Origin of the sequence: Paracoccus panacisoli (genome assembly GCF_042435015.1) — a bacterium.
Lineage (GTDB): Bacteria > Pseudomonadota > Alphaproteobacteria > Rhodobacterales > Rhodobacteraceae > Paracoccus > Paracoccus panacisoli.
Genome location: NZ_JBHMQU010000011.1, coordinates 1 through 97,415, shown reverse-complemented (window position 1 = coordinate 97,415; position 97,415 = coordinate 1). Strand labels below are relative to the sequence as shown.

99 protein-coding genes are annotated in these 97,415 nt (G+C 70.6%); 67 read left to right on the top strand and 32 right to left on the bottom strand.

Annotated features, from left to right (window positions below; translation table 11 throughout):
* On the top strand, positions 1–403 hold a 403-nt coding region (locus ACFHYO_RS03105), incomplete at its 5' end, for a TonB C-terminal domain-containing protein (protein ID WP_394318302.1).
* A gap of 90 nt (positions 404–493) precedes the next feature.
* Here the strand turns inward: ACFHYO_RS03105 and glyA are convergent.
* Positions 494–1,777: a serine hydroxymethyltransferase gene (gene glyA / locus ACFHYO_RS03100; protein ID WP_394318300.1), complete on the bottom strand. Its 1,284-nt coding sequence runs from the start codon at positions 1,775–1,777 to the stop codon at positions 494–496.
* Positions 1,778–1,970: 193 nt separating this feature from the next.
* On the opposite strand from glyA, the gene ACFHYO_RS03095 reads away from it, so the two are divergent.
* Both ACFHYO_RS03095 and ACFHYO_RS03090 read left to right on the top strand, forming a co-directional pair.
* Complete coding sequence (locus ACFHYO_RS03095; protein ID WP_036710484.1) at positions 1,971–2,723, top strand: NAD kinase; 753 nt, start codon at positions 1,971–1,973, stop codon at positions 2,721–2,723.
* A 12-nt stretch (positions 2,724–2,735) separates the two neighbouring features.
* A complete protein-coding gene (locus ACFHYO_RS03090) occupies positions 2,736–2,924 on the top strand; it encodes a hypothetical protein (RefSeq protein WP_394318297.1) in 189 nt (62 codons plus the stop codon).
* A 168-nt stretch (positions 2,925–3,092) separates the two neighbouring features.
* Here ACFHYO_RS03090 and ACFHYO_RS03085 read toward each other — a convergent pair whose 3' ends face one another.
* Complete coding sequence (locus ACFHYO_RS03085) at positions 3,093–4,541, bottom strand: Hint domain-containing protein (protein ID WP_394318295.1); 1,449 nt, start codon at positions 4,539–4,541, stop codon at positions 3,093–3,095.
* Positions 4,542–4,830: 289 nt separating this feature from the next.
* On the opposite strand from ACFHYO_RS03085, the gene ACFHYO_RS03080 reads away from it, so the two are divergent.
* From ACFHYO_RS03080 to ACFHYO_RS03070, 3 genes are read left to right on the top strand one after another with little or no spacing between them, the layout of a single operon-like run.
* Entirely contained in the window at positions 4,831–6,429 is a 1,599-nt protein-coding gene (locus ACFHYO_RS03080; protein WP_036710487.1) for a peptide chain release factor 3, read from the top strand.
* Between the two features lie 32 nt (positions 6,430–6,461).
* On the top strand, positions 6,462–6,806 hold the full coding sequence (locus ACFHYO_RS03075; RefSeq protein ID WP_394318293.1) for an EamA family transporter: 345 nt from the start codon (positions 6,462–6,464) through the stop codon (positions 6,804–6,806).
* A gap of 18 nt (positions 6,807–6,824) precedes the next feature.
* Positions 6,825–7,346: an EamA family transporter gene (locus tag ACFHYO_RS03070; RefSeq protein ID WP_394318291.1), complete on the top strand. Its 522-nt coding sequence runs from the start codon at positions 6,825–6,827 to the stop codon at positions 7,344–7,346.
* Between the two features lie 10 nt (positions 7,347–7,356).
* Here the strand turns inward: ACFHYO_RS03070 and ACFHYO_RS03065 are convergent, their stop codons facing one another.
* Complete coding sequence (locus ACFHYO_RS03065) at positions 7,357–8,556, bottom strand: deoxyguanosinetriphosphate triphosphohydrolase (RefSeq protein WP_394318311.1); 1,200 nt, start codon at positions 8,554–8,556, stop codon at positions 7,357–7,359.
* Between the two features lie 146 nt (positions 8,557–8,702).
* Between ACFHYO_RS03065 and ACFHYO_RS03060 the strand changes: the two genes are divergently transcribed.
* The 8 genes from ACFHYO_RS03060 (at position 8,703) to glmM (ending at position 17,853) form a co-directional block, all read left to right on the top strand.
* Complete coding sequence (locus ACFHYO_RS03060; protein ID WP_036732100.1) at positions 8,703–9,038, top strand: HesB/IscA family protein; 336 nt, start codon at positions 8,703–8,705, stop codon at positions 9,036–9,038.
* Between the two features lie 6 nt (positions 9,039–9,044).
* On the top strand, positions 9,045–10,316 hold the full coding sequence (locus ACFHYO_RS03055) for a hemolysin family protein (RefSeq protein ID WP_394318289.1): 1,272 nt from the start codon (positions 9,045–9,047) through the stop codon (positions 10,314–10,316).
* A gap of 65 nt (positions 10,317–10,381) precedes the next feature.
* Positions 10,382–11,170 carry an exodeoxyribonuclease III gene (gene xth, locus ACFHYO_RS03050; RefSeq protein ID WP_394318287.1) on the top strand — a complete coding sequence of 263 codons (789 nt, stop codon included), beginning with the start codon at positions 10,382–10,384 and terminating at the stop codon, positions 11,168–11,170.
* Between the two features lie 70 nt (positions 11,171–11,240).
* Complete coding sequence (locus ACFHYO_RS03045) at positions 11,241–13,823, top strand: putative PEP-binding protein (RefSeq protein ID WP_052176273.1); 2,583 nt, start codon at positions 11,241–11,243, stop codon at positions 13,821–13,823.
* Positions 13,824–14,031: 208 nt separating this feature from the next.
* On the top strand, positions 14,032–14,595 hold the full coding sequence (locus tag ACFHYO_RS03040; RefSeq protein WP_036701792.1) for a cell wall hydrolase: 564 nt from the start codon (positions 14,032–14,034) through the stop codon (positions 14,593–14,595).
* 69 nt (positions 14,596–14,664) lie between these two features.
* Complete coding sequence (locus ACFHYO_RS03035) at positions 14,665–15,453, top strand: dihydroneopterin aldolase (RefSeq protein WP_394318285.1); 789 nt, start codon at positions 14,665–14,667, stop codon at positions 15,451–15,453.
* Positions 15,454–15,511: 58 nt separating this feature from the next.
* Entirely contained in the window at positions 15,512–16,510 is a 999-nt protein-coding gene (folP, locus tag ACFHYO_RS03030; RefSeq protein WP_394318283.1) for a dihydropteroate synthase, read from the top strand.
* Positions 16,507–17,853 (top strand): phosphoglucosamine mutase, encoded by a 1,347-nt coding sequence (gene glmM / locus ACFHYO_RS03025; RefSeq protein ID WP_394318281.1) that lies wholly within the window; start codon positions 16,507–16,509, stop codon positions 17,851–17,853. The genes folP and glmM overlap by 4 nt, the downstream gene beginning before the upstream one ends.
* An 82-nt stretch (positions 17,854–17,935) precedes the next feature.
* On the opposite strand, the gene ACFHYO_RS03020 is transcribed toward glmM, so the two are convergent.
* Both ACFHYO_RS03020 and dksA read right to left on the bottom strand, forming a co-directional pair.
* The gene (locus tag ACFHYO_RS03020; RefSeq protein ID WP_394318279.1) at positions 17,936–19,075 is read right to left on the bottom strand and encodes an FAD-dependent oxidoreductase; all 1,140 of its coding nucleotides are present in this window, start codon (positions 19,073–19,075) and stop codon (positions 17,936–17,938) included.
* Positions 19,076–19,140: 65 nt separating this feature from the next.
* The gene (gene dksA, locus ACFHYO_RS03015) at positions 19,141–19,563 is read right to left on the bottom strand and encodes an RNA polymerase-binding protein DksA (protein WP_394318277.1); all 423 of its coding nucleotides are present in this window, start codon (positions 19,561–19,563) and stop codon (positions 19,141–19,143) included.
* 203 nt (positions 19,564–19,766) lie between these two features.
* Here dksA and ACFHYO_RS03010 point away from each other — a divergent pair, with 203 nt between their 5' ends.
* The 4 genes from ACFHYO_RS03010 to ACFHYO_RS02995 all read left to right on the top strand — a co-directional run bounded on the left by ACFHYO_RS03010 (position 19,767) and on the right by ACFHYO_RS02995 (position 23,311).
* Entirely contained in the window at positions 19,767–20,609 is an 843-nt protein-coding gene (locus tag ACFHYO_RS03010; RefSeq protein ID WP_394318275.1) for an AAA family ATPase, read from the top strand.
* 1 nt (position 20,610) lies between these two features.
* Positions 20,611–21,591, top strand: a complete 981-nt coding sequence (locus ACFHYO_RS03005; RefSeq protein ID WP_394318273.1) for a quinone oxidoreductase family protein — start codon at positions 20,611–20,613, stop codon at positions 21,589–21,591.
* Positions 21,588–22,037: a GNAT family N-acetyltransferase gene (locus ACFHYO_RS03000; RefSeq protein ID WP_036709937.1), complete on the top strand. Its 450-nt coding sequence runs from the start codon at positions 21,588–21,590 to the stop codon at positions 22,035–22,037. The genes ACFHYO_RS03005 and ACFHYO_RS03000 overlap by 4 nt, the downstream gene beginning before the upstream one ends.
* Positions 22,038–22,117: 80 nt before the next feature.
* Positions 22,118–23,311, top strand: coding sequence for a CaiB/BaiF CoA transferase family protein (locus ACFHYO_RS02995; protein ID WP_394318271.1), 1,194 nt, complete (start codon positions 22,118–22,120; stop codon positions 23,309–23,311).
* 196 nt (positions 23,312–23,507) lie between these two features.
* Here the strand turns inward: ACFHYO_RS02995 and ACFHYO_RS02990 are convergent, their stop codons facing one another.
* From ACFHYO_RS02990 to mdh, 13 genes are all read right to left on the bottom strand, one after another.
* Positions 23,508–23,993 carry a lytic transglycosylase domain-containing protein gene (locus ACFHYO_RS02990; RefSeq protein WP_036709952.1) on the bottom strand — a complete coding sequence of 162 codons (486 nt, stop codon included), beginning with the start codon at positions 23,991–23,993 and terminating at the stop codon, positions 23,508–23,510.
* Between the two features lie 165 nt (positions 23,994–24,158).
* Positions 24,159–25,553: a dihydrolipoyl dehydrogenase gene (lpdA, locus tag ACFHYO_RS02985; protein WP_394318309.1), complete on the bottom strand. Its 1,395-nt coding sequence runs from the start codon at positions 25,551–25,553 to the stop codon at positions 24,159–24,161.
* 75 nt (positions 25,554–25,628) lie between these two features.
* Complete coding sequence (locus ACFHYO_RS02980) at positions 25,629–26,030, bottom strand: MAPEG family protein (protein ID WP_394318269.1); 402 nt, start codon at positions 26,028–26,030, stop codon at positions 25,629–25,631.
* A complete protein-coding gene (locus ACFHYO_RS02975; RefSeq protein ID WP_394318267.1) occupies positions 26,027–26,287 on the bottom strand; it encodes a hypothetical protein in 261 nt (86 codons plus the stop codon). Before ACFHYO_RS02975 ends, ACFHYO_RS02980 begins: the two co-directional genes overlap by 4 nt.
* A gap of 13 nt (positions 26,288–26,300) precedes the next feature.
* Entirely contained in the window at positions 26,301–26,993 is a 693-nt protein-coding gene (locus tag ACFHYO_RS02970) for a hypothetical protein (RefSeq protein ID WP_394318265.1), read from the bottom strand.
* Between the two features lies 1 nt (position 26,994).
* The gene (gene odhB, locus ACFHYO_RS02965; RefSeq protein WP_394318263.1) at positions 26,995–28,629 is read right to left on the bottom strand and encodes a 2-oxoglutarate dehydrogenase complex dihydrolipoyllysine-residue succinyltransferase; all 1,635 of its coding nucleotides are present in this window, start codon (positions 28,627–28,629) and stop codon (positions 26,995–26,997) included.
* Position 28,630: 1 nt separating this feature from the next.
* On the bottom strand, positions 28,631–31,597 hold the full coding sequence (locus ACFHYO_RS02960) for a 2-oxoglutarate dehydrogenase E1 component (protein ID WP_394318261.1): 2,967 nt from the start codon (positions 31,595–31,597) through the stop codon (positions 28,631–28,633).
* A gap of 96 nt (positions 31,598–31,693) precedes the next feature.
* A complete protein-coding gene (locus ACFHYO_RS02955; protein ID WP_394318259.1) occupies positions 31,694–32,236 on the bottom strand; it encodes a DUF805 domain-containing protein in 543 nt (180 codons plus the stop codon).
* Positions 32,237–32,304: 68 nt separating this feature from the next.
* A complete protein-coding gene (gene sucD, locus ACFHYO_RS02950; RefSeq protein WP_036701825.1) occupies positions 32,305–33,189 on the bottom strand; it encodes a succinate--CoA ligase subunit alpha in 885 nt (294 codons plus the stop codon).
* A 9-nt stretch (positions 33,190–33,198) separates the two neighbouring features.
* A complete protein-coding gene (locus ACFHYO_RS02945) occupies positions 33,199–33,693 on the bottom strand; it encodes a hypothetical protein (protein ID WP_394318257.1) in 495 nt (164 codons plus the stop codon).
* Positions 33,693–34,886, bottom strand: coding sequence for an ADP-forming succinate--CoA ligase subunit beta (gene sucC, locus ACFHYO_RS02940; RefSeq protein WP_394318255.1), 1,194 nt, complete (start codon positions 34,884–34,886; stop codon positions 33,693–33,695). The genes ACFHYO_RS02945 and sucC overlap by 1 nt, the downstream gene beginning before the upstream one ends.
* A 157-nt stretch (positions 34,887–35,043) precedes the next feature.
* Positions 35,044–36,969, bottom strand: a complete 1,926-nt coding sequence (locus ACFHYO_RS02935; protein ID WP_394318253.1) for a calcium-binding protein — start codon at positions 36,967–36,969, stop codon at positions 35,044–35,046.
* A 168-nt stretch (positions 36,970–37,137) separates the two neighbouring features.
* A complete protein-coding gene (mdh, locus tag ACFHYO_RS02930) occupies positions 37,138–38,100 on the bottom strand; it encodes a malate dehydrogenase (RefSeq protein WP_394318251.1) in 963 nt (320 codons plus the stop codon).
* A gap of 171 nt (positions 38,101–38,271) precedes the next feature.
* On the opposite strand from mdh, the gene ACFHYO_RS02925 reads away from it, so the two are divergent.
* The gene (locus ACFHYO_RS02925) at positions 38,272–39,021 is read left to right on the top strand and encodes a sulfite exporter TauE/SafE family protein (RefSeq protein WP_394318249.1); all 750 of its coding nucleotides are present in this window, start codon (positions 38,272–38,274) and stop codon (positions 39,019–39,021) included.
* A gap of 64 nt (positions 39,022–39,085) precedes the next feature.
* On the opposite strand, the gene ACFHYO_RS02920 is transcribed toward ACFHYO_RS02925, so the two are convergent.
* Positions 39,086–39,640: a YciE/YciF ferroxidase family protein gene (locus ACFHYO_RS02920; RefSeq protein WP_081972998.1), complete on the bottom strand. Its 555-nt coding sequence runs from the start codon at positions 39,638–39,640 to the stop codon at positions 39,086–39,088.
* A 270-nt stretch (positions 39,641–39,910) separates the two neighbouring features.
* Between ACFHYO_RS02920 and ACFHYO_RS02915 the strand changes: the two genes are divergently transcribed.
* The 15 genes from ACFHYO_RS02915 to ACFHYO_RS02845 all read left to right on the top strand — a co-directional run bounded on the left by ACFHYO_RS02915 (position 39,911) and on the right by ACFHYO_RS02845 (position 50,917).
* Positions 39,911–40,750, top strand: coding sequence for an HpcH/HpaI aldolase/citrate lyase family protein (locus tag ACFHYO_RS02915; protein WP_394318247.1), 840 nt, complete (start codon positions 39,911–39,913; stop codon positions 40,748–40,750).
* A 52-nt stretch (positions 40,751–40,802) separates the two neighbouring features.
* Positions 40,803–41,354, top strand: coding sequence for an NnrU family protein (locus tag ACFHYO_RS02910; protein ID WP_394318245.1), 552 nt, complete (start codon positions 40,803–40,805; stop codon positions 41,352–41,354).
* Position 41,355: 1 nt separating this feature from the next.
* Entirely contained in the window at positions 41,356–41,562 is a 207-nt protein-coding gene (locus ACFHYO_RS02905) for a DUF1737 domain-containing protein (RefSeq protein WP_394318243.1), read from the top strand.
* Complete coding sequence (locus ACFHYO_RS02900; RefSeq protein ID WP_394318241.1) at positions 41,559–42,596, top strand: MaoC family dehydratase; 1,038 nt, start codon at positions 41,559–41,561, stop codon at positions 42,594–42,596. Before ACFHYO_RS02905 ends, ACFHYO_RS02900 begins: the two co-directional genes overlap by 4 nt.
* 8 nt (positions 42,597–42,604) lie before the next feature.
* On the top strand, positions 42,605–43,204 hold the full coding sequence (locus tag ACFHYO_RS02895) for a hypothetical protein (protein WP_394318239.1): 600 nt from the start codon (positions 42,605–42,607) through the stop codon (positions 43,202–43,204).
* Positions 43,183–44,085 carry an endonuclease/exonuclease/phosphatase family protein gene (locus ACFHYO_RS02890; RefSeq protein WP_394318237.1) on the top strand — a complete coding sequence of 301 codons (903 nt, stop codon included), beginning with the start codon at positions 43,183–43,185 and terminating at the stop codon, positions 44,083–44,085. Before ACFHYO_RS02895 ends, ACFHYO_RS02890 begins: the two co-directional genes overlap by 22 nt.
* Before the next feature lie 168 nt (positions 44,086–44,253).
* A complete protein-coding gene (sdhC, locus tag ACFHYO_RS02885) occupies positions 44,254–44,643 on the top strand; it encodes a succinate dehydrogenase, cytochrome b556 subunit (protein ID WP_036707824.1) in 390 nt (129 codons plus the stop codon).
* A 13-nt stretch (positions 44,644–44,656) separates the two neighbouring features.
* On the top strand, positions 44,657–45,073 hold the full coding sequence (locus tag ACFHYO_RS02880) for a succinate dehydrogenase, hydrophobic membrane anchor protein (protein ID WP_052174844.1): 417 nt from the start codon (positions 44,657–44,659) through the stop codon (positions 45,071–45,073).
* 11 nt (positions 45,074–45,084) lie between these two features.
* The gene (sdhA, locus tag ACFHYO_RS02875; protein ID WP_036702142.1) at positions 45,085–46,887 is read left to right on the top strand and encodes a succinate dehydrogenase flavoprotein subunit; all 1,803 of its coding nucleotides are present in this window, start codon (positions 45,085–45,087) and stop codon (positions 46,885–46,887) included.
* Positions 46,887–47,291 carry a hypothetical protein gene (locus tag ACFHYO_RS02870; RefSeq protein ID WP_036702140.1) on the top strand — a complete coding sequence of 135 codons (405 nt, stop codon included), beginning with the start codon at positions 46,887–46,889 and terminating at the stop codon, positions 47,289–47,291. The genes sdhA and ACFHYO_RS02870 overlap by 1 nt, the downstream gene beginning before the upstream one ends.
* A gap of 2 nt (positions 47,292–47,293) precedes the next feature.
* A complete protein-coding gene (locus ACFHYO_RS02865) occupies positions 47,294–47,614 on the top strand; it encodes a hypothetical protein (RefSeq protein WP_394318234.1) in 321 nt (106 codons plus the stop codon).
* Positions 47,611–48,495, top strand: a complete 885-nt coding sequence (locus ACFHYO_RS02860) for a polysaccharide pyruvyl transferase family protein (protein WP_394318232.1) — start codon at positions 47,611–47,613, stop codon at positions 48,493–48,495. The genes ACFHYO_RS02865 and ACFHYO_RS02860 overlap by 4 nt, the downstream gene beginning before the upstream one ends.
* Positions 48,496–48,508: 13 nt before the next feature.
* Entirely contained in the window at positions 48,509–49,726 is a 1,218-nt protein-coding gene (locus tag ACFHYO_RS02855) for a glycosyltransferase family 2 protein (protein WP_394318230.1), read from the top strand.
* Positions 49,727–49,737: 11 nt separating this feature from the next.
* Positions 49,738–50,517 (top strand): succinate dehydrogenase iron-sulfur subunit, encoded by a 780-nt coding sequence (locus ACFHYO_RS02850; RefSeq protein WP_036702131.1) that lies wholly within the window; start codon positions 49,738–49,740, stop codon positions 50,515–50,517.
* A 175-nt stretch (positions 50,518–50,692) separates the two neighbouring features.
* Positions 50,693–50,917: a hypothetical protein gene (locus ACFHYO_RS02845; RefSeq protein WP_036702128.1), complete on the top strand. Its 225-nt coding sequence runs from the start codon at positions 50,693–50,695 to the stop codon at positions 50,915–50,917.
* A 67-nt stretch (positions 50,918–50,984) separates the two neighbouring features.
* Here ACFHYO_RS02845 and ACFHYO_RS02840 read toward each other — a convergent pair whose 3' ends face one another.
* The gene (locus ACFHYO_RS02840) at positions 50,985–51,329 is read right to left on the bottom strand and encodes an ArsR/SmtB family transcription factor (RefSeq protein WP_036702125.1); all 345 of its coding nucleotides are present in this window, start codon (positions 51,327–51,329) and stop codon (positions 50,985–50,987) included.
* A 173-nt stretch (positions 51,330–51,502) separates the two neighbouring features.
* Between ACFHYO_RS02840 and ACFHYO_RS02835 the strand changes: the two genes are divergently transcribed.
* The 5 genes from ACFHYO_RS02835 (at position 51,503) to ACFHYO_RS02815 (ending at position 54,471) form a co-directional block, all read left to right on the top strand.
* Positions 51,503–51,877, top strand: a complete 375-nt coding sequence (locus ACFHYO_RS02835; protein ID WP_052171774.1) for an AtpZ/AtpI family protein — start codon at positions 51,503–51,505, stop codon at positions 51,875–51,877.
* Positions 51,878–51,879: 2 nt separating this feature from the next.
* Positions 51,880–52,635 (top strand): F0F1 ATP synthase subunit A, encoded by a 756-nt coding sequence (locus ACFHYO_RS02830; protein ID WP_036733398.1) that lies wholly within the window; start codon positions 51,880–51,882, stop codon positions 52,633–52,635.
* A 50-nt stretch (positions 52,636–52,685) separates the two neighbouring features.
* A complete protein-coding gene (locus tag ACFHYO_RS02825; RefSeq protein ID WP_036702121.1) occupies positions 52,686–52,928 on the top strand; it encodes a F0F1 ATP synthase subunit C in 243 nt (80 codons plus the stop codon).
* Between the two features lie 407 nt (positions 52,929–53,335).
* On the top strand, positions 53,336–53,905 hold the full coding sequence (locus ACFHYO_RS02820) for a F0F1 ATP synthase subunit B' (protein WP_052171778.1): 570 nt from the start codon (positions 53,336–53,338) through the stop codon (positions 53,903–53,905).
* Positions 53,902–54,471 (top strand): F0F1 ATP synthase subunit B, encoded by a 570-nt coding sequence (locus ACFHYO_RS02815; protein ID WP_394318226.1) that lies wholly within the window; start codon positions 53,902–53,904, stop codon positions 54,469–54,471. The genes ACFHYO_RS02820 and ACFHYO_RS02815 overlap by 4 nt, the downstream gene beginning before the upstream one ends.
* 96 nt (positions 54,472–54,567) lie before the next feature.
* Here the strand turns inward: ACFHYO_RS02815 and ACFHYO_RS02810 are convergent, their stop codons facing one another.
* Positions 54,568–55,227 carry a YiaD family glycine zipper/OmpA-like lipoprotein gene (locus ACFHYO_RS02810; RefSeq protein ID WP_394318224.1) on the bottom strand — a complete coding sequence of 220 codons (660 nt, stop codon included), beginning with the start codon at positions 55,225–55,227 and terminating at the stop codon, positions 54,568–54,570.
* A gap of 311 nt (positions 55,228–55,538) precedes the next feature.
* On the opposite strand from ACFHYO_RS02810, the gene nth reads away from it, so the two are divergent.
* Positions 55,539–56,192, top strand: coding sequence for an endonuclease III (gene nth, locus ACFHYO_RS02805; protein ID WP_394318306.1), 654 nt, complete (start codon positions 55,539–55,541; stop codon positions 56,190–56,192).
* Positions 56,193–56,265: 73 nt separating this feature from the next.
* On the top strand, positions 56,266–57,279 hold the full coding sequence (locus ACFHYO_RS02800; RefSeq protein WP_394318222.1) for an adenosine kinase: 1,014 nt from the start codon (positions 56,266–56,268) through the stop codon (positions 57,277–57,279).
* A 224-nt stretch (positions 57,280–57,503) separates the two neighbouring features.
* Here the strand turns inward: ACFHYO_RS02800 and ACFHYO_RS02795 are convergent, their stop codons facing one another.
* From ACFHYO_RS02795 to ACFHYO_RS02775, 5 genes are all read right to left on the bottom strand, one after another.
* On the bottom strand, positions 57,504–59,693 hold the full coding sequence (locus tag ACFHYO_RS02795; RefSeq protein ID WP_394318220.1) for a 3-hydroxyacyl-CoA dehydrogenase NAD-binding domain-containing protein: 2,190 nt from the start codon (positions 59,691–59,693) through the stop codon (positions 57,504–57,506).
* A gap of 4 nt (positions 59,694–59,697) precedes the next feature.
* On the bottom strand, positions 59,698–60,909 hold the full coding sequence (locus tag ACFHYO_RS02790; RefSeq protein WP_394318218.1) for an acetyl-CoA C-acetyltransferase: 1,212 nt from the start codon (positions 60,907–60,909) through the stop codon (positions 59,698–59,700).
* 391 nt (positions 60,910–61,300) lie between these two features.
* A complete protein-coding gene (locus ACFHYO_RS02785; protein ID WP_394318216.1) occupies positions 61,301–63,076 on the bottom strand; it encodes an acyl-CoA dehydrogenase C-terminal domain-containing protein in 1,776 nt (591 codons plus the stop codon).
* Entirely contained in the window at positions 63,073–63,492 is a 420-nt protein-coding gene (locus ACFHYO_RS02780; protein ID WP_036707812.1) for a MerR family transcriptional regulator, read from the bottom strand. Before ACFHYO_RS02780 ends, ACFHYO_RS02785 begins: the two co-directional genes overlap by 4 nt.
* A 196-nt stretch (positions 63,493–63,688) precedes the next feature.
* Positions 63,689–64,114, bottom strand: coding sequence for a MerR family transcriptional regulator (locus ACFHYO_RS02775; RefSeq protein WP_036702104.1), 426 nt, complete (start codon positions 64,112–64,114; stop codon positions 63,689–63,691).
* A gap of 180 nt (positions 64,115–64,294) precedes the next feature.
* Between ACFHYO_RS02775 and ACFHYO_RS02770 the strand changes: the two genes are divergently transcribed.
* Genes ACFHYO_RS02770 through ACFHYO_RS02760 form a run of 3 tightly spaced genes read left to right on the top strand, consistent with a single transcriptional unit; the run spans position 64,295 to position 66,599 of the window.
* Positions 64,295–64,744 (top strand): PaaI family thioesterase, encoded by a 450-nt coding sequence (locus ACFHYO_RS02770; RefSeq protein ID WP_394318214.1) that lies wholly within the window; start codon positions 64,295–64,297, stop codon positions 64,742–64,744.
* Positions 64,741–65,244: a PaaI family thioesterase gene (locus ACFHYO_RS02765; protein ID WP_036702100.1), complete on the top strand. Its 504-nt coding sequence runs from the start codon at positions 64,741–64,743 to the stop codon at positions 65,242–65,244. Before ACFHYO_RS02770 ends, ACFHYO_RS02765 begins: the two co-directional genes overlap by 4 nt.
* 2 nt (positions 65,245–65,246) lie before the next feature.
* A complete protein-coding gene (locus ACFHYO_RS02760) occupies positions 65,247–66,599 on the top strand; it encodes an MATE family efflux transporter (RefSeq protein ID WP_394318212.1) in 1,353 nt (450 codons plus the stop codon).
* 63 nt (positions 66,600–66,662) lie between these two features.
* Here ACFHYO_RS02760 and ACFHYO_RS02755 read toward each other — a convergent pair whose 3' ends face one another.
* Positions 66,663–66,977, bottom strand: a complete 315-nt coding sequence (locus ACFHYO_RS02755; protein ID WP_036701937.1) for a DUF1476 domain-containing protein — start codon at positions 66,975–66,977, stop codon at positions 66,663–66,665.
* A 163-nt stretch (positions 66,978–67,140) separates the two neighbouring features.
* On the opposite strand from ACFHYO_RS02755, the gene purC reads away from it, so the two are divergent.
* The 10 genes from purC (at position 67,141) to lysM (ending at position 78,349) form a co-directional block, all read left to right on the top strand.
* Positions 67,141–67,899 (top strand): phosphoribosylaminoimidazolesuccinocarboxamide synthase, encoded by a 759-nt coding sequence (purC, locus tag ACFHYO_RS02750; protein ID WP_036701908.1) that lies wholly within the window; start codon positions 67,141–67,143, stop codon positions 67,897–67,899.
* A 10-nt stretch (positions 67,900–67,909) separates the two neighbouring features.
* Positions 67,910–68,149, top strand: a complete 240-nt coding sequence (gene purS, locus ACFHYO_RS02745; RefSeq protein ID WP_036701910.1) for a phosphoribosylformylglycinamidine synthase subunit PurS — start codon at positions 67,910–67,912, stop codon at positions 68,147–68,149.
* Positions 68,150–68,234: 85 nt separating this feature from the next.
* A complete protein-coding gene (locus tag ACFHYO_RS02740; protein ID WP_394318209.1) occupies positions 68,235–69,119 on the top strand; it encodes a LysR family transcriptional regulator in 885 nt (294 codons plus the stop codon).
* A 68-nt stretch (positions 69,120–69,187) separates the two neighbouring features.
* Positions 69,188–69,721: a formate dehydrogenase subunit gamma gene (locus ACFHYO_RS02735; RefSeq protein ID WP_394318207.1), complete on the top strand. Its 534-nt coding sequence runs from the start codon at positions 69,188–69,190 to the stop codon at positions 69,719–69,721.
* Positions 69,721–71,253, top strand: a complete 1,533-nt coding sequence (locus ACFHYO_RS02730; RefSeq protein WP_394318205.1) for an NADH-ubiquinone oxidoreductase-F iron-sulfur binding region domain-containing protein — start codon at positions 69,721–69,723, stop codon at positions 71,251–71,253. The genes ACFHYO_RS02735 and ACFHYO_RS02730 overlap by 1 nt, the downstream gene beginning before the upstream one ends.
* Positions 71,250–74,138, top strand: a complete 2,889-nt coding sequence (fdhF, locus tag ACFHYO_RS02725) for a formate dehydrogenase subunit alpha (protein WP_394318203.1) — start codon at positions 71,250–71,252, stop codon at positions 74,136–74,138. Before ACFHYO_RS02730 ends, fdhF begins: the two co-directional genes overlap by 4 nt.
* Positions 74,135–74,971: a formate dehydrogenase accessory sulfurtransferase FdhD gene (gene fdhD / locus ACFHYO_RS02720; RefSeq protein WP_394318201.1), complete on the top strand. Its 837-nt coding sequence runs from the start codon at positions 74,135–74,137 to the stop codon at positions 74,969–74,971. Before fdhF ends, fdhD begins: the two co-directional genes overlap by 4 nt.
* Before the next feature lie 3 nt (positions 74,972–74,974).
* Positions 74,975–75,274 carry a formate dehydrogenase subunit delta gene (locus tag ACFHYO_RS02715; RefSeq protein ID WP_081962543.1) on the top strand — a complete coding sequence of 100 codons (300 nt, stop codon included), beginning with the start codon at positions 74,975–74,977 and terminating at the stop codon, positions 75,272–75,274.
* A 121-nt stretch (positions 75,275–75,395) separates the two neighbouring features.
* A complete protein-coding gene (gene rnr, locus ACFHYO_RS02710; RefSeq protein WP_394318199.1) occupies positions 75,396–77,669 on the top strand; it encodes a ribonuclease R in 2,274 nt (757 codons plus the stop codon).
* Between the two features lie 71 nt (positions 77,670–77,740).
* Positions 77,741–78,349, top strand: coding sequence for a peptidoglycan-binding protein LysM (gene lysM / locus ACFHYO_RS02705; RefSeq protein ID WP_394318197.1), 609 nt, complete (start codon positions 77,741–77,743; stop codon positions 78,347–78,349).
* Between the two features lie 75 nt (positions 78,350–78,424).
* On the opposite strand, the gene ACFHYO_RS02700 is transcribed toward lysM, so the two are convergent.
* Positions 78,425–79,735 carry a short-chain fatty acid transporter gene (locus ACFHYO_RS02700; RefSeq protein WP_168782388.1) on the bottom strand — a complete coding sequence of 437 codons (1,311 nt, stop codon included), beginning with the start codon at positions 79,733–79,735 and terminating at the stop codon, positions 78,425–78,427.
* 140 nt (positions 79,736–79,875) lie between these two features.
* Positions 79,876–81,471 (bottom strand): phosphoenolpyruvate carboxykinase, encoded by a 1,596-nt coding sequence (locus ACFHYO_RS02695; RefSeq protein ID WP_036701921.1) that lies wholly within the window; start codon positions 81,469–81,471, stop codon positions 79,876–79,878.
* Between the two features lie 172 nt (positions 81,472–81,643).
* Here ACFHYO_RS02695 and ACFHYO_RS02690 point away from each other — a divergent pair, with 172 nt between their 5' ends.
* The 6 genes from ACFHYO_RS02690 to ACFHYO_RS02665 all read left to right on the top strand — a co-directional run bounded on the left by ACFHYO_RS02690 (position 81,644) and on the right by ACFHYO_RS02665 (position 84,927).
* A complete protein-coding gene (locus ACFHYO_RS02690) occupies positions 81,644–82,057 on the top strand; it encodes an HPr kinase/phosphorylase (protein WP_394318194.1) in 414 nt (137 codons plus the stop codon).
* An 86-nt stretch (positions 82,058–82,143) separates the two neighbouring features.
* Positions 82,144–83,046: an RNase adapter RapZ gene (gene rapZ, locus ACFHYO_RS02685; RefSeq protein WP_394318304.1), complete on the top strand. Its 903-nt coding sequence runs from the start codon at positions 82,144–82,146 to the stop codon at positions 83,044–83,046.
* Positions 83,047–83,088: 42 nt separating this feature from the next.
* A complete protein-coding gene (locus ACFHYO_RS02680) occupies positions 83,089–83,517 on the top strand; it encodes a PTS sugar transporter subunit IIA (protein ID WP_036701924.1) in 429 nt (142 codons plus the stop codon).
* Positions 83,514–83,789: an HPr family phosphocarrier protein gene (locus ACFHYO_RS02675; protein ID WP_081962548.1), complete on the top strand. Its 276-nt coding sequence runs from the start codon at positions 83,514–83,516 to the stop codon at positions 83,787–83,789. Before ACFHYO_RS02680 ends, ACFHYO_RS02675 begins: the two co-directional genes overlap by 4 nt.
* Before the next feature lie 11 nt (positions 83,790–83,800).
* Positions 83,801–84,412, top strand: a complete 612-nt coding sequence (locus ACFHYO_RS02670) for a TetR/AcrR family transcriptional regulator (protein ID WP_036701926.1) — start codon at positions 83,801–83,803, stop codon at positions 84,410–84,412.
* A gap of 101 nt (positions 84,413–84,513) precedes the next feature.
* Positions 84,514–84,927, top strand: coding sequence for a DUF2852 domain-containing protein (locus tag ACFHYO_RS02665; RefSeq protein ID WP_394318192.1), 414 nt, complete (start codon positions 84,514–84,516; stop codon positions 84,925–84,927).
* 46 nt (positions 84,928–84,973) lie between these two features.
* On the opposite strand, the gene ACFHYO_RS02660 is transcribed toward ACFHYO_RS02665, so the two are convergent.
* Positions 84,974–86,341, bottom strand: a complete 1,368-nt coding sequence (locus tag ACFHYO_RS02660) for a glutamate--cysteine ligase (RefSeq protein WP_394318190.1) — start codon at positions 86,339–86,341, stop codon at positions 84,974–84,976.
* A 246-nt stretch (positions 86,342–86,587) separates the two neighbouring features.
* Here ACFHYO_RS02660 and ACFHYO_RS02655 point away from each other — a divergent pair, with 246 nt between their 5' ends.
* The 5 genes from ACFHYO_RS02655 to pgi all read left to right on the top strand — a co-directional run bounded on the left by ACFHYO_RS02655 (position 86,588) and on the right by pgi (position 92,223).
* Complete coding sequence (locus ACFHYO_RS02655; RefSeq protein WP_394318188.1) at positions 86,588–87,787, top strand: RSP_2647 family RNA methyltransferase; 1,200 nt, start codon at positions 86,588–86,590, stop codon at positions 87,785–87,787.
* A gap of 4 nt (positions 87,788–87,791) precedes the next feature.
* A complete protein-coding gene (locus ACFHYO_RS02650; RefSeq protein ID WP_394318186.1) occupies positions 87,792–88,337 on the top strand; it encodes an RSP_2648 family PIN domain-containing protein in 546 nt (181 codons plus the stop codon).
* 108 nt (positions 88,338–88,445) lie between these two features.
* Entirely contained in the window at positions 88,446–89,897 is a 1,452-nt protein-coding gene (zwf, locus tag ACFHYO_RS02645) for a glucose-6-phosphate dehydrogenase (RefSeq protein WP_394318184.1), read from the top strand.
* A 15-nt stretch (positions 89,898–89,912) separates the two neighbouring features.
* On the top strand, positions 89,913–90,584 hold the full coding sequence (gene pgl, locus ACFHYO_RS02640) for a 6-phosphogluconolactonase (protein ID WP_394318182.1): 672 nt from the start codon (positions 89,913–89,915) through the stop codon (positions 90,582–90,584).
* A gap of 31 nt (positions 90,585–90,615) precedes the next feature.
* Positions 90,616–92,223, top strand: coding sequence for a glucose-6-phosphate isomerase (gene pgi, locus ACFHYO_RS02635; protein WP_394318180.1), 1,608 nt, complete (start codon positions 90,616–90,618; stop codon positions 92,221–92,223).
* 150 nt (positions 92,224–92,373) lie between these two features.
* On the opposite strand, the gene ACFHYO_RS02630 is transcribed toward pgi, so the two are convergent.
* Both ACFHYO_RS02630 and ACFHYO_RS02625 read right to left on the bottom strand, forming a co-directional pair.
* Positions 92,374–93,390 carry an alpha/beta hydrolase gene (locus tag ACFHYO_RS02630; protein WP_394318178.1) on the bottom strand — a complete coding sequence of 339 codons (1,017 nt, stop codon included), beginning with the start codon at positions 93,388–93,390 and terminating at the stop codon, positions 92,374–92,376.
* Between the two features lie 544 nt (positions 93,391–93,934).
* A complete protein-coding gene (locus tag ACFHYO_RS02625) occupies positions 93,935–94,219 on the bottom strand; it encodes an SCP2 sterol-binding domain-containing protein (RefSeq protein WP_036712346.1) in 285 nt (94 codons plus the stop codon).
* A gap of 54 nt (positions 94,220–94,273) precedes the next feature.
* On the opposite strand from ACFHYO_RS02625, the gene ACFHYO_RS02620 reads away from it, so the two are divergent.
* Positions 94,274–94,879, top strand: coding sequence for a tetratricopeptide repeat protein (locus tag ACFHYO_RS02620; RefSeq protein ID WP_394318176.1), 606 nt, complete (start codon positions 94,274–94,276; stop codon positions 94,877–94,879).
* Positions 94,880–94,882: 3 nt separating this feature from the next.
* The coding region (locus tag ACFHYO_RS02615) for a helicase-related protein (RefSeq protein WP_394318174.1) at positions 94,883–97,415 on the top strand (2,533 nt) is incomplete at its 3' end.

Here is a 97,415-nt window from a genome sequence, read left to right as displayed (position 1 = left end):
CCCCGCCGCCGAGGCGGCGCGGTCGCCGCAGGCAGCCGCGGGCGCAACGGGGCAACGGACCGGGGCCGCGGGGCAGGGGCAGGAGGGACAGGGGCAGCAGGCGCAGGGGACCGGCCGCGCGTCGGCAGGCGCCATGCAGTCCTGGCAGCGCACGGCGGGCGACAAGGTGCGGCGTCACATGGCCCGGACGCCCGCCACGGGCGCGCGGGGCACGGTCAGCGCCGAGGTGGTGGTGACGGTGGACCCCTCCGGCGCGACGCGCGCGCGGCTCAGCCGCGGCTCGGGCGATCCGGGCGTCGATGCGGCGCTGGGGCGGCAGGCGGCGCGGATGCCCCGCCTCGGCGCGCCCCCGGACGGCCGCCCGTTTCAGGCGACCCTGCCGGTCACCATTCGGATGCGCTGAGGGCCGCAGCTTAGAGCTGCGGCCCTCCGTTTCTGTCTGGCCCAAATACCCGGCCGAGGGCGCCGCTGGCGCCGCGCCAGCGCCGCCCGCTCACATCCCTTCGTAAAGCGGGAAGCGGCGGCAGAGCGCCTCGACCTCGGCGCGGACCTTGGACTCGGTCTCGGCGTTGCCGTCCTCGCCGTGGGCGGCGAGCCCGTCGACGACCTCGACGATCCAGCGGGCGATCTGGCGGAACTCCTCCTCCTTGAACCCGCGGGTCGTTCCCGCCGGGGCGCCGAGGCGGATGCCCGAGGTGACGAAGGGCTTTTCCGGGTCGAACGGCACGCCGTTCTTGTTGCAGGTGATGTGGGCGCGCCCCAGCGCGGCCTCGGTCGCCTTGCCGGTCACGCCCTTGGGCCGCAGGTCGGCGAGGCACAGGTGGTTGTCGGTGCCGCCCGACACGATGTCGATGCCGCCCTTCATCAGCTCGTCGGCCATCGCCTGCGCGTTCTTCACGACCTGCGCGGCGTAGTCCTTGAAGGACGGGTCCAGCGCCTCCTTGAAGGCCACGGCCTTGGCGGCGATGACGTGCATCAGCGGGCCGCCCTGCAGGCCGGGGAACACGGCCGAGTTGATCTTCTTGGCGATCTCGGCGTCGTTCGTGAGGATCATGCCGCCCCGCGGACCGCGCAGCGACTTGTGGGTGGTGGTGGTCACGACATGGGCGTGGGGCAGGGGCGAGGGATGCGCGCCGCCCGCGACCAGACCGGCGATATGGGCCATGTCCACCATCAGGTAGGCCCCGACCTCGTCGGCGATCTTGCGGAACTCAGCCCAGTCCCAGACGCGGCTGTAGGCGGTGCCGCCGGCCACGATCAGCTTCGGCTTCGACTCGACGGCCTTGCGGCGGATCTCCTCCATGTCGAGCCGCTGGTCCTGCTGGCGCACGCCGTAGCTGACCACGTTGAACCACTTGCCGCTCATGTTCACCGGCGAGCCGTGCGTCAGGTGCCCGCCCGAGTTGAGGTCGAGGCCCATGAACGTGTCGCCCGGCTGCAGCAGCGCCAGGAACACCGCCTGGTTCATCTGGCTGCCCGAGTTCGGCTGGACGTTGGCGAATTCGCAGCCGAAGAGCTGCTTGGCACGCTCGATCGCCAGCGTTTCGGCGATGTCGACGTACTGGCAGCCGCCGTAGTAGCGCTTGCCCGGGTAGCCCTCGGCATATTTGTTCGTCAGCACCGACCCCTGCGCCTCGAGCACGGCCCTCGAGACGATGTTCTCGGAGGCGATCAGCTCGATCTCGTCGCGCTGGCGGCCGAGTTCCTGGCGGATCGCCTCGGCGATCTCGGGGTCACGGTCGGCGAGGACTTCGGTGAAAAAGGCGCTGTCGGTCATCGGGGCTCTCCGCGGGCGAGGTGTGCGATGGGTGTTAGCCGCTTTGCGCGGGGCTTGCCAGAACGCAGGCGACATCGCGGTGGCAGATTCGCGTCGCAGCCCGGGCGGCCGCCGGCCCCGAGGGCCCGGACGCGGCGACACCGGGGGCGGCCGGGCCTTGCCATCGGGGGGCGGGGGTGCAAGCTCTGGGCCCATGACCGCGATCCATTTCACCGCCAGCGATACCGACATCGCGCTGTCCGCCCTGGGCCGGCTGATGGACCGCTACGGGCAGGCCCCGGTGGCGCGGGCCGACGTCGTGGTGGCGCTGGGCGGCGACGGGCAGATGCTGTCGGTGCTGCGCCAGAACCTCGGGCGGCCGGTCTACGGGATGAACCGGGGCACCGTCGGCTTCCTGATGAACGACTATGCCGAGGACAACCTGCCCGCCCGCATCGCCGGGGCGGAAGTGACCGTCATCAACCCGCTGTCGATGGTCGCGGGCGCGCCCGACGGGGCCGAGCACCGGGCGCTCGCCATCAACGAGGTGAGCCTGCTGCGCGCCGGCCCGCAGGCGGCCAAGCTGCAGATCAGCGTCGACGGAAGGGTGCGGATGGAGGAGCTGGTCGCGGACGGCGCGCTGCTCTCGACCCCCGCGGGCTCGACCGCCTACAACTATTCGGCCGGCGGGCCGATCCTGCCGCTCGGCTCGGACGTGCTGGCGCTGACCGCCATCGCCCCATTCCGCCCGCGCCGCTGGCGGGGGGCGATCCTGCCCAAGTCGGGGGTGGTGCGCTTCGACGTGCTCGACCCGCGCAAGCGCCCGGTGATGGCCGACGCCGACTCGCGCCAGGTCGAGCGGGTGCTGTGGGTCGAAATCCGGTCCGAGCCGCGCATCGCCCACCGCATCCTGTTCGACAAGGGCCACGGGATGGAGGAACGGCTGATGCGCGAGCAGTTCGTCTGATCCGTGAAGGGCGTGTGGGGATTCGTCCTCGGCGTCCTGTCGATGCTGTCCGATCTGGTCCGGGGGCGGCTGCCGCGCGAGCCCTACGGCGTGGCGGTGCTGGTGATCCTCGGGCTGGCGGGGGGCTTGGCGCTGGTGATGACGCTTGGTCCGCTGGTGGACGGCTGGCTGACCCGGTGGATCGCCCGAGCAGTCCCCTGAACGTCCTCCGAGCCGCCCGTGCAGGCAGGCGGGCCGCGTGACCGCCGAGCCCCCGCATCCTCAAGCTCGCCTTGGTCGCGGCGATTCCGGTGGTGCGGCTGCCCCGCGCCTCGCGGATTCAGGCGCCACACGCCACAACCGCCGACCGACGACCCGCGGCGGGTGGCCTCAGCTCACCAGGGGCTTGGCATTCTGCCCGTGGCGCACCGCCAGCTTCCGGCCCAACCGGCCCGAGGCGAGCGTCCGCGCCGCGGCGGGCTGGTAGTCGCGGTCCGCGAGTTCGGGGAACAGCGTCAGGATCTCGGCCAGCGCGGCCGGGCCGACCGATCTCAGCGCCTCGGGTCCGGTGAACAGGCTCTCGGTTTCGGCCCCATTCGAGATCACCACCTCGTGCCGGTCGAACAGCAGGTGGTAATAGACGACCGCCGCCAGATCATGGGCGATGTCGATCCCGTCGATCTGGCAGAGCTGCTTGGCGGCGACCAGAACCTCGTCGGTCCCGAACATCTTCTGCGCGATCTTCGAGCGGACGAGCACCCGGTGCTGCGGGCTGACCAGCAGATCGGCGGCCGGAACCCCGTGCCCGAGGGCACCGGCGCGGATGCGGATCGGGCGCAGCTTCTCGTTCCCGGCGAGCTCTTGGGCCGAGAGGCTGCGCGACCCGATCCAGCGGATTGGTTGCAGCCCGTTGTCGCGGGTCACGACGAGGTCGCCTTCGGCCAGTGCCTCGACGGCGACCGCGCCGCGGTCCGTCTCGATCATCGTGCCGGCGGCGAAGCAATAGGGGGCCGCAACTATGAAATCGATGTTCTCGTAGGTGATGCCGCCGTAGGCGAACGTCTCGTTCGGCCCGCCGTAGAACTGCCTCAAGGCTGGGTCGTAGCTGAACTTGGCATCCTTCAGTGCGCCGGTCAGGTCGCCCAGCCCGCCGGGGCTGGCGGTGATGATCAACGTGTCGTCGTTGGGCAGTCTGATGCCCATGTCGACCGCGAAGTCGCCCGTCGACGCGCCGACCGTGTCGCTTCCCGGCCCGGTGAAGATGGGATTGGCTGCGACGACGCCCTCGCCCAGGAATACCCGGTCGTTGCCGGACCCGGTGATGATCGCGTTGGACGCGCCATTCAGCGTGACGTTGTCGCCGATGAGCACGTAATTGTCGCCGTTGCCCATGTTGATGGTGCCAACCGACGATCCGTCGCCCACGGTCAGGCTGTCGTTGTCGCCGGAATCGTTGCCGCCCGTCACGTTGCCGATCGACGAATTGCTGCCCACGGTGATGTCGCTGCCGTCAGTCCCGCTGGCCGAGATGTTGACGCTGCGCGCGTCGGTGTCGTCGGGCACCTGGATCTGCAGCGACAGGTCCTCGCGCGCCAACCACACTTGTGTGGTCACGTTGTAAGCGCCGTGCCGGCCCTGCTCGAGCGACACCACGGGATCGGCCTCGGACTGCGCGTACCCGCGTTCGGGACGAAAGTTGACGCTGCTGGACAGCGTGTTCGACAGGATCACCTCGTCGCCGTTGCGCAGCCAGATGTCACCTGGCGCGTGCAGGGTGAAGCCTGTCGGCACGGGGCCGGTGTAGGTGGACGGATTGTTGACGATGTAAAGCTTGGCCATGATGTCTTCCTCATCGGGCCGACCCGCATGATGGTCGGCGGACTGGAGAGGCACCGATTTCCCGGGAAAATAAGCCTTTGATGGGCAGGACGACGTCCGGCCCACGCTGAGAACAAAGGTTGGCGCTCAACCGGATGTATAGCAAATCTGGCCCCTCGCGACAACCGCGGGGCGAGTATTCCGGCCACCGGGCCTTCGGACGCACCCGTCTGCGCCGAGGATGCCGTCGCGGGGCGCCGTCGCGGACGGGGCCGTTGCCGCGCGGTCCGGGCTCGGCTAAAGCCGCCCCATGCTGGACAACCGCCCCCAACTGCCGCCCGAAATCGCCCGCCGCCGGACCTTTGCGATCATCTCGCATCCCGACGCCGGCAAGACCACGCTGACCGAAAAGTTCCTGCTGTTCGGCGGCGCCATCCAGATGGCGGGACAGGTCCGCGCCAAGGGCGAGGCGCGGCGCACGCGCTCGGACTACATGAAGATGGAGCAGGAACGCGGCATCTCGGTTTCGGCCTCGGCGATGAGCTTCGATTTCGGGGCCTACCGCTTCAACCTCGTGGACACGCCCGGCCACTCGGACTTCTCCGAGGACACCTATCGCACCCTGACCGCGGTCGATGCCGCGATCATGGTGATCGACGGCGCCAAGGGGGTGGAAAGCCAGACCCGCAAGCTCTTCGAGGTCTGCCGGCTGCGCGACCTGCCGATCCTGACCTTCTGCAACAAGATGGACCGCGAGAGCCGCGACACCTTCGAGATCATCGACGAGATCCAAGAGAATCTCGCCATCGACGTGGCGCCGGCCAGCTGGCCGATCGGCATGGGGCGCGACTTTCTGGGCTGCTACGACCTGCTGCACGACCGGCTCGAGCTGATGGACCGCGCCGACCGCAACCGGGTGGCCGAGACGGTGCAGATCGCGGGGCTCGACGACCCGAAGCTCGCCGAGCACATCCCGGCGGGCCAGCTCGCGCAGTTGCGCGAGGAAATCGAGATGGCGCGCGAGCTTCTGCCCGCCTTCGACCGCAAGGCGTTCCTTGAAGGGCACATGACCCCGATCTGGTTCGGCAGCGCGATCAACAGCTTCGGCGTGCGCGAGCTGATGACCGGGATCGGTGAGTTCGGCCCCGAACCGCAGCCCCAGACCGCCGCCGAGCGCCAGATCGCCCCGGAGGAGACGCCGGTCACCGGCTTCGTCTTCAAGGTGCAGGCCAACATGGACCCCAAGCACCGCGACCGGGTGGCCTTCGTCCGCCTCGCCTCGGGGCATTTCGAGCGCGGGATGAAGCTGCTGCACGTCCGCTCGAAGAAGCCGATGGCGGTGTCGAACCCGGTGCTGTTCCTCGCCGCCGACCGCGAGCTGGCCGAGGAGGCCTGGGCCGGCGACATCATCGGCATCCCGAACCACGGCCAGCTGCGCATCGGCGATGCGCTGACCGAGGGCGAGGGGCTGCGCTTCACCGGCATCCCGTCCTTCGCGCCGGAGCTGTTGCAGACCGTGCGGGCGGGCGACCCGATGAAGGCCAAGCACCTGGAAAAGGCGCTGATGCAGTTCGCCGAAGAGGGCGCGGCCAAGGTGTTCAAGCCGATGATCGGCTCGGGCTTCATCGTCGGTGTCGTGGGCGCCCTGCAGTTCGAGGTGCTGGCCAGCCGGATCGAGCAAGAATACGGCCTGCCGGTGCGCTTCGAGCCGTCGCAGTTCACCTCGGCCCGCTGGGTGTCGGGTGAGCGTGAGGCGGTGGACCGCTTCGCCGCGACCAACAAGCAGCACATGGCGACCGACCACGACGGCGACACGGTCTATCTCACGCGCCTGCAATGGGACATCGACCGCGTGGTGCGCGACCACCCCGAGCTGAAGCTGACGGCGACTAAGGAGATGATGGTCTAGCCCTCATCCCGCCGCGCGACCGGGAGCGCCCGATGCCCATCCATGAACTCGCCGCGCTCGGGGCCGCGATCTGCTGGGCGGTGACGGGGCTTTTGTCGGCGGGGCCGGTTCGGGCGCTCGGGCCCTTCGGCTTCAATCTGATCCGGCAGGGGATCGTCACCGGCGTCCTGCTGGCGCTGGTGCTGGCGACAGGTCGCTGGCGCGGGATCGACGCAGCCCTGCTGCCGCCGATGCTGTGGTCGGGGCTGATCGGCATCTTCGGCGGCGACACGCTGCTGTTCTTCGCCCTGCGCCGGCTCGGGCCGCGCCGCACCGGGGCGCTGTTTGCGATGAACGCCCCGATCGCCGCGGTGCTGGGCTGGATGGTCTTGGGCTAGACGCTCTCGGCGCAGGGCGTGGCGGGCGTCGCGCTCTGCTCGGTCGGGGTGGCGATCTGCGTGCTCGGCCGCGGCGGGGCGAGCGACTTCGAGGCGGTGCGCGGCCGGGTCGGCACCGGCGTGGCGCTGGGGCTGCTCGCGGCCTTCGGCCAGGCGGCGGGGTCGATGATCGCGCGGCCGGCGATGGCGGCGGGGATGGACCCGTTCGCCGGCTCGCTGATCCGGGTCGCGGCGGCGGTCGCCTGTCTCGCGGCGCTGATGGCGATGCGCCTGCCGGTGGCGCGGATCGAGGCGCGGCCGGGGCCGCGGATGACGGCGCAGATCGCGGCCTCGGGCGTGATCGCCATGGTGATCGGGATGACGCTGCTGCTGTTCGCGCTGCAGGGCGGCAAGGTCGGGATCGTCTCGACGCTGTCGGCGCTGTCGCCGGTGATGATCCTGCCGATCCTCTGGGCCGTGACCGGCGAGCGGCCGAGCGCGGCAAGCTGGTCCGGCGCGCTGATCGCGGTCGCCGGGATGGGGCTGATCTTCCTGCGCTGACGCGCAGCCCTCAGTCGGCGCCCCCGAAGCCCCCGCGCCCGCCGGTCAGGCGCTGGTATTCCGAGACCGCATAGCGGTCCGTCATGCCCGCCACGTAGTCGAGCACGACGCGCGCCCGCCCGGTCCGGTCGGGCGCCTCGAGCGCCCAGTCCTGCCACTCGGCCGGCATCAGCCGGGGATCGTCCAGCAGCATCGGGAAGAGCGCGTTCAGCATCTCGGTGGCGCGCTGGCGTTCGCGCACGACCGAGTCGGCGCGGTACATCCGGGTGAAGAGGAAGCCCTTGATCGCCTTGAGGTTCTGGTAGAGCGGCTTGGAGAAGCGGATCACCGGGCCGTCCATCGCCCGGATCGCCTCGACATCCCCCGGGGCGGCGGCGGACAGCCGGCCGCGGGCGACGGCGATCACGTCCTCGACCATCACCCCGAACACCCGGCGCAGCGCCTCGTGCCGGCGCCGCATCGGGTCGAGGCCCGGGTGCAGCCGGTCCACCTCGGCCAGCGCCGGGCCGACCAGCGGCAGCTCGGACAGGTCGGCCTCGGTGAAGAGCCCGGCGCGCAGGCCGTCGTGCAGGTCGTGGTGGTTATAGGCGATGTCGTCGGCCACCGCCGCCACCTGCGCCTCGGCGCTGGCATGGGTGTCGAGCCGCAGGTTCCAGTCGGCGTTGACCTCGGCCAGCGCCCAGGGCCAGGGGGCGGGCACCGGGCCGTTGTGCTTGGCGATGCCTTCGAGCGTTTCCCACGTCAGGTTGAGGCCGTCGAAGCCGGCGTAGTGGCGTTCCAGCCGGGTCACGATCCTCAGCGCCTGGGCGTTGTGGTCGAAGCCGCCGTAGGGCGCCATCAGCGCGGCGAGCGCATCCTCGCCGGTATGGCCGAAGGGCGGGTGGCCGAGGTCGTGGGCCAGCGCCACCGCCTCGGCCAGATCGGTGTCGAGCCCGAGCGCCGCGGCGATGGTGCGGGCGACCTGCGCCACCTCGATCGTGTGGGTCAGGCGGGTGCGGTAATAGTCGCCGCGATACCCGTCGCCGTCCTGTTCGACGAACACCTGGGTCTTGTGCTTGAGCCGGCGGAAGGCCGACGAGTGGATGATCCGGTCGCGGTCGCGCTGCCAGGGCGAGCGGAAGGTGGACAGCTCCTCCGGGTGGCGGCGGCCGCGGCTGGCCTGCGGGCGGCAGGCGAAGGGGGCGAGGCCGCCGGGACGGGTCGTGGCCATCTCGGCCGCGGGGTCGGGGGCAGTCGGGTGCCGGCGGGGCGGCGAAGCGGGGACCATGCGGCGGCGGGCCTTTCGGGGCGGGTTCCTTGCGGGACGTGCCTTGCGAACCTATAGTTCGTGATCAGGACACGAAACGGGAACGCCCCATGAACCTGCCCCCCAAGGTCACGCCCCGCGCCTTTGCGCGGCTGGCCGAGATCAACGCCGGCAGTTCGGGTGACGGTGCGGTGCCCGCCCTGCGGGTGGCGGTGGCCGGTGGCGGCTGCTCGGGCTTTCAGTACGACATCCGCATGGACGCGCCGGCCCCGGACGATCTGGTGCTGGAAGAGGCGGGGCAGCGCGTGGTCGTGGACCCGGTGTCGCTGCCGTTCCTCGCCGGGGCCACGATCGACTGGTCGGACGAGCTGATCGGGGCGCGCTTCACCATCGACAACCCCAACGCCAGCGCCTCGTGCGGCTGCGGCACGTCCTTCTCGATCTGACACGCCATGATCTTCGAGATCCTGCTGATCGTCCTCTTGACCGTGGCCAACGGCGTGCTGTCGATGTCCGAGCTGGCGGTGGTCAGCTCGCGTCCCGCGCGGCTGGCGAGCATGGCCGAAAAGGGCGACAGCGGCGCGCAGGTGGCGCTGGGCCTGCTGGAACAGCCGGGCAAGTTCCTGTCCTCGGTGCAGATCGGCATCACCCTCGTGGGCGTGCTGACCGGCGCGGTCTCGGGCGCGACGCTGGGCGCGCGGGCGGCAGGCGCGCTGGTGCGGGCCGGGATGCCCTTCGGCGTGGCCCAGACGCTCGGGGTGTTCCTCGTCGTCACCGCCATCACGGCGCTTTCGGTGATCGTGGGCGAACTGGTCCCCAAGCAGATCGCCATGTCCAACCCCGAGCGGATCGCCGCCCGCGTCGCGCCCTCGATGCGGATGCTGGCGCGGATCGGCACGCCGCTGGTGTGGTTTCTCGACACCACCGCGCGGCTGGTGCTGCACCTGATCGGGGTGCGCGACCAGTCCGACCGCGCCATCACCGACGAAGAGGTCCGCATGACGTTGACCGAGGCCACCCAGGCGGGCGTGCTGCTCGAGGGTGAGCGGGGGATGATCGCGGGCGTCATGCGGGTCGCCGACCGCACCGCGGCGGCGATGATGACACCGCGCCGCGATGTCGAGACGGTCGACGTCACCGACCCGCCCGAGGTGGTGATCGAGAAGGCCCGCGCCGCCCGGTTCTCGCGCCTGCCGGTCACCGAAGGCTCGGCCGACGAGATCCTGGGCGTGGTCGCGCTTCGCGACCTGATCGGGGTCGAGGCGCCCGACCTGCGGGCGCTGATGCGCGAGGCGCCCACCGTGCTCGACGCCGCCGACGCGCTGTCGGTGATCGAGGTGATGCGCGTGACGCCCTCGCGCATGGTCCTCGTCTACGATGAATACGGGCATTTCCAGGGCATCATCACCGCGATGGACCTGCTTGAGGCGATCACCGGCGATTTCGTCGACGCCGAGGGCGAAGAGCCGGACGTGGTTCGCCGCGCCGACGGCTCGTGGCTGGTCGCCGGCAGCGAAAGCGCCGACGAGTTCGCCGGCGAGACGGGGTTCCCGGTGCCGGACGGGGATTTCCACACCGTCGCCGGGATGGTGCTGTCGATCATCAACCGCATCCCGCGCACCGGCGACGTGTTCACCCATGAAGGCTGGACGGTCGAGGTCGCGGACATGGACGCGATGCGGATCGACCGGCTGATCGTCACGGCGCCTGCCGCCGAAAATTGAGCCGCCGGACCGGGGCGCTGCCCCGGACCCCGGGATATATGGGTCCAGCCCGAGGGATCAGAGCCGTGAAGATCGCCAGCTTCAACATCAACGGTGTCAAGGCGCGGATCGCCCAGCTGACCGCCTGGCTGCCCGAGGCGCAGCCCGACGTGGTGGTGCTGCAAGAGATCAAGACCGTGGACGAGGGCTTCCCCGCCGAGCTGATCGAGGATCTCGGCTGGCAGGTCTGGACCCACGGGCAGAAAAGCTGGAACGGCGTCGCGCTGCTCTCGCGCCTGCCGGTCGAGGCGGTGCGGCGCGGCCTGCCCGGCGACGACGGCGACGAGCAGGCGCGCTGGATCGAGGCCGAGGTGATGGGCGCGCGCCACGCGGTGACCGTGGCCGGGCTTTACCTGCCGAACGGCAACCCGGCGCCGGGGCCGAAATACGACTACAAGCTCGCCTGGATGGAGCGGCTGCGCGCCCGCGCCGCCGCGCTGCTCGACACCGAGGCGCCGGTGGTGATGCTGGGCGACTACAACGTCATTCCCGAGCCGCGCGACGCCGCCCACCCCGAGCGCTGGGTCGAGGACGCGCTGTTCCTGCCCGAGACGCGCGCGGCCTTTCGCCGCATCGTCAACCAGGGCTGGACCGACGCGCTGCGCATCCGCGATCCGCACGGGACGCGCGGGCCCTTCACCTTCTGGGACTATCAGCGCCAGGCGTGGGAGCGTGACAACGGCATCCGCATCGACCATCTGCTGCTGAGCCCGCAGGCCGCCGACCTGATGCGGGATGCGGGCGTGGACCGCGACCAGCGCGCGACCGAGAAGCCGTCCGACCACGTGCCGGTCTGGGTCGAGATCGACGCCTGACCCGACGCGCGGGGCCGGGGCGGCCTTCGCTCTTGCAGCATCCGCGAAACCGGGCTTAGGGTCGCGGGCCATGAACCCCGCCGATTTCAGCCAGTTCGTCGAGATCACCCCCTCTGCGCCGGTGTCGGCGACGGTGCACGGCTGGCGCGCCAAGTGCCTGCAGCGGCTGATCCGCATGGACCTGCCGGTGCCGCGCAGCCGGGCCATCCCGGCCAGCGTCGTGCGCGCCATCGCCGCGGGCCGCTCGCTCCCCGAGGCCGAGCTGGGGCGGCTGATCGCCGAGGGCGGCGGGCTGATGGGGGTGCGTCCCTCGGCGATGGACCCCGAGTGGGGCGGGCCGAGCACCATCCTCAACATCGGGCTGAACGACGCCTGCCATCGCCAGCTCACCGAGCGGCTGGGGGCCGAGGCGGCGGACGCGCTCTACCGCGGGTTCGTGCAGTCCTATGCGATCCACGTCGCGCGGCTGGACCCGGACATGTTTTCGGACCCGGCGGCGTCGCTGGCCGAGGTGCTCGACGCCTATCAGGACGAGACCGACGAGCCCTTCCCGCAGGACCCCGCCCGGCAGCTGGGCGAGGTGCTGCGCTCGATGGCGCGGGCCTGGGACGGGCCGACCGCGCGGCTCTTGCGGCAGGCCAAGGGCGCGCCCGCCGATGCGCCGCTGGGCCTCGTGGTGCAGGACATGGCGCTGGCGCTGGGGCCGGGGGTCACCGGCTCGGGCTCGATCCAGTTCATCGACAGCGTGACCGGCACGCCCCGCATCACCGGCCGCTTCCGCGGCCAGACCCAGGGCCGCGCGGTCGGCCGCGACGCGGGGTCTATCTATCTCACCCGCGACGCCCGCGGCCCCTCGCTCGAGGAGGCCGCGCCCGAGGTCTTTGCCGATCTGGTCCGCTTCGGCGTCGCCGCCCGCGAGCGGCTGCGCGAAGAGATGCAGATCGAGTTCGTCGTCGCCGACGGGGTGCTGTCGATCATCGACGCGATCCGCGTCCAGCGCTCGTCGCGCGCCGCGGTCCGCATCGCGGTGGCGCTGGCCCGTGACGGGATCATCCCGCCCGATCAGGCGCTGATGCGGGTCCAGCCGCGGGCGCTGGCCGAGCTGCTGCATCACCAGGTCGATCCGCGCGCGCCGCGCGACCTCATTACCCGTGGCATGGCGGCCAGCCCCGGCGCCGCCACCGGCCGCATCGTCTTTTCCGCCGCCGCCGCCCAGGCGGCCGCCGCCCGCGGCGAGGCCGCCGTGCTGGTCCGCCGCGAGACACTGCCCGAGGACATCCGCGGGATGCACGCCTCGGTCGCCGTCCTGACCGAGCGCGGGGGGATGTCGAGCCATGCCGCGGTGATCGCCCGCGGGCTCGGCCTCCCCTGCATCGTCAGCGCCGCGGGCATCCACATCGACGTGCGCGCCCGGGTCATGCGCGCGGGCACCCGCAGCTTCCGCGAGGGCGAAGAGATCACCATCGACGGCACCTCGGGCGAGGTGCTGGCCGGCGCCGCCGAGATGCTGGAACCGGCGCTCGACGACAGCTTCACCCAGCTTCTCGACTGGGCCGACGCCGCGCGCGAGATGGGGGTGCGCGCCAACGCCGACACGCCCGAGGACGCCCGCACCGCCCGGATGTTCGGGGCGCAGGGCATCGGCCTCTGCCGCACCGAGCACATGTTCTTCGAGGAGAACCGCCTGCCGGCGATGCGCGAGATGATCTTCGCCGACCGCCCCGAGGACCGGCGCGTGGCGCTGGACCGGCTGCTGCCGATGCAGCGGGCGGACTTCACCAACCTGTTCCGCATCATGGACGGCTATCCCGTCACCATCCGCCTGTTCGACCCGCCGCTGCACGAGTTCCTGCCCCACGACCGCGAGGGGATGCGCGAGCTGGCGGAATCGCTCGACCTGCCGCTGTCGGACGTGGTGCGCCGGGTCGAGGCGCTGAGCGAGTACAACCCCATGCTGGGGATGCGCGGGGTGCGGCTCGGGATCACCGTGCCCGAGATCTACGAGATGCAGGCCCGCGCCATCTTCGAGGCCGCGATCGAGGCCGGGCGGCAGGGCGAGGGCGTGGTCCCCGAGATCATGATCCCGCTGGTCAGCGCCATGCGCGAGGTCGAGCTGATCCGCCACCGCATCGAAAGCGTCGCCGCCGCCGTCCGAGCCGAGAAGCGCGCCGAGTTCGCCTATCGCCTGGGGGTGATGGTCGAGACGCCGCGCGCCGCCCTGCGGGCGGGCGAGATCGCCGCCCATTGCAGCTTCCTGTCCTTCGGGACCAACGACCTCACGCAGATGACCTATGGCCTGTCGCGCGACGACGCGGCGCGGTTCATGAACTCGTATGTCGGGCAGGGGGTGTTCAGCGAGGACCCCTTCCACATCCTCGACCAGGACGGAGTGGGCGAGCTGGTGATGATCGGCGCCGCGCGGGCACGGGCGCAGAAGCCGGGCATCACCGTCTCGATGTGCGGCGAGCATGGCGGCAACGCCGATTCCATCGCGTTCTGCCTGCGCGCCGGGCTCGACTATGTGAGCTGTTCGCCCTTCCGCGTGCCGGTCGCGCGGCTCGCTGCGGCGCAAGAGACGATCCTGCGCCGGCTGGCCGATTCGGGCCGCGCCGAGGCGGGATTGGACTCTGCCGCGCCGCCCGCGGGGGTATGATCCCCGGCGAAAAATCGCAAAACCCCGCCGAAGCCACCGACTCCGGTCGGCGAGTTCCCGCCTGAATCGGTCGATTCCGGACCCGTTCTGCCTGAGGTTGTGGGGTCCGCTGGTAAAGCCCCGGCCGCTGGTCGCATCACCGCTGCCAGAGAGGGTGTGTCGCTGCTGCCACAGCGCCCCCGCCAACGGAACCAGGACTCTGACCTATATGACCAAGCTGCTCAAAAGGCTGGCGCACGTGGGTGTGTGTGTCGCGCTGGCCCTGCCGATCGTGCCGTCTGCCGTCAACGCCGAAACTCACCGCGGGGTGTCCCAGCAGGGCACCGTCGCCGGTGGCCCCGAACGCCTCATCCAGGCCCGCACCGGCGGCGCCTCGGCCAGCGGCGCCTCGCTTAAGTGCCTGACCGAGGCGCTGTATTTCGAAGCCCGGGGCGAATCGCTAAATGGCCAGCGCGCGGTGGCCGAGGTGATCCTCAACCGCGTCGATCACCCCGCGTTCCCCAAGTCGGTCTGCGGCGTGGTGAACCAGTCGGGCCAGTTCAGCTACAAGGGCCGCAGCCTGCGGATGCGCGACGGCGCCGCGGCGAGCCGCGCCCTCCGGGTCGCGCAGGAAGCGCTGAGCGGCAAGCCGCGCAGCCTGACCGGCGGGGCGACCTATTTCCACACGACCTATGTGCGCCCGTCGTGGTCGAAGCGCTTCACCCGCACGACCCGGATCGGCAGCCACATCTTCTACCGCCGCGGCGGCGGGGCGCGCATCGCCTCGAACTGACCGCGGTCGACCGACCATCCCTGACGGCCCTGCCTTGCGGCGGGGCCGCGTTCGTTCCAGATGGGCGCCATGGACCAACCCGACCGCATCCACCTGCGCGATTTCGTCGTCTCGGCCGAGATCGGCGCCTTCCAGTCCGAGCGTGGCCGGTCCCAGCGGCTGCGCTTTGCCATCGAGGCCGAGCTGGCCGAGCCGGTGATCGGCGCCGACGATCAGGTGGACCGCATCCTCAGCTATGACGTGCTAACCGACGCGATCCGCGACGGGCTGGCGGATCGCCGCTACGAACTGCTCGAGACGCTGGGTGAGCGGATCGCGGCGCAGATCCTGACCCATCCGCGGGCGGCGTCGGTGGCGGTGACCATCGAAAAGCTCGACCGCGGACCCGGCGCGCTGGGGGTGACGCTGGTGCGCCGGCAGGGGCGGGTCGCCGCGGCGGCCGAGGTGGCGCGGCCCGTGGTGCTGTTCGCCGGCGCCGCCCCGACCCTGCCCGAGGGGCCGGTGGTACTGGTCCCCGACGCGCCCGGTCTGCCGGTGCCCGAGGGCGGCGACGCGCGGCGGATCGCGCTTCTGGCGCTCGACCAGGCGGCGTGGGCGCTGGCCGGGCGGCTGGGGCTCGGGGTCGCGGACAGCCGGACCGAGATCGACTGGGCGGCGGCCAACGGCCTCGCCGTGGTCTGGGCGCCGGCGCGGATGATCGCCGACGTGCCGAACGTGCCGGCCGCGCCGGACGAACTGGCCTGGTGGCTGGCCGACCGGCTGGACGCGCGGGGGCTGCTCTGGGCCTTGCCCGAGGGCACCGCGCTGCCCGCCGCACCGGCGGGTTTCCGCGTCCCCTCGACCCGCGCCCCGGCCTGATCCTTGCCGCCCGCCGGGAACGCGGGCATCCTGCCTCACCACAAGATGTTGTCGCCCCATGCCTGAGCGCGTCTATTTCCGCCCCCTTCCCGAGCCGGTCCCCATCGCGGGGCGCTGGCGGCTGGCGGGGGGCTGGGTGCGGTTCTCGCGTCTCGAGCGGCTGGCCCGCGGGGCTGCGCCCGAGATCGTGGACGACGCCCCACCCGAGGTCATCGCCGCGCTGACCCGGCCGCGCCCGCCGGTGCTCGGCCTCTCGATGGACCGCCCGCGGCTGATGGGGATCGTCAACGTGACCCCCGACAGCTTCTCGGACGGCGGGCGCTGGACCGAGGACGGCGGCGTGGGCCGCGCCCGGGCGCTCGCGGCGGCGGGGGCCGAGATCCTCGACATCGGCGGCGAGTCGACCCGCCCCGGCGCCGCCGAGGTGCCCGTGGCCGAGGAAACCGCCCGCGTGCTGCCGGCGATTTCGGCGCTGACGGGCGTCGCGGCGCTGTCCGTCGACACACGCAAGGCGACCGTGGCCCGCGCCGCCGTTGCGGCGGGGGCGGGGATGGTCAACGACGTCTCGGGCCTCGACTTCGACCCCGAGATGGCCGCGGCGGTGGCCGAGAGCGGCGCGGCGCTGTGCCTGATGCACGCGCAGGGCCTGCCCGAGACGATGCAGGACGACCCGCGCTATGGCGACGTGCTGCTGGACGTCTATGACGCGCTCGCCGCGCGCATCGCCCGGGCCGAGGCGGCCGGCGTGCCCCGGGCGCGGATCGTGGTCGATCCGGGCATCGGCTTCGGCAAGACCACCGCCCACAACCTTGCTCTCTTGCGCCGCATCGGGCTGTTTCACGGCCTCGGCGTGCCGGTGCTGCTCGGCGTGTCGCGCAAGCGCTTCATCGGCCAGATCGGCGGCGGGGCCGAGGCATCCGCCCGTGACCCGGGCACGCTGGCGCTGACGCTGGCCGCCGTCGCGCAGGGCATCCAGATCCACCGCATTCACGATGTCGCCCCGGTGCGGCAGGGCCTGTCGCTCTGGCAGGCGCTCGAAGAAGGACCCGAGACATGAGCAGATCGCTGTTTGGCACCGACGGGGTGCGCGGCCGCGCCAACACCCACCCGATGACCGCCGAGATGGCGCTGCGCCTTGGTGCCGCCGCGGGGCGGTATTTCCGCCGCGACGGCAAGAACGGCCACCGGGTGGTGATCGGCAAGGACACGCGGCTGTCTGGCTATATGCTCGAGAATGCGCTGACCGCGGGGCTGACCTCGACGGGGATGAACGTGCTGCTGCTCGGGCCGGTGCCGACCCCGGCGGTCGGGTTCCTGACCCGCTCGATGCGGGCCGACCTCGGGATCATGATCTCGGCCAGCCACAACCCCGCCGCCGACAACGGCATCAAGTTCTTCGGCCCCGACGGCTTCAAGCTCTCGGACGACGCCGAGGCCGAGATCGAGGCGATCATCGCGGGCGAGATCACGCTCGCCCAGCCGCAGAACATCGGCCGGGCGCGGCGGATCGAGGACGGGCGCGGGCGCTACGTCGAATACGCCAAGACCACCTTTCCCGCCGGGCAGCGGCTCGACGGGCTCAAGGTGGTGATCGACTGCGCCAACGGCGCCGCCTATCGCGCGGCCCCGGACGTGCTGTGGGAGCTGGGGGCCGAAGTGATCCCGCTCGGGGTCGATCCGAACGGGCTGAACATCAACGAGGGCGTGGGCTCGACCCACCCCGAGGCCTGTGCGGCCGCGGTCCGCTCGCATGGCGCGCATCTGGGCATCAGCCTCGACGGGGATGCGGACCGGGTGATGATCGTCGACGAGACCGGCGCGGTGGCGGACGGCGATCAGGTGATGGCGCTGCTCGCCGGCCGCTGGGCCGACGCGGGCCGGCTGCGCGGCGGGGCGCTGGTCGCCACGGTGATGTCGAACCTCGGGCTCGAGCGGTATCTGACCGGGCGCGGACTGCGGCTCGAGCGGACGGCGGTCGGCGACCGTTACGTGGTCGAGCGGATGCGCGGCGCGGGCTTCAACCTCGGCGGCGAGCAGTCGGGGCATATCGTGATGACCGATTACGCGACGACCGGCGACGGGCTGATTGCGGGCCTGCAGTTCCTCGCCGCGCTGGCCGACAGCGGCGCGCCGGCCAGCGCGCTGGTCCGCCAGTTCGAGCCGGTGCCGCAGATGCTGAAGAACGTCCGCTATCGGGCCGGCGCCGACCCGCTCGGCGCCGAGGCGGTCAAGGCCGAGATCGCCGCGGCCGAGGCGCGGCTGGCCTCGTCGGGGCGGGTGCTGATCCGCAAGTCGGGGACCGAGCCGCTGATCCGGGTGATGGCCGAGGCCGAGGACGAGGCGATGCTGCGCGAGGTCGTGGACGGCATCGTCGCCGCGGTGGAACGCGCCGCGGCATAGGGCGCCCGCCGCCGGACCGGGGGCTGTCTGCCCCCGGACCCCCGAGGATATTTGCGCAAGGAAGATGCGGCGCGCGGCGCCCTCAGGGCACGGCTGTGACGGGGTCGTGGTCGTAGACCCAGGCGAAGCGTTCGAACACCTGCCGCGGGGCGAGGCGGTTCGCGGCGCGCAGCGCGGCGTGGCCGATCAGGCGGCGCGGTCCGGCGAGGTGATAGTTGCGCGCGTTGGCCGTCGCCGCATCGACGATGCGGGTGCAGCGCGGGCGGCGCAGCGCCTGATAGCGGGCAAGCGCGCGGGGCTGGTCGGCGTCGGCCGCCAGGCAGGCGGCGAGCGTCAACGCATCCTCTATCGCCATGCAGGCCCCCTGCGCGAGGAACGGGAGGGTGGGGTGCGCCGCATCGCCCAGGATCGCGCGGCGCTCGTCGTGCCAGCGCGCGGCGACCTGATGGCGGTGCAGCCCCCAGACGCTGCACGCCGTCACCTGCCCGAGCCAGCCCGGCACCGGCCCCCCGAACCCCGCAAAGGCGCGGTGGAGGTTTGCGGGATCATCCGCCTGCGCCCAGCCCTCGGCGGTCCACGCCTGCCGCTCTTCGACCGCGACGATGTTCCGAAGCCCGTGGGCGAGCGGGTACGAGACGAGGTGCCGTCCGGGGCCCATGAAGACCTGCGCCCCCGGCGCGGGGTCGGGCTCGAGCGGGATCAGCGCCCGCCATGCCGCCTGGCCGGTGAAGAACGGCGTCTCGGGGCCGTTCAGCGCCGTGCGCACCCGGCTGTGCAGCCCGTCGGCGCCGATCAGCAGCGGCACCTCGGGCAGCGTCTCGACGGGTTCGCCCAGCCGGATGGTCACGCCCGCGGCGTGGGCCGCGGCGGCGAGCAGCTCGATCGCCCGGGCGCGGTGGATGGTGCGGAACGCAGCCCCGGGGCGCAGGCGCGCCATGTCCATCCGCAGCACCTCGCCGCCGCGCGCGTCGCGCAGGGTCACCGTCGGGTTGGGGGCAGAGACGTCGCGCAAGACTTCGCCGAGGCCGAGCGCGTCAAGCACCCGGACCGCGTTGGGGCTGAGCTGGATGCCGGCGCCGACCTCGGTCAGGGCCGGGGCACGCTCGATCACGGTGACCTCGGCCCCGCGTTGGGCGAGCGCGAGGGCGGCGGTGAGCCCGCCGAGGCCGGCGCCGATCACGGTGACGGGGCGCTGGGAGAGGGCAGAGGCGGACTGGGTCATGGCGCAGCCTTAAGCCGGGGGCCGGGCCGGGGACAGGCGCGCGATTGCCGCAGGCACCGCGGGCCTCAGTCCTCGCGGTGGACCCGCTCTTTCCGCTCGTGGCGTTCCTGCGCCTCGAGCGTCATGGTGGCGATGGGACGCGCATCCAGCCGCTTGAGGCTGATCGGCTCGCCCGTCATCTCGCAATAGCCGTAGTCGCCGGTCTCGATCCGGCGCAGCGCGGCGTCGATCTTGCTCACCAGCTTGCGCTGCCGGTCGCGGGTCCGCAGCTCGATGGCGCGGTCGGTTTCCTCGGACGCGCGGTCGGCGATGTCGGCGACGTTGCGGCCGCTGTCCTGCAGTACCTCGAGCGTCTCGGCCGACTGGTCCAGCAATTCCTGTTTCCAGGCGAGCAGCTTGCGGCGGAAATACTCGAGCTGCCGGTCGTTCATGAAGGGCTCGTCCTCGGCGGGACGGTATTCATCGGGCAGGAACGTCTGGCGCTTCATGCTTCCTCCGGCAAGGCCGGGGCAGGACGATCCCGGACCTCTCGGCGCCCCCATAAGGTATGAGGGGCAGGAAGGGAAGTGGCGCTGCCCGACCGGGCCGCACAAATGGGCGAGCGGCGCGCGGCGCGTGATGGGGCGCTCGGCTTGTCCGTTCCCGGCCGCGGGGCTAGGGTGCGGGCCGATCCCGCGCGAGAGGCCAGCCCATGCAGTTCCGTTCCACCGACCGCTACATCGCGCCCGCCGACCTTGCGCTGGCGGTCAACGCCGCGGTGACGCTGGAACGCCCGCTGCTGGTCAAGGGCGAGCCGGGGACCGGCAAGACCGAGCTGGCGCGGCAGGTGGCCGAAAGCCTCGGGCTGCCGATCATCGAGTGGAACGTGAAATCCACCACCAAGGCCCAGCAGGGGCTTTACGAATACGACGCCGTGAGCCGGCTGCGCGACAGCCAGCTGGGCGATGCGCGCGTACACGACGTTGGCAACTACATCCGCCGCGGCAAGCTGTGGCAGGCGTTCGCGGCCGACGCCAAGGTGGTGCTGCTGATCGACGAGATCGACAAGGCCGACATCGAGTTTCCGAACGACCTGCTGCAGGAACTCGACCGGATGGAGTTCCATGTCTACGAGACCGGCGAGACCATCACCGCGCGCCATCGCCCGGTCGTCATCATCACCTCGAACAACGAGAAGGAGCTGCCGGACGCCTTCCTGCGCCGCTGCTTCTTCCACTACATCCGCTTCCCCGACGCCGAGACGCTGAAGGCCATCGTCGGCGTCCATTACCCGGGCCTCAAGCCGCGGCTGCTGGACGAGGCGCTGACCCAGTTCCTCGAGCTGCGCGAGGTGCCGGGGCTGAAGAAGAAGCCCTCGACCAGCGAACTGCTGGACTGGCTCAAGCTGATCCTCGCCGAGGATCTGGCGCCCGAGGATCTCAAGCGCGACCCGGCGACGATGCTGCCCAAGCTGCACGGGGCGCTGCTGAAGAACGAGCAGGACGTGGCGCTGTTCGAGCGGCTGGCCTTCATGGCCCGGCGGCAGGCGCGCTGAGATGGGCGCGCGCGCCGTCGTGGTCGAGGCCGCGGGCCCGCCCGAGGCGATGGCGTGGCGCGACGTGGACCTGCCGGCGCCGGGGCCGGGTGAGCTGGTCGTCCGGCACGAGGCGGTGGGGGTCAATTTCCTCGACGTGCTGATGCGGGCGGGACGCGGCGGCGCTTCCTATCCCGCGCGGCTGGGGGTCGAGGGTGCGGGCGTGGTCGAGGCCGCGGGCGCGGGGGCGGGCTTCGCCCCCGGCGACCGGGTGGTCTATGCCGGCGGCCCGCCCGGCGCCTATGCCGACCGGCGCGTCCTGCCCGCCGCGCGGGCGGTGGCGCTGCCCCCCGACATCGCGGCGACCGATGCGGCGGCGCTGTTCTTCAAGGGCCTGACCGCGTGGTACCTCGCCACGCGCACCGCGCCGCTTGGCCCCGGGGATGTCGCGCTGGTGCACGCGGCGGCGGGCGGCGTCGGCTCGTTGCTGGCCCGCTGGCTGGTCCATCGCGGCGTGCGCGTCGTGGCCACGGTGGGGTCAGAGGGCAAGCGCGCCGCGGCCCTGGCGACCGGGGCCGAGGCGGTGCTGGTCCTCGGCCGCGACGATGTCCCCGCTGCGGTGAAGGCCGCGAGCGACGGGGCGGGCGCCCGCGCGGCGTTCGATTCGGTCGGCCGGGATAGCTGGGAGGCGTCGATCGACAGCCTCGGGCCGATGGGCTGGCTGGTCAGCTACGGCTGGACCTCGGGCGAGCCGCAGGTGGACCTGACCCGGCTGCGGAACGCGGGCTCGCTGATCGTCACCCGGCCCACCATCGCCCATTACACCGCCGCCCGCGCGGACCTCGAGGCCGGTGCGACCGAAGTGTTCGCCCTCATCCGCGCCGGCGTCCTGCGCTTCGAGCAGGTCGAGACGCTGCCGCTGAGCGAGGTCGCGGCCGCCCACCGGCGGATCGAATCGCGCAGCGTGGCCGGGCCGGTGGTGCTGGTGGCGGACGCGCCGTGAGCGTGACGGTCCGCCCCCTCGGCCCCGCCGACCGTGACGGCTGGCAGGCGCTCTATGCCGGCTATCAGGCCTTCTACGGCTTCCACGACCGGCCGCAGGGATTCTACGATTCGGCCTTTGCCCGGCTGATGGCGGGCGACCCCCGCGACTTCCACGGGCTGGTGGCCGAGGCCGACGGCGCGCTGGTCGGGCTGACCCATTTCGTCTTTCACCCGAACCTGTGGCGCCCCGAGGGGGTGTGCTACCTGCAGGACCTGTTCACCGCCGAGGGTGCGCGTGGCCGCGGCGTCGCGCGGGCGCTGATCGAGGCGGTCTATGCGCGCGCCGACGCGGCCGGGGTGCCGGCCGTCTACTGGCTCACCGCCGAGGACAATTACCCCGGCCGGATGCTCTATGACCGGGTGGCGGTCCGGTCGCCCTTCATCCGCTACAACCGCCCGACCTGACCTGACGCGCGGGGCGTTGTCACCCGGCCGTCACACGGCCGTGGCATGGCGCGCGTCCAGCCTGAGAAAGACCTGAACCGATGACCTATCCGCTCGACGGCATCACCGTCCTCGACCTGACCCATGTGCTCGCCGGGCCCTATTGCGCCAACCAGCTCGCCGATCTCGGCGCCCGGATCATCAAGGTCGAGCGGCCGGGTCTGGGCGACGACACCCGCCACTTTCCGCCCTTCGTCGACGGCGAGAGCGCCTATTTCGCCACCCTGAACCGCGGCAAGCAGTCCATCGCGCTGGACCTGCGGGCGGCGTCCGACCGGGCGATCTTCGACCGGCTGCTGGCCCACGCCGACGTGCTGATCGAGAACAACCGCCCCGGGGTGATGGAGCGTCTCGGCTATGGGTGGGAGGCGCTGCACGCCCGCCATCCGCGGCTGATCTATGGGGCGGTGTCGGGGTTCGGGCACAGTGGGCCGGACAGCCTCAAGCCCGCCTATGACATGGTGGTGCAGGCGCGCGGCGGGGTGATGTCGATCACCGGCGAACGCGACCGCGACCCGGTGCGCGTGGGCGCCTCGATCGGGGACATCGTGGCGGGGATGTTCCTGACCCAGGGGGTGCTCGCGGCGCTTCTGGCGCGGGCGCAGACGGGCGTAGGGCAGAAGGTGGACGTGGCGATGCTGGACAGCCAGCTCGCCATCCTCGAGCACGCGGTGGCGCTGACGGCGGTGACCGGCCGCGCGCCCGGGCCGAACGGGGCGCGGCACCCGACGATCACGCCCTTCGAGACCTACCGGGCCGAGGACGGGCTGTTCGTGCTGGCCGCCGGGAACGACGCGCTGTTCGCCCGCGCCTGCATGGCGCTGGGGCTGGGGCCGCTGGACCAGGACCCGCGCTTTGCCAGCAACGCCGCGCGCTGCGAGAACGTCAAAACGCTCAAGCGGCTGATCGAGGCGGTGACGCTGGAACGTCCGCGCGCGCACTGGATCGCGGCGCTCGAGGCGGCGGGGGTGCCGACCGGGGCGATCCAGAACGTGGCCGAGGTGATGGCCGACCCGCAGATCCGCGCCCGCAACATGGTGGTGACGATCGAGAAGGGCCCGGGCGGGCGGCCGCTGCCCTGCTCGGGCAACCCGATCAAGATGTCGGACCTGCCCGACCCGTCGGTGCTGCCCGCCGCGCCGAAGCTCGACGGCGACCGTGAGGCGGTGCTCGACTGGCTGGAGGAGGCGGAGGCCGCGGTCGCCGCGCCCGCGCCGCGGCGGAGCCGGGGGTAGGGCGCGCGTCGGGGCGCCGGTGCCGAGGAGAGGCTGGGGCGCTCGGCGCGGCGCCCGTGCAGCAGCAAGGCGGGGGGTAGGGCCCTCGTCGCGGCGCCCGTGCGCTGGCGGGACTGAGGCGCTCGTGGCCACGTCCGTGCCGCGCCGGTAACGGGAGGGAGGGCGCCCGTGCGCCCCGCCCCTGATCGTCAGGCGGTCAGCGCAGGCCGGTGGCGCCGAGCAGGCCCTTGCGCTTGGCCTCGTAGTAGTAGCCGCGCGAATACCACTTCACCGCCGCGTCGGGGTTGCCGTCCGCGACCATGTAGGCGCCGCGCAGGTACTTGACGCCGTACTTGAGGTTCGTCTCGGCATCCAGAAGCCCGCTGGGCGAGCCCTTGTAGCCCATCCCCCGCGCCGTGGCCGGCAGGATCTGCATCAGCCCGTAATAGGGGCCGTTGCGGGCGCCGGGACGGTGGCGGCTTTCGCGGATCACCACCCGGTGGACGAGCGATTCCGGCACGTCGTACATGGCGGAATATTTCTGGATCAGCCGCCGCAGCTCGGGCGTCTCGTTGGGGTGCAGCGCGGCCTGCGACACGCGCGGCTCGACCAGGTAGCGGCGGTCGTGGTCCATCTGGCGGTCGGTCATGCCGCAGGCGGCGAGCGACGCGACCAGCGCCAGCGCGCCCGCGGAACGGATCATGCGGATCATCCTGCCCTCGAAACTTGTTGTCGTTTCCTGGGGGCAGGCTTAGCGCGGCGCGCGCCGCACCGCGCGCAAAAAGAAAGACCGCGCCGCAGCGCGGCGCGGTTTCGGCAAGAACCCGCCGAAACGGCCGGGTGCGGGGCACCCGGCCCGCCCCGGTCGTCAGACGTGGATCGCGCCGTCGCCGCAGGCCAGCGCGGCCTCACGCACCGCTTCCGAGACGGTGGGGTGGGCGTGGCAGGTCAGCGCCACGTCCTCGGCCGAGGCCCCGAACTCCATCGCCACGCAGATCTCGTGGATCATCTCGCCCGCGCCGGGGCCGATGATGTGGCAGCCGAGGACGCGGTCGGTCTCGGCGTCGGCGATGAGCTTCACGAACCCGTCGGGCTGCAGCATCGCCTTGGCCCGCGCGTTGCCCATCAGGGGGAACTTGCCGACCTTGACCTTGCGCCCGCTTTCCTTCGCGGCGGCTTCGGTCAGGCCGACGGTGGCGACCTCGGGGGTGGTGTAGATGACGCCGGGGATGACGCTGTAGTTGACGTGCCCGTGCTTGCCCGCGATGACCTCGGCCACCGCCATCCCCTCGTCCTCGGCCTTGTGGGCGAGCATCGGGCCGGGGACCGAGTCGCCGATGGCGTAGATGCCGGGCGCGCTGGTCTGCCAGTGGTCGTCGACCGCGATCTGGCCGCGCTCGGTCAGGGTGACGCCCACAGCCTCGAGCCCCAGCCCGTCGTGGTAGGGGCGCCGGCCGGTGGCGACGAGCACCACCTCGGCCTCGAGCGTCTGAGCCTCGCCGCCCTTCTTGGCGGCGTAGGTGACGACCGCGCCGCCCTCGCGCGGCTCGACGCCCGAGACGGCGGCCCCGAGGATGAAGGTGAAGCCCTGCTTGGTCAGGATCTTCTGGAACTGCTTCTGCACCTCGGCGTCCATGCCGGGGGTGATGGCGTCGAGATATTCGACGACCGTCACCTCGGTCCCGAGCCGGCGATAGACCGAGCCGAGCTCGAGCCCGATCACGCCGGCGCCGATCACCACCATCGACTTCGGGATGCGCTTGAGCGCCAGCGCGCCGGTCGAATCGACCACCACGCCCGCGTCGTTGTCGACCTCGACCCCCTTCAGCGCGGTCGGGACCGAGCCCGAGGCGACCACGATGGCCTTGGTCTCGTGCACGGTTTCGCCGACCTTGACCCGGCCCGCGCCCTCGATCGAGGCCCAGCCCTTGAGCCAGTCGATCTTGTTCTTCTTGAACAGGAACTCGATGCCCTTGGTGTTGGTCGCCACCGTCTCGGCCTTGTAGGCCTGCATCCGCTCCCAGTCGATGTCGGCGTGGGCGTTCATCAGCCCCAGCGTGGCGAAGTTCTCGTGCATCTCGTGGGCCATGTGGCTCGCGTGCAGCAGTGCCTTCGACGGGATGCAGCCCACGTTGAGGCAGGTGCCGCCGAGCGTTTCGCGCCCCTCGACGCAGGCCACCTTGAGGCCGAGCTGGGCGGCGCGGATGGCGCAGACATAGCCGCCGGGGCCGGCGCCGATGACGATCAGGTCATACATGGTCAGGTTGGTCCTTGTCTGGATCGCCGGACCGGGGGCTGCGCGCCCCCGGACCCCGCGGGATATTTGAACAGGAAAGAACTAGAACAGCGCGGCGAGGATCATGGTGAAGGTGGCAGCGAACCCGACCGCGAAGATGAGCGACCGGCCGGGCGACCAGCCGTAGGCGTAGGCGGGGACGTAGAGCACGCGGGCGGCGAGGTAGACCCAGGCGCAGATCGCCGTGAGGGTCGAGTTCGACTGCGTGAACTGCACCAGCACCACGGCGATGGTGAAGAATACCAGCCCCTCGAAATGGTTGTCCACCGCGCGCCTGAGGCGCCCGGTGAGGGCCGAGAACGTCGGCTCGCTATCGCGCGGGCCGGCGTTCCACTTCGACAGCCCGTCGCGCCCCATCGACCAGGCCGCAAGGGCGATCTGCCCTGCCTGCAGGATCGCGGCGAGGCCGAGGGCGGTCAGCTCGGGCGAGGGGGCGAGGCTCATGCCGTCTGGACGACGTGGAATTCGGCGTTGGTCACGCCGGCGCGGCTGTTGAAGACCTGCGCCGCGCCGTTGAGATAGGCGAGCGCGCGCTTGCCGTCGGCGATCTGGTAGAGCACCCAGGCGCGGTTCTCGCCCTCGCGCCAGATCTGCAGCACCGAGAGCGAGGCGTTGCCGCGATCCTCGGCGTCGCGGTCGAACTCGGCCCGGAACTGGGCGTAGTCGGCGATGTCGTAGCGGGCGATGAGCTGGTTGGTCATGGCGGTGGTTCCTTCAGAAAGGGATGTCATCTTCATCAGTCACACGACGACGCTGATCTTCTATCTTCAACGGCTCTCGTGGTGGGGCAATCGCCTTCTGCGAAGCCTCCTCCTCGATTTTGTCTTGGCCAATTAATGCGATGATAGTTTCTACAGCGTTCGGAGCATCTGACAAAAAGGAGGTCGTAGCAAAGAGCCCCGCCGCAATCCAGCCAAGCACTTTCATAACCTTTCCGAAGTCGGTCCGATTGGATCTGACCAGCGCCTCTAATTCTTCGAGCTTTTCTCCGAACGTCGCCTTATCGCTCTCGCTTATGTTCGAGCCCGAAATGAAGTCACGCAGTTTCAAAATTTGCGAGAGGATACCTTCCCTCGTTCTGCTCCGCAGCTGAACTGAAAATGCTTGGCTTGCCCCCCGTGCACGTAACCTTAGCTTCGTTGAGACACGTGTGACGTCCATTAGGAAGGCGTCAAAGCTTTCAGCTGTGACAGGAACGCTAAGGCCCGCTATCTGAAGTTCCTCAGCAGCCGCCGAAACAGTACTCATATACTGCAGCCGTAAAAGCTGGTCTGCAGCAAGATCGCGCGACTCAATAATAAGCTCGTTGAGGCTCCGCCGACACGTTGCCTCCAAAGCCAGCCACTTCTCAGCAGGATCGGCTGGAAACAGGTCGTAATCGGCATCCCCAACGAGCTCGTAATTCATCTTACAGGTCCATCAGCAGCCGGCGCGGGTCCTCCAGCGCCTCCTTTACGCGGACGAGGAACGTCACCGCCCCCTTGCCGTCCACGATCCGGTGGTCGTAGCTCAGCGCCAGGTACATCATCGGGCGAATGACGATTTCGCCCCCGACCACGACCGGGCGGTCCTGGATCTTGTGCATCCCGAGGATGCCCGACTGCGGCGGGTTCAGGATCGGCGAGGACATCAGCGAGCCGTAGACGCCGCCGTTCGAGATGGTGAACGTGCCGCCCTGCATGTCGGCCATGGTCAGCTTGCCGTCGCGGGCGCGGGCGCCAAGCTCGCCGATTTCCTTCTCGATCTGGGCGAAGGACTTCTGGTCGGCGTCGCGGACGACCGGCACCACGAGGCCCGAGGGCGTGCCCACGGCCACGCCCATGTGGACGAAGTTCTTGTAGACCACGTCGCCGCCGTCGATCTCGGCGTTGACCTCGGGCACTTCCTTCAGCGCGTGCGAGCAGGCCTTCACGAAGAACGACATGAAGCCGAGCTTCACCTTGTGCTTCTTCTCGAACGCGTCCTTGTACTCGTTCCTGAGCGACATGATGCCGCTCATGTCCACCTCGTTGTAGGTGGTCAGCATGGCCGCGGTGTTCTGCGCGTCCTTGAGGCGGCGGGCGATGGTGGCGCGCAGGCGGGTCATCTTGACCCGCTCTTCGCGCCGCGCATCCTCGGCCGAGGACGGCGCGCGCGGGGCCTGGGCCGGGGCGGGGGCGGACGAGGCCGGGCGCGGCGCGGCCCCCTGACCCGAGGCCGCCTTGGCGACGTCGTCCTTCATCGCGCGGCCGTCACGGCCCGAGCCCTGCACCTGGTCGCGGCTGACACCCTGTTCGGCCATGGCCTTCTTGGCCGACGGCGCGTCCTCGACGTCGGTGCGGCCCGCGCCCTCGCGCGGCTGCAACTGCTCGGGGCCGGCGCCGGGCGAGCCGACCTCGCCCGCGGTGGTCCCGTCCTCGCCGCCCGAGGCCGAGCCGACCGGGGCCTTGGTGGCCGCCGGCGGAGCGCCGGCACCCGACGCGGCGCCGGCGCCGGCCGCACCCTCGGTGATGATGGCCAACTTCGCCTTGGCGTCGACGGTCGCGCCTTCCTCGGCCAGGATCTCGGCCAGCACGCCCGAGGCGAGGGCGGGCACCTCGACCGACACCTTGTCGGTCTCGAGCTCGCACAGCATCTCGTCCTGCTGGACCTGGTCGCCCACCTTCTTGAACCAGGTGGCGACGGTCGCCTCGGTCACGCTCTCGCCCAGGGTGGGCACCATCACGTCCACGTTCTTTCCGGCCATCTGCGGCTTGTCCTCGTTCTGGGCCGGCTGACCGGCGGCATCATTCGTGTCGCGGGCGGCGTCATCGGCAGCGCCCGCCCCCGCCTCGTCGATCTGCGCCAGCAGCGCGTTCGGCCCGACCGTCTCGCCCTCGGCGGCGACGATCTCGGCCAGCACGCCGGCGGCGGGGGCCGGCACCTCGACCGTCACCTTGTCGGTTTCCAGCTCGCACAGCATCTCGTCGGCGGCGACCCGGTCGCCCGGCTTCTTGAACCAGGTGGCGACGGTCGCCTCGCTGACGCTTTCCCCCAGAGCGGGGACGCGGACCTCGGTGGTCATCTCAACCCTCCAACGTGACGGCTTCGGCCACGAGCGATTCCTGCTCGGCCTTGTGGCGGCTGGCAAGCCCGGTGGCGACCGAGGCCTGGGCGGCGCGCCCGACATAGCGCGGGCGCGGGTGCGTGGCGCCAAGGCGGTTCAGCACCCATTCGAGGTTCGGCTCGACGAAACTCCACCCGCCCTGGTTCTTCGGCTCTTCCTGGCACCAGACGAACTCGGCCTCGGGGAAGCGCCCCAGCTCCTTCATCAGCGACTGCTGCGGGAAGGGATAGAACTGCTCGAGGCGCAGCAGATAGACGTCGGCCGCCCCGGCGGCGTTCCGCGCCGCGAGCAGGTCGTAGTAGACCTTGCCCGAGCAGATCACCACGCGGCGGATCTGGCTGTCCTCAGCCAGCTTGAAGTCCGAGCGGCCGCGCTGCGCGTCGTCGCAGAGCACCCGGTGGAAGGTCGAGCCGGTCTGGAACTCGTCCGCGGTCGAGACCGCCTGCGGGTGGCGCAGCAGCGATTTCGGCGTCATCAGCATCAGCGGCTTGCGGAACGGCCGGTGGATCTGGCGGCGCAGGATGTGGAAATAGTTGGCCGGCGTGGTCAGGTTGGCCACGATCCAGTTGTCCTCGGCGCACATCTGCAGCCAGCGCTCGAGCCGCGCGGACGAGTGTTCCGGCCCCTGGCCCTCAAACCCGTGCGGCATCAGCACCGTCAGGCCCGACATCCGCAGCCACTTCTTCTCGCCCGACGAAATGAACTGGTCGAACATGATCTGCGCGCCGTTGGCGAAGTCGCCGAACTGCGCCTCCCACAGGGTCAGCGCATTCGGCTCGGCCATCGAATAGCCGTACTCGAAGCCGAGCACCGCGTATTCCGACAGCATCGAGTCAATCACCTCGTAGCGGGCCTGGCCGCCACGGATGTTGTTGAGCGGATAATAGCGTTCCTCGGTCGTCTGGTTGACGAAGGCCGAGTGCCGCTGGCTGAAGGTGCCGCGGGTCGAATCCTGCCCCGACAGACGCACCGGGTGCCCTTCGAGCACGAGGCTGCCGAAGGCCAGCGCCTCGCCGGTGGCCCAGTCGAAGCCCTCGCCGGTCTCGAACATGGCGCGCTTGGCCTCGAGCAGTCGGCCCACGGTCTTGTGCAGATCGAAGCCCTCGGGGGCGCGGGTCAGCGCGGCGCCGATCTCGGCCATCGTCTCGGCCGAGATGCCGGTCTTGCCGGGGGTGTATTCCTCACCCTCGGTCGAGAGGCCCGACCACTTGCCGTCCAGCCAGTCGGCCTTGTTCGGCTTGAAGTTCTTGCCGATCTCGAACTCTTCGTTGAGGTGCGCCTGGAAGGCGGCCTTCATGTCCTCGATCTCGCCCTCGGGGATCAGCCCGTCCTTGACCAGCCGCTCGGTGTAAAGCTGCAGGGTCGTCTTGTGACCCTTGATCTGCTTGTACATCGCCGGGTTGGTGAACATGGGCTCGTCGCCCTCGTTGTGACCGAAGCGGCGGTAGCAGAAGATGTCGATGACCACGTCCTTGTGGAACTTCTGCCGGAACTCGGTCGCTACCTTGGCGGCGTGGACCACCGCCTCGGGGTCGTCGCCGTTCACATGGAAGATCGGCGCCTCGACCATCAGCGCGATGTCGGTGGGGTAGGGCGAGGTGCGGCTGAAATGCGGCGCCGTGGTGAAGCCGATCTGGTTGTTGACGATGATGTGGATCGTCCCGCCGGTGCGGTGGCCGCGGATGCCCGAGAGCTGCAGGCACTCGGCCACCACGCCCTGGCCGGCGAAGGCTGCGTCGCCGTGCAGCAGGATCGGGATCACCGAGGTCCGGTTGGCGGTGTCGTTCATCTGGTCCTGCTTGGCGCGGACCTTGCCCAGCACGACGGGGTTCACCGCCTCGAGGTGGCTGGGGTTGGCGGTCAGCGACAGGTGGACGCTGTTCTGGTCGAACTCGCGGTCGGACGAGGCGCCGAGGTGGTATTTCACGTCACCCGAGCCGTCCACGTCCTCGGGCTTGTAGCTGCCGCCCTGGAACTCGTGGAAGATCGCCCGGTAGGGCTTCGACATGACATTGGCCAGCACCGACAGGCGGCCGCGGTGCGGCATCCCGATGACGACCTCTTTCGCCCCCAGCGCGCCGCCGCGCTTGATGATCTGCTCCATCGCCGGGATCAGCGCCTCGCCCCCGTCGAGGCCGAAGCGCTTGGTGCCCATGTACTTGACGTGCAGGAACTTCTCGAAGCCTTCGGCCTCGACCAGCTTGTTCAGGATCGCGCGCCGCCCTTCGCGGGTGAAGGCGATTTCCTTGCCATAGCCCTCGATCCGCTCTTTCAGCCAGGCGGACTGCTCGGGGTCCGAGATGTGCATGAACTGCAGCGCGAAGGTGCCGCAGTAGGTGCGGGTCATCAGCTCGACGATCTGGCGCATCGACGCGACCTGCAGGCCGAGCACGTTGTCGATGAAGATCGGCCGGTCCATGTCGGAGGCGGTGAAGCCGTAGGTCGCGGGGTCGAGCTCGCCCAAGGGCGGCATCTCGCGCAGCCCCAGCGGGTCGAGGTCGGCGTGCAGGTGGCCGCGGATGCGGAAGGCGCGGATCAGCATGATCGCGCGCACGCTGTCGAGCACCGCGCGGCGCAGCTGGTCGTCCGACAGCGCCACGCCCTTGTCCTCGGCCTTGCCGGTGATCTTGGCGATGGCGGCCTTGGCCGTCGCCTCGGACGCCATCGGCCATTCGCCGGTGAGCGCCGCGGTGTTCTCGTCGGCGGGCATCGGCGGCCAGTCGGGGCGGCGCCAGCTCGCGCCCTTGGCCTCGCGGGTCACGGTCGCCTCGGCGTCGCCGAGGCCGCGGAAGAACTCGTCCCACGCCTGATCCACGGCCGCGGGATCGTTCGCCCACTGGCCGTAGAGCTGTTCCACATAGGTCGCGTTCGCGCCCTGCAGGAAGGACGAGTCGCGGAAGGCGGCGTTGGGGCTTTGGTCGTTCATCGGGATGACCTCACGAGAGGGGAAAGGGCCGGCTCAGGCCGCGCAACGGACAACGAGAATTGGACACCCGGCATGGCGTCACGGGCGACAGGCGATTCATGCGCGGACCTCGAGCGGATTGGGTCCGAAACGGTTGGGGCCGGGCTGCGTCGGCGCCGCCAGCAGTGCCATCACCACAAGGGCCGGCACCAAAGAGAGCAGAAGAAGCAGCGGGAGGGACGGCATCACCCCCATGCGGGCGCCGAGAACACCAGCGGCCAGCAGCAGGACGGGAGAGGCGAGCACCAGCGCCAGCCACAACCCGCGGCGATCGGTGTCATGCAGCCGCCGAACGGCAGCCGACAGCAACGGCAGCGCCGTAAGCAGAAGCGTTGCGGCGGACAGCGGCCCGCGGATCGAGGCGAAGAACGTCGTGCGCGGAAACTCGACCGAGATCACGGCAAGGCGGGGCAGCCCGAGGGCGAGCTCGATCATCCCGCAAACGGTCAACGCCGCCACGACGATCAGGGCAAACTTCCAGAACTCTGCACGGGGCGCGCGGCCGGAAAAGGTCAGGAATTTTTGCAGGCAGCGGCGCACCGCGTCGGCTACGCCGATCCGCGGGAGCACTCGATAGGGCTGTGGCCCTGTCTCGCTCATCTGCGCCCTCGTCCCTCTGCTGCGCTCCGCCCCTACGTAGGGAGGGGCGGCGCATTCTCCAACAGGCGTTACTTGCCCATCGCCTTCATCACCGCCTCGCCCAGGTGGGCCGGGCTGTCGGCGACCACGATCCCCGCCTCTTTCATGGCGTTGATCTTCGATTCCGCGTCACCCTTGCCGCCCGAGACGATGGCGCCGGCATGGCCCATGCGGCGGCCGGGGGGGGCGGTGCGCCCGGCGATGAAGCCGGCAGTGGGCTTCCAGCGGCCGCGCTTCTTCTCGTCGGCCAGGAACTGCGCCGCCTCTTCCTCGGCCGCGCCGCCGATCTCGCCGATCATGATGATCGCGTCGGTCTCGTCGTCGGCCAGGAACATCTCGAGCACGTCGATATGCTCCATCCCCTTGATCGGGTCGCCGCCGATGCCGACCGCCGAGGACTGGCCGAGGCCCACGTCCGAGGTCTGCTTGACCGCCTCATAGGTCAGCGTGCCCGAGCGCGAGACGACGCCCACGCGGCCGCGCTGGAAGATCGAGCCGGGCATGATGCCGATCTTGCATTCATCGGGGGTCATGATGCCGGGGCAGTTCGGCCCGATCAGCCGCGACTGCGACCCCTCGAGGGCGCGCTTCACCTTCATCATGTCGAGGACCGGGATGCCCTCGGTGATGCAGACGATCAGCGGGATCTCGGCGTCGATGGCCTCGAGGATCGAGTCGGCCGCGAAGGGCGGCGGGACATAGATCACCGATGCGTTGGCGCCGGTCTTTTCGACGGCCTCGTGGACCGAGTCGAACACCGGCAGGTTCAGGTGCGTGGTGCCGCCCTTGCCGGGCGTGACGCCGCCGACCATCTGCGTGCCGTACGCGATCGCCTGCTCGGTGTGGAAGGTCCCCTGCGAGCCGGTGATGCCCTGGGTGATGACCTTGGTGGTCTTGTCGACGAGAATGGCCATGTGAGGCTCCTAGCGTTTGGGCGCGCCGGCGACGACTGCAGCGCCGCGGACAATGCCCAGATCGATGTGATTGATGGTGCCGATGATGATCGGCGTGCCCTTGTAGACCCCCCGCCAGCGGCTGCGGTCCTTGCCCTGTTCGACCTGCACAGCCTTGCTGTTGTCGATCCAGGGCTGGACGAGCTGACGCGCCTCGGCGGGGGTCATCTGGCTCACGAGAATGGCGCAGGCGTCCTTGTCGCTGCCCACGGTGGTGAAGAGAACCACCACGCGCGGGCTGAACTTGGTGTAGATGCGCGCCGTCCCGTCGGCTTCCTCCATGCGGAAGCCGCGGGACTTGAGCGCATCGGCCGTGGCGCGGGTGTTCGGCATGGTCTGCGCGCAGACGCCGGCCGCCTCGCTGGCGGCTGCCAGCATCTCGGCCTTGCTGGGCGGGGCCGCCACCGCAGCCGAAGCCGCAGCGACGGCGAGCGCCAGCCCGGCGAGAGCGGCCCGGACCCGCATCAGCCCTTCACCGCCTTGACGATCTTCTGCGCGGCGTCCGACAGGTCGTCGGCGGCGATCACGTCAAGGCCGCTTTCGTTGATGATCTTCTTGCCCAGATCGACGTTGGTGCCTTCCAGACGCACGACCAGCGGCACCTTGAGGCCCACTTCCTTCACCGCGGCGATGATGCCCTCGGCGATGATGTCGCAGCGCATGATGCCGCCGAAGATATTGACGAGGATGCCTTTGACGTTCGGGTCCGAGGTGATGATCTTGAACGCCTCGGTGACCTTTTCCTTGGTCGCCCCGCCGCCCACGTCGAGGAAGTTCGCAGGCTCGGCGCCATAGAGCTTGATGATGTCCATCGTGGCCATCGCCAGGCCCGCGCCGTTCACCATGCAGCCGATCTCGCCGTCGAGCGCGATGTAGTTCAGGTCGAACTTCGACGCCGCCAGCTCCTTGGGGTCTTCCTCGGTCTCGTCACGCAGCGCCATGATGTCGGCGTGGCGATAGAGCGCGTTGTTGTCGAAGCCCATCTTGGCGTCCAGCGCCTTGATGTTGCCCTCGGTGGTGACGATCAGCGGGTTGATCTCGAGCATCTCCATGTCCTTGGCGACAAAGAGACGATAGAGGTCCTTGACCAGCTTGACGCACTGCTTGACTTGCTGGCCCTCGAGGCCGAGCGCGAAGGCCACCCGGCGGCCGTGGAAGTCCGACAGGCCCGAGGCCGGGTCGACGCTGAACGAGACGATCTTCTCGGGGGTGGAGGCCGCGACCTCCTCGATGTCCATGCCGCCCTCGGTCGAGGCGACGAAGCTGATCCGCGAGGTGCCGCGATCGACCAGCAGCGCGAGGTAGAGCTCGCGCGCGATGTCGCTGCCGTCCTCGATGTAGACGCGGTTCACCTGCTTGCCGGCCGGGCCGGTCTGGTGGGTGACGAGGGTGCGGCCCAGCATCTGGCGGGCGAGCTCCTCGGCTTCCTCGACCGACTTGGCCAGCCGCACGCCGCCCTTGTCGCCGGCCTCGGCTTCCTTGAACTTGCCCTTGCCGCGGCCGCCGGCGTGGATCTGGGACTTGACGACCCACAGCGGGCCGTCCAGTTCGCTCGCCGCACGCTTGGCCTCGTCGGCCTTCAGCACCACGCGGCCGTCCGACACGGGCACGCCGTAGTCCTTGAGCAGCGCCTTGGCCTGGTATTCGTGGATGTTCATCACGGACCTCGCAGGGGAAAATGTCACCGCCCGCTCTGGCAGATCGGGCGGCGGAATCAAGGGGGGTGAGGGGCGTTAGCGGCATCATCCCGCCAAACGCGATTGATGTGATCACACGTCCGAAACGTGTGATCACATCGGCGACTCGGGGGCAGCCTCAGGTGAAGATGAAGTCGCTGGCGTCCACCATGCTGCGGTCGATCCCGACGAGGGTGATGGTCGTGCCCCCGCCCCAGCTGATCACCGCGCCCTCGGCGCTGTTGTAGACCGCGAGGTCGCGGAAGCCGGTGGTCGGGCCGCCGATCTCGATCCGGTCGAGGCCGTTCTGGAAGTCGGTGACCCGGTCGTTGCCGTCCCAGTTGGCGAAGACGAAGCGGTCGCTGCCGCTGCCCCCGGTCAGCACGTCGCTGCCGCCCCGCCCGACGAGCGTGTCGTTGCCCACCGCGCCGTTCAGCACGTTCGCCGCGGCATTGCCGCGGATGATGTCGCTGCCGCTGCCGCCGGTGATGTTCTCGACCCCGCCCAGCGTGTCGGTGCCCTGGCCGGTGGCGGTGGTTCGCACGATGTCCACGTCCACCGCCGCGCTGCCCTCGAACAGGATCACGTCCGCGTCGGCGCCGCCGTGGAAGAAGTCGTTGCCGGCCCCGCCGATGAGCGTGTCGTTGCCGCCCCCGCCATAGAGCTGGTCGTTGCCCGCCCCGCCGTTGAGGACGTTGCCGACCGTGCTGCCGAAGAAGCGGTCGTTGCCCGAGCCGCCGAGCAGGTTCTCGATCCCCGACAGCACGTCGGCGCCCTGCCAGGTGTTCTGCGGCCCGGTGATGCCCAGATAGACGCGCGCGGGCAGGCTGCCGGTGTAATCCGCCGTGTCGATCCCCGCGCCGCCGATCAGGCTGTCATTGCCCTGACCCCCGACGAGCGTGTCGTTCCCCGCCCCGCCGTCGAGCGTGTCGTTGCCGGCCAGCCCGATCACCCGGTTGTCGTTCGACCCGGCGGTCAGCCGGTCGTGGCCCGCGGTCCCGGTCAGCACCGGCGCATCCGACACGACCGAGAGCGTGTAGCCGCCCCAGCCCGAGGTGGACGAGTTGGAATGCGAGTCGAGATAGACCGGACCCGAGCTCGTCGCCTTCCACTCGATCGTGACCGAGCCGGTCCCGTAGGTGTAGTCGTACTTGATCGCGTTGCCGCTGGCGTCGCGCAGGACCAGCTCCTTGCTGCCCAGCGCATTGGCCGAACCGTCACCGCTCAGGGTGAAGGTGTAGGTGGTTCCGGCGACCGCGTCGAACCGCGTCCAGTCGGCGTCGCCGCGCGCGTCGATCTGGCCCGCGATCGAGGTTCCGTCGCGCAGGCTGCTGGTGGTCGAGGTGTCGGCCAGCACCCGGTCGGTCAGCCGCGCGTCGATGCGGAAACTGCCCTCGGCGGCGCTGTCCGAGCTGCCGTCCGCGACGACGAGATAATAGGCGCCGGTATAGCTCGCCGTCGCCGCGACCCAGATCGGCCCGCCGCTGTAGGTGTAGTTCGAGGCCACGACGTTGCCATACTGGTCGAGCAGCAGGAAATTGGCGTCGTCGAGGCTGGTCGCGCTGCCGTCGCCCGAGAGGGTGAAGTCCACCCGCTGCCCCGCCGTCAGCATGACCTTGTAGCGGTCGGCATCGCCCGAGGTCTCGAGCGCGCCGGAGGTCATGCCGTTGACGACCACGCCGGTCGTCGAGTTGTCGTTCGGCAGCAGGTCGTTCATCCGCGCCCGGATGACATAGTTGCCCTCGGGCTGGCTGTCCGAGCTGCCGTCGCTGACGGCGATGTAATAGGTCCCCGAGGTCGCGGCCGTGAGCGACAGGACGACCGGGCCGCCGCTGTAGGTGTAGCCCGAGTCGAGCGTCGCCCCGAGCGAGTCGAGGATGTAGAAATTGGCGTCGTCGAGGCTGGTCGCGCTGCCGTCGCCCGAGAACGTGAAGTCATAGGTGCGGCCGGCGACGAGCGTGACGCGCCACCAGTCGCTGTCGCCCGAGGTCTCGAGCGCCGAGGTGAACGCGCCGGTGCCGGTGATGACCGAGGTGGTCGAGGTGTTGCCGGGAATATCTGGCATGGGACCGATCTTTCCGCTGAGGGCCCGGACTGCCGCCGTGGGCCGAGGACTGCGAAAAGAGGTGCGACCAAACGCCTCGTTGGTCAATTGTTAAGTTTGTCTGCGAAACGTCGCAAAAAAGAAGGGCGGCCCCGCGGCCGCCCCCCTCTCGCGTCTCTGGTCCGGCCCTCAGGCCAGCGAGCTGTCGATGCCCTTGCAGGCCTCGACGAGGCCCTTCACCGCGTCGATTGACTTCTGCATCATCGCCTGCTCGTCGTCGTTCATCTCGATCTCGATGACCTTCTCGATGCCGCCGGCGCCGATCACGGTCGGTACGCCGACATACATCCCGTCCAGGCCATAGGCGCCCTTGACGTAGGCCGCGCAGGGCAGGACGCGCTTCTGGTCACGCAGATAGGCTTCGGCCATCTCGATCGCCGAGGTCGCCGGGGCGTAGAAGGCCGAGCCGGTCTTGAGCAGCGCCACGATCTCGGCGCCGCCGTCGCGGGTGCGCTGGACGATCTGGTCAAGCTTGTCCTGCGAGGTCCACCCCATCTTCACCAGGTCCGGCAGCGGGATGCCGGCGACGGTCGAATAGCGGGTCAGCGGCACCATCGTGTCGCCGTGGCCGCCGAGCACGAAGGCGGTGACGTCGCGCATCGAGACGCCGAACTCCTCGGCGAGGAAGTGGCGGAAGCGGGCCGAGTCGAGCACGCCGGCCATCCCCACGACCTTCTCGGCCGGCAGGCCCGAGAACTCGCGCAGCGCCCAGACCATCGCGTCCAACGGGTTGGTGATGCAGATGACGAAGGCGTTCGGCGCGTGGGCCTTGATGCCCTCGCCCACCGACTTCATGACCTTGAGGTTGATCCCCAGCAGGTCATCGCGGCTCATGCCGGGCTTGCGCGGCACGCCGGCGGTCACGATGCAGACGTCGGCGCCGGCGATGTCGGCGTAGTCGTTGGTGCCCTTGAACGACCCGTCGAAGCCCTCGGACGGACCCGATTCCGCGATGTCGAGCGCCTTGCCCTGCGGGGTGCCTTCGGCGATGTCGAACAGCACGACGTCGCCAAGCTCCTTGATGGCGGCGAGGTGGGCCAGCGTGCCGCCGATCTGGCCGGCGCCGATGAGGGCGATCTTGGGACGAGCCATGGAGTCCTCCGTAGGGTTGATGGTTGGCGCCGGGACTAGACCCTTGCCCAGGGCCGCGCAAGGGACCAGACCGGACGGCGGGGGCGCTGTTTGCGCTAAAAGATGCGGGGGGCGGGGCAGGGTGAGGACGCGGGGCAAAAGAGGGACGCGCAGGCCGCAGAGGGGCGCGGGGTGGAACTGACGGCGCTGGGATGGGGGCTGCTGGCGCTGGCCTCGGCGCTGGTCGGACTGGCCAAGGGCGGGCTGGCGATGGTCGCCATGCTGGCGGTGCCGATCCTGTCGCTGGTCATGTCGCCGGTGCAGGCGGCGGGCATCCTGCTGCCGATCTACGTCATCTCGGACGTCTTCGGGGTGATCGCCTATCGTCGGCACTATGACCGGCGGGTCGTGGTGCGGCTTCTCCCGGGGGCGATCCTCGGCGTGGGGCTGGGCTGGGCCACGGCCTCGATGGTGGACGACGCGGTGATCGGCGGCCTCGTCGGGGTCATCGGGGCGTCCTTCGCGCTGCTCACGCTGCTCAGGCCGCCGCCCGAGGACGGGGTGCCGGGGAAGGCCGACTGGGGCCGCGGCACCGGCTGGGGTCTGGTCACCGGCTACACGAGCTTCGTCAGCCACTCGGGCGCGCCGCCCTACCAGATCTACGTCCAGCCGCTGCGGCTGGGCAAAGAGACCTATGCCGGGACGAACACCGTGTTCTTCGCCGCTGTGAATGCGGTGAAGCTGGTCCCCTATGCCGCGCTCGGGCAACTCGGCGCGGCCAATCTCGGCAAGGCCGCGGTGATGATCCCGATCGCGGCGGCCAGCGTCTTCGCCGGCGTCTGGCTGGTCCGGCGGGTGCCGCAGGCGTTCTTCTATCGCTTCATCACCTGGGCGCTGCTGGCGGTGTCGCTCAAGCTCATCGCGGACGTGTTCCGCGGATGAAAAAGACCGGGGCGGCTGGGCGCCGCCCCGGTCGTCTTCGTCCTACTGCGCAGGCGGCGGACGATCAGGCGTCGTCGTCCTCGTCCTCGTCCGAGTCGTCCTCGTCGCGCGCGTCGGCGGTGTCGCCGGCCGCGGCGGGGTTGGCGGTGTCCTCGGCAATCTCGCTCAGCGTGTCGTCGGCCGCTTCCTCCTGCTCGAGGATCTCTTCGAGCAGGCTTGCCACCTCGTCATGGCCCAAGAGCTCGGCATAGGCGCGCAGGCTGCCGTAGCGGGCGATCTCGTAGTGCTCGACCGCCTGGCAGGAAAAGATGATCGCCGCATCGCCCGAAGGCGTGCCGCCGAAATCCGACAGCAGCGAATCGCCTTCCTTGAGGATGCCCTCGATGGCGTCGCACTTCTCGCCCTTGGCGGCCTGGCCCATCGCCTCGAAGGCGGATTCGAGCTTGGTGATCTGCTCGCCGGTCTCGGCGAGGTGGTTCTCGAGCGCGTCGCGCAGCGCCTCGTCTGAGGCAGCCTCGATCATCTTCGGCAGCGCCTTCTGGATCTTGCCTTCGGCGTAATACATGTCCTTGAGGCCGTGGATCAGCAGGTCCTCGAGACCCTTCTGTTCGGTTGCCATCGTTTCTCTCCGTCCGTGGGGTGGGCGCCGGGCAGCGGGCGCACCGGGGAACACGGACCCCGACCGGGAGGTTGCGCCGACAAGCAAATGACGCCGCCGTTTTTCGCCCAGACACGCCCGCCGGGCCCTCGGTGGCGCGGAAAGCGGCAGGGCGATGCCGCGGCGCGGCGTCACGGGGGCCGGCGCGGGGCGGTTCGGGGTTGCCGAAAGCTCCGGAAACGGGCACTCAGGCGCAACATTGCTGCGTCTGCATCCACGAAAGGTCGTCCCATGTCGCGCCCCTACCGCTCGGTCCTCTACATCCCCGGCTCGAACGAACGGGCGCTGGAGAAGGCGCGCGGGCTGGCCGCCGACGCGATCATCTTCGACCTCGAGGATGCCGTCGCCCCGGCCGAAAAGCCCGCCGCCCGCGCCACGCTCAAGGCGGCGCTGGCCGAGGACTACGGCCCCCGCGCGCGGATCGTGCGGATCAACGGGCTCGACACCGAGTGGGGGCGCGACGATGCCGCGGCCTTCGCCACCGGCGCCGATGCGGTGCTGGTGCCCAAGGTCTCGACCCCCGCCGACCTCGACGCGGTGGCGGCGCTGACCGGTGACACGCCGCTGTGGGCGATGATGGAAACGGCGCTCGGGATGCTCAACGCCGCTGCCATCGCCGCCCACCCCCGGCTCGAGGGGATGGTGATGGGCACCAACGACCTCGCCAAGGAACTGGGCAGCCGCAACCGGCCCGACCGGCTGGCGATGCAGACCGGGCTCGGGCTCTGCCTGCTGGCGGCCCGGGCGCATGGCCGGGTGATCGTCGACGGCGTGTTCAACGCCTTCAAGGACGAGGAGGGGCTCAGGGCCGAGTGCGAACAGGGCCGCGACATGGGCTTCGACGGCAAGACCCTGATCCATCCCGCCCAGCTCGAGATCGCCAACGCCGCCTTTGCCCCCGCCGAGGAGGAGGTGGCGCTTGCCCGCCGCCAGATCGAGGCGTTCGAGGCCGCACTCGCCGAAGGCAAGGCCGTGGCCGTGGTGGACGGGCGGATCGTCGAGAACCTGCACGTCGAGACGGCGAAGAAGACCCTCGCCCGGGCCGAGGCGATTGCGGCGATGGCCGGCTGAGGGCAGGGTGCCCCCGACCTGCGCGCGAAACCGCACGAGAGAGAGGTGAACGATGGTCCTGCTGGTTCTGGGCGTCCTGCTGTGGTCCTTTGCCCATCTCGCCAAGCGCGTGTTCCCCGGCTTCCACCGCGCCATGGGCGGGTCGGAAAAGCCGATGGTCGCGGGGATGCTGGTCCTGTCCATCGTGCTGATGGTGATCGGCTACCGCGCCGCCGACCAGGTGATCTGGTGGGCCGCGACGCCGATGCTCAAGGGCATCAACAACCTGCTGGTGCTGGTCGCGTTCTACCTGTTCGCGGCGTCGGGTTCCAAGTCAAGGCTGGGCGTGCGGATGCGCCACCCGCAGCTCATCGGCTTTTCGCTCTGGGCGGTCGCGCATCTGCTGACCAACGGCGACCTGCCGTCGATGGTGCTGTTCGGCGGCCTGCTGGTCTGGGCGCTGGCCGAGATCGTCATCATCAACCGCACCGCGCCGTACTGGACGCCGCCCGCCCATCCCATCCCGATCCGCAAGGAATGGACGACCGCCGCCGCGACGCTCGTCGTCTATCTGGTCGTCGGCTTCATCCACGGCTGGATCGGCCCCAACCCGTTCGGAGCCTGAGATGCCCGTGATCTACCGCCTGCTGACCGAGGACGACACCGCCGCCTTCTGCCACAAGGTCAGCCTCGCGCTCAGCCGCGGCTGGGTGCTGCACGGCTCACCCAGCCTCGCGTTCGACAGCGCGCGCGGCGTGATGCGCTGTGCGCAGGCCGTGACCAAGGAGGTCGCGGCCGACTATACCCCCGACATGAAACTGGGCGAGCAATGACGACCAAGACCAATCCCGGCCGCTTCTTCGAGGACTACCGCGTGGGCGAGGTGATCCGCCACGCCGTCCCCCGCACCATCGCCGAGGGCGAGCGGGCGCTCTATCACGCGCTCTATCCGGCGCGGGGGGCGCTTTATTCCTCGGACATGTTCGCGGCCGACTGCGGGCTCGAGGGCAGCCCGCTCGACGATCTGATCGTGTTCCACACGGTCTTCGGCAAGACGGTGCCCGACATCAGCCTGAACGCGGTGGCGAACCTCGGCTATGCCGAGGGGCGCTGGCTCAAGCCGGTCTATGCCGGCGACACGCTCAGGGCGGAATCCGAGGTGATCGGGCTCAGGCCGAACTCGAACGGAACCTCGGGCGTGGTCTGGGTGCGAACCACGGGCTATGACCAGACCGACCAGCCGGTGCTGAGCTATGTGCGCTGGGTCATGGTCCGCAAGCGCGACAGCGCCGCCCCGGCGGGCGAGACCGTGGTGCCCGACCTCGCCGCCGTGGTGGACCCCGGCGCGCTGGTGATCCCCGAGGGGCTGAGCTTCGAAAGCTATGACTTCACCCTGGCGGGTGAGCCGCACCGCTGGGGCGACTATGCCGTGAGCGAGGTCATCGACCACGTCGACGCGGTGACGGTCGAAGAGGCCGAGCACATGCTCGCAACCCGGCTCTGGCAGAACACCGCCAAGGTGCATTTCGACGCCACCTTCCGCGAGGACGGGCGCCGGCTCATCTATGGCGGACACGTCATCAGCCTCGCGCGGGCGCTCAGCTTCAACGGGCTGGCCAACGCGCAGATGATCGTGGCGCTGAACGGCGGCGCGCACGCGAACCCGTGCTTTGCCGGCGACACGGTGCGGGCCTGGTCCGAGGTGCTCGACCGCGCCGAGACCTCGGTGCCCGGCGTGGGCGCGCTGCGGCTGCGGCTGGTCGCGCACAAGGGCGCGCCGGGCGACACGACGCTGAAGGGCGCGGACGGCAAATACGCGCCGCACGTGCTGCTGGATCTCGATTACTGGGCGCTGGTGCCGCAATGAATGAAACCGTGACCGAGTCCGCTGCCCCCAAGCTGCACATGCCGCGTGCCGAGGCCGAGGCGGTCCGCACGGCCTATCGGACCGCGCGGGCGATCGTCGAATACGGCACCGGCGGCTCGACCCTGTTTGCCAGCGCTGAGTCTCAGGCGACGCTGCTGGGGATCGAGAGCGACGCCGGCTGGCTTGAGAAACTCGAGGGCTGGCTGGGCGAGGCGGGCGGCCGGCGCGAGGGGATCACCCTGCGGCACATCGATGTCGGCCCGGTCGGCGGCTGGGGCGTCCCAAAGGACTGCTCGGGCTATCGCAACTACCCGGCCTATGCGCTCTCGCCGTGGGTCGATCCGGTCCCTGGGATGGGCGCGCCCGATCTAGTGTTCATCGACGGGCGGTTCCGCCTCGCCTGCTTTGCCGCAACGCTGGTGAACATCACGGCACCGGTCACGGTGCTGTGGGACGATTACCAGGGCCGGCCCGGCTATCACGCGGCCGAGGCGTTCGCCGGCAAGCCCGAGATGATCGGCCGGATGGCGCTGTTCGAGTTGAAGCCGCGCCAGTTCAGCGGGGCCGAGATCAGCCGGATCATCCCGTGGTTCGTGATCCCGCGGTAAGACGCGGCTGGCTGGCGGGGCTGGCGCTCGGCCTCGCGCTCGCCCTGCTCGCCGCCACCTATGCCGGGCCGCTGCACCCGCTGGGCGACTCGCTCGCGGTCGGGCGGCCGCTGCTGGCGGGGGTGCTGCTAGCCGTGGGGCTCGCGTTGCGGGGGCGGGCGGGCTGGATCGTCGCCGGGGCAGGGGCGCTGGCGCTGGCGCCGATGCTGTGGGCGGCGCGGCCGCTGCCGGTGCCCGACGCCCCGCCGGCGCTGGTCGTCTATCAGAAGAACCTGCGCTTCACCCTCGCCGACCCGGCCCCCATCGCCGCCGACATCCGCGCGAGCGGCGCCGACGTCGCGCTGCTGCAGGAGGTGAGCGACCGCAACCTGCACGTGGCGGCGGCGCTTGCCGACGCCTATCCGCATCAGGCCGTTTGCGCCCCCCATCCCGTGGGCGCGGTGGCGGTGCTGTCGCGCTGGCCTTTCGAGGGGGGCGAGGTCTGCGACGTGGCCCCCGGCATGGTGGCCGCGCGCATCCTGTCGCCCGCCGGGCCGGTCACGGTGGTCTCGCTGCACCTGCACTGGCCGTGGCCCTTCGGCCTGCGCGGTCATCTTGAGCGGATCCTGCCGCGGCTCGCCGAGTTGCCCCGGCCGGTGATCGTCGGCGGCGACTTCAACGCCGTGCCCGGCTCGCAGACCGTGCGCCGGGTGGCCGAGGCGACCGGCACACGCCGCGCCGGGCCGCTGCGGCCGTCGTTCTATCTCAAGGGGTTGCTGCCGATCACCATCGACCACGTGCTCGTCCCCGAAGGCGCCGCCGCCGCCACCGCGATGCGGCCGCTGCTCGGCTCGGACCACCGCGGGCAGCGGGCGGTTGTGCAGTTGCAGCAAGGCTTGTGATCACACGCCACGCCCGCGTGATCACAGCGGGCGCTAACATCGCGGCGCGCACGCGGAGTCTGGAAGAATTGCGTGACTCGTGCCAGAGGGGGGGCCAGAACGCCTCAACCTCACGCCAGCCGCGCGCCAGCCTGACCGGGCGCGCCGCCTTTCGTCACAGGAGCGCACATGGGTGACATTCCGCGCGGCAACCGCCCGCTTTCCCCGCATCTGAGCGTCTATCGCCTGCCGATGGCGGCGATCACCTCGATCATGACCCGCATCACCGGGCAGGTCATGCTGGCGGGGCTGCTGCTCATCGTCTGGTGGCTGGTCGCGGCCGCCGCCGGGCCGCGCGCCTTCGCGCAGGCCGACTGGGTTGTGCGGTCGTGGCTGGGGTATCTGGTGCTGCTCGGCTCGCTCTGGGCGCTGTGGTACCACTTCCTCGCCGGCATCCGGCACTTCTTCTATGACGCGGGGCTGCTGCTCAACCGGCAGGACGCCCACCAGGTCAGTTGGTTCATCATCGTCGGTTCCGTGGTGCTCACGGTCCTGACGCTCATCCTGTTCGTGTTCTGAGGGGACAGCCACCATGCGTTTCGTGACCCCCCGCAAGGCAGCCCGCGGCCTCGGCGCCGCCGGCCCCGGCTCGGCCACCGCCCATCACTGGTCGATGACCGTCAGCTCGGTCGCCCTGATGCTGCTGACGCCGGCCTTCATCTTCGTCATCGCCACCGCCATCGGCCTGCCGCACGGCGGCGTGGTGGCGTATTTCTCGCGCCCCTATCCGGCCATCGTGACGGCGCTGTTCCTGATCGTGGGGATGCTGCACTACGTCAACGGCACCCGGATCATGATCGACGACTACCTCGATCACACCGAGCGCAAGGTCGCGCTGATCGTCGCCCAGCTTCTGGGCTGGGCCGTCATCGCCGCCGCCGTCTATGCGCTGGCGCGGATGGCGTTCTCTCCCATGGTGGCGCCGGTCACCACCATCGTCGTTCACTGAAGGTCGCGCTGATGTCCGCATATCAAACCCAGATTCACGATTATGACGTGGTGGTGGTGGGCGCCGGCGGGGCGGGCTTGCGCGCCACGCTCGGCATGGCCGAGCAGGGCTTCCGCACCGCCTGCGTGACCAAGGTGTTCCCGACCCGCAGCCACACCGTGGCGGCGCAGGGCGGCATCGCCGCCTCGCTCTCGAACATGGGACCCGACAACTGGCAGTGGCACCTCTACGACACCGTCAAGGGCTCGGACTGGCTGGGCGACACCGACGCGATGGAATACCTCGCGCGTGAGGCGCCCAAGGCCGTCTATGAGCTGGAACACTACGGCGTGCCGTTCAGCCGCACCGAAGAGGGCAAGATCTACCAGCGCCCGTTCGGCGGCCACACGACCGAGTTCGGCGAGGGCCCGCCCGTGCAGCGCACCTGCGCCGCGGCCGACCGCACCGGCCACGCGATCCTGCACACGCTCTACGGCCAGAGCCTCAAGGAAAAGGCCGAGTTCTTCATCGAGTACTTCGCCCTTGACCTGATCATCACCGACGGCCGCTGCACCGGCGTCGTGTGCTGGAAGCTCGACGACGGCACCATCCACGTCTTCAACGCCAAGATGGTGGTGCTGGCGACCGGCGGCTATGGCCGCGCCTATTTCAGCGCCACCTCGGCCCACACCTGCACCGGCGACGGCGGCGGGATGGTCGCGCGCGCCGGCCTGCCGCTGCAGGACATGGAGTTCGTGCAGTTCCACCCGACCGGCATCTACGGCTCGGGCTGCCTGATCACCGAGGGCGCGCGCGGCGAGGGCGGCTATCTGACCAACTCGGAAGGCGAGCGGTTCATGGAGCGCTATGCGCCCACCTACAAGGACCTCGCCAGCCGCGACGTGGTCAGCCGCTGCATCACCATCGAGATCCGCGAAGGCCGCGGCGTGGGGGCCGGCAAGGACCACATGCATTTGAACCTGCAGCACTTGCCGCCCGAGGCGCTGCACGAGCGTCTGCCGGGGATCAGCGAAAGCGCCAAGATCTTCGCCGGCGTCGACGTGACCAAGGAGCCGATCCCGATCCTGCCCACGGTCCACTACAACATGGGCGGCATCCCGACGAACTTCTGGGGCGAGGTTCTGGCCCCCGAGCAGGGTGATCCCGACCGGGTGTTCCCGGGCCTGATGGCGGTGGGCGAGGCCGGGTGCGCCTCGGTCCACGGCGCCAACCGGCTGGGGTCGAACTCGCTCATCGACCTCGTGGTGTTCGGTCGCGCCGCGGCGATCCGGGCGGGGCAGGTGATCGACCGCGCGAGCTCGATCCCCGGCACCAACCAGGCCGAGGTGGACCGCGCGCTCGGCCGCTTCGACGCGCTGCGCCATGCCTCGGGCGGCACGCCGACCGCGGTGCTGCGCGACCGGATGCAGCGCACGATGCAGGCCGACGCCGCGGTGTTCCGCACCGACAAGACGCTGGCCGAGGGCGTCGAGAAGATGCGCGAGATCGCCGGCCAGATGGACGACCTCAAGGTCACCGACCGAAGCCTGATCTGGAACAGCGACCTGATGGAGACGCTGGAGCTGACCAACCTCATGCCCAACGCGCTCGCCACCATCGTCGCGGCCGAGGCGCGCAAGGAGAGCCGTGGCGCCCACGCGCACGAGGACTACCCCGAGCGGGATGACGCCAACTGGCGCAAGCATTCGCTTGCGTGGATCGATGGAAATGAGGTCAAACTCGCCTATCGCCCCGTCCATCTCGAGCCGCTGACGGCGCTCGAGGATGGCGGGATCGACCCCAAGAAGATTGCTCCGAAAGCGAGGGTATATTGATGCGTCTCTCCCTTCTCCCCGCGCTGGGGATGGCCGTGGCCCTGTCGGGCTGCGTGATGGCCGTGCCGGCGCCGACGGCCCCACCGCCGGTGACGGTCACCCCCGCGCCGACCGCGCCGGTCGTGGTGACCCCGCGCCCGAACCAGCCGGTGGTAGTGACCCCGCCGGTGCGGACCGTGGACGCAGGCTCGGCCCGGCAGGTCGTCTCGGCCGAGCTGGCCCGCCGCTATCCGGGCCGCAACGTCGGGCCGATGGCCGACTGCGTGATCGCCAACGCGACGATGGCCGAGCAGTCCGAACTGCTGGCCGGCGCCGGCACCCCGCGCGCCAACGACGCGATGGCCGCGATCGTCAAGAAGCCCGCAACCGCGCAGTGCATCGCCCGCGCCGGGGCGCTGGCCTGACCATGGGCGGCGCGCAGCGCATCGGAGCGGCGGCCCTGGGCCTGACGCTGGTGCTGGCCGGGTGCGGTCCGGTGCCGGTGCAGCAGGCCGAGCGCAACTGCCTCGACTCCGCGCGCGCCGCCAAGGGCCCGCGGGGCGAGATCAGCGTCGGCATGGCGACCGACGGCCACCGCGTGCGGCCGCACACCGGAATCTCGCTCTCGGTGTCGTCGGACTATGTGATGGGGCGCGATCCGTCCGAAGTGTTCAAGCGTTGCGTCGTCCGGCAGTCCGGGCAGGTGCCGACGCGGTCGTATGCCGATGTCGTCGCGCAGGGGAGATGAGCCGTGACCGCCATCACCGCGGCATGACCGATGTGACTTTGTCCCGGGCGAGCGATTTTTCAAGCGGCTCGCTGGTCGTTCGCGCGATGCAGGGGCTCGGGCTGTTGCAGCGTCGATCGATGTTCTGGTGGTGGGATCGAGCGATCAACTTCGGAGACTGGATCGGACCGCTCATCTACGAATGGCGGACAGGGGTGCGGCCGTTGTTCCGCTCGGTCGGGGGCCAGGCGCGCGGGCGGTATTTCGTCACCGTGGGCAGTATCCTGCACCTCGGTCACAAACCCGGCTGCGCGGTGGTCTGGGGCTCTGGCAGCCTGAGCGACCAGCATCCAACCTGCATCCCGGCCGAGATTCACGCCGTCCGCGGCCCTGGTACTCGCGCGCTGTTGAGCCGGAACGGGGTTAAATGTCCGGACATCTATGGCGACCCGGGCATCCTCATTGATCGCATCCTCGGCGGGCGGCGGGCCGAACCCGAGCATGACCTGGGCATCATCGCGCACTTCCATGAGGCGGATGCCCTCCCCCGCGAGCTCGCTGCCGACCCCTCGGTGCTGAAGATCGATGTAGCGCGCGACGTGCAGGCCGTGCACTCCGACATCGCGCGCTGTCGCGCAGTGGCGTCGAGCAGCCTGCACGGGTTGGTCGTCGCCCATGCGTTGGGCGTGCCGGCGCTCTGGGTCCGCTTCAAGCCCGGCGCGCACCTGTCCGAGTTCAAGTTCCGCGACTATTTCGCCGGCGTCGGTCACGGGGATTCGCCTGCACCCGTCCTTGTCGCTGGCAGCGTGAGCGCCCGTGACCTCGTGTCGCGCGCCCTCGCGGCGCCACGCCCCGACCTGTTCCGCCCGGCCGAGCGGCTGCTGGCGGCCTGTCCGTTCTGACCGGAGGGCTGTGATGCGCCAACTCAATTCAGGCGAGACGATGCCGGCCGACGCCCTGGATCCCACCGCCGCGATGATCGCCGCCATCCCGCCCGAAGAATGCGCCGCGGTCGCGGGAGAACCCCTCCCCGAGGGGGACCAGCTGACGGCTAGAACCGAAAACCTCAAATCGGGGGCCCGCCCGTCTTCTGTTGGTGAGACGGTGCTCTTCACGTCGGTGCGGAACGAGGCAACGTTCCTGATTGAGTGGATCGCGTATCACAAAGTCATCGGGTTCGAGCGGATCATTGTCTTCGCCAACGCCTCTGACGACGGCACCGAGGCGTTGCTTGAGGCGCTCGCCGCGGCGGGCGAGGTCGAGTATTACTTTCACACCCCGCCCGAGCGGGTCTCGGCCCAGGGCAACGCCGCGCGGATTGCCAAACAGAGGCGGCTGATCCCGGACGGGGCCTGGACGATCTGGCTGGATGCGGACGAGTTCCTGAACGTGCGCGTCGGTGCAGGGATGGTCGGGGACCTGATCGCCCGGCTGGGAGATGCGCAGGGAATCCTGATCAATTGGCGGCTTTTCGGGGATGCGGGCCGGGCGACGTTTGGGGGGCGACATATATCTGCGGCCTTTTCCCGCGCCTCGCTGCGCCGTGAGATGCTCAACACCCAGGTCAAGACGCTGTTTCGCTGGGGCGGCGCCTGCCCGGGGTTTGCGCCGCTCTCATTCCACAGACCGGCCATCGACCCGTCCTCGGCAGGCGACGGGGCGATGTTCCTGAACGGCCGTGGCGGCCCGCTGTCGGACGATCCCGAAAACAGAACGTGGCTTGCGGGCGCGAATAGCCGCAGCAACTGCACCGTTCCGGTCGCTGACAGGGGCCACGCGCTGGCTCAGATCAACCATTACTGCGTCCGCTCGCCCGAGTACTTCCTGCTCAAGCGCCGCCGCGGCAGCGGTACCAACCGTTTCAGGTCGGCCGGTCAGCTTCGGTGGAGGCAGACAAACCAGTTCTACCGCCGCCATAACCGTAACGACGTCGAGGAGACCTCGATCCTGCGCCACGAGGCGGCCACCACCGCCGAAATGGCGCGGCTGCGCGCGCTGCCCGGGGTTGCGACAGCTGAAATCGAAGCCCTCCATCGCACCGCCGCGATGATCGCCGCCATTCCGCCCGAAGAATTCGCCGCGCTTGTCGGCGAACCCCTCCCCAAGGCCGCCGTGCCTCGTTCCGCCACCTGAAAGGAAGCCCCATGGTCCAGCTGACCCTGCCCAAGAACAGCCGCATCAAGGTCGGCAAGACGTGGCCCAAGCCCGAGGGCGCGACCCGGCTGCGCCGCTTCAACATCTACCGCTACGACCCTGACTCGGGCGAAAACCCGCGCCTCGACACCTACTGGATCGACCTCGACAAATGCGGGCCGATGGTTCTCGACGCGCTGATCAAGATCAAGAACGAGATCGACCCGACCCTGACCTTCCGCCGCTCGTGCCGCGAGGGGATCTGCGGGTCCTGCGCGATGAACATCGACGGCGGCAACCATCTCGCCTGCATCTACGGCATGGACGAGATCGCGGGCGACGTGAACATCTACCCGCTGCCGCACATGGCGGTGGTCAAGGACCTCATCCCGGACCTGACGCATTTCTACGCCCAGCACGCCGCGGTGCATCCCTATCTGATGACCGACACGCCCGCGCCCAACAAGGAGTGGCGGCAATCGATCGAGGACCGCAAGAAGCTCGACGGGCTCTACGAGTGCATCCTCTGCGCCTCGTGCTCGACCGCCTGCCCGAGCTACTGGTGGAACGCCGACCGCTTCATGGGGCCGGCGGCGCTGCTGACCGCCTATCGCTGGATCATCGACTCGCGCGACGAGGCGACGGGGCAGCGGCTCGACGAACTCGAGGACCCGTTCAAGGTCTACCGCTGCCACACGATCATGAACTGCACCAACACCTGCCCGAAGGGGCTGAACCCGGCCAAGGCCATCGCCGAGATCAAGCACCTGATGGTCGATCGCATGGTCTGATCGGACCCTCAGCGCACCACCTTGCGGCCGCCCCCGGAGACCCGGCGGGCGGCCGTTCCCTGTCAGCCCTGCCGAAAGGGACAGGGGTGACGCTGCGTCTGCACTCTCGTTTTTGCCGCAGCGCGGCATTATCTTGGCCGTGGGGAGACTGGTATTCTTGCAACGGACCACGCCCATGACCCGCCCGACCTTCGACCAAGACTTCGCCGACCGCCCCGACTCGATGATGGACCTGCTGGCCGACCACGCCATCAAGGCCGCGCCGGTGGCCCAGCCCGCGCCCGTGCGCCATCTGCCGAACCGCCGCGCGCTGGCGGTGCTGGACCAGATGTACGCCTATCACGACCAGGAGCCGCTGACCGACGTGGTGGACTTCGGCTACGACGACGCCGCGGCCTGATCTCCGGATCAGCCGACAGGACCGGGCGGGGCAGGGCAACCTGTCCCGCCCTTTGCCATTCCGGCGGTCAGTCGTCGGACAGCCCCGCGGCCAGCTCCGCGGCGAGGAAGCGCTCGAAGTCGTCGAGGTCCACCGGGTCGAGCTGGCCGAAGCAGCGCATCCAGACCGAGGCCGCGCGCATCCCCTCGGGGTCGAGCTTGCACCAGGTGATCCGGCCCCGCCGTTCCTGCGCGATCAGCCCGGCCGCGGCCAGCGTGGCGAGATGCTTGGAAATCGCCGCAAGGCTGATGCCGAAGGGGGCGGCGACGTCGGTCACCGCCATGTCATCCTCGAGCAGCATGGACAGGATCGCCCGCCGGGTCGGATCGGCGAGGGCGGCAAAGATCGCGTCGAGGTCGTAGCGGGGGGCCATCGGGTCCAGATTCAACGTTTCGGTTGAATGATGGACCGCCCGCCGCGCCGCTGCAACTGCGACCCGATGGGGCAGCGTGTCAAGCGTTTTCAAAGACTTGCGGCGCTGCAGCATGCGGTTGACTCACGCCCGGCGGTTCCCTATCAGCACCTCAACTTTCGGGGAGCGTTCCGATGGCGGATCAGCCGGGCCACCACGGCCCCTCGCGCCGCGATGCGGACCGCCTTCGGGCACTGGAGGAACGGCTCGAGCATCTCGGCCGCGACCGCCGGCCCGAGACTCCGGGCGCCGACAAGTTCCACCAGGCCAACCAGGCATGGCGCATGGTGGTCGAGCTTGTGGCGGGGCTGGTGATCGGCTTCGGCGTCGGTTACGGGCTCGACTGGCTGCTCGGCACCACGCCGATCATGCTGGTGATCTTCATTTTCCTCGGCTTTGCGGCCGGGGTCAGGACGATGCTGCGGACTGCCGCCGAGATGGGGGCACCGCCGCCGGCCACAGGCACGAGGGCACCGGACGAGGGTCCGGACGAGGACGAAAGGGACTGAGCGTGGCGACAGAAGCGCATGGCGAAACCACCGGGCTGGTCTTTCACCCGATGGACCAGTTCATCGTCCGGCCGCTGTTCGGTGACGGGCCGGTGCACTGGTACACCCCCACCAACGTGACGCTGTGGCTGATGCTGGCGGTGCTGGTGATCTGGGTGCTGTTCGTCGCGGGCACCTCGGGGCGGGCGCTGATCCCGACCCGCGTGCAGTCGATGGCCGAGCTGACCTACGGCATGGTCCACAAGATGGTCGAGGACGTGACCGGCAAGGACGGGCTGAAGTACTTCCCCTATGTCTTCACGCTGTTCTGCTTCATCCTCTTCGCCAACCTGCTGGGCCTGCTGCCCAAGTCCTTCTCGACCACCTCGCACATCGCGGTGACGGCGGTGCTGGCGCTGTTCGTGTTCCTCGGCGTGACGATCCTCGGCTTCGTCAAGAACGGCGCGCATTTCCTCGAACTGTTCTGGGTCAAGTCGGCGCCGCTGGCGCTGCGCCCGGTGCTGGCGATCATCGAGCTGATCTCGTACTTCGTCCGCCCCGTCAGCCACTCGATCCGACTTGCGGGCAACATCATGGCCGGCCACGCCGTGATCAAGGTGTTCGCCGCCTTCGCCGCGGTCCTCGCGATCGCCCCGATCTCGATCCTCGCCATCGTGGGGATGTACGGGCTCGAGGTGCTGGTCTGCGTGATCCAGGCCTATGTCTTCACCATCCTGACCTGCGTGTACCTCAAGGACGCGCTGCACCCGGCGCACTGACGCCGGCGGGACAACCCCTCCACCCTTTCCAAAGCCTCAAGGAGCATACCATGGAAAACGTCGCCACCTACGCCGAACTGGGCAAATACCTGGGCGCGGGCCTCGCCTGCATCGGCATGGCGGGCGCCGCGATGGGCGTGGGCAACGTCGCCGGCAACTACCTGTCGGGCGCGCTGCGCAACCCCTCGGCCGCTGCCTCGCAGACCGCCACGCTGTTCATCGGCATGGCCTTTGCGGAAGCGCTGGGCATCTTCTCGTTCCTGGTCGCCCTGCTGCTGCTGTTCGCAGCCTGATCCCGGCGCGACTCCTTGCTTTTGGGTGGGGGCATTGACCCCCACCCGATTGCCAACCGCTCGGCCAGGGACAGGACATGATCAGCCTTTTGCAGCAGACCGCCCCCGCCGCGGTCGGACAGACCACCACGACGATCACCGTCCCGCTCGGTGACGCGACGCCTTCCGCCACCGCGCCCGCGGTGACGACCACCCCTGCGCCGGCCGTCACCGTGACGCCTGCGCCGGACGCCATTCCCCCTGCGGCGGCGGCCTCGCCCGCGGCGCAGACCCACGCGACCGACGCCATCGTGGTGCCGAACGCGACCGGTGCCGAGCACGCGCCGGCCGTGGCCCAGCCGGGCGCCGGTCACCTGCCGGTCGCCCCGGCCGAGGTCGTGACCACCCCCGGTGGCCACACCGCGGTCGTGACCCACGCCGTCCCCGGCACTGACGCGGCCCATGCGGTCGGCGCGGGCGGGCATGACGCGGCCGCCTCGGCCGGGATGCCGCAGCTCGACTTTGCGACCTTCGGCAACCAGATCTTCTGGCTGCTCGTCGCGCTGGTTCTGATCTACCTGATCCTGTCGCGCGTCGCGATCCCGCGGATCGGGCGCATCATCGGCGACCGTCAGGGGCTGATGAACGCCGATCTCGCCGCGGCCGAGGACTTCAAGCGCAAGGCCCGCGACGCCGAGGCCGCCTATGACAAGGCGCTGGCCGACGCCCGCGCCGAGGCCGGCAAGATCGTCGCCGCCAACAAGGCCGAGATCGACGCCGAGCTCAAGGCCGCCATCGCCAAGGCCGACGCCGAGATTTCGGCCCGCACCGTCGAATCCGAGCGGCGCATCGGCGAGATCCGCCAGTCCGCCGCCAACGACGCCCGCAGCGTCGCCCAGGACGTGGCGGCCGAGCTGGTCCGTGCCTTCGGCGCCACCCCGGACACCGCCGCGGTCAACGCCGCCGTGGACGCCCGCATCAACGGAGCCGTGCAATGATCGCCCGTATCGCTATGGCCGCCGCTGCCGCCGCCGGGCTGAGCGCCGGTCCGGCACTCGCCGCCTCGGGACCGTTCTTCTCGCTGCGCAACACCGACTTCATCGTGCTGCTGGCGTTCCTTGTCTTCGTCGGCATCCTGCTCTACTTCCGGGTGCCGTCGGCGGTCGCCAAGCTGCTCGACAAGCGGGCCGAGACGATCAAGGCCGACATCGCCGAGGCGCGTCGCCTGCGCGATGAGGCCCAAGACATCTACGCCGGCTACGAGCGTCGCCAGCGCGAGGTGAAGGGCCAGGCCGCGGAGATCGTGGCCAACGCCAAGCGCGAGGCGATGGCGCAGGCCGAAAAGGCCAAGCTGGACCTGCAGCGCTCGATCGAGCGCCGGCTCGCCGCCGCGCAGGACCAGATCGCTTCGGCCGAGAACGACGCCGTGCGCGCCGTCCGCGACCGTGCGGTGCAGGTGGCCGTTGCCGCGGCGACCGACATCCTTGGCCGGCAGATGGGGGCGCAGGATCGCGCCGCCGGGATCGACCGGGCCATCGACGACGTGGCGCGTCATCTGAACTGACCGCTCAAACCCATCCGATCGCCGTCAAGAGCGAGGGACAGAGAAAACCCCCGGTGTCGCCACCGGGGGTTTTCCTTTGTCCTGTCGGCGCCCCGATCAGTTCGGGCGGATGACGATCTCGACCCGGCGGTTCTGCGCCCGGCCGGCGGAGGTGTCGTTCGATGCGACCGGCTCGGTCTGGCCCATGCCGACCGTGGCGATCCGGCCCGCGGCGACGCCGCCGGCGGTCAGGATGCCCGCCACCGACTGGGCGCGGCGCTGCGACAGCTGCATGTTGTAGGCCGCGCGGCCGGTCGAGTCGGTGTGGCCGATCACCCGCACGGTCGAGTTCGGGTACTGCTGCAGGTTCCGCGCGAGCGCATACAGGTCGTTCTGCGCCGGGCCCGAAACGGCGGCGCTGTCGGTGGCGAACAGCACGCCCTCGGGCAGGGTGACGTTCAGCGTCTGCCCGGTGTTGACGACCTGCACGCCCGGCGTGGTCATGGTGCCCTGCAGCGCGCGGGCCTGCGCGTCAAGCGCCGAGCCGACGAGGCCGCCCGCCGCACCGCCGACGATGGCGCCCTTGATGATGTCGCTGCTGCGGTTGTTCTTGTCGTCGTCGCGCACCGCGCCGTACAGCGCGCCGGCGGCGGCCCCGGCCAGCACGCCCTGCTGGGCGCGGTTCATCTGGGTCGGCTGCCCGTAGGGGTCGGTGGCGCAGCCCGCCAGCGCGGTCAGCGCGGCAGTGGCGGCGATCAGGGTCACGCGAACAGTCATGTCCTATCCTTTCGTGTTTGGCCGTGGCAGAGCCCGGGCGCAGGACGCACCCCGACACCGGTCAGCCGAGAAACGGGGGGTGTATCGCGCCGGTTCCATCATGGCGCAAGGCCGCGGGCCGGAAGTCCCTGACCTGTCGTCCAAAATCCACCACGCCCGCGCGAGGGGGCGTGATCGCGGGTGTGACATGCAGGGCTCCGCCGGCCGCACGGCGCTTGCGTCCTGGCCGCGGCCGCGGCATCACCGCGGGCATGGCTCTCGATCCCGCCCGATCCCGCCGTGGTGCGGCCCGGCACGCGCCCACCGGGCGGCTGCCCGCGGCGCTGCCCTATGCCCGGCAGGTCGAGGTCTTCGCGCGCTTCGCGGACGCGAACCCGGACCCGGTGACCGAACTCGACTATACCGACGCCTTCACCCTGCTGATCGCCGTGGCGCTGTCGGCGCAGGCGACGGATGCAGGGGTGAACAAGGCGACGCCGGGGCTGTTCGCCGCCGCGCCCACGCCGCAGGCGATGGTGGCGCTGGGGGTCGAGGGGGTCGAGGCGCAGATCCGCACCATCGGCCTCTACCGGCAGAAGGCGCGCAATGCCGTCGCCCTCTCGCAGCTTCTGATCGAGCGGCACGGGGGCGAGGTGCCCTCGTCCCGCGCGGCGCTGATGGCGCTGCCGGGGGTGGGGCGCAAGACGGCCAACGTGGTGCTGAACTGCATCTGGGGCCTGCCCGCGCAGGCGGTGGACACGCATATCTTCCGCGTCTCGAACCGCACGCATATCGCGCCGGGCCGCGACGAGGCCGAGGTCGAGCGCGCCATCGAGGACAACGTGCCCGCCCCCTACCAGCAGAACGCCCACCACTGGCTGATCCTCCACGGGCGCCACATCTGCCAGGCCCGGCGGCCACGCTGCACGATCTGCCCGATCGCCGATCTCTGCCCCTACGAGCCGAAGACCACCGACCCCGCGTGAGCCCCCGCGTGAGCCCTTGTCGGGTCCCGCGATCCCCGGTTTAAGCGCTGCCAGCAACGCGAAAGGACAGCGCATGGCCTATCAGGTGATCGGCATCGGCAACGCCATCATGGACGTGATCGCCTCCACCACGGACGCCGAACTGGCCGAGCTCGGGGTGCAGAAGGGGATCATGCAGCTCATCGACCGCGACCGCGCCGAGGCGCTGATGGCGGCGCGCGAGGGCGCGGCGGCACGCTCGCGCCTGATCCCCGGCGGCTCAGTCGCCAACACGCTGGCCGGGCTGGGGCGGATGGGGCTGGCCACGGCCTTCATCGGCCGCGTCGCGGACGACGCGCTGGGGCAGGCCTATGCGCATGAGATGGCGGCCGACGGCACCGACTTCGTGAACCCGCCCCGCGACGTGGGCGGTGCGGACGAGGGAGGGCTGCCGACCTCGCGCTCGATCATCTGCGTGACGCCGGACGGCGAGCGGTCGATGAACACCTATCTCGGCATCTCGGCCGAGCTGGGCCCGGCGGACGTCGATCCGGCGCTGTTTGCGGGCGGGACGTGGCTCTTTCTCGAGGGCTATCTCTTCGACAAGGACCAGGGCAAGGCGGCGTTCCTCAAGGCCGCCGAGGCCTGCCACGCGGCCGGCGGCAAGGCCGGGATCGCGCTCTCGGACCCGTTCTGCGTCGATCGCCACCGTGACGACTTTCGCCGCCTCGTCGCCGGGCCGATGGATTACGTCATCGGCAATGTCCATGAGTGGCAGGCGCTCTATCAGACCGACGACCTCGAGCGGGCGCTGGCCGAGGCCGCGGCGGTCTGCGAGACAGTGGTCTGCACCCGCTCGGGCGAGGATGCGATCCTGATCCGCGGGGGCGAGCGGGTGATGGCGCCGGTCCACCGGGTCACGCCGGTCGATGCAACCGGGGCAGGGGACCAGTTCGCCGCCGGGCTGATCTACGGGCTGGCGACGGGCCGCCCGCTGGCCGAGGCGGGTCGGATGGGCTGCATCGCCGCCGCCGAGGTCATCACCCATGTCGGCGCCCGCCCCGAGGCCGATGTGCGCGCGCTCTTCGCCGCCGAGGGGCTGGGCTGACGCCGCGCCACCGGGGGCTTCGCGCCCCCGGACCCCCGCGGGATATTTGGGTCCAGCCCGAGGGGGAGTTGCTCCGCGCGCCCGCTTCGGGCGCCGCAACAAGCCGCGAACTCATCGAGCCGAAATGACGACACCGCCGCGAGGGGCCCCCGCGGCGGTGTTCTCTCTTGTCTAAATATCCCCGCCGGAGGCAGGCCGGGCGGTCTCGCCCGGCCTTCCGCGGCTCAGGCCGCGGCCTTGGCCTTGGGTCCGAAGCGGCCGTAGAAGGTCTCGCCCTTTTCGGCCATCTCGCGCAGCAGCGGCGGGGTGGCGAAGCGTTCGCCATGCGCCTCGGTCAGCTGGTCGGCAATCGCGGCCGCCCGCTCGGCGCCCAGCATGTCCAGCCAGCCGAACGGCCCGCCCGACCACGGCGCGAAGCCCCAGCCGAGGATGGCGCCGACGTCGCCCTCGCGGATGTCCTCGAGCACGCCGGCTTCCAGCGCGCGGACCGCCTCGAGCGCCTGCGCGAACATCAGCCGGTGCTGGACCTCGGTCAGCTCGGGCTGGTCGTCCGACTGCGGCCACTGCTGGCCCAGCTCGTCCCACAGGCCCTGGCGCTTGCCGGCCTCGTCATAGGCGTAGAAGCCCGCGTTGGCCTTCTTGCCCATGCGGCCCTTGTCGGCCATGGCGAAGATCACCTCGTCCACGGCGTCATCGGGATAGGCGTCGCCCATCGCCGCGCGGGTCGCCTTGGCGATCTTGACGCCCAGGTCGATCGAGGTCTCGTCGACGAGCTGCAGCGGGCCGAGCGGCATCCCCATCATCTTGGCGGCATTCTCGATCAGCGTCGGGTTCACCCCCTCGCCGACCATGCGGATGCCCTCGTTGATGTAGGGGATGATGCAGCGGTTGGCGTAGAAGAACCGCGCGTCGTTCACGACGATCGGGGTCTTGCGGATCTGGCGCACGAAGTCGAGCGCCTTGGCCACCGCGCGCGGCCCGGTCTGGGCGCCCTTGATGATCTCGACCAGCATCATCTTGTCCACCGGCGAGAAGAAGTGGATGCCGATGAACTGCTCGGGGCGGGTGCTGGCCTTGGCCAGCTCGCCGATCGGCAGGGTCGAGGTGTTGGTGGCGAAGATCGCGGTCGCGGGGATCACCGCCTCGGCCTTCTTGGTGACGTCGGCCTTGACGCCCACGTCCTCGAACACCGCTTCCACGATCAGGTCGCAGCCTTCCAGCGCGGCATAGTCGGTCGTCGCGGTGATGCGGCCCAGAACCTCGGCCTTCTTCTCTTCGGTCGACTTCTTGCGGCTGATCGCCTTGTCGAGGAGGCCCGTCGAGTAGGCCTTGCCCTTGTCGGCGGCTTCCTGCTTGGCGTCGATGAGGACCACCTCGATCCCCGCCATGGCCGAGACATAGGCGATGCCCGCGCCCATCATGCCGGCGCCGAGGATGCCGACCTTCTTCACCTTCTCGTCCGGCACGTCAGGACGGTTGGCGCCCTTTTCCAGCGCTTCCTTGTTGATGAAGAGCGAGCGGATCATGTTCCCCGACGAGGGGTTCATCAGCACGTTGGTGAACCAGCGCGCCTCGATCTTGAGTGCGGTGTCGAACGGCACCTGCGCGCCCTCGTAGACCGCCGAGAGCAGCGCCTTGGCGGCCGGATAGACGCCCAGCGTCTTGCCGTGCACCATGGCGCTGGCGCCGACGAAGGTCATGAAGCCCGCCGGGTGATAGGGGGTGCCGCCGGGCATCTTGTAGCCCTTGGCGTCCCACGGCTTGACGATGTCGGCGTCGGTGGCCTTGAGCACCCACTCCTTGGCCGCGGCGACCGGATCGGCCACCACCTCGTCGATGATCCCGGCGGCCTTGGCCTTGGCCGGGTCATTCAGCTTGCCCTCCAGCAGCAGCGGCGCGGCCTGCATGGCGCCGAGCTTGCGCACGAGGCGCGTGGTGCCGCCGGCGCCGGGGAAGATGCCGACCATGATCTCGGGCAGGCCGATCTTGGCCTTGGGGTTGTCAGCCGCGAAGATGCGGTGGGTCGAGAGCGGCAGCTCCAGCCCGATCCCCAGCGCGGTGCCGGGCAGGGCGGCGGCGATCGGCTTGCCACCCTTGAGCGTCTTGGGGTCCATGCCCGCGCGCTCGATCTTCCGCAGTACGGCGTGCAGCTGCATCACGAGGTCGAACACCGCCTGCGCGCCGCCGGCGTCCTTCATGGCGCCGATGACGTTCAGGTCCATGCCGGCCGCGAAGTCGGGCTTGCCCGAGGTGATGACGACGCCTTTCACGGCGTCGTCGGCCAGCGCCTGGTCGACCAGCCCGTCCAGCTCGCGGATGCCCGCCTCGCTGAGCACGTTCATCGACTTGCCGGGCACGTCCCAGGTGATGATGGCGACGCCGTCGGCGTCGGTCTTCATGGTGAAATCGGTCATGGTGTCACACCCGCTCGATGATGGTGGCCGCGCCCATGCCGGACGCGATGCAAAGGGTGGCGAGGCCGGTCGAGAGATCGCGGCGCTCGAGCTCATCGAGCAGCGTGCCGATGATGATCGCGCCGGTGGCGCCCAGCGGGTGACCCAGCGCCATCGCGCCGCCGTTCACGTTCACCTTGTCGGGCGAGACCTGGAAGGCCTGCATGAAGCGCAGGACGACCGCGGCGAAGGCCTCGTTGACCTCGAAGAGGTCGATGTCGCCGATCGACATGCCCGAGTCCTTGAGGATCTTCTCGGTCACCGGCACCGGGCCGGTCAGCATGATCGTCGGGTCGGTGCCGATCTTGGCGGTGGCGCGGATGCGGGCGCGGGGCTTGAGGCCCATCGCCTCGCCCCATTCCTTGGAACCGATCAGCACGGCGGCGGCACCGTCCACGATCCCCGACGAGTTGCCCGCGTGGTGGATGTGGTTGATGTGGTCGAGATGCGGGTATTTCAGCATCGCCACCTTGTCGAAGCCCGGCATCACCTCGCCCATGTCCTTGAAGCTGGGCTTGAGCTTGGCGAGGTCCTCGACCGTGGTGCCGGGGCGCATGTATTCGTCGCGGTCGAGGATGGTCAGGCCGTTCTGGTCCTTGACCGGCACGATCGACTTGGCGAACCGGCCCTCGGCCCAGGCCTCGGCGGCGCGGCGCTGGGATTCGACGGCCAGCGCGTCAGCCTCCTCGCGGGTGAAGCCGTATGCGGTGGCGATGATGTCGGCCGAGATGCCCTGCGGGACGAAATAGGTCTTCATCGCCAGGCTCGGGTCGACCGCGATCGCGGCCCCGTCCGAGCCCATGGCGACGCGGCCCATCATCTCGACGCCGCCGGCGATGTAGGCCTGGCCCGCGCCCGCCTTGACCTGGTTGGCGGCGAGGTTCACCGCCTCCATGCCGCTCGCGCAGAAGCGGTTGATCGACAGGCCGGGGATCGACTCGTCGAGGTCCGACAGCAGCACGGCCGAGCGGGCGAGGCAGCCGCCCTGTTCCATGACCTGGGTGACGTTGCCCCAGATCACGTCCTCGACGGCATGGCCCTCGAGGCCGTTGCGTTCCTTGACGGCGTCGAGAAGGCGCGCCGAGAGCGCCAGCGAGGTGACTTCGTGCAGGCTGCCGTCGGGGCGGCCCTTGCCGCGCGGGGTGCGGGCGGCGTCAAAGATATAGGCTTCGGTCATGAGTCCTCCTGGGGTCCTCCTGGAATGCGCGCGGGTGGCCGGCGCGTCGGATCGGTGGGGTCGGCCGGACCGGGGGCTTCGCGCCCCCGGACCCCCGCGGGATATTTCTGCAAGAGAGAATGGGGCGAGTTAACCCGATCTCAACCTCTCGCTGCGAGCCTGACGTGGCGGTACAGGCTGGGAAGCCGATGACCGCCAAGGGAGAAAGCCCCCCGTCCCGCCACTGATGCCGATGGCCGCGCGGGGCCGGGGGCCGCAACCGGCCGCAGGCGCAACATGGTCGCCGCGCCTTGCCGCACGGCGGGGGTCTTTCCTGCCCGAATATTCCCGCCGGAGGCATCCGGCAGGCGGGGCAGGCGCGGCGCGCCGGGCAGGGCGCGCCGCTGGCGCATCAGAACTGGTCCGCCGTCAGCGCCATGACCGGGTCGGCGCCGGTCTCGATCCGCGCGAGGTGGGTCGCGGTCATCGGCAGCTGCCGCTTCATGTAGTAGCGGCCGGTGGCGAGCTTGGTGTTCAGGAAATCGGCGTCGCCGGTCCCCTCGGTCAGCGCCTTCTGCGCCGCGACCGCCATCCGCGCCCACATGTAGCCCAGCACCGTGTGGCCGAAGAGGTGCATGAAGTCGTACGAGCCCGCCAGCGCGTGGTTGGGGTTCTTCATCCCGTTCTGCATGAAGAACATCGCCGCCGCCTGCAGGTCCTTCGACGCCGCCTTGAGCGGGTCGAGGAAGTCGGCCTTCAGCGCCGCGTCACCCTCGTTCGCCTTGATGAAGCCCTTCAGCTCCTCGAAGAACGCCATGACGTGCTTGCCGCCGTCCTGCGCCAGCTTGCGGCCGACGAGGTCGAGGGCCTGCACGCCGTTGGCGCCTTCATAGATCATCGTGATCCGGGCATCGCGGACGAACTGCGACATCCCGTGTTCTTCGATGTAGCCGTGGCCGCCGTAGACCTGCTGGGCCTGCACGGCGCTGTCGAAGCCCTTGTCGGTCAGGAAGCCCTTGATGACCGGGGTCAAGAGCGACACGAGCCCCTCGGCCGCCGCATCGCCGTTGTGGCCGCGGTCGATCAGGTTCGCGCCCCAGAAGGTCAGCGCCCGGGCGCCCTCGAGGAAGGACTTCTGGTCCATCAGCGCGCGGCGGATGTCGGGGTGCACGATCAGCGGATCAGCCGGGCCCGAGGGGTTCTCGGCGCCGGTCACGGCGCGGCCCTGCAGCCGGTCCTTGGCGTAGGCGACGGCGTTCTGATAGGCGGCCTCGGCCACCGCGTAGCCCTGCAGGCCGACGCCGACGCGGGCTTCGTTCATCATCGTGAACATCGCCCGCATGCCCTTGTGCAGGTCGCCGAGCAGCCAGCCCTTGGCCGCATCATAGTTCATGACGCAGGTGGCGTTGCTGTGGATGCCCATCTTGTGCTCGAGCGCGCCGACCGAGACGCCGTTGCGCTCGCCCAGCGAGCCGTCCTCGTTCACGAGGAACTTCGGCACGATGAAGAGCGAGATGCCCTTGGTGCCCTCGCCGCCGCCCGGCGCCTTGGCGAGCACGAGGTGGATGACGTTCTCGCTCAGGTCATGGTCGCCGGCCGAGATGAAGATCTTCTGCCCGGTGATCAGGTAGCTGCCGTCGTCCTGCGGCTCGGCCTTGGTGCGCAGCAGCCCGAGGTCGGTGCCGCAATGCGGCTCGGTCAGGTTCATGGTGCCGGTCCACTCGCACGACACCATCTTGGGCAGGTAGGTCTGCTTCTGGTCCTCGGTGCCGTGGGCGTGGATCGCCGAGTAGGCGCCGTGGGTCAGGCCCTGGTACATGTTGAAGGCCATGTTGGCCGAGACGAAGATCTCGCCCGCCGCCACGCCCATGACGTAGGGCATCCCCTGGCCGCCATACGCGGGGTCGCAGTCGAGCCCGGTCCAGCCGCCTTCCTTCACCGCCTCGAAGGCCGCCTTGTAGCCCTCGGGGGTGCGCACGACGCCGTTCTCGAGCTTGCAGCCCTGCTGGTCGCCCGGCAGGTTCAGCGGCGCGAGCATGTCGGTGGCCAGCTGCCCCGCCGCTTCGAGGATGGCGCTGGTGAAGTCGCGGTCCAGTTCGGCATAGCCGGGCAGATCGGCGCCGGAGACCTGCAGCACGTCATGCAGCAGGAAGTCCATGTCGCGGGTGGGGGCGTTGTAAATGGTCATGGCTCGTCCTTGACGGGTTGATCGGATGAGTGCGCGCCGGATCGGGCGAGCATCTCGTCGGTGGCGCGGACCCGCGCCTCGAGGTCTTCGATGATGTCCAGCAGCTCTTCGTGCTGCAGCCGGATCTCGGCCAGGCGCCGGCGGGCGATGTCGACCGTCGCGCGCAGCTGGGCGGCGTTGTCCCCCGCGGGCTCGTAGAGATCGAGCAGCCGCCCCATCTCGTCGAGCGAAAAGCCGAAGCGGCGGCCGCGCAGGATCAGCGTCAGCCGCCCGCGCTCGCGGCGCGAATACAGCCGAAGCTGGCCTTGGCGCAGGGGCGTGATCAGCTTCCGGGATTCGTAGAACCGCAGGGTCCGCGGGGTGACGCCGAACGTCTCGCACATCTGGCCGATGGTCAGAAGATCGTCGTCCCGCATCGCTGGCCCCATCCTCCCCATGCCGGTCCCGTTGCGCTCGGACTGACGTATAGGCGCGGACCCCGTCGGCCTAGAGCGGACGCTGCGTCAACCCCCGGCCCCCGCGGCGCCCCGGCCTGAGGCCCCGCGGCGGGCCGGGCCGGAGTCCGCGGCGGGTCGTCCCGGCCGCCAAAAGACAAGCCGGATCAGGGCGTTGTCAGCCCTTGTCCGGGTCGGCCTCGGGCGCGTCGCGCCCGGGTTCGTCGTCCAGCCCGGCGATGAGACGCTGCGTCTCGTCCCGAAGCGTCCTGAGGTCGGCCATCGCCGCCTCGATCTCGTCGCGCTGGGTCGCCATCGCGTCGAGCTGCCGCGTCGCCAGGTCGACCCACACCTCGTACTGCGCCCGGGTGCCCTTCTGCTGATAGATCAGCAGCCACTGGCGGATGTCCTCGAGCGAGAAGCCGAAGCGGCGGCCGCGCATGATCAGCTTCATGCGCCCGATCTCGCGCGGGCCGTACCAGCGCGCCCGGCCCTCGCGGCGGGGGCTGAGCAGCTCGATGTATTCGTAGTAGCGCAACGTCCGCGGGGTGACGTCGAACATGGCGCACATATCCTTGAAACTGATGTAGGATTCGTCGTGCATCCGTGCGTCCCCGTGACCGATGAGCGAGCCTAGCGTGGCCGGCCCGCGACCTCAACCTTTCCGCTGATGCGGCGCCGGGCGCAAGCCCATGCCGCAGTGCCGCCCCGGCTTGCGGGCGGCGCCGGGACGGGGCACTGATCGCAGGACCCACGGCCCCAGGACGAGAGGACACCCGCGGACATGGAGCTTTTGCCCGACAGCGGCGGTGCCGCCGACCCGCGCGAGATGATGCAGCGCTTCCTTGACGTCGTGCCCCACGCCGAGGCGCTGGGGATGCGGGTGGTCGATGCCGCCCCCGGGATGGTCGAGCTCGAGATGCCCTGGCGGGCCGAGTTCGTCGGCGACCCGGCGACGGGCGTGCTGCACGGGGGCGTGGTCTCGGCGCTGATGGACACCTGCTGCGGGGGCGCGGTGCTGGTTCACCCGAACCGCCCGGCCACGACCGCCACCATCGACCTCAGGATCGACTACCTGCGCTCGGCCGCGCCGGGGCAGGCGGTGCGGACCCGCGCCGAGTGCTTCCACATGGCGCGCGCGGTCGCGTTCGTGCGCGCCGTCGCCCATGACGGCACCGACGGGCCCCCCGTCGCCACCGCGACCGGCAGCTTCACCGTCGAGTGGCAGCGATGACCGGGGACCGCAACGAGCCGCTGGCGCAGCTCAAGGCGCGCCGGGACATGGCGCTGGGCGCGCTGGTCAACGGGATGCCCTATGCCGCGTGGCTGGGCATCCGCTTCGACCGCCGCGGGGATGAGCTGACCGCGACGCTGCCCTTTGCCGAGCGGCTGATCGGCAACCCGATGCTGCCGGCGCTGCACGGCGGGGCCACGGCCGCGTTCCTCGAGACGACCGCCATCGTCGAGCTGACCTGGGCCGCGATGTGGGGCGATCTCGAGGCCGGGCGCGTCGCCCCCGACCCCGAGCGCCCCGAGACCCTGCCGCGGCTGCCCAAGACCATCGACTTCAGCGTCGACTACCTGCGCTCGGGGCTGGCGCGCGACGCCTATGCCCGCGCCCGGGTGGTCAGGCAGGGGCGGCGCTACGCGAGCGTCCATGTCGAGGCGTGGCAGGACAACCGGGCGCGCCTCTTCGCGCAGGCGACCGGCCACTTCCTGATGCCGCGCGGCTGAGCGTGGCCACGCCCGGCCCGGACGGCGCGGCGACGGCGGCGGGCGGGGGCGACCGGCCCCTGACCCATCGCCGGGTGCTGGCCATCGCCGGGCCGATCGTGCTGTCGAACGCCACCATCCCGCTGCTCGGCGCGGTCGATACCGGGGTGGTGGGGCAGATGGGCGCCGCCGCCCCGATCGGCGCGGTGGGGGTGGGGGCGGTGATCCTCGCCTCGATCTACTGGATCTTCGGCTTCCTGCGGATGGGCACCTCGGGGCTGGTGGCGCAGAGCCACGGGGGGGGCGACGCGGGCGAAAGCGGCGCGCATCTGGTCCGGGCGCTGGGCATCGGGCTGGTCGCCGGGCTGGTGCTGATCGCCGCGCAGGCGCCGCTGGTGGCCGGCGCCTTTCGCCTCGCCCCCGCCTCGGCCGAGGTCGAGACGCTGGCGCGGCAGTACCTCGCCATCCGCGTCTGGGGCGCGCCCTTCACCATCGGGATGTATGCGCTGACCGGCTGGATGATCGCGGTCGAGCGCACCCGCGCGATTCTCGGCGTGCAGATGCTGATCAACGTGATCAATATCACCCTCGACCTCGTGTTCGTGCTTGGCCTCGGCTGGGGGGTGCAGGGGGTCGCGGTGGCGACGCTGATCGCGGAAAGCTGCGGCTTTGCGCTGGCGGCGTGGCTTGCCCGCGACGCGATCCGGGCGGGGCTGGCGCATGGCGGGCTGTGGGCCGGGGACGTGCTGCGGCGGATGGTGGCGGTCAACGGCGACATCATGGTCCGCTCGGTGCTGTTGCAGGCGAGCTTCACCACCTTCGTCTTCCTCGGCGCGGGGCAGGGCGACGTGACGCTCGCCGCCAACCAGGTGCTGATGCAGTTTCTCGAGATCACCGCCTATGCCCTTGACGGGTTTGCCTTCGCTGCCGAATCGCTGGTCGGGCAGGCGGTGGGCGCGCGACGGCCGGACCGGGTGCGGCGGGCGGCGGTGCTGACCTCGCAATGGGGCGTGGGCGGGGCGCTGGCGATGGGGCTGGTCTTTGCCGCGGGCGGCGGGGCGATCATCGAGCTGCTGACCACCTCGCCCGAGGTCCGGGCGGCGGCGCGCGACAGCCTGCCGTGGCTGATCCTCGCCCCCGCCATCGGCATCGCCAGCTGGATGTTCGACGGCATCTTCATCGGTGCCACCCGCACCCGCGAGATGCGGGTCGCCATGATCCAGTCGGTGGCGGTCTATGTCGTGGCGCTGCTGGTGCTGCCGCCGCTGATGGGCAACCACGGGCTGTGGGCGGCGCTGATGATCCTGAACGCCACCCGCGGGCTCGCGATGGCGCGGCTCTACCCGCGGGTCGAGCACGCCGCGGGGGTGGCCTGACCCGCGGCACGAAAAAGGGGGCCGCAAGGGCCCCCTCGGGTTCGTCCGCGCGGGTGCTGGGGCTCAGGCCTCGTCCACGACCTGACGGCGGGCCTCGGCGCGCAGCTCGGCCATCTTGGCGCGGACGGTCGCCTCGTCGGCCTTGCCGGCCAGGTCGCCCGCCACCTTGCGGAACACGTCGTCCTCGCCCGGCTGCTCGAAGTCCGAGGTGACGACGGTCAGCGCATAGGTGCGCGCCTCATCGCCGGTCTTTCCCAGAAGCCCCGCCGCCCATTCGCCGAGCAGGCGGTTGCGGCGCGCCTCGGCCTTGAAGCGCAGATCGGCGTCATGGGCGAACTTGGCCTCGTAGGAACGCTCGCGGTCGTCGAAAGTGGTCATCATGGCCTCCGGGTTTGGGGTCGCGCCCCATATGCGCGCGCGGGCGCGGTCCCGCAACCCCGTATTGCCCGCCGGGCATCCCCGGCCCGTATTGCCCCCCTGCGGGGTTCGGCGCTATGGGGGACGCGACACTCTGCCCTAGCCCAGGACGAAAGGCGCGATCATGGCCCCGCGGCGCAAGAAGGTTTACGAAGGCAAGGCCAAGATCCTGTATGAGGGCACCGAGCCCGGTACCCTCATCCAGTACTTCAAGGACGACGCCACCGCCTTCAACGCCCAGAAGAAGGCGGTGATCGAGGGCAAGGGCGTGCTGAACAACCGCCTGTCCGAGTATTTCATGCAGGGGCTGGGCAACATCGGCGTGCCGACCCACTTCATCCGCCGCATCAACATGCGCGAGCAGCTGATCCGGCAGGTCGAGATCATCCCGCTCGAGGTGATCGTGCGCAACTTTGCCGCAGGCTCGCTGGCGAAGCGGCTGGGGATGGAGGAGGGGACCCAGCTGCCCCGCCCGATCGTCGAATACAGCTTCAAGAACGACGAACTCGGCGACCCGATGGTCAGCGAGGAATACGTCATCGCCTTCGGCTGGGCGAGCCAGCAGGATCTGGACGACATCATCAGCCTCGCGCTCAGGGTCAACGACTTCCTGTCCGGCGTGTTCTACGGGGTCGGCATCAAGCTCATCGACTTCAAGATCGAGATCGGGCGGATCTGGGACGGCGATTTCATGCGCCTCGTGGTGGCCGACGAGATCAGCCCGGACAGCTGCCGGCTGTGGGACATGAAGACCGGGCAGAAGCTCGACAAGGACGTGTTCCGGCGCGATCTCGGCAACCTTACCGACGCCTATACCGAGGTCGCCCGCCGCCTCGGCGTCATGCCGGCGGCCGCGCCGGTCAAGCCGACGCTCATCAACTGAGGGGAAACCGATGAAAGCCCGCGTCACCGTCATGCTGAAGAACGGCGTTCTGGACCCGCAGGGCGAGGCGATCCGCCACGCGCTGGGCAGCCTCGGGTTCTCGGGCGTCACCGGGGTCCGGCAGGGCAAGGTGATCGAGCTGGACCTCGAGGCGACCGACCCTGCCGCGGCCGAGGCCGAGGTGGGGCGGATGTGCGAGACGCTGCTCGCCAACACGGTGATCGAGCGCTGGTCGGTCGAGCTGATCTGACCCGCGCGGACGCTGCCGCCGGACCGGGGCGCTGCCCCGGACCCCGGCGCATTGACGCCAGAAAGACGCGCCCGGCGGGGCGCCGATGATCGACCGCCTCGCCATGTTCATGGTGCTGGCGCGGACCGAGCATTTCGGCCGCGCCGCCGAGGAACTGGGGATCACCCAGCCGTCGCTGTCCTCGGCGCTCAAGGCGCTCGAGGATCAGCTTGGGGTGCAGCTCGTGCGGCGGGGGTCGCGCTATCGCGGCCTGACGCCCGAGGGTGAGCGGGTGCTCGACTGGGCGCGGCGGATCGTCGGCGACGCGCGCACCATGCAGGCTGAGCTCAAGGCCCGCCGCACCGGCGTGACCGGGCGGCTGCGGCTGGGGGTGATCCCGACCGCCATGCCGCGCATTGCCGGGCTGACCGCGCCGTTCCTCGCCCGCCACCCGGGGGCGGAGGTCGCGATCCTGTCGCGCTCGGCCGACGAGATCCGCGACCAGATCGCCGCGCTCGAACTCGATGCCGGGGTCAGCTACCTCGACGCCCCGGCGCTCGGGCGGGTCCAGACCGTGCCGCTGTTCGTCGAGACGCTGTGCCTCGTGGATCGCTCGGCCCGCACCGACCCGGCGAGTTGGGAGGAGGCGGCGACCCGGCCGCTGTGCCTGCTGACGCCCGACATGCAGAACCGCCGGATCGTCGCGGGCGAGCTGGCGCAGGTGGGCGTGCCCGCCGCGCCGCGGGTCGAATCGAACTCGATGCTGGCGATCCTGTCCCATGTCACCACGGGCGCCTGGGCCGCGATCCTGCCGCAGGCGCTGGCCGAAGGCCTGCCGCTGCCGCGAGGGGTGACGGCGCGGCCGCTGACCGGCGGGGCGGGCCACGCGGTGGGACTCGTCGTGGCCGACCGCGCGCCGCAGCCGCCGCTGGTCGAGGCGCTGGTGCAGGTCGCACGGACGGCCTCGGCCGATAGCTTTCGTCTATCGTAAGACGATGGTTTCAGATTGATTGCTCTATCGCTCGGGCGTTACCCTGCGTCACCGATTGCGGAGCCACGATGCCAGCCAACCCCGATCCCGCACCGACCGACCCGGTCCCCGTGCTGCCGAACCAGCCCCGCGCCCGCCCCCTCGACCCCGAGAGCGCCGCGCGGATCGAGGCGATCATCGCCCGCCACGCCGGGCGCGAGGCGCCGCTGCTGCCGATCCTGCACGACGTGCAGGCCGAGTTCGGCTTCATCCCCGAGGCGGCCCAGCCGCTGATCGGCCAGGCGCTGGCGATGAGCCGGGCCGAGGTTCACGGCGTCGTCAGCTTTTACCACGATTTCCGCGCCGCCCCCGCCGGCCTCCACGTGCTGCGCCTTTGCCGGGCCGAGGCCTGCCAGTCGGTGGGCGCCGACGCGCTGGCCGACCAGTTGCGCGTGGCGCTGGGGCTCGACTGGCACCAGACCTCGGGCGACGGGGCGCTGACGCTCGAGCCGGTGTTCTGCCTCGGGCTCTGCGCCTGCGGGCCGGCGGCGCAGTTCGACGACCGGCTGGTCGGGCGGGCCACGGCGGCGGGGCTGCTGGCGCTGGCCGGGGGGCGGGCGTGATGCGGGTCTGGGTGCCCGGCGACGCCGCCGCCCGCGCGCTCGGCGCCGATGCGGTGGCCGAGGCGGTCCGCGCCGAGGCGGCGCGCCGGGGCGAGCCGCTGACGCTAATCCGCAACGGCTCGCGCGGGATGGTCTGGCTTGAGCCGCTGGTCGAGGTCGAGCGGGACGGGGTGCGGATGGGCTTCGGCCCGATGACGCCCGAGGCCGTGCCGGGGCTGTTCGAGGACGAGGGGGCGGATCATCCGCTGGCGCTCGGCCCGGTCGAGGCGCTGCCGTGGATGGCGGCGCAGACGCGGCTGACCTTTGCCCGGGTGGGGGTGATCGACCCGCTGTCGCTGGCCGAATACGAGGCGCAGGGCGGTCTCGCGGGGTTGCACGCCGCGCTCGCCGCGCCGGACCGGATCGTGACCGAGATCACCGACTCGGGCCTGCGCGGCCGCGGCGGGGCGGGCTTCCCGACCGGCATCAAATGGGCCACCGTCGCCCGCGCCGCGGGGCCGCAGAAATACATCGTCTGCAACGCCGACGAGGGCGACAGCGGCACATTCGCCGACCGGATGCTGATCGAGGGCGACCCCTTCGTGCTGATCGAGGGCATGGCGATCGCCGCCGTGGCCGTCGGCGCGACCCGGGGCTTCATCTACCTGCGCAGCGAATACCCTGACGCGATCCGGGTGATCGAGGCGGCGGTCCGCCTTGCCCGCGACGCGGGGGTGCTGGGGCCGGACGTCCTCGGCTCGGGGCTGGCCTTCGACATCGAGGTCCGCGTCGGCGCCGGCGCCTATGTCTGCGGCGAAGAGACGAGCCTTCTCAACAGCCTCGAGGGCAAGCGCGGCATCGTCCGCGCCAAGCCGCCGATCCCGGCGCTCGAGGGGTTCATGGGCCGCCCCACGGTGGTCAACAACGTGCTCTCGCTCGCCACCGTGCCGTGGATCATGGCCCACGGCGCCGCCGCCTATGCCGCCCACGGCATCGGCCGGTCGCGCGGGACCATGCCGCTGCAGATCGCGGGCAACGTCCGCCACGGCGGGCTTTACGAGGTCGCCTTCGGCCTGACGCTCGGCGAGATCGTCGAGGGGATCGGCGGCGGCACCGCCTCGGGGCGGCCGGTCAAGGCGGTGCAGGTGGGCGGCCCGCTGGGCGCCTATTTCCCGCCCGCGCTCTTCGACACCCCCTTCGGGTACGAGGAGTTCGCGGGGCAGGAGGGGCTGGTCGGCCACGCCGGCATCGTGGTCTTCGACGACACCGCCGACATGCTCGCGCAGGCCCGCTTTGCGATGGAGTTCTGCGCCATCGAATCCTGCGGCAAATGCACCCCCTGCCGGATCGGCTCGGTCCGCGGGGTCGAGACGATCGACCGGATCGCGGCCGGCGACACGGGCATGATCCCGGTGCTGACCGACCTCTGCCACACGATGAAATGGGGCTCGCTCTGCGCGCTGGGGGGCTTTGCGCCCTATCCGGTGATGTCGGCGCTGACCCACTGGCCCGAGGATTTCACCGCTCGCGCCGCACAGGAGGCTGCGGAATGAAGGACTTCGTCATCCCCCCCGCCGACTGGACCCGCGACATGGGCACCCCCGCCTCGCGGTCGGACATCGAGGTGACGCTGACCATCGACGGCATCGCCGTGACCGTCCCGGCCGGCACCAGCGTCATGCGCGCCGCCGCCGAGGCCGGGATCTCGGTCCCGAAGCTCTGCGCCACCGATCACGTCACCGCCTTCGGCTCGTGCCGGCTCTGCGTCGTCGCCATCGAGGGGATGCGCGGCACGCCCGCCTCCTGCACCACGCCGGTGGCCGAGGGGATGGTGGTCCGCACCCAGACCGACGAGGTGGCCCGCATCCGCCGCGGAGTGATGGAGCTTTATATCTCCGACCACCCGCTCGACTGCCTGACCTGCGCGGCGAACGGGGACTGCGAGTTGCAGGACATGGCCGGCGCCGTGGGCCTGCGCGAGGTGCGTTATGCGCCGGGGCTGAACCACGTCCACGCGCGGGCGGGCGACGCGCCCAACACCGAATGGCGGCCCAAGGACCAGTCCAACCCCTATTTCACCTTCGATCCCTCGAAATGCATCGTCTGCTCGCGCTGCGTGCGGGCCTGCGACGAGGTGCAGGGGACCTTCGCGCTGACCATCGAGGGGCGGGGATTCGACAGCCGCGTCTCGGCCGGGATGGCGTCGGACGACTTCCTCGGCTCGGACTGCGTGAGCTGCGGCGCCTGCGTGCAGGTCTGCCCGACCGCGACGCTGCAGGAGAACACCCAGATCGCCATCGGCACGCCCGACCGGATCGTCAAGACGACCTGCGCCTATTGCGGCGTGGGCTGCTCGTTCGACGCCCATCTGCGCGGCGAGACGGTGGTGAAGATGGTGCCGTCGAAGGACGGCAAGGCCAACCGCGGGCATAGCTGCGTCAAGGGCCGCTTCGCCTGGGGCTACGCCACCCACGCCGAGCGCATCCTGAACCCGATGATCCGCGAGGATTTCCGCGACCCCTGGCGGGTCGTCTCGTGGGAGGAGGCGCTGGCCTTCGCCGCCCGCCGCCTGCGCGAGACGCAAGCGGCGCACGGGCGCGAATCGGTGGGCGTCATCACCTCGTCGCGCTGCACCAACGAGGAAACCTATCTCGTCCAGAAACTCGCCCGCGCGGTGATGGGCAACAACAACACCGACACCTGCGCGCGGGTCTGCCATTCGCCGACCGGCTACGGGCTCAAGACGACCTTCGGCACCTCGGCCGGCACCCATGACTTCGATTCGGTCGAAGAGACCGACCTCGCGCTGATCATCGGCGCCAACCCGACCGAGGGGCATCCGGTCTTCGCCTCGCGCCTGCGCCGCCGGCTGCGGCAGGGGGCGGGGGTAGTGGTGCTCGACCCGCGGCGGATCGATCTGCTGAACTCGCCGCACATGAGCACGGCGCTGCACCTGCCGCTGCTGCCCGGCACCAACGTCGCGGTGCTGACCGCCATGGCCCATGTGATCGTGGCCGAGGGGCTCGAGGACGCGGCCTTCATCCGCGAACGCTGCGACTGGGACGAATACCTCGCCTACCGCGACTTCCTGCTCGACCCCCGCCACGCGCCCGAGGCGGTCGAGGCGGCGACCCACGTCCCCGCCGATCTGGTCCGGCAGGCGGCGCGGGCCTATGCGGGGGCGCCGAACGCCTCGATCTACTACGGGCTGGGGGTGACCGAGCACAGCCAGGGCTCGACCACGGTCATGGCGATTGCCAACCTCGCCATGCTGACCGGTAACATCGGCCGCCCGGGGACCGGGGTGAACCCGCTCAGGGGTCAGAACAACGTCCAGGGCTCGTGCGACATGGGGTCCTTCCCGCACGAGTTTCCGGGCTACCGCCACGTCACCGACACCGAGACCCGCGAGCTTTACGAGCGCGTCTGGGGCGTGCCGCTGTCGGACGAGCCGGGGCTGCGCATCCCCAACATGTTCGACGCGGCGACCCAGGGGACGTTCCGCGGCCTCTACTGCCAGGGCGAGGACGTGCTGCAGTCCGACCCCGACACGACCCATGTGCAGGCGGCGCTGGCGAGCCTCGACATCCTGATCGTGCAGGACCTGTTCCTGAACGAGACCGCAAACTACGCCCATGTGTTCCTGCCGGGCTCGACCTTCCTCGAGAAGGACGGGACGTTCACCAACGCCGAGCGGCGCATCAACATGGTCCGCCGGGCGATGCCGCCCCGGAACGGGCTCGCGGACTGGGAGATCACGCAGGCGCTGGCGAACGCGATGGGCGCGGCCTGGGACTATCGTCACCCGTCCGAGATCATGGACGAGATCGCGCTGACCACGCCCAGCTTCGCCGGCGTCAGCTTCGACCTGCTCGACCGGGTGGGCTCGGTCCAGTGGCCCTGCAACGACAAGGCCCCGCTGGGCACCCCGGTGATGCACGTCGACGGCTTCGTGCGCGGCAAGGGGCGTTTCATCCACACCGAATACGTGGCGAGCGACGAGCGCACTGGCCCGCGCTTCCCGCTGCTGCTGACCACCGGGCGGGTGCTGACCCAGTACAACGTCGGCGCCCAGACGCGGCGGACCGAGAACCTGATCTGGCACGCCGAGGATCTGCTGGAGATCCACCCCGCAGATGCCGAAACGCGCGGCATCCGGGACGGCGACACCGTGCGGGTGGCGAGCCGCGCCGGCGACACCACGCTGCGCGCGAAGATCACCGAGCGGGTGGCGCCGGGTGTGGTTTACACCACCTTCCACCACCCGACGACGCAGGTGAACGTGGTGACGACCGACGCCTCAGACTGGGCCACCAACTGCCCCGAGTTCAAGGTCACGGCGGTGCAGGTCAGCCCCTCGAACGGCCCCTCCGAGTGGCAGGAGGCGTATCGCAGCCACGCCGAAATGGCCCGCCGCATCCTGCCGGCCGCGGAATGAGCGGGACCGGCACCGTCAGGGCCCCGGCGCCCGGCCGCCCGCTCAGGCGCTGGCGCGAGGGGGCGTGGGTGACGGGCGAGGACCGCCCCGCTGTGCCGCCCGAGGAGGCCGCGGTGGCGATCGTCATCGACGGCGCCTCGCAGGCGGTGCTGATGGCGACGCCGCATGACCTCGGCGACCTCGCCCTGGGATTCGCGCTGACCGAGGGGCTGATCGACAGCCCCGCCGACGTGACCCACGCCGAGACGCTCGAGGTGGCGGCCCCCGTCCCCGGCATGGCCGCGCATGAGGCGCGGTTGTGGCTGCGCCCCGGCCTTTCCGTGCGGCTGGCCGAGCGGCGGCGCAGCATGGTCGGCCCGGTCGGCTGCGGCCTCTGCGGGGTGGACAGCATCGCCGCGGCGCTGCCCGAGGTGCGCCCAGTGCGCTCCGACACCCGGCTTGCGCCCGCGACGGTGGCCGCCGCGATGGCGGCGCTGAGCGACGGGCAGCGGCTCTGGCGGCGCACGCCGGGCATCCATGCCGCAGCACTCTGGACGCCCGGCGCGGTGATGGTGCGCGAGGACGTGGGGCGGCACAACGCGCTCGACAAGCTCGGCGGGGCCGTGGCGCGGGCGGGGATCGCGCCGGACGGGGGGGCGGTCGCGATGACCTCGCGCCTGTCGGTGGACCTCGTGCAGAAGACCGTGCGGCTCGGTGCCCCGGTGCTGATCGGGGCGGGCGTGCCCACCCGCCTTGCCATCGCCTGGGCCGAGGCCGCGGGCCTGACGCTGATCGGCCGCGCGCGCGGCGACGGCTTCGACATCTTCACCCACCCCCAGCGCATCGAGGGCTGAGCCATGTCCGAGGTTTCGGAACACACCCCGGACGAAAAGCTGCTGCGGATGGCGGCGCAGATCGCCGATTTCTTCCGCAGCCAGCCCGACCAGCCGCCCGAGGTCGGCGTCGCGGGGCACATCAACGACTTCTGGGGCTACCGGATGCGGCGCGGGTTCCTGGCGCTGCTCGCGGAGGGGGCCACCGACGACCCGGTGCTGCGCGCGGCCGGCGCGCTGATCCGCCTGCCGGGCGAGGCGACCGAGGGGGTTGTGCCGAACGACCCGCTCACCCACATGAACGAGGCCGAGGCGGAAAGCTGAGCCTGTCCCCGCCGGCCCCGATTTCACGCCGATGTGCCGTCCCGGACGTGCCCGGCCCCATCTTCGCGCGCCCCGACGCGCCCCCTCACGCGCGCCCCTGTGGCGTGCTAGCCTGAGCCCCATGAACCAGCTTCCCACCCGCCAGCAGATCCTCGACTGGATCGCCCAGAACCCCGACGCCACCGCCAAGCGCGACATCGCCAAGGCGTTCGGCGTCAAGGGCGCGGCCCGCATCGACCTCAAGCGTCTGCTGAAGGAGCTCGAGGCCGAGGGCGTGGTCGAGCGCCGCCGCCGCAGCTACCGCGACCACGAGAAGCTGCCGCCGGTCAGCGTGCTGGAAATCCTGCCGCCCGACGCCAATGGCGACCTGTTCGCCCGGCCGATGGAGTGGCAGGGGACCGGCCCGATGCCCCGCATCCTCTTCGCCCCCCGCAAGGCCGACCCGGCGGTGGGGCCGGGTGAGCGCATCCTCGCCCGACTGGCCGAGGTCGAGGGCGAGGACCACGACTACCAGGCGCGCCTCATGCGGCGCATCGGCACCGTCCAGCACCGCGTCGTCGGCATCTTCCGCAAGGCGACCGAAGGCGGGCGCATCGTGCCCATCGACAAGGGCCAGGACCGGCAGTGGCAGGTCCGCGCCGACGCCACGCTCGACGCCCAGGACGGCGAGCTGGTCGAGGCCGAGCAGATCGGCTCAAAGAACCGCCTCGGGCTGGCGCAGGCGCGTATCATCGAGCGGCTGGGCGACCCCTCGGCGCCGCGCGCGGTCAGCCTGATCGCCATCCACCAGCACGGCATCCCCGACGATTTCCCCGACGCGGTGATGGCCGAGGCCGACGCCGAGACCCCCGCGCCCCCCAAGGGCCGCGAGGACCTGCGCCGGGTGCCGCTCGTCACCATCGACCCCTCGGACGCCCGCGACCACGACGACGCGGTGGCGGCGCTGCCCGACGACGATCCGAAGAACCCGGACGGCATGGTGATCTGGGTCGCCATCGCCGACGTCGCCTATCACGTCCGGCCGGGCACCGCGCTCGACCGCGAGGCGCGGCATCGCGGCAACTCGACCTATTTCCCCGACCGGGTGGTGCCGATGCTGCCCGACGTGCTGTCGGGCGACCTCTGTTCGCTGCACGAGGGTGTGGACCGTCCGGTGATCGCGGTGCGGATGCGGCTCGATGCCGAGGGCAACAAGATCGGCCACGACTTCCACCGCGGGATGATGCACAGCCTCGCCTCGCTCAGCTACGAGCAGGCGCAGGCGGCCGCCGACGGCGCGCCCGACGAGGCCACCGCCCCGCTGATGGACGACGTGATCCGGCCGCTGTTTGCCGCCTACGGCTTGCTCAAGAAGGCCCGCGCCCGGCGGCAACCGCTGGAGCTCGACCTGCCCGAGCGGCGGATTGAGCTGACCGCCGACGGGCGGGTCAAGTCGGTGGCGTTCCGCGACCGCTTCGACGCCCACAAGCTGATCGAAGAGTTCATGGTGCTGGCCAACGTGGCCGCCGCCGAGGAACTCACCCGCCTGCGCCGCCCGCTGCTGTTCCGCGTCCACGAGGAGCCGAGCCCCGAGAAACTCAACGCGCTGCGCGACGTGGCCGAGGCGTCGGGGTTTGCGCTCGCCAAGGGGCAGGTGCTGCAGACGAGCCAGCTCAACCGCCTGCTGGCGCAGGCCGAGGGCACGGATTTCGACGAGCTGATCAATGTCTCGACCCTGCGGTCGATGACGCAGGCCTATTACCACCCCGAGAACTTCGGCCACTTCGGGCTGGCGCTGAAGAGCTACGCGCATTTCACCTCGCCGATCCGGCGCTATTCGGACCTGATCGTGCACCGGGCGCTGATCGCGGGCCACGGCTGGGGCGGCGGCAAGGACGGCAAGCCGGATGGGCTGTCGGCGCATGACGTCGAGGTGCTGGCCGAGACCGCCCAGCAGATCAGCGACACCGAACGCCGCAGCATGGCGGCCGAGCGTGACACGACCGACCGCTATCTCGCGGCCTATCTGGCCGACCGCGTGGGGTCCGAGTTCACGGGTCGCGTCTCGGGCGTCCAGCGCTTCGGCGCCTTCGTCAAGCTGGACGAGACCGGCGCCGACGGGCTGCTGCCGATCCGCGAGATCGGGCGCGAGTATTTCCACTTCGACCGCGACGCGCAGACGCTGGTGGGCGCCGACACCGGGCTGACGATCGGCATCGGCCAGCGGGTCACCGTGCGACTGGCCGAGGCGATCCCGACCACCGGCGGGCTGACGCTGGAACTGGTCGAGGTCGAGGGCCGCGGCATCCCCGCCGGCCCCAAGGGTCCGCGTGGCAAGGCGCCGCGGCGGCGGGACGGCAAGTCGGCCAAGGCCGGCGAGGCCCGCGCCCGCAAGCTGCGCCGGATCCGCAAGTAGGGCGGGGACGGCGCAGGAACCCTTTGGCGATCAACGGGTTGTTGGGGCGAAGCAACCGAAAGGATCGCCCCATGGGTTTCTGGGATTTCGTCAAGGACGCCGGCAAGTCGGTGTTCGGAACCGCCGAGGCCGCCGAGCCCAAGGCTCAGCCCGCCCCCGCGCCGCAGGCCAACCCCGCGCCGCAAGCCAACCCCGCACCGCAGGCTCAGCCCGCCCCTCAGGTCCAGCCTCAGTCGCAACCGCAGGCCCAACCCCAGCAGGCCCCGCAGGCCGCGCCCGCCCATGACGCCGACACCCAGCGCAAGCTCGACGCGCTCAATGCCGAGGTCCGCGCGATGGGCCTCGACGCGGGCGACGTGCGGCTGCACCTCAACGGCGACACGGTGACGATCGTCAGCCACGGGGCCGACCGCGAGACGCTGGAAAAGCTGATCCTCGCCGTGGGCAACATCAAGGGCATCGCCCGGGTCGAGGCCGACCTACCGCCCGCGCCCGAGGGCAAGCCCGCGGCCGAGCCGGTGTTCCACGAGGTCAAGAAGGGCGAGACGCTGTCCGAGATCGCCCAGCAGCACCTCGGCAAGGCCAGCCGCTACCGCGAGATCTTCGAGGCGAACCGGCCGATGCTGTCGGACCCCGACAAGATCTACCCCGGCCAGAAGCTGCGCATCCCGCAGGAGTGACGCGCAGGCCCTTTGTCTGGCCCGACTACCCATGACCCGACGGGGCCCGCCACAACCGGCGGGCCCCGTTTCGCGTCAGAGATACAGCAGCCCCAACCCGATGATCGTGCCGGTCACGACAAGCTGGATGAGGCAGAAGCCCATGATGTCGCGCGGCTTCAGCCCCGCGATGCCCAGCATCGGCAACGCCCAGAACGGCTGCAGCAGGTTCGTCCACGCATCGCCCCAGGCGACCGCCATGACCACGCGCGGCATGTCGGCCTGCAACGCCTGCGCGGCGGCCTCGACCACCGGCGCCTGCACCGCCCATTGCCCGCCGCCCGAGGGGACGAAGATGTTGACGATTCCGGCGCTGATGAAGCTCCAGAACGGCAGGGTCTGGGCGGTCGAGAAGGAGACGAACCACTCGGACAGCGCCGCCGCGAGCCCGGTCTGGGTCATGATCGCCATGATCCCGGCGTAGAACGGGAACTGGATGACGATGCCGGCGCCGCCGCGCACGCCATCGTCGAGTGCCGCGAGCAGGCTGCGCGGGCTGCGGTGCAGCGCGATGCCGGTGAAGAGGAAGAGAAAGTTCACCACGTTGAGGTTCAGCACCGCGCCCTTGGTGATGAAATGCTGCGCGAGCCAGATCAGCCCCGGCACCGCCACCGCCCACAACAGGATCGGCGAGCGTTCCAGCGCCTCGGCCGGGGTGCGGGCGGGCTCGGCGTGCGGGTCCTCTTCGGTCAGCTTGGCGGGATCGACCAGCACCGTCTCGTCCGGGCGCGGCATCATCAGATAGTTGACCAGCGGGATCGCCACGAACAGAGCCGCGCAGATCATCAGGTTGTAGCCCGCGAAGGTGGTCAGCGAGGTGGGGATCAGCCCGATCACCTCTTCGGTGAAATGCCCGGGCGTCGAGACGGTGAGCGGGATCGAGCCTGACAGCCCCCCGTGCCAGATCACGAAGCCGCTGTAGGCCGAGGCGATGAGCAGCCGGTAATCCACCCGCACCCGCCGGGCGAGCGCCTTGGCGAAGAGCGCGCCGACGACCAAGCCGAAGCCCCAGTTGATCCACGACGCAACCAGCGACACGAGCGAAACCAGCACGATCGCGCCCGCCGGGCTGGCGGCCAGCCCGGCCAGCCGGTCGAGCAGGCTGCGCACCACTGGCGTCGTGGCCATGATGTAGCCCGAGACGAGCACCAGCAGCATCTGCATGGCGAACTCGAGCAGGCGCCAGAAGCCGTCGCCCCACGCGACGATCACCTGCATCGGCGTGACCGGCTGGGTCAGCACCGCCGCCAGACCGGCCACGAGCGTCAGCACGATCACGAAGATGAACGCATCGGGCAGATAGCGTTCCATCATCCGGGTCGCCGGGCGCGCCAGGAATCTCAGCATCGGTCAGTCCTCCCCCTCTTGCCGTTGTCGGGGCCCAGACTGCCGGGCGGGGCGGGGGAGGGCAACCGCGGGACCCCCCGGAATGCGAAGGGCCGCCCCCGCAAGGGGCGGCCCGGTCAGCGTCGCGCGGGGTGCGGCCGTCAGATGGCGGCGGCGCGCACCTTGTCGTCCACCTTGGCCTCGTACTGGCGGAAGTTCTCGCGGAACATCCCCTTCAGCTTCTCGGCCTGCGCGTCATAGGCCGCGCCGTCGGCCCAAGTCTGCCGCGGGTCCAGCAGCGCGTCGTCCACGCCCGGCACCGACACCGGCACCTCGAAGCCGAAGTTCGGGTCGCGGCGGAACTCGACCTCGTTCAGCGACCCGTCGAGCGCTGCGGTGAGGAGCGCGCGGGTCGCCTTGATCGGCATCCGGCGGCCGGTGCCGAACGGCCCGCCGGTCCAGCCGGTGTTGACCAGCCAGCAGGTCGCGCCGGATTTCTCGATCCGCTCGGCCAGCAGCTTGCCGTACTCTTCGGGACGGCGCGGCATGAAGGGCGCGCCGAAGCAGGTCGAGAAGGTCGGCTGCGGTTCTTTCACGCCCACCTCGGTGCCCGGGGTCTTCGAGGTGAAGCCCGACAGGAAGTGATACATCGCCTGTTCCGGCGTCAGCCGGGCGATCGGCGGCATCACCCCATAGGCGTCCGAGGTCAGCATGATGACGTTCTTCGGCTGCCCGGCCATCCCCGTCTCCGAGGCGTTCGAGATCGCCTCGAGCGGATAGGCGCAGCGCATGTTCTCGGTGATCGAGCTGTCGGCGAAGTCAAGCTCGAGCGTGTCGGGATCGAACACCATGTTCTCGATCACCGTGCCGAAGCGGCTGGTGGTCGCGTAGATCTCGGGCTCGGCCTCGGGCGAGAGGTTGATGGTCTTGGCGTAGCAGCCGCCCTCGAAGTTGAAGGTGCCCTTGTCCGACCAGCCGTGCTCGTCGTCGCCGATCAGCACCCGCGAGGGGTCGGCCGACAGCGTCGTCTTGCCGGTCCCGGAAAGGCCAAAGAAGATCGCCACCTCTTCGGGGTTGCCCGGCGCGTGGTTGGCCGAGCAGTGCATCGGCATCACCCCGCGCTCGGGCAGGATGTAGTTGAGCAGCGTGAACACGCCCTTCTTGTTCTCGCCCGAGTACTCGGTGTCGCCGACAAGGATCAGCTTCTTGTCGAAGTTGATGGCGATCACAGTCGAGCTGCGGGTGCCATGCCGCTCGACGTCGGCCTTGAAGCTCGGGCAGTTGATGATGGTCCAGTCGGGCTCGAAGCCCGCGAGTTCGGCCCCCTCGGGGCGGCGCAGCAGGTGGCGGATGAAGAGGTTGTGCCAGGCCAGTTCCGACACCACCCGCACGTCCAGCCGCTGCTCGGGGTCGGCGCCGGCATAGAGGTCCTGGACGAAGTATTCCTTGCCCTTCATGTGCTCGAGCATGTCGGCATAGAGCACGTCGAAATGTTCGGGCGACATCGGGCGGTTGTTGTCCCACCAGATGGTGTCCTCGGTCAGCGCGGTGCGGACGACGTGCTTGTCCTTGGGCGAGCGGCCGGTCTTGGCGCCCGTGGTCACGAGGAACGCGCCGCCGAGGCCCAGGTGCCCCTCGCCACGGCGGATCGCCGCCTCGATCAGCGCCGGCTCGAGCAGGTTGTAGTGCACCTCACCCACCCCCGAGATGCCCTGGTCCTCGAGCTTGCATTGCGGATTGACGCGGGGCTGGGTCATGCTGGAACTCCTTGAGGTCGGGCCGGGTCGCCTGCGGGTGCTATAACCATGACAGTCGGATGAAGAAAGACGGGCAGGGGTGGCGGTTAGCGCAACCAGAAACGTTTAGCGTTATCAGGCTCTGCGGCGCGCAAGATCATGAGGCGCGGCAGTCGGACGAGGGCCCCCGGCGGTGACGACGCTGCACGCGAGCGCGGTGGCGATCGGGGGCAGGGGGCTCTTGATCCTGGGCCCCTCCGGCTCGGGCAAGTCGGCGCTGGCGCTCGAGCTGATGGCGATGGGGGCAGGGCTTATCGCCGACGACCGGGTCTGCGTCACCCGGCGCGGCGACGCGGTGATCGCCGACTGCCCGCCCGCGCTCAAGGGCCGGATCGAGGCGCGCGGCCTCGGCATCCTCAACGCCGTGCCGGCAGGACCGACGCCGCTCGCGCTGGTCGTGGACCTGGGCCGGGAGGAGCCCGAGCGCCTGCCGCCGTGGCGCCAGACCGAGGTGGCAGGGGTGACGCTTCCCCTTGCCTTGCGGGGTCGCGGCCCACATCTTGGTGCTGCGCTGCGGCAGATGCTGCTCTGCGGTCGCAGCGACTGAGCGAAGGGTTCGATTTGGACGGCAAGACGACAGGCGGCACCCCCTCGGACGAGGCGACCGGCACCCCCGAACCGGGCGCCCAGCGGTTGGTGCTGGTGACGGGGCCTTCGGGTGCGGGGCGCTCGACGGCGATCAACGTGCTCGAGGATCTGGGGTTCGAGGCGATCGACAACCTGCCGCTGTCGCTGATCCCGCGGCTGCTCGACGGCCCGCCGCGGCCCGCGCCGCTGGCGCTGGGGCTCGATGTCCGCAACCGCGATTTCTCGGCCTCGAACGTGATCGAGCTGATCGATTCGCTGACCCGCAATCCGCGGTTCGCTCCTGAGGTGCTGTATCTCGACAGCGCCACCGACACGCTGGTGCGCCGCTACGCCGAGACGCGGCGGCGCCACCCCTTGGCCGCCGACGGCTCGCCCACCGACGCGATCACCGCCGAGCGCGACCTGCTGGCGCCGATCCGGGTTCGCGCGGACGTGCTGCTCGACACCTCGGACTTCACTCCGCACGACCTGCGCGGCGAGCTTGCGCGGCTCTTCGACCTGTCCGACAGCGGGCGGATGTCGGTCTCGATCCAGAGCTTCAGCTACAAGCGCGGGGTGCCGCGCGGGCTCGACATGATGTTCGACTGCCGCTTCCTCGCCAACCCGCATTGGGTCGAGGGGCTGCGCGCGCAGGACGGGCGGGCGCCCGCGGTGCAGGCCCATGTCACCGGCGACCCGCGCTATCCCGAGTTCTTCGAGCGGGTGCGCGACCTGATCCTGTTCCTGCTGCCGGCGCAGGTGGCCGAAGGCAAGGCGCATCTGGCGATCGGCTTCGGCTGCACCGGCGGGCAACACCGTTCCGTCACATTGGCCGAACGGATGGCCGACTCGCTTGCAGAGCAGGGGTGGCAGGTGTCAAAACGGCATCGGGAACTGGAACGGCGCGAGGCGCAGCCGCGTTCCGCCGAACCCGCTCCGGCGCGCGCGCCGGCCGAGGGATCGGCATGAGACGCAGGCGTGAGGTGCAGATCGGCCGATGGTGGATGTGATTTGATCGGTATCGTGATCGTGGCGCATGGCGGGCTGGCGCGGGAATACCTGGCCGCCGTGGAACACGTTGTGGGCCCGCAGGGCGGCATCCGCGCCGTCACCATCGAGGAAGACCACGACAGGGTCGCCAAGCAGATGGAAATCGCCCGCGCCGCCGACGAGGTGGACAGCGGCGACGGTGTCGTGATCGTCACCGACCTGTTCGGCGGCTCGCCCTCGAACCTGTCGATGCCGGCCTGCGTCGCGGGCAAGCGGCGCATTCTCTACGGCGCCAATCTGCCGATGCTGGTCAAGCTCGCCAAGCTGCGCCACCTCGACGTGGGGACCGCGGCCGAGGCCGCGGCCGAGGCTGGGCGCAAGTACATCGACTGCTACAGCCCGCAGGACCCGGCCGCTGAGGCCCCGCCGCCGTGCCGGGCCGTGTCGTGACCGAGCTCACGCGCGAGCTGCGCATCATCAACGAAAAGGGCCTGCACGCCCGCGCCTCGGCCAAGTTCGTCGAGACGGTGGAACGCTTCGACGCCCGCGCGATGGTGGAAAAGGACGGCGAGCTGGTGGCGGGCAACTCGATCATGGGCCTGCTCATGCTGGTCGCCCCGCGCGGCAGCGCCATCACCGTGACCACCTCCGGCCCGGAGGCCGCGCCCCTGATGGAGGCGCTGGCGGCGCTGGTCGGCAACTACTTCGGCGAAGGCCGCTAAGGCCGCGCCGCGTGGCCCGCGACAGCTATCACCACGGCAACCTGCGGCAGGCGCTGGTCGAGGCGACCGTGCGCCTGATCGAGGATCGCGGCCCGATGGGCTTCACCCTGGCCGAGGCCGCCCGCCAGGCCGGGGTCAGCGCCGCCGCCCCCTATCGCCACTTCACCGGCCGCGAGCAACTGATCGAAGAGGTCGCGCGGCAGGGGTTCCTCGAGTTCGCCGACCGCCTCGCCGCCGCCTTCGGGGACGGCCGCCCCTCGCCGCTCTCGGCCTTCCTGCGGATGGGCGACGCCTATCTGCGCTTCGCGGCCGAAAAGCCCGGCTATTACATGGCGATGTTCGAGGCCGGCCTGTCGATCGCAGGCAATGCCGAGCTGGCAGCCGCCGCCGACCGCGCCGAGGATGCGCTGACCCACGCCGCCGCGGCGATGTTCCAGCGCCTGCCGCCGGATCGGCGCCCGCCGCCGTCGATGGTAGCCAACCACATCTGGGCGCTCTCGCACGGGGTGGTCGAGCTTTTCGGCCGCGGCCGCCCCGGCGCCCGCTCCCCCGTCTCGGCGGCCGAGATGCTCGAGTCGGGCGTGCTGATCTACCTGCGCGGCCTCGGCGTCATCCCCGACTGACCGCCCGCAAAATAATTTCACCACCGGGCATTGATGCGCGCTTCGGCCCTCCCATCTGTGTTAATGTGATTAACATTCACATCCCTCGCATGGAGCGCCCGATGTCCTACCCTTACGCCCCTTCGCCTGCCGCGCTGCCTGCGCCGCAGCCGGGGTTCTCGCTGACCCGCCCGCTGGTCCGCATCCGCGACTGGCTGGACGACCACGGCAAGCCGGCCTGGATCGCGGCGGTGATCGCGGGCTTCGTCCTCGCCTGGCCCGTCGGCCTCGCCCTTCTCGGTTACATGATCTGGAGCAATCGCATGTTCGCCTGCCGCCACCGCAACGACGCGCGCAGCTTCCGCGCCGACCCGGCCCGCCCGACCGGCAACGCCGCCTTCGACGCCTACCGGGCCGAGACGCTCAAGCGGCTCGAGGATGAGCACGCGGCGTTCCTCGACTTCCTCGCCAAGCTGCGCGAGGCCAAGGACAAGGCCGAGTTCGACCAGTTCATGAAGGACCGCTCCGCCGCCTAAGCGGCCGGCGCCTGATGCGGAAGGGGGGCGGGCGACCGCCCCCTTTTCAATAGGCCGTGGCGGCGTAGATGCGGGTCAGGTCGCCCTGCCAGTCGCCGTGATAGGCGGCCAGCAGATCGTCGGCGCCCGTCATCCCCCGCTCGACCCGGTCGCGCAGCACCGCGAGATGCGCCACCTCGTCCGGCGCCCCGTCGACCGAGGGCCGGGCGCGCGCGGCAAGCCCCGCCTCGGCCAGCGCCAGCACCTCGCGGGCGAGGTCATTCAGCCGCAGCCCGTCATGCTCACCCGCCAGCCCGTCGCGGGCGGCGGCGCGGCGCAGCCCCTCGCGCGTCTCGTGGGTCCAGCCGCAGGTCAGCTCGGTCGCCCCGTCCAGCGCAGCCTGGTCGTAGCACAGGCCCACCCACAGCGCCGGCAGCGCGCAGAGATGGCTCAGCGGCCCGCAGTCGGCGCCCCGCATCTCGATGTATTTCTTGACCCGCGCCTCGGGGAAGACGGTGGTCATGTGGTCGGCCCAGTCCGACAGTGTCGGCAGCTCGCCCGGCAGCGCCGGCAGCCGGCCTTCCATGAAGTCGCGGAACGACATCCCCAGCGCGTCGATGTAGCGCCCGTCGCGGTAGACGAAATACATCGGCACATCGAGGACATACTCGACCCAGGCCTCGTAGCCGAAGCCGTCCTCGAACACGAAGGGCAGCATCCCCGTCCGCGCCGCGTCCAGGTTCTGCCAGATGTGGCTGCGCCAGGACTTCATCCCGTTCGGGCGCCCGTCGAGAAAGGGCGAGTTCGCAAACAGCGCCGTGGCCACGGGTTGCAGCGCCAGCGCCACCCGCAGCTTCTGGACCATGTCGGTCTCGGACGCGAAGTCGAGGTTCACCTGCACGGTCGAGGTCCGGTACATCATCTGCGTGCCGAGCGTCCCCACCTTCTGCATGTAGGGGGTCATCAGCGCATAGCGGCCCTTGGGCATCATCGGCATCTGGTCCTGCCGCCAGATCGGCGCGGCGCCGATTCCCATGAAGCCCGCATTCATCGGCCTGGCGATCTCGGCCACCTCGGCCAGATGCTGCACGGTCTCGGCGCAGGTCTCGTGGATCGTCTCGACCGGCGCGCCCGACAGCTCGAACTGCCCGCCGGGTTCAAGGCTCACGTTGGCGCCGTCGCGCGACAGGCCGATCAGCTTGCCGCCCTCGCGCACCTCGGCCCAGCCGAAGCGGTCGCGCATCCCCTCGAGCATGGCGCGGATCGAGCGCTCGCCGTCGTAGGGCAGCGGCTCGAGCGTGTCCCAGAGAAAGCCGAACTTCTCGTGCTCGGTGCCGATCCGCCAGGCCTCGCGCGGCTTCTCGCCCGAGGCGATATAGGCGGCAAGCTGGTCGCGCCGCTCGATCGGGCCGCCGCCCTGCTGGGGAATGGACATCGGGGGCCTCGCACTCGTTGCCGGCGAGAGGTGGCGTGCCGCCTGCCCATAGTCAAGCCGTGACCTCACGCGTCTGCGACCTGTCGCCGGCCCCAGGGCGCGCCGCGCCCCGCCTCGGGCTGGACCCAAATATCCCCGCCGGAGGCACCGGCCGGCAGGCCGGTCGGCTGCGCGCCGGCCTCGGTGCCGGTTGCGACCCGCGCAAAGGATATGCGAGGAGCAGCCTGACCCCGACACGAGGCTGACATGACCGACGAGACCCTGCCCACCGTCCGGCTGCGGCCCAAGGCCAACGCGCGGGCCATCCGCCACGGCTTCCCCTGGGTCTATGCCGACGAGCTGGTGACCGACCGCCGCACCAAGGCGCTGGCGCCGGGCAGCCTCGTCCGGCTCGAGGATGCCGAGCGGGCGCCGCTGGGGGTGGCGACGGTCAACCCGAACTCGAAGATCATCGCCCGGATGCTCGACGCCGACCCTGCGGCGGTGATCGACCGCGGCTGGCTGGCCGCGCGGCTCGCCCGGGCGCTGGCGCTGCGCGAGACGCTGTTCGACGCGCCGTTCTACCGGCTCGTCCACGCCGAGGCCGACGGCCTGCCCGGCGTGGTCATCGACCGCTTCGGGGACGCCGCGGTGATCCAGCCCAACGCCGCCTGGGCCGACCGGCTCTTGCCCGATCTCGCCGCCGCGCTGGCCGAGGTCACCGGCGTCACCCGCATCGTGATGAACGGCTCGGGCCGCGCCCGCGGGCTCGAGGGGCTGGACGAGCGGACCGAGGTCATCGCCGGCGCCATCGACGCGCCCGTCGAGGTGCCGATGAACGGCGCCATCTACCTCGCCGACCTGACCGGCGGGCAGAAGACCGGGCTCTTCTACGACCAGCGCCCCAACCACGCGTTCGCCCAGCGGCTCGCGCGCGGCGGGCGGGTGCTCGACGTGTTCTCGCACGTCGGCGGCTTCGGCCTCGCCGCGCTCGCGGGCGGCGCGGAAAGCGCCACCTGCGTGGACGGCTCGGCCGCGGTGCTGGCGCTCGCGCAAGGCGGCGCCCGCGCGATGGGGGCCGAGGGGCGGCTGACCACCCGCCAGGGCGACGCCTTCGCGGTGATGGAGGCGCTGGCCGCCGAGGGCGCCCGCTTCGACGTGGTGATCTGCGACCCGCCCGCCTTCGCGCCCTCGAAACAGGCGCTCGAGGCGGGGCTGCGCGCCTATGAGCGCACCGCCCGCCTCGCCGCGCCGCTGGTCGCGCCGGGGGGCACTCTCGGCCTCTGCTCGTGCAGCCATGCCGCGACGCTCGACCTGTTCCGCAACGCCTCGGCCCGCGGGATCGGGCGGGGTGGGCGGCGGATGCAGCTCCTCCACACGGGCTTTGCCGGCCCCGACCACCCGATGCTGCCGCAACTGGCCGAAAGCGGCTATCTCAAGGCGCTGTTCTTCCGGCTCGACGGCTGAGCCGATGAAGGCCGTCCTCGACGCCTGCGTGCTCTACCCGACCGTCCTGCGCGAGATCCTGATCGGCGTGGCCGACGCCGGCCTCTACACCCCGGTCTGGTCGCCCCGCATCCTCGCCGAGTGGCGCCACGCCGCCGCCCGCCTCGGGGCCGACGCCGAGGCGGTGGCCGGGGCCGAGATCGCGCTTCTCACCCGCGCCCATGCGCAGGCGGGCGTTCCAGATGACGGAACGGCGGCGGAAGGGTTCGACTGGCCCGACCCCGCCGACCGCCACGTGGCCGAGGCGGCGCTGGCGGCCCACGCGCCGCTGATCGTCACCGCCAACCTGCGCGACTTTCCGCGCCGGGCGCTGGCGCCGCTGGGGCTCGCGGCCGAGCATCCCGATGCCTTCCTGCTCACCCTCTGGCGCCGCGACCCCGACCCCGTCGCCGCCGCCGTCCACGCGGCCCACGCCAAGGCGCAGGCCCTCGGCGGGCCGATGCCGCTGCGCGAGCTGATGGCGCGGGCGCGGCTGCCGCGGCTCGCCAAGGCGCTCGCCCGCGCCGACTGAGCACGCGGCCTGCAAACACCTCCCCAACCGACTCTGCGTCGCCGGCCCCCGGGGGTTGCCCTGCGCCCGCCCCTCCCGTAGCCACGGGGGCAGGACAAGAGGAACCCCATGGTCTCGCGGCTCATCCAGGTCGACGACTTCGACCTCGTCATCTTCGGGGCGACCGGCGACCTCGCGCGCCGCAAGATCCTGCCCGGGCTGTTCCGCCGCCATGCCGCCGGCCAGTTTCCCGAAGCCGCACGCATCATCGGCGCGGCCCGGTCCGAGATGGACGACGCGGGCTTCCGCGCCGAGGTCCGCGCCGCCATCGCCGAGTTCGACCCGACCCGCGCCGACGCGCCCGAACTGCCCTCGTTCCTCGAGCGGCTGTCCTACGTCGCCATCGACGCCAAGGGCGACACCGGGTGGCAGGCGCTCGGCGCGCGGATGCGGCCGGGGGTGGTGCAGGCCTTCTATTTCTCGGTCGCGCCGTCGCTCTTCGGCGAACTGGCCGAGCGGCTGGCCCGCTTCGGCATCGCCGGCCCGGACGCGCGGATCGTGGTGGAAAAGCCCTTCGGCCGCGACCTCGCCTCGGCCCGCGCCCTCAACGCCACGCTGGCGCGGCATTTCGACGAACGCCAGATCTACCGGATCGACCATTATCTCGGCAAGGAAACCGTCCAGAACCTGATGGCGGTGCGCTTCGCCAACATGCTGTTCGAGCCGCTGTGGAACGCGCATTACATTGACCACGTCCAGATCACCGTGGCCGAGACGGTGGGCGTGGCCGGTCGCGGCGCCTATTACGACCAGTCCGGCGCGATGCGCGACATGGTCCAGAACCACCTGATGCAGCTCGTCTGCCTGATCGCGATGGAGCCGCCCTACCACTTCGACCCGGACGCGGTGCGCGACGAGAAACTCAAGGTGATCCGCGCGCTCGAGCCGGTCCCAACCACCGACATTGTGCGCGGCCAGTACGCCGCAAGCGGCGAGACGCCGGGCTACCGCACCGACGCCGAGAACGAGGCGAGCCGGACCGAAAGCTTCGTCGCGCTGAAGCTCAGGATCGCCAACTGGCGCTGGCAGGGGGTGCCGTTCTACCTGCGGACCGGCAAGCGGCTGCGGGCCCGCACCTCGGAAATCTCGGTGGTGTTCCGCGAGCCGCCGCATTCGATCTTCGACGAGGCCGGCGATCCGCGCACCAACGAGCTCGTCATCCGGCTGCAACCGAACGAGGGCATGAACCTCAAGGTCAACATCAAGGAGCCGGGACCGGGCGGGATGCGATTGGTGCAGGTGCCGCTGGACATGAGCTTCGCCGAGGCGCTGGGGGCCGAGGGCAAGGACATGCCCGACGCCTATGAGCGGCTGATCACCGACGTGATCCGCGGCAACCAGACGCTGTTCATGCGCGGCGACGAGGTCGAGGCGGCCTGGGCCTGGGCCGATCCCGTCATCGCCGCGTGGGAGGACGCGACGGCGCGTCCCGAACCCTACGACCCCGGCACCAGCGGCCCCGACGAGGCGTTGGGGCTGATGCACCGCGACGGGCGCCGCTGGCGCGAGATCAAGGCCTGAGGACGAGACCGGACCATGAAGCTGATCGAACATCCCGACCGCGAGGCGCTGACGCTGGCCGTGGCGCAGGACATCACCGACGCGCTGGGCATGGCGCTGAACACCTGCGAGCAGGCGGTGCTGTGCCTGCCCGGCGGCTCGACCCCGGTGCCGGTGTTCAAGGCGCTGTCGGCGGCGCGGCTCGACTGGGGAAGGGTGCTGGTGGTGCCGGGCGACGAGCGCTGGGTGCCGGGCGATCATCCGCGCTCGAACGCGCGGCTGATCCGCCGCAACCTGATCGACGAGGGCGCCGTGGCGGCCCGGCTGGTCGATCTCTACGACGAGACGCTCGACCCCGAGGCGGGGGCCGCGGCGGCGGCCGAGCGGATCGCGCCGCTGCTGCCGCTGTCGGTGCTGCTTCTGGGGATGGGCGAGGACGGGCACACGGCCAGCCTGTTCCCCGGCGCCGAGGGGCTGGCCGCGGCGCTTGACCCCGCGGCGCCGGCGGTGCTGCCGGTCGGCGCCGACGCGGCGGGCGAGCCGCGCGTCACCCTGACGCTGCCGGCGCTCGCCTCGGCGCCCGAGGCGTTCCTGATGATCACCGGGCCGGACAAGCGCGCCGCGCTCGAGCGGGTGGCGACCCTCACCCCCGAAGAGGCGCCGATCCGCGCCTTCTGGAAGGATCTCGTCGTCCACTGGGCCGAGTAGCCCCATTCATCCGCCCGCGGGGAAATTTGCCATGACCGACCTCTGGACGCGGCTTGCCGCGCATCGCGCTGCAACCGAGGACCGCACCATCGCGGCGCTGTTCGAGGCCGACCCCGACCGGGCGGCGCGCTTCTCGACCGCGGCGGACGGGCTGCTCTTCGACTGGTCCAAGACCACGCTGGATGACGAGGCGGTGCGGCTGCTGCTGGCGCTGGCCGAGCCGGTGGCGGCGCGGCGCGCGGCGATGTTCGCGGGCGAGGCGATCAACGAGACCGAGGGCAGGGCCGTCCTGCACACCGCCCTGCGCGCCGGTGAGGGCGAGGTCCGCGTGGACGGCCACGACGTGATGCCCGAGGTCCGCGCGACGCTGGCGCGGATGCGCGATTTTGCCGAGGCCGTGCGGACCGGCCAGCTCAAGGGGCAGGGCGGGGCCTACACCGACGTGGTCAACATCGGGATCGGCGGGTCGGACCTCGGCCCGGTGATGGCCGCCCACGCGCTCGCGCCGTGGATGGACGGGCCGCTGCTGCATTTCGTCTCGAACGTGGACGGGGCGGATGCGACCGACACGCTCAGGGGGCTGGACCCGGCCCGGACGCTGGTGATCGTCGCCTCGAAGACCTTCACCACCATCGAGACGATGACCAACGCCGAGACGGTGCGGGCGTGGATGGCGGGGGCGGTGGCCGACCCGGCGGCGCAGTTCGCGGCCGTCTCGACCGCGCCCGACCGCACCGCGGAGTTCGGCATCCCGGCCGAGCGGGTGTTCGGCTTCGCCGATTGGGTCGGCGGGCGCTATTCGGTCTGGGGGCCGGTCGGGCTGGTGCTGATGCTGGGGATCGGGCCGGCGGCGTTCGATGATTTCCTCGCCGGCGGGCGGGCGATGGACGACCATTTCCGCACCGCGCCGCTGGAGCGGAACCTGCCGGTGATGCTGGCGTTGACCGGCCTCTGGCACCATCAGGTCTGCGGCTATCCGACCCGCGCCGTGCTGCCCTATGCCCAGCGGCTGCTGCGCCTGCCCGCCTATCTGCAGCAGCTCGAGATGGAATCGAACGGCAAACGGGTGACGATGGACGGCGAAGACCTGCCGCGCGCCTCAGGGCCGGTCGTCTGGGGCGAGCCGGGCACCAACGGCCAGCACGCCTTCTACCAGCTGATCCATCAGGGCACCCAGATCGTGCCCTGCGAGTTCATCGTCGCGGCCCGCGGCGAGGAGCCCGCGCTCGACCACCACCAGCGGCTGTTGATCGCCAACTGCCTTGCCCAGAGCCAGGCGCTGATGCGCGGCCGGACGCTGGCCGAGGCGCGCGCGCGGATGGCGGCCAAGGGGCTGTCGGGGTCGGAGCTGGAACGGCAGGCGCGGCACCGGGTGTTCCCCGGCAACCGCCCCTCGACCACGCTGCTCATTCCGCGGCTGACGCCCTTCACGCTCGGGCAGGTCGTGGCGCTTTACGAGCACCGGGTGTTCGTCGAGGGGGTGATCCTCGGGATCAACAGCTTCGACCAGTGGGGTGTGGAGCTCGGCAAGGAGCTGGCGCTCGAGCTGGCGCCGCTGCTGGAGGGCGCCGAGGTTGCGGGGCAGGACGGCTCGACCGCGGCGCTGGTCGCGGCGCTCAGGGCGCTGCGCGAGGGCTGAACCGGGGCTGCACGCCTTATGCAGGGTTCGTGCAACGTTCGTGCGATGTTCATGCACGGTTCATGCGAACGCGCGCGGCAGCGCCCAGCGTTGCGTGGGTGGGGCCGCCGGGTGGGTCGTTGGGACAGAGAGACGCGGCGAGCGTCGCGGTCAGGCCTTGGCGAAGAGCGCCAGCACCTCGGCCATGAAGGCGTCGGCGATGGCGGGCGTCTCCATCAGCAGCTCGTGGTGGCCGTCGGGATATTCGGCCAGCCGCGCCGCGGGCCAGCGGGCGGCGCGGGTGCGGATGGCCTGGGGCGAGACGACCTCTTCGCGCCCGCCGAGGCCGATCACGGCGGGGATCTCGGGCGAGGGCAGGGTGGCGAGCCGGCGACACTCGGCCAGGCCCGCGCGCACCCAGTCATAGGTGGCGCCGCCGAGGGTGAGTTCGGGCCACGCCCCCGCTTCGGCCACCAGCCGCGCCCATTCGGCGGCATTGCCGGTCAGCGCATTGCCGCGGAAGGGGGCGTCGAGGACGAAGGTGCCCTCGCCCCCGGTGCCGACCGCCGCGCGGCGGCCGCGGCCGAGCCGCCGGGCGGTCCCGGCGATGCCCATGACCACCGGCCCCGGCAGCGGCGCGTGGTGGATGCCCCACATCGGCGACGAAAAGGCGGCCGAGGCGACCGGCAGCCCCTCGGCCAGCGCGGCGAGGCCGATGGCGCCGCCCATCGAGTGCGCGAGCAGGTGCCACGGGCGCGGCAGCGCCAGCGCCTCGGCGCCGGCGACGAGGGCCGCGACGTCGATCTGATAGGATGAGAAATGGTCGATGTGGCCGGGCCGCGGGTCGGCGATGAGCCGGTCCGAGAGGCCCTGGCCGCGCCAGTCGATGGCGAGGACCGCAAGCCCCGCGGCGGTCAGGCGGCGGGAGGCGGGGGCGTATTTTTCGAGATATTCGGTGCGGCCCTGAAAGAGCAGCACGGTGGCGCGCGGCGTCCCGTCGGGGCGCCAGAGGCCGAGGCGCAGGCGGATCCCGTCGCGGGCGGTGACGAAGAAGGCCTCGGCGGGGGCGAGTGCGTCGTGGGCGTGCTGGTGGAAGGGGGCGGGGGTGGCGCCGGGGGGCAGGTCGTGGCCGGGGGTGGCCTCGGTCCGGGCGGGGGCGGTCGGGCGAGGTTCGGTCTGGTGGCTCACGCGGGGTCCCCTGCGTTGGGTTGGCTGAGAAGGTGTTGAAAGGGGGAGAGGTGGTCCGGGGGCTGGCCGGAAGGTGGGATAGGCGAGACAGAACCGGGTGAATGGGAGGGACGTAGCCGTATGCGGAAGCAATCTAGTCGAGCGGGCTTGGGGTGGGTCGAGACTTAGCCTGCGGTTGGGTGCGGGACGAGGGCCGGGTTGGGAAACCGTATCACGCGGGCGGCTCTAGATGACCACGACGGGAGCCGAACAGAGCGGTGAGGCACCGCAAGACCACGCAGAGAGCTTGAGAGCGAGGGGTTACGTGCCGGGAGACGGCCCGTTCCGCCTAGGCTACTCACCAGATTCGCGTGGTTAAGCCCTCGGACACCACGGCTTGCTCGGCAGGCAGGTTGATCAAGCGGACGGTTTTACCGAACGTGAATGTGAGGCCGACCCATCCAGAAGTCCGCCGGCCCGTCGCCCCGCGACGCCCACGTGGAACCGCACCCCCGCACCGCCAAAAACCAAAGGCCGGGGCACGGTGGCCCCGGCCCGGTGCGGGTCAGGAGAGCGCGGCGCCCAGCTTCATCGCGGTCGGCAGCGAGCCGTCGACCTTCAGCTTGCCGCTCATGTAGGCCATCGTCGGGTTGGTCGAGCCGTTCAGGATGCCCTCGAACGTGTCGCGGCTGGCGGTCAGGGTGACGTCGGCGTCCTCGTCCCCGGCGCGCACGCCGGATTCGTCGATCATGATCGCGCCCTCGCCCTCGACCACGAACTTGGCCGAGCCGTCGAACGAGGAAATCTTGCCCTGCAGGGCCTTCACGGCGCCCTCGATCACTGCACTCATCTCTTCACTCCCTCAAATCTGGCGCCGCGGCGCGGATGTGCTTACATGGTCCATATGCGCGCGCTTCCCCTTCAGTTCCAGTCTGCCGCCACGGCACTCCTCGGGCTGATGCTGGGCATTTTCATGACCGTCGCGCCGCTGGCGGCGGACGAGGCCCCCGCCGCCCCGATCCCCGCCGCCCCCACCCCCGACATGGACGCGCTCTTTGCCGAGCTGGCCCAGCCGGAGGGTGATGGCTGGCTGCGCGCGCAGGCCGACATCGAGCGGGCGTGGTCGCAGTCGGGCTCGTCGGCGCTCGACTTCCTGCTGATGCGGGGCGAGGCGGCGCTGGATGCGGGCGAGCCGCTGACCGCCATCGGCCACCTGACCGCGCTGGTCGAGAACGCCCCCGATTTCGCCGCCGGCTGGGCGGCGCGCGGGGCGGCGATGTATTTCGCCGGGCAGGCGGGGCCGGCGATCGACGACCTCGCCCACGCGCTTCGCGCCGAGCCGCGGCACTGGCCGGCGCTGACGCTGCTCGGCACGATCTATGAGGAGATGGGCGACCGCGACCGCGCCCGGGCGGCCTTTGCCGCGAGCCTCGCCATCAATCCGCATCAGGAGGATGCCATGGACGGGCTTGCGCGTGTCTCGGCCGGGCCTGCGGGGCAGGACGCCTGACCCATGGCAGGACGCATCACGGCCGTGCTGGGGCCGACCAACACCGGCAAGACCCATTATGCGATCGAGCGGATGCTGGCGCACCGCACCGGCGTCATCGGCCTGCCGCTGCGGCTGCTGGCGCGTGAGGTCTATGACCGCATCGTCAAGGCGCGCGGCCCCTCGGTCGTGGCGCTGATCACCGGCGAGGAGCGCATCGTCCCCGAGCGCGCCGCCTATTGGGTCGCCACCACCGAGGCGATGCCCGAGGTGCTGGCCGATTTCGTCGCCATCGACGAGATTCAGCTCTGCGCCGACCCCGAGCGGGGGCACGTCTTCACCGACCGGCTGCTGAACGCGCGCGGCCTGCACGAGACGCTGTTCCTGGGGTCGAGCACGATGCGCCCGGCCATCGCCGCGCTGGTCCCCGAGGCGCAGTTCATGCGCCGCGAGCGGTTCTCGACGCTTTCCTGGGCGGGGTCGAAGAAGCTGAGCCGGATGCCCGCGCGCTCGGCCATCGTCGGGTTCTCGGTCGATGACGTCTATGCCACGGCCGAGCTTCTGCGCCGGCTCAAGGGCGGGGCGGCGGTGGTGATGGGGGCGCTGTCGCCGCGGACGCGCAATGCGCAGGTGGCGATGTACCAGGCGGGCGAGGTCGACTACCTCGTCGCCACCGATGCCATCGGCATGGGCCTCAACCTCGACATCCGCCACGTCGCCTTCGAGGCCACGCACAAGTTCGACGGCCGCCGGATGCGGCCGCTCTTCCCGCACGAGCTGGGCCAGATTGCCGGCCGCGCCGGGCGGCATACCGAGCCGGGCACCTTCGGCGTCACCGGCGAAGCGCAGCCGCTGGACGAGGGGCTGATCGACGCCATCGAGAACCACCGCTTCCAGCCGATCAGCCGGCTGGTGTGGCGCAACTCGGCGCTCGAGTTCGGGACGGTGGACCGGCTCGTGCAGTCGCTCGAACAGCCCTCGGGCAGCGAATGGCTGGGCCGCGGGCGCGAGGCAGACGACCTGCATGCGCTCAAGGCGCTGCGCGACCTGCCCGAGATCCGCGACCGGGTGACGCATCCCAAGGACGTGCGGCTGCTCTGGGACGTCTGCCGCATCCCCGATTTCCGCGGCATCTCGCCGGCCGAGCACCTGACGCTGCTCTCGCGCATCTACGGCTTCCTGCAGGAGGGGGGCATCCCCGGCGACTGGCTCGCGCGGGCGGTGGGGCGGATCGACCGGACGGGCGGGGACATCGACGCGCTGTCCAAGCGGCTCGCCTATATCCGCACCTGGACGTATGTCGCCCAGCGGACCGGCTGGGTGCGGGACGAAGCCCATTGGCGGGGCGAGACCCGCGCGGTAGAAGACCGCCTGTCGGACGCGCTTCACGCCGCGCTGACGCAGCGATTCGTGGACCGGCGCACCTCGGTGCTGATGCGCCGGCTCAACCAGAAGGAGAGCCTGGTGGCCGAGGTGAACGACAAGGGCGAGGTGACGGTCGAGGGCGAATTCGCCGGCCGGCTGGACGGGTTCCGCTTCCGCGCCGATCCGGCGGCGGCGGGCGACGAGGCCCGGATGCTGACCCGCGCCGCCTATGAGGCGCTGCGCCCCGAGTTCCACCTGCGCGCCGACCGCTTCTACAACGCGCCCGACACCGAGCTCGACTTCACCGAGCAGGGCGGGCTGATGTGGGGCGGCACGGCGGTCGGCAAGCTGACGCGCGGGGCCGACCCGCTCAAGCCCGGCATCGACGTCTTCGTGGACGAGGACGCGGGCGAGGAGGTGGCCGAGAAGGTCCGCCGCCGGCTGCAGCATTTCATCGACCGCAAGATCGCCGCCGGGTTCGAGCCGCTGCTCGCCCTGCAGGCCGACGAGGCGCTGACCGGGCTTGCCCGCGGCGTCGGCTTCCGGCTGGTCGAGAGTTTCGGCATCCTGCCGCGCGAGCAGGTGGCGGGTGACATCAAGGCGCTGGATCAGGAGGCGCGCAGCCTGCTCAGGAAGCACGGGGTGCGGTTCGGGCAGTACACGATCTTTGTGCCCGCGGTGCTGAAACCCGCGCCCACGCGGCTGCGGCTGGTGCTGGCGTCGCTCGCGCAGGGGCTGGACGAGTTCCCCGAGAGCCCGCCCCCCGGGCTGGTGACGATCCCGAACCTGCCCGACGTGCCGCGCGGCTATTACACGCTGTCGGGCTATCACCCGGCGGGCGAGCGGGCGATCCGCATCGACATGCTCGAGCGGCTGGCGGACCTGCTGCGCGGGCAGGACAGCCGCGGCGGGTTCGAGGCGAGCGCCGACATGCTGTCGATCACCGGCATGACGCTCGAGCAGTTCGCGGACCTGATGGGCGGGCTGGGCTACCGCGCCGAAAAGGCCGAGCGGCCCAAGGCGCGGGCGGCGGTGGCTGCGCCGGTGGCGGCCGCGCCCGAGGCGGGGGCCGAGGCGGCCCTGGCGAGCCAGAACCCGATGACGGAAGAGGAAAGCGTCCTCGTCGCCGAGACCCGCGCCCGCTGGGAGGCCGAGCAGGCCGAGAAGGCGCGGCTGGCGGCCGAGGCCGAGG

Excerpts from the sequence above, each read along its gene's own strand:
- glyA (WP_394318300.1), bottom strand. The coding sequence starts at position 1,777 with ATGACCGACAGCGCCTTTTTCACCGAAGTCCTCGCCGACCGTGACCCC.
- ACFHYO_RS03095 (WP_036710484.1), top strand. The coding sequence starts at position 1,971 with ATGACCGCGATCCATTTCACCGCCAGCGATACCGACATCGCGCTGTCC.
- ACFHYO_RS03085 (WP_394318295.1), bottom strand. The coding sequence starts at position 4,541 with ATGGCCAAGCTTTACATCGTCAACAATCCGTCCACCTACACCGGCCCC.
- ACFHYO_RS03080 (WP_036710487.1), top strand. The coding sequence starts at position 4,831 with ATGCTGGACAACCGCCCCCAACTGCCGCCCGAAATCGCCCGCCGCCGG.
- ACFHYO_RS03075 (WP_394318293.1), top strand. The coding sequence starts at position 6,462 with ATGCCCATCCATGAACTCGCCGCGCTCGGGGCCGCGATCTGCTGGGCG.
- ACFHYO_RS03065 (WP_394318311.1), bottom strand. The coding sequence starts at position 8,556 with ATGGCCACGACCCGTCCCGGCGGCCTCGCCCCCTTCGCCTGCCGCCCG.
- ACFHYO_RS03060 (WP_036732100.1), top strand. The coding sequence starts at position 8,703 with ATGAACCTGCCCCCCAAGGTCACGCCCCGCGCCTTTGCGCGGCTGGCC.
- ACFHYO_RS03055 (WP_394318289.1), top strand. The coding sequence starts at position 9,045 with ATGATCTTCGAGATCCTGCTGATCGTCCTCTTGACCGTGGCCAACGGC.
- ACFHYO_RS03045 (WP_052176273.1), top strand. The coding sequence starts at position 11,241 with ATGAACCCCGCCGATTTCAGCCAGTTCGTCGAGATCACCCCCTCTGCG.
- ACFHYO_RS03040 (WP_036701792.1), top strand. The coding sequence starts at position 14,032 with ATGACCAAGCTGCTCAAAAGGCTGGCGCACGTGGGTGTGTGTGTCGCG.
- ACFHYO_RS03035 (WP_394318285.1), top strand. The coding sequence starts at position 14,665 with ATGGACCAACCCGACCGCATCCACCTGCGCGATTTCGTCGTCTCGGCC.
- folP (WP_394318283.1), top strand. The coding sequence starts at position 15,512 with ATGCCTGAGCGCGTCTATTTCCGCCCCCTTCCCGAGCCGGTCCCCATC.
- glmM (WP_394318281.1), top strand. The coding sequence starts at position 16,507 with ATGAGCAGATCGCTGTTTGGCACCGACGGGGTGCGCGGCCGCGCCAAC.
- ACFHYO_RS03020 (WP_394318279.1), bottom strand. The coding sequence starts at position 19,075 with ATGACCCAGTCCGCCTCTGCCCTCTCCCAGCGCCCCGTCACCGTGATC.
- dksA (WP_394318277.1), bottom strand. The coding sequence starts at position 19,563 with ATGAAGCGCCAGACGTTCCTGCCCGATGAATACCGTCCCGCCGAGGAC.
- ACFHYO_RS03010 (WP_394318275.1), top strand. The coding sequence starts at position 19,767 with ATGCAGTTCCGTTCCACCGACCGCTACATCGCGCCCGCCGACCTTGCG.
- ACFHYO_RS03005 (WP_394318273.1), top strand. The coding sequence starts at position 20,611 with ATGGGCGCGCGCGCCGTCGTGGTCGAGGCCGCGGGCCCGCCCGAGGCG.
- ACFHYO_RS02995 (WP_394318271.1), top strand. The coding sequence starts at position 22,118 with ATGACCTATCCGCTCGACGGCATCACCGTCCTCGACCTGACCCATGTG.
- ACFHYO_RS02990 (WP_036709952.1), bottom strand. The coding sequence starts at position 23,993 with ATGATCCGTTCCGCGGGCGCGCTGGCGCTGGTCGCGTCGCTCGCCGCC.
- ACFHYO_RS02980 (WP_394318269.1), bottom strand. The coding sequence starts at position 26,030 with ATGAGCCTCGCCCCCTCGCCCGAGCTGACCGCCCTCGGCCTCGCCGCG.
- ACFHYO_RS02975 (WP_394318267.1), bottom strand. The coding sequence starts at position 26,287 with ATGACCAACCAGCTCATCGCCCGCTACGACATCGCCGACTACGCCCAG.
- ACFHYO_RS02970 (WP_394318265.1), bottom strand. The coding sequence starts at position 26,993 with ATGAATTACGAGCTCGTTGGGGATGCCGATTACGACCTGTTTCCAGCC.
- odhB (WP_394318263.1), bottom strand. The coding sequence starts at position 28,629 with ATGACCACCGAGGTCCGCGTCCCCGCTCTGGGGGAAAGCGTCAGCGAG.
- ACFHYO_RS02960 (WP_394318261.1), bottom strand. The coding sequence starts at position 31,597 with ATGAACGACCAAAGCCCCAACGCCGCCTTCCGCGACTCGTCCTTCCTG.
- ACFHYO_RS02955 (WP_394318259.1), bottom strand. The coding sequence starts at position 32,236 with ATGAGCGAGACAGGGCCACAGCCCTATCGAGTGCTCCCGCGGATCGGC.
- sucD (WP_036701825.1), bottom strand. The coding sequence starts at position 33,189 with ATGGCCATTCTCGTCGACAAGACCACCAAGGTCATCACCCAGGGCATC.
- ACFHYO_RS02945 (WP_394318257.1), bottom strand. The coding sequence starts at position 33,693 with ATGCGGGTCCGGGCCGCTCTCGCCGGGCTGGCGCTCGCCGTCGCTGCG.
- sucC (WP_394318255.1), bottom strand. The coding sequence starts at position 34,886 with ATGAACATCCACGAATACCAGGCCAAGGCGCTGCTCAAGGACTACGGC.
- ACFHYO_RS02935 (WP_394318253.1), bottom strand. The coding sequence starts at position 36,969 with ATGCCAGATATTCCCGGCAACACCTCGACCACCTCGGTCATCACCGGC.
- mdh (WP_394318251.1), bottom strand. The coding sequence starts at position 38,100 with ATGGCTCGTCCCAAGATCGCCCTCATCGGCGCCGGCCAGATCGGCGGC.
- ACFHYO_RS02920 (WP_081972998.1), bottom strand. The coding sequence starts at position 39,640 with ATGGCAACCGAACAGAAGGGTCTCGAGGACCTGCTGATCCACGGCCTC.
- ACFHYO_RS02915 (WP_394318247.1), top strand. The coding sequence starts at position 39,911 with ATGTCGCGCCCCTACCGCTCGGTCCTCTACATCCCCGGCTCGAACGAA.
- ACFHYO_RS02910 (WP_394318245.1), top strand. The coding sequence starts at position 40,803 with ATGGTCCTGCTGGTTCTGGGCGTCCTGCTGTGGTCCTTTGCCCATCTC.
- ACFHYO_RS02905 (WP_394318243.1), top strand. The coding sequence starts at position 41,356 with ATGCCCGTGATCTACCGCCTGCTGACCGAGGACGACACCGCCGCCTTC.
- ACFHYO_RS02900 (WP_394318241.1), top strand. The coding sequence starts at position 41,559 with ATGACGACCAAGACCAATCCCGGCCGCTTCTTCGAGGACTACCGCGTG.
- sdhC (WP_036707824.1), top strand. The coding sequence starts at position 44,254 with ATGGGTGACATTCCGCGCGGCAACCGCCCGCTTTCCCCGCATCTGAGC.
- ACFHYO_RS02880 (WP_052174844.1), top strand. The coding sequence starts at position 44,657 with ATGCGTTTCGTGACCCCCCGCAAGGCAGCCCGCGGCCTCGGCGCCGCC.
- sdhA (WP_036702142.1), top strand. The coding sequence starts at position 45,085 with ATGTCCGCATATCAAACCCAGATTCACGATTATGACGTGGTGGTGGTG.
- ACFHYO_RS02870 (WP_036702140.1), top strand. The coding sequence starts at position 46,887 with ATGCGTCTCTCCCTTCTCCCCGCGCTGGGGATGGCCGTGGCCCTGTCG.
- ACFHYO_RS02865 (WP_394318234.1), top strand. The coding sequence starts at position 47,294 with ATGGGCGGCGCGCAGCGCATCGGAGCGGCGGCCCTGGGCCTGACGCTG.
- ACFHYO_RS02860 (WP_394318232.1), top strand. The coding sequence starts at position 47,611 with ATGAGCCGTGACCGCCATCACCGCGGCATGACCGATGTGACTTTGTCC.
- ACFHYO_RS02855 (WP_394318230.1), top strand. The coding sequence starts at position 48,509 with ATGCGCCAACTCAATTCAGGCGAGACGATGCCGGCCGACGCCCTGGAT.
- ACFHYO_RS02850 (WP_036702131.1), top strand. The coding sequence starts at position 49,738 with ATGGTCCAGCTGACCCTGCCCAAGAACAGCCGCATCAAGGTCGGCAAG.
- ACFHYO_RS02845 (WP_036702128.1), top strand. The coding sequence starts at position 50,693 with ATGACCCGCCCGACCTTCGACCAAGACTTCGCCGACCGCCCCGACTCG.
- ACFHYO_RS02840 (WP_036702125.1), bottom strand. The coding sequence starts at position 51,329 with ATGGCCCCCCGCTACGACCTCGACGCGATCTTTGCCGCCCTCGCCGAT.
- ACFHYO_RS02835 (WP_052171774.1), top strand. The coding sequence starts at position 51,503 with ATGGCGGATCAGCCGGGCCACCACGGCCCCTCGCGCCGCGATGCGGAC.
- ACFHYO_RS02825 (WP_036702121.1), top strand. The coding sequence starts at position 52,686 with ATGGAAAACGTCGCCACCTACGCCGAACTGGGCAAATACCTGGGCGCG.
- ACFHYO_RS02815 (WP_394318226.1), top strand. The coding sequence starts at position 53,902 with ATGATCGCCCGTATCGCTATGGCCGCCGCTGCCGCCGCCGGGCTGAGC.
- ACFHYO_RS02810 (WP_394318224.1), bottom strand. The coding sequence starts at position 55,227 with ATGACTGTTCGCGTGACCCTGATCGCCGCCACTGCCGCGCTGACCGCG.
- ACFHYO_RS02800 (WP_394318222.1), top strand. The coding sequence starts at position 56,266 with ATGGCCTATCAGGTGATCGGCATCGGCAACGCCATCATGGACGTGATC.
- ACFHYO_RS02795 (WP_394318220.1), bottom strand. The coding sequence starts at position 59,693 with ATGACCGATTTCACCATGAAGACCGACGCCGACGGCGTCGCCATCATC.
- ACFHYO_RS02790 (WP_394318218.1), bottom strand. The coding sequence starts at position 60,909 with ATGACCGAAGCCTATATCTTTGACGCCGCCCGCACCCCGCGCGGCAAG.
- ACFHYO_RS02785 (WP_394318216.1), bottom strand. The coding sequence starts at position 63,076 with ATGACCATTTACAACGCCCCCACCCGCGACATGGACTTCCTGCTGCAT.
- ACFHYO_RS02780 (WP_036707812.1), bottom strand. The coding sequence starts at position 63,492 with ATGCGGGACGACGATCTTCTGACCATCGGCCAGATGTGCGAGACGTTC.
- ACFHYO_RS02775 (WP_036702104.1), bottom strand. The coding sequence starts at position 64,114 with ATGCACGACGAATCCTACATCAGTTTCAAGGATATGTGCGCCATGTTC.
- ACFHYO_RS02770 (WP_394318214.1), top strand. The coding sequence starts at position 64,295 with ATGGAGCTTTTGCCCGACAGCGGCGGTGCCGCCGACCCGCGCGAGATG.
- ACFHYO_RS02765 (WP_036702100.1), top strand. The coding sequence starts at position 64,741 with ATGACCGGGGACCGCAACGAGCCGCTGGCGCAGCTCAAGGCGCGCCGG.
- ACFHYO_RS02755 (WP_036701937.1), bottom strand. The coding sequence starts at position 66,977 with ATGACCACTTTCGACGACCGCGAGCGTTCCTACGAGGCCAAGTTCGCC.
- purC (WP_036701908.1), top strand. The coding sequence starts at position 67,141 with ATGGCCCCGCGGCGCAAGAAGGTTTACGAAGGCAAGGCCAAGATCCTG.
- purS (WP_036701910.1), top strand. The coding sequence starts at position 67,910 with ATGAAAGCCCGCGTCACCGTCATGCTGAAGAACGGCGTTCTGGACCCG.
- ACFHYO_RS02740 (WP_394318209.1), top strand. The coding sequence starts at position 68,235 with ATGATCGACCGCCTCGCCATGTTCATGGTGCTGGCGCGGACCGAGCAT.
- ACFHYO_RS02735 (WP_394318207.1), top strand. The coding sequence starts at position 69,188 with ATGCCAGCCAACCCCGATCCCGCACCGACCGACCCGGTCCCCGTGCTG.
- ACFHYO_RS02730 (WP_394318205.1), top strand. The coding sequence starts at position 69,721 with ATGCGGGTCTGGGTGCCCGGCGACGCCGCCGCCCGCGCGCTCGGCGCC.
- fdhF (WP_394318203.1), top strand. The coding sequence starts at position 71,250 with ATGAAGGACTTCGTCATCCCCCCCGCCGACTGGACCCGCGACATGGGC.
- fdhD (WP_394318201.1), top strand. The coding sequence starts at position 74,135 with ATGAGCGGGACCGGCACCGTCAGGGCCCCGGCGCCCGGCCGCCCGCTC.
- ACFHYO_RS02715 (WP_081962543.1), top strand. The coding sequence starts at position 74,975 with ATGTCCGAGGTTTCGGAACACACCCCGGACGAAAAGCTGCTGCGGATG.
- rnr (WP_394318199.1), top strand. The coding sequence starts at position 75,396 with ATGAACCAGCTTCCCACCCGCCAGCAGATCCTCGACTGGATCGCCCAG.
- lysM (WP_394318197.1), top strand. The coding sequence starts at position 77,741 with ATGGGTTTCTGGGATTTCGTCAAGGACGCCGGCAAGTCGGTGTTCGGA.
- ACFHYO_RS02700 (WP_168782388.1), bottom strand. The coding sequence starts at position 79,735 with ATGCTGAGATTCCTGGCGCGCCCGGCGACCCGGATGATGGAACGCTAT.
- ACFHYO_RS02695 (WP_036701921.1), bottom strand. The coding sequence starts at position 81,471 with ATGACCCAGCCCCGCGTCAATCCGCAATGCAAGCTCGAGGACCAGGGC.
- ACFHYO_RS02665 (WP_394318192.1), top strand. The coding sequence starts at position 84,514 with ATGTCCTACCCTTACGCCCCTTCGCCTGCCGCGCTGCCTGCGCCGCAG.
- ACFHYO_RS02660 (WP_394318190.1), bottom strand. The coding sequence starts at position 86,341 with ATGTCCATTCCCCAGCAGGGCGGCGGCCCGATCGAGCGGCGCGACCAG.
- ACFHYO_RS02655 (WP_394318188.1), top strand. The coding sequence starts at position 86,588 with ATGACCGACGAGACCCTGCCCACCGTCCGGCTGCGGCCCAAGGCCAAC.
- ACFHYO_RS02650 (WP_394318186.1), top strand. The coding sequence starts at position 87,792 with ATGAAGGCCGTCCTCGACGCCTGCGTGCTCTACCCGACCGTCCTGCGC.
- zwf (WP_394318184.1), top strand. The coding sequence starts at position 88,446 with ATGGTCTCGCGGCTCATCCAGGTCGACGACTTCGACCTCGTCATCTTC.
- pgl (WP_394318182.1), top strand. The coding sequence starts at position 89,913 with ATGAAGCTGATCGAACATCCCGACCGCGAGGCGCTGACGCTGGCCGTG.
- pgi (WP_394318180.1), top strand. The coding sequence starts at position 90,616 with ATGACCGACCTCTGGACGCGGCTTGCCGCGCATCGCGCTGCAACCGAG.
- ACFHYO_RS02625 (WP_036712346.1), bottom strand. The coding sequence starts at position 94,219 with ATGAGTGCAGTGATCGAGGGCGCCGTGAAGGCCCTGCAGGGCAAGATT.
- ACFHYO_RS02620 (WP_394318176.1), top strand. The coding sequence starts at position 94,274 with ATGCGCGCGCTTCCCCTTCAGTTCCAGTCTGCCGCCACGGCACTCCTC.